This is a genomic window from Sphingobium sp. (assembly GCF_049304695.1).
GTDB lineage: Bacteria > Pseudomonadota > Alphaproteobacteria > Sphingomonadales > Sphingomonadaceae > Sphingobium.
Window position 1 is genome coordinate 1 of the sequence record NZ_JBAQOK010000027.1, and the last position, 106,657, is coordinate 106,657.

119 protein-coding genes, 1 tRNA gene, 1 other RNA gene and 1 pseudogene are annotated in these 106,657 nt (G+C 63.2%); 47 read left to right on the top strand and 75 right to left on the bottom strand.

Annotated features, from left to right (window positions below; genetic code table 11):
* On the top strand, positions 1–517 hold a 517-nt coding region (locus WA070_RS03670; protein WP_422632802.1), incomplete at its 5' end, for a tyrosine-type recombinase/integrase.
* Positions 518–527: 10 nt separating this feature from the next.
* Here the strand turns inward: WA070_RS03670 and WA070_RS03675 are convergent.
* From WA070_RS03675 to WA070_RS03695, 5 genes are all read right to left on the bottom strand, one after another.
* Positions 528–604, bottom strand: a tRNA-Arg gene (locus WA070_RS03675).
* 101 nt (positions 605–705) lie between these two features.
* Positions 706–1,185: a DUF1178 family protein gene (locus WA070_RS03680; RefSeq protein ID WP_422632803.1), complete on the bottom strand. Its 480-nt coding sequence runs from the start codon at positions 1,183–1,185 to the stop codon at positions 706–708.
* On the bottom strand, positions 1,182–2,012 hold the full coding sequence (locus WA070_RS03685) for a carbon-nitrogen hydrolase family protein (RefSeq protein WP_422632804.1): 831 nt from the start codon (positions 2,010–2,012) through the stop codon (positions 1,182–1,184). Before WA070_RS03685 ends, WA070_RS03680 begins: the two co-directional genes overlap by 4 nt.
* A gap of 5 nt (positions 2,013–2,017) precedes the next feature.
* The gene (grxC, locus tag WA070_RS03690) at positions 2,018–2,275 is read right to left on the bottom strand and encodes a glutaredoxin 3 (protein ID WP_422632805.1); all 258 of its coding nucleotides are present in this window, start codon (positions 2,273–2,275) and stop codon (positions 2,018–2,020) included.
* 42 nt (positions 2,276–2,317) lie between these two features.
* Positions 2,318–3,076 carry a double zinc ribbon domain-containing protein gene (locus tag WA070_RS03695; RefSeq protein WP_422632806.1) on the bottom strand — a complete coding sequence of 253 codons (759 nt, stop codon included), beginning with the start codon at positions 3,074–3,076 and terminating at the stop codon, positions 2,318–2,320.
* 44 nt (positions 3,077–3,120) lie between these two features.
* Between WA070_RS03695 and WA070_RS03700 the strand changes: the two genes are divergently transcribed.
* The 5 genes from WA070_RS03700 (at position 3,121) to WA070_RS03720 (ending at position 6,214) form a co-directional block, all read left to right on the top strand.
* Complete coding sequence (locus WA070_RS03700; protein ID WP_422632807.1) at positions 3,121–3,999, top strand: class I SAM-dependent methyltransferase; 879 nt, start codon at positions 3,121–3,123, stop codon at positions 3,997–3,999.
* Positions 4,000–4,135: 136 nt separating this feature from the next.
* A complete protein-coding gene (locus tag WA070_RS03705; protein ID WP_422632808.1) occupies positions 4,136–4,579 on the top strand; it encodes an HPr kinase/phosphorylase in 444 nt (147 codons plus the stop codon).
* Complete coding sequence (gene rapZ, locus WA070_RS03710; RefSeq protein WP_422632809.1) at positions 4,576–5,544, top strand: RNase adapter RapZ; 969 nt, start codon at positions 4,576–4,578, stop codon at positions 5,542–5,544. The genes WA070_RS03705 and rapZ overlap by 4 nt, the downstream gene beginning before the upstream one ends.
* Positions 5,541–5,945 carry a PTS sugar transporter subunit IIA gene (locus WA070_RS03715; protein ID WP_422632810.1) on the top strand — a complete coding sequence of 135 codons (405 nt, stop codon included), beginning with the start codon at positions 5,541–5,543 and terminating at the stop codon, positions 5,943–5,945. The genes rapZ and WA070_RS03715 overlap by 4 nt, the downstream gene beginning before the upstream one ends.
* The gene (locus tag WA070_RS03720) at positions 5,942–6,214 is read left to right on the top strand and encodes an HPr family phosphocarrier protein (RefSeq protein ID WP_422632811.1); all 273 of its coding nucleotides are present in this window, start codon (positions 5,942–5,944) and stop codon (positions 6,212–6,214) included. The genes WA070_RS03715 and WA070_RS03720 overlap by 4 nt, the downstream gene beginning before the upstream one ends.
* Positions 6,215–6,235: 21 nt before the next feature.
* On the opposite strand, the gene WA070_RS03725 is transcribed toward WA070_RS03720, so the two are convergent.
* Entirely contained in the window at positions 6,236–7,312 is a 1,077-nt protein-coding gene (locus WA070_RS03725) for an AI-2E family transporter (RefSeq protein WP_422632812.1), read from the bottom strand.
* A 144-nt stretch (positions 7,313–7,456) separates the two neighbouring features.
* On the opposite strand from WA070_RS03725, the gene WA070_RS03730 reads away from it, so the two are divergent.
* On the top strand, positions 7,457–8,269 hold the full coding sequence (locus WA070_RS03730; RefSeq protein ID WP_422632813.1) for a TrmH family RNA methyltransferase: 813 nt from the start codon (positions 7,457–7,459) through the stop codon (positions 8,267–8,269).
* A 131-nt stretch (positions 8,270–8,400) separates the two neighbouring features.
* The gene (locus WA070_RS03735; protein WP_422632814.1) at positions 8,401–9,678 is read left to right on the top strand and encodes an MFS transporter; all 1,278 of its coding nucleotides are present in this window, start codon (positions 8,401–8,403) and stop codon (positions 9,676–9,678) included.
* Here WA070_RS03735 and WA070_RS03740 read toward each other — a convergent pair.
* The 8 genes from WA070_RS03740 to ffh form a co-directional block, all read right to left on the bottom strand.
* Positions 9,649–9,993 carry a hypothetical protein gene (locus tag WA070_RS03740; protein ID WP_422632815.1) on the bottom strand — a complete coding sequence of 115 codons (345 nt, stop codon included), beginning with the start codon at positions 9,991–9,993 and terminating at the stop codon, positions 9,649–9,651. The genes WA070_RS03735 and WA070_RS03740 overlap by 30 nt on opposite strands.
* A 6-nt stretch (positions 9,994–9,999) precedes the next feature.
* Entirely contained in the window at positions 10,000–10,455 is a 456-nt protein-coding gene (locus WA070_RS03745; RefSeq protein WP_422632816.1) for a hypothetical protein, read from the bottom strand.
* 284 nt (positions 10,456–10,739) lie between these two features.
* The gene (gene rplS, locus WA070_RS03750; RefSeq protein ID WP_422632817.1) at positions 10,740–11,108 is read right to left on the bottom strand and encodes a 50S ribosomal protein L19; all 369 of its coding nucleotides are present in this window, start codon (positions 11,106–11,108) and stop codon (positions 10,740–10,742) included.
* Between the two features lie 6 nt (positions 11,109–11,114).
* On the bottom strand, positions 11,115–11,852 hold the full coding sequence (gene trmD / locus WA070_RS03755; protein ID WP_422632908.1) for a tRNA (guanosine(37)-N1)-methyltransferase TrmD: 738 nt from the start codon (positions 11,850–11,852) through the stop codon (positions 11,115–11,117).
* A complete protein-coding gene (locus WA070_RS03760; RefSeq protein WP_422632818.1) occupies positions 11,849–12,121 on the bottom strand; it encodes a hypothetical protein in 273 nt (90 codons plus the stop codon). Before WA070_RS03760 ends, trmD begins: the two co-directional genes overlap by 4 nt.
* Positions 12,122–12,268: 147 nt before the next feature.
* Positions 12,269–12,763: a ribosome maturation factor RimM gene (gene rimM / locus WA070_RS03765; protein ID WP_422632819.1), complete on the bottom strand. Its 495-nt coding sequence runs from the start codon at positions 12,761–12,763 to the stop codon at positions 12,269–12,271.
* A 5-nt stretch (positions 12,764–12,768) separates the two neighbouring features.
* The gene (gene rpsP / locus WA070_RS03770) at positions 12,769–13,275 is read right to left on the bottom strand and encodes a 30S ribosomal protein S16 (protein ID WP_422632820.1); all 507 of its coding nucleotides are present in this window, start codon (positions 13,273–13,275) and stop codon (positions 12,769–12,771) included.
* Positions 13,276–13,316: 41 nt separating this feature from the next.
* The gene (ffh, locus tag WA070_RS03775) at positions 13,317–14,798 is read right to left on the bottom strand and encodes a signal recognition particle protein (protein WP_422632821.1); all 1,482 of its coding nucleotides are present in this window, start codon (positions 14,796–14,798) and stop codon (positions 13,317–13,319) included.
* Positions 14,799–15,076: 278 nt separating this feature from the next.
* On the opposite strand from ffh, the gene WA070_RS03780 reads away from it, so the two are divergent.
* From WA070_RS03780 to WA070_RS03805, 6 genes are all read left to right on the top strand, one after another.
* Positions 15,077–16,483, top strand: a complete 1,407-nt coding sequence (locus WA070_RS03780; RefSeq protein ID WP_422632822.1) for an amino acid permease — start codon at positions 15,077–15,079, stop codon at positions 16,481–16,483.
* A gap of 56 nt (positions 16,484–16,539) precedes the next feature.
* Positions 16,540–17,340, top strand: coding sequence for a diaminopimelate epimerase (dapF, locus tag WA070_RS03785; RefSeq protein ID WP_422632909.1), 801 nt, complete (start codon positions 16,540–16,542; stop codon positions 17,338–17,340).
* On the top strand, positions 17,341–18,654 hold the full coding sequence (gene mtaB / locus WA070_RS03790; RefSeq protein WP_422632823.1) for a tRNA (N(6)-L-threonylcarbamoyladenosine(37)-C(2))-methylthiotransferase MtaB: 1,314 nt from the start codon (positions 17,341–17,343) through the stop codon (positions 18,652–18,654).
* A complete protein-coding gene (gene ftsY, locus WA070_RS03795) occupies positions 18,651–19,589 on the top strand; it encodes a signal recognition particle-docking protein FtsY (RefSeq protein WP_422632824.1) in 939 nt (312 codons plus the stop codon). The genes mtaB and ftsY overlap by 4 nt, the downstream gene beginning before the upstream one ends.
* 103 nt (positions 19,590–19,692) lie before the next feature.
* Positions 19,693–20,352: a septation protein IspZ gene (ispZ, locus tag WA070_RS03800; RefSeq protein WP_422632825.1), complete on the top strand. Its 660-nt coding sequence runs from the start codon at positions 19,693–19,695 to the stop codon at positions 20,350–20,352.
* 169 nt (positions 20,353–20,521) lie between these two features.
* Positions 20,522–21,136, top strand: coding sequence for a superoxide dismutase (locus WA070_RS03805; RefSeq protein WP_422632826.1), 615 nt, complete (start codon positions 20,522–20,524; stop codon positions 21,134–21,136).
* A 48-nt stretch (positions 21,137–21,184) separates the two neighbouring features.
* Here the strand turns inward: WA070_RS03805 and WA070_RS03810 are convergent, their stop codons facing one another.
* The 13 genes from WA070_RS03810 to mscL form a co-directional block, all read right to left on the bottom strand.
* Positions 21,185–22,720: a methyl-accepting chemotaxis protein gene (locus WA070_RS03810; protein WP_422632827.1), complete on the bottom strand. Its 1,536-nt coding sequence runs from the start codon at positions 22,718–22,720 to the stop codon at positions 21,185–21,187.
* Positions 22,717–22,941: a hypothetical protein gene (locus WA070_RS03815; protein ID WP_422632828.1), complete on the bottom strand. Its 225-nt coding sequence runs from the start codon at positions 22,939–22,941 to the stop codon at positions 22,717–22,719. Before WA070_RS03815 ends, WA070_RS03810 begins: the two co-directional genes overlap by 4 nt.
* Before the next feature lie 158 nt (positions 22,942–23,099).
* Positions 23,100–23,450, bottom strand: a complete 351-nt coding sequence (locus WA070_RS03820; protein ID WP_422632910.1) for a (2Fe-2S) ferredoxin domain-containing protein — start codon at positions 23,448–23,450, stop codon at positions 23,100–23,102.
* Positions 23,423–23,971, bottom strand: coding sequence for a J domain-containing protein (locus tag WA070_RS03825; RefSeq protein ID WP_422632911.1), 549 nt, complete (start codon positions 23,969–23,971; stop codon positions 23,423–23,425). Before WA070_RS03825 ends, WA070_RS03820 begins: the two co-directional genes overlap by 28 nt.
* Positions 23,972–24,034: 63 nt before the next feature.
* An RNA gene (rnpB, locus tag WA070_RS03830) (RNase P RNA component class A) lies at positions 24,035–24,455 on the bottom strand.
* A gap of 49 nt (positions 24,456–24,504) precedes the next feature.
* Complete coding sequence (locus tag WA070_RS03835) at positions 24,505–25,203, bottom strand: N-acetylmuramoyl-L-alanine amidase (RefSeq protein ID WP_422632912.1); 699 nt, start codon at positions 25,201–25,203, stop codon at positions 24,505–24,507.
* Positions 25,204–25,340: 137 nt separating this feature from the next.
* Positions 25,341–26,216 (bottom strand): CheR family methyltransferase, encoded by an 876-nt coding sequence (locus tag WA070_RS03840; RefSeq protein ID WP_422632829.1) that lies wholly within the window; start codon positions 26,214–26,216, stop codon positions 25,341–25,343.
* Positions 26,216–27,298: a chemotaxis protein CheB gene (locus tag WA070_RS03845; protein WP_422632913.1), complete on the bottom strand. Its 1,083-nt coding sequence runs from the start codon at positions 27,296–27,298 to the stop codon at positions 26,216–26,218. The genes WA070_RS03840 and WA070_RS03845 overlap by 1 nt, the downstream gene beginning before the upstream one ends.
* 74 nt (positions 27,299–27,372) lie before the next feature.
* Positions 27,373–27,738 carry a response regulator gene (locus tag WA070_RS03850; RefSeq protein WP_422632830.1) on the bottom strand — a complete coding sequence of 122 codons (366 nt, stop codon included), beginning with the start codon at positions 27,736–27,738 and terminating at the stop codon, positions 27,373–27,375.
* Positions 27,739–27,820: 82 nt separating this feature from the next.
* Positions 27,821–28,258, bottom strand: coding sequence for a chemotaxis protein CheW (locus tag WA070_RS03855; RefSeq protein ID WP_422632831.1), 438 nt, complete (start codon positions 28,256–28,258; stop codon positions 27,821–27,823).
* A gap of 5 nt (positions 28,259–28,263) precedes the next feature.
* The gene (locus WA070_RS03860) at positions 28,264–30,642 is read right to left on the bottom strand and encodes a chemotaxis protein CheA (RefSeq protein ID WP_422632914.1); all 2,379 of its coding nucleotides are present in this window, start codon (positions 30,640–30,642) and stop codon (positions 28,264–28,266) included.
* A gap of 147 nt (positions 30,643–30,789) precedes the next feature.
* Positions 30,790–31,059, bottom strand: a complete 270-nt coding sequence (locus WA070_RS03865) for a hypothetical protein (RefSeq protein WP_422632832.1) — start codon at positions 31,057–31,059, stop codon at positions 30,790–30,792.
* A gap of 145 nt (positions 31,060–31,204) precedes the next feature.
* On the bottom strand, positions 31,205–31,642 hold the full coding sequence (gene mscL / locus WA070_RS03870; protein WP_422632833.1) for a large conductance mechanosensitive channel protein MscL: 438 nt from the start codon (positions 31,640–31,642) through the stop codon (positions 31,205–31,207).
* Between the two features lie 101 nt (positions 31,643–31,743).
* On the opposite strand from mscL, the gene WA070_RS03875 reads away from it, so the two are divergent.
* The 4 genes from WA070_RS03875 to WA070_RS03890 are packed head-to-tail and all read left to right on the top strand — an operon-like array spanning position 31,744 to position 34,358.
* Positions 31,744–32,346, top strand: coding sequence for a LemA family protein (locus WA070_RS03875; RefSeq protein ID WP_422632834.1), 603 nt, complete (start codon positions 31,744–31,746; stop codon positions 32,344–32,346).
* Positions 32,347–32,350: 4 nt separating this feature from the next.
* Positions 32,351–33,142 carry a TPM domain-containing protein gene (locus WA070_RS03880; protein WP_422632835.1) on the top strand — a complete coding sequence of 264 codons (792 nt, stop codon included), beginning with the start codon at positions 32,351–32,353 and terminating at the stop codon, positions 33,140–33,142.
* Positions 33,142–33,819, top strand: a complete 678-nt coding sequence (locus WA070_RS03885; protein ID WP_422632836.1) for a TPM domain-containing protein — start codon at positions 33,142–33,144, stop codon at positions 33,817–33,819. The genes WA070_RS03880 and WA070_RS03885 overlap by 1 nt, the downstream gene beginning before the upstream one ends.
* A complete protein-coding gene (locus tag WA070_RS03890; protein WP_422632837.1) occupies positions 33,816–34,358 on the top strand; it encodes an NUDIX hydrolase in 543 nt (180 codons plus the stop codon). The genes WA070_RS03885 and WA070_RS03890 overlap by 4 nt, the downstream gene beginning before the upstream one ends.
* A gap of 84 nt (positions 34,359–34,442) precedes the next feature.
* On the opposite strand, the gene WA070_RS03895 is transcribed toward WA070_RS03890, so the two are convergent.
* Positions 34,443–34,895 carry a DUF6456 domain-containing protein gene (locus tag WA070_RS03895; protein WP_422632838.1) on the bottom strand — a complete coding sequence of 151 codons (453 nt, stop codon included), beginning with the start codon at positions 34,893–34,895 and terminating at the stop codon, positions 34,443–34,445.
* A 98-nt stretch (positions 34,896–34,993) separates the two neighbouring features.
* On the opposite strand from WA070_RS03895, the gene WA070_RS03900 reads away from it, so the two are divergent.
* Together WA070_RS03900 and WA070_RS03905 are read left to right on the top strand one after the other, a co-directional pair.
* Positions 34,994–35,557, top strand: coding sequence for a helix-turn-helix domain-containing protein (locus tag WA070_RS03900; protein ID WP_422632839.1), 564 nt, complete (start codon positions 34,994–34,996; stop codon positions 35,555–35,557).
* Positions 35,558–35,616: 59 nt separating this feature from the next.
* Positions 35,617–36,789, top strand: a complete 1,173-nt coding sequence (locus WA070_RS03905) for a glycosyltransferase (RefSeq protein WP_422632840.1) — start codon at positions 35,617–35,619, stop codon at positions 36,787–36,789.
* Here WA070_RS03905 and WA070_RS03910 read toward each other — a convergent pair.
* Positions 36,751–38,418, bottom strand: coding sequence for a molybdopterin-dependent oxidoreductase (locus WA070_RS03910; protein WP_422632841.1), 1,668 nt, complete (start codon positions 38,416–38,418; stop codon positions 36,751–36,753). The two genes, WA070_RS03905 and WA070_RS03910, sit on opposite strands and share 39 nt — an antisense overlap.
* 111 nt (positions 38,419–38,529) lie before the next feature.
* Between WA070_RS03910 and modA the strand changes: the two genes are divergently transcribed.
* Complete coding sequence (modA, locus tag WA070_RS03915; RefSeq protein WP_422632842.1) at positions 38,530–39,300, top strand: molybdate ABC transporter substrate-binding protein; 771 nt, start codon at positions 38,530–38,532, stop codon at positions 39,298–39,300.
* Positions 39,301–39,333: 33 nt separating this feature from the next.
* Here the strand turns inward: modA and WA070_RS03920 are convergent, their stop codons facing one another.
* The gene (locus WA070_RS03920; RefSeq protein ID WP_422632843.1) at positions 39,334–40,080 is read right to left on the bottom strand and encodes an HAD-IIB family hydrolase; all 747 of its coding nucleotides are present in this window, start codon (positions 40,078–40,080) and stop codon (positions 39,334–39,336) included.
* Between the two features lie 184 nt (positions 40,081–40,264).
* Between WA070_RS03920 and modB the strand changes: the two genes are divergently transcribed.
* Both modB and WA070_RS03930 read left to right on the top strand, forming a co-directional pair.
* Positions 40,265–40,972: a molybdate ABC transporter permease subunit gene (gene modB, locus WA070_RS03925; RefSeq protein WP_422632844.1), complete on the top strand. Its 708-nt coding sequence runs from the start codon at positions 40,265–40,267 to the stop codon at positions 40,970–40,972.
* Positions 40,962–41,573, top strand: coding sequence for an ATP-binding cassette domain-containing protein (locus tag WA070_RS03930; RefSeq protein ID WP_422632845.1), 612 nt, complete (start codon positions 40,962–40,964; stop codon positions 41,571–41,573). Before modB ends, WA070_RS03930 begins: the two co-directional genes overlap by 11 nt.
* A gap of 2 nt (positions 41,574–41,575) precedes the next feature.
* On the opposite strand, the gene WA070_RS03935 is transcribed toward WA070_RS03930, so the two are convergent.
* The 9 genes from WA070_RS03935 to thiS form a co-directional block, all read right to left on the bottom strand.
* Positions 41,576–42,424 carry a phosphotransferase family protein gene (locus tag WA070_RS03935; RefSeq protein ID WP_422632846.1) on the bottom strand — a complete coding sequence of 283 codons (849 nt, stop codon included), beginning with the start codon at positions 42,422–42,424 and terminating at the stop codon, positions 41,576–41,578.
* The gene (locus WA070_RS03940) at positions 42,411–43,622 is read right to left on the bottom strand and encodes a capsule biosynthesis protein (RefSeq protein ID WP_422632847.1); all 1,212 of its coding nucleotides are present in this window, start codon (positions 43,620–43,622) and stop codon (positions 42,411–42,413) included. Before WA070_RS03940 ends, WA070_RS03935 begins: the two co-directional genes overlap by 14 nt.
* On the bottom strand, positions 43,615–45,258 hold the full coding sequence (locus WA070_RS03945) for a beta-3-deoxy-D-manno-oct-2-ulosonic acid transferase (protein WP_422632848.1): 1,644 nt from the start codon (positions 45,256–45,258) through the stop codon (positions 43,615–43,617). The genes WA070_RS03940 and WA070_RS03945 overlap by 8 nt, the downstream gene beginning before the upstream one ends.
* A 120-nt stretch (positions 45,259–45,378) precedes the next feature.
* Positions 45,379–46,674, bottom strand: a complete 1,296-nt coding sequence (locus WA070_RS03950) for a glycosyltransferase family 4 protein (RefSeq protein ID WP_422632849.1) — start codon at positions 46,672–46,674, stop codon at positions 45,379–45,381.
* A gap of 57 nt (positions 46,675–46,731) precedes the next feature.
* Positions 46,732–47,172 (bottom strand): HIT family protein, encoded by a 441-nt coding sequence (locus tag WA070_RS03955; RefSeq protein ID WP_422632850.1) that lies wholly within the window; start codon positions 47,170–47,172, stop codon positions 46,732–46,734.
* Between the two features lie 8 nt (positions 47,173–47,180).
* Positions 47,181–47,816, bottom strand: coding sequence for a CoA transferase subunit B (locus tag WA070_RS03960; protein ID WP_422632851.1), 636 nt, complete (start codon positions 47,814–47,816; stop codon positions 47,181–47,183).
* A complete protein-coding gene (locus WA070_RS03965) occupies positions 47,816–48,712 on the bottom strand; it encodes a 5'-nucleotidase, lipoprotein e(P4) family (RefSeq protein WP_422632852.1) in 897 nt (298 codons plus the stop codon). The genes WA070_RS03960 and WA070_RS03965 overlap by 1 nt, the downstream gene beginning before the upstream one ends.
* On the bottom strand, positions 48,712–49,422 hold the full coding sequence (locus tag WA070_RS03970; protein WP_422632853.1) for a CoA transferase subunit A: 711 nt from the start codon (positions 49,420–49,422) through the stop codon (positions 48,712–48,714). Before WA070_RS03970 ends, WA070_RS03965 begins: the two co-directional genes overlap by 1 nt.
* Before the next feature lie 79 nt (positions 49,423–49,501).
* Entirely contained in the window at positions 49,502–50,530 is a 1,029-nt protein-coding gene (gene thiS, locus WA070_RS03975; RefSeq protein ID WP_422632854.1) for a sulfur carrier protein ThiS, read from the bottom strand.
* A 130-nt stretch (positions 50,531–50,660) separates the two neighbouring features.
* On the opposite strand from thiS, the gene aroQ reads away from it, so the two are divergent.
* From aroQ to WA070_RS04000, 5 genes are all read left to right on the top strand, one after another.
* Entirely contained in the window at positions 50,661–51,101 is a 441-nt protein-coding gene (gene aroQ, locus WA070_RS03980) for a type II 3-dehydroquinate dehydratase (protein ID WP_422632915.1), read from the top strand.
* 116 nt (positions 51,102–51,217) lie between these two features.
* Complete coding sequence (accB, locus tag WA070_RS03985) at positions 51,218–51,694, top strand: acetyl-CoA carboxylase biotin carboxyl carrier protein (RefSeq protein WP_422632855.1); 477 nt, start codon at positions 51,218–51,220, stop codon at positions 51,692–51,694.
* 14 nt (positions 51,695–51,708) lie between these two features.
* Complete coding sequence (gene accC, locus WA070_RS03990; protein ID WP_422632856.1) at positions 51,709–53,061, top strand: acetyl-CoA carboxylase biotin carboxylase subunit; 1,353 nt, start codon at positions 51,709–51,711, stop codon at positions 53,059–53,061.
* The gene (locus WA070_RS03995; protein WP_422632857.1) at positions 53,058–53,402 is read left to right on the top strand and encodes an arsenate reductase family protein; all 345 of its coding nucleotides are present in this window, start codon (positions 53,058–53,060) and stop codon (positions 53,400–53,402) included. The genes accC and WA070_RS03995 overlap by 4 nt, the downstream gene beginning before the upstream one ends.
* Positions 53,403–53,494: 92 nt before the next feature.
* Complete coding sequence (locus tag WA070_RS04000) at positions 53,495–54,244, top strand: ParA family protein (RefSeq protein WP_422632858.1); 750 nt, start codon at positions 53,495–53,497, stop codon at positions 54,242–54,244.
* Positions 54,245–54,346: 102 nt separating this feature from the next.
* Here the strand turns inward: WA070_RS04000 and WA070_RS04005 are convergent, their stop codons facing one another.
* A complete protein-coding gene (locus WA070_RS04005) occupies positions 54,347–56,122 on the bottom strand; it encodes a fatty acyl-AMP ligase (protein ID WP_422632859.1) in 1,776 nt (591 codons plus the stop codon).
* A 149-nt stretch (positions 56,123–56,271) separates the two neighbouring features.
* Between WA070_RS04005 and WA070_RS04010 the strand changes: the two genes are divergently transcribed.
* On the top strand, positions 56,272–56,799 hold the full coding sequence (locus WA070_RS04010) for a regulatory protein RecX (RefSeq protein WP_422632860.1): 528 nt from the start codon (positions 56,272–56,274) through the stop codon (positions 56,797–56,799).
* A 168-nt stretch (positions 56,800–56,967) separates the two neighbouring features.
* Here the strand turns inward: WA070_RS04010 and WA070_RS04015 are convergent, their stop codons facing one another.
* Positions 56,968–57,270: a LysR family transcriptional regulator gene (locus WA070_RS04015; RefSeq protein ID WP_422632861.1), complete on the bottom strand. Its 303-nt coding sequence runs from the start codon at positions 57,268–57,270 to the stop codon at positions 56,968–56,970.
* A 185-nt stretch (positions 57,271–57,455) separates the two neighbouring features.
* Between WA070_RS04015 and WA070_RS04020 the strand changes: the two genes are divergently transcribed.
* From WA070_RS04020 to WA070_RS04030, 3 genes and pseudogenes are all read left to right on the top strand, one after another.
* Complete coding sequence (locus tag WA070_RS04020) at positions 57,456–57,983, top strand: DUF192 domain-containing protein (RefSeq protein WP_422632862.1); 528 nt, start codon at positions 57,456–57,458, stop codon at positions 57,981–57,983.
* A gap of 51 nt (positions 57,984–58,034) precedes the next feature.
* Entirely contained in the window at positions 58,035–58,433 is a 399-nt protein-coding gene (locus WA070_RS04025) for an NADH:ubiquinone oxidoreductase subunit NDUFA12 (RefSeq protein ID WP_422632863.1), read from the top strand.
* Between the two features lie 227 nt (positions 58,434–58,660).
* A pseudogene (locus WA070_RS04030) lies at positions 58,661–58,831 on the top strand (DUF2155 domain-containing protein); the annotation flags it as partial.
* A gap of 35 nt (positions 58,832–58,866) precedes the next feature.
* Here the strand turns inward: WA070_RS04030 and aat are convergent.
* Positions 58,867–59,631: a leucyl/phenylalanyl-tRNA--protein transferase gene (aat, locus tag WA070_RS04035; protein ID WP_422632864.1), complete on the bottom strand. Its 765-nt coding sequence runs from the start codon at positions 59,629–59,631 to the stop codon at positions 58,867–58,869.
* 109 nt (positions 59,632–59,740) lie between these two features.
* On the opposite strand from aat, the gene WA070_RS04040 reads away from it, so the two are divergent.
* Both WA070_RS04040 and WA070_RS04045 read left to right on the top strand, forming a co-directional pair.
* The gene (locus tag WA070_RS04040; protein WP_422632865.1) at positions 59,741–60,970 is read left to right on the top strand and encodes a dipeptidase; all 1,230 of its coding nucleotides are present in this window, start codon (positions 59,741–59,743) and stop codon (positions 60,968–60,970) included.
* Positions 60,971–61,107: 137 nt separating this feature from the next.
* Positions 61,108–61,920 (top strand): class I mannose-6-phosphate isomerase, encoded by an 813-nt coding sequence (locus tag WA070_RS04045; RefSeq protein ID WP_422632866.1) that lies wholly within the window; start codon positions 61,108–61,110, stop codon positions 61,918–61,920.
* Between the two features lie 34 nt (positions 61,921–61,954).
* Here WA070_RS04045 and WA070_RS04050 read toward each other — a convergent pair whose 3' ends face one another.
* The 3 genes from WA070_RS04050 to cysD form a co-directional block, all read right to left on the bottom strand.
* Positions 61,955–62,731: a 3'(2'),5'-bisphosphate nucleotidase CysQ gene (locus WA070_RS04050; protein WP_422632867.1), complete on the bottom strand. Its 777-nt coding sequence runs from the start codon at positions 62,729–62,731 to the stop codon at positions 61,955–61,957.
* A gap of 11 nt (positions 62,732–62,742) precedes the next feature.
* Positions 62,743–64,710, bottom strand: coding sequence for a sulfate adenylyltransferase subunit CysN (gene cysN / locus WA070_RS04055; protein ID WP_422632868.1), 1,968 nt, complete (start codon positions 64,708–64,710; stop codon positions 62,743–62,745).
* Between the two features lie 105 nt (positions 64,711–64,815).
* On the bottom strand, positions 64,816–65,727 hold the full coding sequence (gene cysD / locus WA070_RS04060) for a sulfate adenylyltransferase subunit CysD (protein WP_422632869.1): 912 nt from the start codon (positions 65,725–65,727) through the stop codon (positions 64,816–64,818).
* A gap of 30 nt (positions 65,728–65,757) precedes the next feature.
* Between cysD and WA070_RS04065 the strand changes: the two genes are divergently transcribed.
* A complete protein-coding gene (locus tag WA070_RS04065; RefSeq protein WP_422632870.1) occupies positions 65,758–65,880 on the top strand; it encodes a hypothetical protein in 123 nt (40 codons plus the stop codon).
* 132 nt (positions 65,881–66,012) lie between these two features.
* Here WA070_RS04065 and WA070_RS04070 read toward each other — a convergent pair whose 3' ends face one another.
* Positions 66,013–67,059 carry a S66 peptidase family protein gene (locus tag WA070_RS04070; protein WP_422632871.1) on the bottom strand — a complete coding sequence of 349 codons (1,047 nt, stop codon included), beginning with the start codon at positions 67,057–67,059 and terminating at the stop codon, positions 66,013–66,015.
* 1 nt (position 67,060) lies between these two features.
* Positions 67,061–67,504, bottom strand: a complete 444-nt coding sequence (locus WA070_RS04075; protein WP_422632872.1) for a cupin domain-containing protein — start codon at positions 67,502–67,504, stop codon at positions 67,061–67,063.
* 56 nt (positions 67,505–67,560) lie between these two features.
* On the opposite strand from WA070_RS04075, the gene dapE reads away from it, so the two are divergent.
* A complete protein-coding gene (gene dapE / locus WA070_RS04080; RefSeq protein WP_422632873.1) occupies positions 67,561–68,700 on the top strand; it encodes a succinyl-diaminopimelate desuccinylase in 1,140 nt (379 codons plus the stop codon).
* Positions 68,701–69,150: 450 nt separating this feature from the next.
* Here the strand turns inward: dapE and WA070_RS04085 are convergent, their stop codons facing one another.
* A complete protein-coding gene (locus WA070_RS04085) occupies positions 69,151–70,746 on the bottom strand; it encodes an isocitrate lyase (RefSeq protein ID WP_422632874.1) in 1,596 nt (531 codons plus the stop codon).
* Positions 70,747–70,889: 143 nt separating this feature from the next.
* Between WA070_RS04085 and WA070_RS04090 the strand changes: the two genes are divergently transcribed.
* Positions 70,890–72,293, top strand: coding sequence for a helix-turn-helix domain-containing protein (locus tag WA070_RS04090; protein WP_422632875.1), 1,404 nt, complete (start codon positions 70,890–70,892; stop codon positions 72,291–72,293).
* Positions 72,294–72,298: 5 nt separating this feature from the next.
* Here WA070_RS04090 and WA070_RS04095 read toward each other — a convergent pair whose 3' ends face one another.
* The 8 genes from WA070_RS04095 to WA070_RS04130 form a co-directional block, all read right to left on the bottom strand.
* On the bottom strand, positions 72,299–72,502 hold the full coding sequence (locus tag WA070_RS04095; protein WP_422632876.1) for a hypothetical protein: 204 nt from the start codon (positions 72,500–72,502) through the stop codon (positions 72,299–72,301).
* 37 nt (positions 72,503–72,539) lie between these two features.
* Entirely contained in the window at positions 72,540–73,478 is a 939-nt protein-coding gene (locus WA070_RS04100; RefSeq protein ID WP_422632877.1) for a right-handed parallel beta-helix repeat-containing protein, read from the bottom strand.
* Positions 73,479–73,702: 224 nt separating this feature from the next.
* Positions 73,703–74,137: a DUF488 family protein gene (locus WA070_RS04105; protein ID WP_422632878.1), complete on the bottom strand. Its 435-nt coding sequence runs from the start codon at positions 74,135–74,137 to the stop codon at positions 73,703–73,705.
* Between the two features lie 66 nt (positions 74,138–74,203).
* Positions 74,204–74,383 carry a hypothetical protein gene (locus tag WA070_RS04110; protein ID WP_422632879.1) on the bottom strand — a complete coding sequence of 60 codons (180 nt, stop codon included), beginning with the start codon at positions 74,381–74,383 and terminating at the stop codon, positions 74,204–74,206.
* Positions 74,384–74,455: 72 nt separating this feature from the next.
* Positions 74,456–77,068: a methionine synthase gene (gene metH / locus WA070_RS04115; protein ID WP_422632880.1), complete on the bottom strand. Its 2,613-nt coding sequence runs from the start codon at positions 77,066–77,068 to the stop codon at positions 74,456–74,458.
* Between the two features lie 138 nt (positions 77,069–77,206).
* Entirely contained in the window at positions 77,207–78,253 is a 1,047-nt protein-coding gene (locus tag WA070_RS04120; protein WP_422632881.1) for a homocysteine S-methyltransferase family protein, read from the bottom strand.
* A gap of 97 nt (positions 78,254–78,350) precedes the next feature.
* Positions 78,351–79,256 (bottom strand): methylenetetrahydrofolate reductase, encoded by a 906-nt coding sequence (gene metF, locus WA070_RS04125; RefSeq protein ID WP_422632882.1) that lies wholly within the window; start codon positions 79,254–79,256, stop codon positions 78,351–78,353.
* Positions 79,253–80,224 carry an ArsR/SmtB family transcription factor gene (locus WA070_RS04130; RefSeq protein ID WP_422632883.1) on the bottom strand — a complete coding sequence of 324 codons (972 nt, stop codon included), beginning with the start codon at positions 80,222–80,224 and terminating at the stop codon, positions 79,253–79,255. Before WA070_RS04130 ends, metF begins: the two co-directional genes overlap by 4 nt.
* 217 nt (positions 80,225–80,441) lie before the next feature.
* Between WA070_RS04130 and WA070_RS04135 the strand changes: the two genes are divergently transcribed.
* Both WA070_RS04135 and WA070_RS04140 read left to right on the top strand, forming a co-directional pair.
* A complete protein-coding gene (locus WA070_RS04135) occupies positions 80,442–80,669 on the top strand; it encodes a circumsporozoite protein (protein WP_422632884.1) in 228 nt (75 codons plus the stop codon).
* A 79-nt stretch (positions 80,670–80,748) separates the two neighbouring features.
* The gene (locus WA070_RS04140; RefSeq protein ID WP_422632885.1) at positions 80,749–81,009 is read left to right on the top strand and encodes a hypothetical protein; all 261 of its coding nucleotides are present in this window, start codon (positions 80,749–80,751) and stop codon (positions 81,007–81,009) included.
* Between the two features lie 55 nt (positions 81,010–81,064).
* Here the strand turns inward: WA070_RS04140 and WA070_RS04145 are convergent, their stop codons facing one another.
* The gene (locus WA070_RS04145; protein ID WP_422632886.1) at positions 81,065–81,493 is read right to left on the bottom strand and encodes a glycine zipper 2TM domain-containing protein; all 429 of its coding nucleotides are present in this window, start codon (positions 81,491–81,493) and stop codon (positions 81,065–81,067) included.
* Positions 81,494–81,682: 189 nt separating this feature from the next.
* On the opposite strand from WA070_RS04145, the gene WA070_RS04150 reads away from it, so the two are divergent.
* Positions 81,683–82,681: an esterase-like activity of phytase family protein gene (locus WA070_RS04150; RefSeq protein ID WP_422632887.1), complete on the top strand. Its 999-nt coding sequence runs from the start codon at positions 81,683–81,685 to the stop codon at positions 82,679–82,681.
* 88 nt (positions 82,682–82,769) lie between these two features.
* Here the strand turns inward: WA070_RS04150 and rpmB are convergent, their stop codons facing one another.
* The gene (gene rpmB / locus WA070_RS04155) at positions 82,770–83,063 is read right to left on the bottom strand and encodes a 50S ribosomal protein L28 (RefSeq protein ID WP_169571525.1); all 294 of its coding nucleotides are present in this window, start codon (positions 83,061–83,063) and stop codon (positions 82,770–82,772) included.
* Between the two features lie 153 nt (positions 83,064–83,216).
* Between rpmB and WA070_RS04160 the strand changes: the two genes are divergently transcribed.
* The gene (locus tag WA070_RS04160) at positions 83,217–83,438 is read left to right on the top strand and encodes a hypothetical protein (protein WP_422632888.1); all 222 of its coding nucleotides are present in this window, start codon (positions 83,217–83,219) and stop codon (positions 83,436–83,438) included.
* 51 nt (positions 83,439–83,489) lie between these two features.
* Positions 83,490–83,948 (top strand): nucleoside deaminase, encoded by a 459-nt coding sequence (locus WA070_RS04165; protein ID WP_422632889.1) that lies wholly within the window; start codon positions 83,490–83,492, stop codon positions 83,946–83,948.
* A 3-nt stretch (positions 83,949–83,951) separates the two neighbouring features.
* Here the strand turns inward: WA070_RS04165 and WA070_RS04170 are convergent, their stop codons facing one another.
* Positions 83,952–85,826, bottom strand: coding sequence for a hypothetical protein (locus tag WA070_RS04170; RefSeq protein WP_422632890.1), 1,875 nt, complete (start codon positions 85,824–85,826; stop codon positions 83,952–83,954).
* A gap of 42 nt (positions 85,827–85,868) precedes the next feature.
* On the opposite strand from WA070_RS04170, the gene WA070_RS04175 reads away from it, so the two are divergent.
* Positions 85,869–86,285 carry a GtrA family protein gene (locus WA070_RS04175; protein ID WP_422632891.1) on the top strand — a complete coding sequence of 139 codons (417 nt, stop codon included), beginning with the start codon at positions 85,869–85,871 and terminating at the stop codon, positions 86,283–86,285.
* Positions 86,286–86,325: 40 nt separating this feature from the next.
* On the opposite strand, the gene WA070_RS04180 is transcribed toward WA070_RS04175, so the two are convergent.
* From WA070_RS04180 to WA070_RS04190, 3 genes are all read right to left on the bottom strand, one after another.
* Positions 86,326–87,129 (bottom strand): LytR/AlgR family response regulator transcription factor, encoded by an 804-nt coding sequence (locus WA070_RS04180; protein ID WP_422632892.1) that lies wholly within the window; start codon positions 87,127–87,129, stop codon positions 86,326–86,328.
* Positions 87,126–88,232, bottom strand: a complete 1,107-nt coding sequence (locus WA070_RS04185) for a sensor histidine kinase (RefSeq protein ID WP_422632893.1) — start codon at positions 88,230–88,232, stop codon at positions 87,126–87,128. The genes WA070_RS04180 and WA070_RS04185 overlap by 4 nt, the downstream gene beginning before the upstream one ends.
* 70 nt (positions 88,233–88,302) lie before the next feature.
* Positions 88,303–88,785: a winged helix-turn-helix transcriptional regulator gene (locus WA070_RS04190; RefSeq protein WP_422632916.1), complete on the bottom strand. Its 483-nt coding sequence runs from the start codon at positions 88,783–88,785 to the stop codon at positions 88,303–88,305.
* A gap of 114 nt (positions 88,786–88,899) precedes the next feature.
* On the opposite strand from WA070_RS04190, the gene WA070_RS04195 reads away from it, so the two are divergent.
* Positions 88,900–91,005 (top strand): RelA/SpoT family protein, encoded by a 2,106-nt coding sequence (locus WA070_RS04195; protein WP_422632917.1) that lies wholly within the window; start codon positions 88,900–88,902, stop codon positions 91,003–91,005.
* A 138-nt stretch (positions 91,006–91,143) separates the two neighbouring features.
* On the opposite strand, the gene WA070_RS04200 is transcribed toward WA070_RS04195, so the two are convergent.
* Entirely contained in the window at positions 91,144–92,460 is a 1,317-nt protein-coding gene (locus WA070_RS04200; protein ID WP_422632894.1) for a hemolysin family protein, read from the bottom strand.
* Between the two features lie 162 nt (positions 92,461–92,622).
* Between WA070_RS04200 and WA070_RS04205 the strand changes: the two genes are divergently transcribed.
* On the top strand, positions 92,623–93,303 hold the full coding sequence (locus WA070_RS04205; protein ID WP_422632895.1) for an OmpA family protein: 681 nt from the start codon (positions 92,623–92,625) through the stop codon (positions 93,301–93,303).
* 132 nt (positions 93,304–93,435) lie between these two features.
* On the opposite strand, the gene WA070_RS04210 is transcribed toward WA070_RS04205, so the two are convergent.
* The 12 genes from WA070_RS04210 to WA070_RS04265 all read right to left on the bottom strand — a co-directional run bounded on the left by WA070_RS04210 (position 93,436) and on the right by WA070_RS04265 (position 104,050).
* Complete coding sequence (locus tag WA070_RS04210; protein WP_422632896.1) at positions 93,436–94,053, bottom strand: MarC family protein; 618 nt, start codon at positions 94,051–94,053, stop codon at positions 93,436–93,438.
* Entirely contained in the window at positions 94,050–94,727 is a 678-nt protein-coding gene (locus tag WA070_RS04215) for a YybH family protein (RefSeq protein WP_422632897.1), read from the bottom strand. The genes WA070_RS04210 and WA070_RS04215 overlap by 4 nt, the downstream gene beginning before the upstream one ends.
* Positions 94,724–95,617: a bifunctional methylenetetrahydrofolate dehydrogenase/methenyltetrahydrofolate cyclohydrolase FolD gene (gene folD, locus WA070_RS04220; protein ID WP_422632918.1), complete on the bottom strand. Its 894-nt coding sequence runs from the start codon at positions 95,615–95,617 to the stop codon at positions 94,724–94,726. The genes WA070_RS04215 and folD overlap by 4 nt, the downstream gene beginning before the upstream one ends.
* Positions 95,614–95,937, bottom strand: a complete 324-nt coding sequence (locus tag WA070_RS04225) for a DUF167 domain-containing protein (RefSeq protein ID WP_422632898.1) — start codon at positions 95,935–95,937, stop codon at positions 95,614–95,616. Before WA070_RS04225 ends, folD begins: the two co-directional genes overlap by 4 nt.
* Positions 95,934–96,224 (bottom strand): YggT family protein, encoded by a 291-nt coding sequence (locus WA070_RS04230; protein WP_422632899.1) that lies wholly within the window; start codon positions 96,222–96,224, stop codon positions 95,934–95,936. The genes WA070_RS04225 and WA070_RS04230 overlap by 4 nt, the downstream gene beginning before the upstream one ends.
* Before the next feature lie 123 nt (positions 96,225–96,347).
* Complete coding sequence (locus tag WA070_RS04235) at positions 96,348–96,689, bottom strand: hypothetical protein (RefSeq protein WP_422632900.1); 342 nt, start codon at positions 96,687–96,689, stop codon at positions 96,348–96,350.
* 1 nt (position 96,690) lies between these two features.
* Positions 96,691–97,608 carry an acetylglutamate kinase gene (gene argB, locus WA070_RS04240; protein WP_422632901.1) on the bottom strand — a complete coding sequence of 306 codons (918 nt, stop codon included), beginning with the start codon at positions 97,606–97,608 and terminating at the stop codon, positions 96,691–96,693.
* A gap of 118 nt (positions 97,609–97,726) precedes the next feature.
* On the bottom strand, positions 97,727–98,413 hold the full coding sequence (locus WA070_RS04245; RefSeq protein WP_422632902.1) for a queuosine precursor transporter: 687 nt from the start codon (positions 98,411–98,413) through the stop codon (positions 97,727–97,729).
* 54 nt (positions 98,414–98,467) lie between these two features.
* Positions 98,468–99,991 (bottom strand): Ppx/GppA family phosphatase, encoded by a 1,524-nt coding sequence (locus WA070_RS04250; protein WP_422632903.1) that lies wholly within the window; start codon positions 99,989–99,991, stop codon positions 98,468–98,470.
* 2 nt (positions 99,992–99,993) lie between these two features.
* Positions 99,994–102,132 (bottom strand): RNA degradosome polyphosphate kinase, encoded by a 2,139-nt coding sequence (locus tag WA070_RS04255; RefSeq protein ID WP_422632904.1) that lies wholly within the window; start codon positions 102,130–102,132, stop codon positions 99,994–99,996.
* A gap of 8 nt (positions 102,133–102,140) precedes the next feature.
* Positions 102,141–102,776: a chromosomal replication initiator DnaA gene (locus WA070_RS04260; RefSeq protein ID WP_422632905.1), complete on the bottom strand. Its 636-nt coding sequence runs from the start codon at positions 102,774–102,776 to the stop codon at positions 102,141–102,143.
* Positions 102,773–104,050, bottom strand: a complete 1,278-nt coding sequence (locus WA070_RS04265; RefSeq protein ID WP_422632919.1) for a heavy-metal-associated domain-containing protein — start codon at positions 104,048–104,050, stop codon at positions 102,773–102,775. The genes WA070_RS04260 and WA070_RS04265 overlap by 4 nt, the downstream gene beginning before the upstream one ends.
* 230 nt (positions 104,051–104,280) lie before the next feature.
* On the opposite strand from WA070_RS04265, the gene purM reads away from it, so the two are divergent.
* Both purM and purN read left to right on the top strand, forming a co-directional pair.
* Positions 104,281–105,375 (top strand): phosphoribosylformylglycinamidine cyclo-ligase, encoded by a 1,095-nt coding sequence (purM, locus tag WA070_RS04270; RefSeq protein WP_422632906.1) that lies wholly within the window; start codon positions 104,281–104,283, stop codon positions 105,373–105,375.
* Between the two features lie 113 nt (positions 105,376–105,488).
* Positions 105,489–106,439, top strand: coding sequence for a phosphoribosylglycinamide formyltransferase (purN, locus tag WA070_RS04275; RefSeq protein ID WP_422632907.1), 951 nt, complete (start codon positions 105,489–105,491; stop codon positions 106,437–106,439).
* Positions 106,440–106,657: the final 218 nt, after the last annotated feature.

Here is a 106,657-nt window from a genome sequence, read left to right on the forward strand (position 1 = left end):
CAAAACCAACATCCCGATCTCGCCGCCTGAAAATCCAGCCGGCTGCTTAAACCATCGAAATGAGGGGTCCCTTTTAGACGCCGATCACCCCGCTAACGGGGTCCTTTTTGCACGCCGATCCACAGTCACGGTCAGCCTTCCTATCCTGCCACCTCTTGCCATCTCGATCTTGGCTACTCCCTCCCATGCAATGATCTTCATTCTAAACGGGTTTGGAAGGCCGTTTAGCGAGAAGGGATTCGGGAACAGGTTCCGCGTCTGGTGCGATAAGGCTGGGTTGCCAAACTGCACCGCGCACGGGCTTCGTAAGGCGGCGGCGCGGCGCTTTGCAGAGGCAGGATGTAGCAACCAACAAATCAAATCTTGGACCGGTCACACGACGGATAGCGAGGTTGCCCGCTATACCGCAGCCGCCGATCAAAAGACGCTTTCCGACGAGGCGGGCGACATGTTGATGGCTAACCTCCGCAAGAGGTTAGCCAATCGGGACGACAACCTCTTGGAAAAGGAGGCTTAATTGGCAATTGTGGTGCACCCGACGGGATTCGAACCCATGGCCCTTAGATTAGGAATCTAATGCTCTATCCTGCTGAGCTACGGGTGCACCGGGCGAAAGCGCAGGGCTTTCAGCCTTTGGGCGATAGCCATGGCCATGGCCTCCGTCAACCGGATCACGCCACCGTCATGCCCCGCCGATCAGCGCCCTTAGTTCTTCGCTTGGGGCGGGATCACGGGGAAGGGCAGCGGCGCGACCTCCACCCCTTCGGCGATCAATTCCTTCACCTCCTGCGGCGCGACTTCGCCATGGATGCTGGTGCGGTCCTGTTCGCCATAATGCATCGCACGCGCCTGTTCGGCAAATCCGCGCCCGACCCAGGTCGATCCTTCCAGCGCCTTTTTCTGCGCCTGCGCCATCGCATCGACCAGCGCGCGCATCCTGGCCTCATCGCCTGAACCCATGGCCACCGGCTTGGCCTCTTCGCTCTGCGCTGCCACAGGTGCCACCGCGCGATTACCCTTGGCACTCACGGCGGGTGCCATCACCGCCTTCCCGACCCGCCCGTCGCCGCACAGCGGACAGGCAATAAGCCCGCGCGCCTGCTGGTCGGCATAGTCCGCGCTGGACCCGAACCACGCCTCGAACACATGGCCCTGCCCCTCGCATTTCAGGTCGAATATAATCATGCCAGCGTCACCTGTGCCGGAATATCCCGCCGGTTCGTGATGGCAGGCACGCGGCCGCGCACATCGGCGACCTGCCCCATATCCAGATCGGCAAAGGCCAGTCCCCCAACGTCACCCATGTCCAGCAGCACCGCCCCCCACGGATCGACCACCAGACTATGCCCATAAGTGGTTCGCCCGTCCTCATGCAACCCCACCTGCGCCGTCGCGATCATGAAGCATCCCGCCTCGATCGCGCGCGCGCGCAACAGCACATGCCAATGCGCCTGCCCCGTCGGCACGGTAAAGGCGGCAGGCGCGAGCAAAATCGTCGCCCCCGCATTGGTCAGCGCGCGATACAGGTCTGGGAACCGCATGTCGTAACAGATGGAAAAGCCCATCCGCCCCCATGGCGTATCCGCCGCGACGACCTGCTCCCCCGGCCCATAGACCGACGATTCCCGCCAGCTTTCGTCCGAAGCCAGATCGACATCGAACAGATGGATTTTGTCGTACCGCGCCCGGATCGCACCGCGATCGTCGATCAGAAAGCTGCGATTGGCCCAGCGGCCATCGGCCCGCTCATCCTTCAGCGGCAACGACCCGATATGCACCCACAGCCCCGCTTTTGCCGCCGCATCCCGTACCGCCGCCAGCACAGGATCGTCGGCCTCCGACCGCAACGTCGCCGCCGCGCGCGTCCGGTCCCGGTCCAGGCATCCGGCCATTTCCGGCGTGAACAGCATGTCCGCGCCGCCCGCCTTCGCCCGCCCGATCGCATCCACGATCGCAGCGGCATTGACGGCAGGATCGACCCCACTCGTCATCTGAAACAAGGCAGCGCGCATGTTGGTCAAAGACCCAGCAACCCGTCGAGCTTGCCCTGTCGGTTCAGCGCAGCCATGTCGTCGCTGCCACCGATATGCGCCCCGTCGATGAAGATTTGCGGGACGGTCATGCCGCCATTGCTGCGCCCCAGCATCTCGTCACGCCTGGGTCCGCCCATCGTGATGTCATATTCCTCGAACGCGACGCCCTTGTCGTTGAGCAACGCCTTGGCCCGCGCGCAATAGCCGCAGAATGCCTTGGTATAGATTTCGACTTTAGCCATGAAAACTCCTTGCCCCTGAAATTGGGGGAACGCGCGGCTTTGTCAATCGGTGCCATGGCTCGTTTCGCGCCCCGGCATGGCCCGCGCCCAGCAGAGCAGCCGAATATCCGTCACCCCGCCCCGGCGCAGTATGCGCGCGCAGGCGGCCGCCGTGGCCCCACTGGTATGCACATCATCGACCAGCACCACCCGCCGCCCTTTCAGCCCATGCCCCTGCGCTAATGCAAATGCCCCCTGCACCGCCTTGGCCCGCGCCTTGCCATTCATGCCGCGCAAAGGCTGCGTCCGCCGCACCCGCTGCAATCCATGCCTGTCCACTGCCAGCCCCGTCAGCCGCCCCAGATGATCGGCGATCAGCGCCGACTGGTTAAACCCCCGCCCCCACAGGCGCCAGCGATGCAGCGGCACTGGCACGATCACGGGCGGATCGCCATCCACATCCCCGACATGGCGCACCATCTGCCGCGCGATCAGCCGCGCCAGCCCGATACGCCGCCCATATTTCAGGCGCAGCGCGACCGTGCGTGCCACATCGCCATAGGCCAGCACGGCGCGCGCGCTGTCAAACGGCGGCGGATCGGCCAGACACGCGCCGCACTCCGCGCCCGCGCCCATGTCATGTTCAAACGGCACGCCGCATCGCGCGCAACAGGGTTCGCCCAGAAACTCCATCCCGCTCCAGCAGGTCAGGCAAAACCCATGATCCTCCCCCACGATCGCCCCGCAACCGGGGCAGCGCGGCGGTAGCGCATAATCCAGTATCGGGCGGAATGTGGCCTTGAGAAGCAGCGGCAGCGACATGATCTGCCTTGTCGCCGCTTGCCCGCCGATGCACAAGGCCCGCCATGACCGCCGCCAACGACACGCCCCGTCCCGATATTTTCGACCGGCGCCTACGCGCCCGCCAGCGTGACCGGATGGTGCCGCGCTTTGCCGATCACGACTTTCTCTATCGCATGATGCTGGACGAACTGATCGACCGGCTGGGCGACGTGCAACGTGACTTGCCCGAAGCGCTCGTCATCGGCTGCCCGGACGGCAGCGCCCGCACGAGCCTGCGGGCGATGGGCAAGCGCGTCGCCTGCATCGACCCCGGCTTCCTGACGGCAAAGGGAGCGGGCGGGGTTCAGGCGGACGAGGACGCCCTGCCCTTTGCCGACAATAGTTTCGACCTCATCCTCGCCTGCGGCACGCTCGACAGCGTCAACGACCTGCCCGGCGCGCTGATCCTGATGCGACGTATCCTGCGCCCCGACGGCTTGATGCTCGCCGCCTTTTCCGGCGCGGGCAGCTTGCCCCGCCTGAAATCCGCCCTGCTTGGCGCGGAAGGCGACCGTCCCGGCCAGCATGTCCACCCACAGATCGACGTGCGCGCGGCGGGCGACCTGCTCAGCCGCACCGGCTTCGCCATGCCCGTGGCCGATGGCGAAACCCTCTCCATTCGCTATGGCGACATCGCGCGCCTGATGCATGACCTGCGCTTCATGGGCGCGGGCAACGCGCTGGCCAATCGCCCCCCGCCCCTGACCCGCGCCGTGCTGGCCGACGCAGCGGAGCATTTCGCCAAAGCCGCCGACCCGGACGGCCGCACCGCCGAACAAATGGCCATCGTCTATCTGTCCGGCTGGAAACCCGACCCCAGCCAGACCGCCCCCGCCCGCAGAGGCAGCGCGACCGTCTCACTGGCAGAGGCACTGAAGGGTAAGGATCAGGCGGGTCAGTGACTGTCAAAAGCCCGTTCGCCCTGAGCCTGTCGAAGGGCCATCCTTCTTCACACCCAACCCGCACAGAATGGCACACCGCCCCCCAATAAAAACCGGTTCCCGTTTGCCCCCACCGCCCCTACAAGCATGCGGGGACATGGCACGCGCACTTTCATCCGAAACGCTTCACGCGACCAGCGTGGCCATTGATGGCCGCGCCATATTGCTGTGCGGGCCAAGCGGGACCGGCAAGTCGGACCTCGCACTGCGTCTGATCGACCGGGGCGCAACGCTGGTCAGCGACGACTATACGCTGGTCCAGCGTCTGGACGGCCAACTGGTCGCCGCCGCCCCCGCCACGATCGCGGGCATGATCGAAGTGCGCGGCATCGGCCTCGTCCCCATGCCCCATGCACCGCAGACCCCCGTCGCCTTGCTGGTCGATCTGTTCGATGTCGTCGATCGCATGCCGCTCACGCCCATGCTGCGCCGGGTGGCGGGCATGGATGTGCCAGTGATGAAAATCGCCCCATTCGAATCGTCCGCGCCGATCAAGGTCGAGCTGGCGCTGCGCACCTTCGGCCTGCCCCTCGCCCCATGACGCCCGGCGCCTATCCCAAGACGATCCTGCTGCTGTCGGGCCTGTCTGGCGCAGGCAAGACGACGGCGCTCAAAACGCTGGAGGATATGGGCTGGGAAGCAGTGGACAATCTGCCCCTCGTCCTGCTCGACCGGCTGCTCGACACGCCGCTGGCCGCTGGCCATGCAGGCGAAGATGAACGCCCCCTCGCGCTGGGCATCGACGCGCGCACGCGCGGTTTCGACGCCCATGCCATCGTTCAGCGGATCAAGGCGCTGCGCGAAAAATATGGTCAGGCCATCGAAACCCTGTTCCTCGATTGCTCCGGCACGGAACTGGAACGTCGCTTCGCCGAAACGCGTCGCCGTCACCCGCTGGCGCTGGATCGACCCGCCGCCGACGGCATCGCGCGCGAAAGGGAACTGACCGAACCGCTGCGCCGATGGGCAACACAGGTCATCGACACGACCAGCTTCAACAGCAACGGCCTGCAACAGGAAATCCGCAGCCGCTTTGCAGGCGAGCGATCGTCGGACCCGGTGCTGACCATCATGTCCTTCGGCTTTTCGCGCGGCGTGCCCCGCAACGCCGACCTGATGTTCGACATGCGTTTCCTGCGCAATCCGCATTGGGACGAAGCATTGCGGCCCAGAACGGGTCTGGATGCCGACGTCGCCGCCTATATCATGGCCGATCCCGCCTATGAGGATGCGGTGGGCAAGATCGAGGATCTGCTCATCACCCTGCTGCCGCGCTATGCGGACGCGGGCAAAGCCTATGTTACGGTTGCCTTCGGCTGCACCGGAGGACGCCATCGTTCCGTGCATGTCGCGACCCGTGTCGCCAAATACTTGCAAGACGCGGGCTTTTCGCCCACGGTCTCGCACCGCAATATGGAATCGGCGCCCCAGGATAGTCTGGAGAAGCATCGACCGGGAGGCCCGAAAGCAAGCAGCATGAAGCAGGTGGGCGCCAAAAGCACATGATCGGACTCGTACTCGTCACCCATGGGTCGCTGGCGACCGAATTCGTCGTGGCCATGGAACATGTCGTTGGCCCCCAGCAGCAGATCGCAACGATCTGCATCGGGCCGGAGGATGACATGGAATTGCGCCGCGCGGACATCGCGACGGCGGTCGCGCACGTCAACGATGGCACGGGCGTCATCCTGCTGACCGACCTGTTCGGCGGCACGCCGTCCAACCTTGCCATATCGCTGCTGAAAGCTGGCGAGATCGAAGTGATCGCAGGCATCAACCTGCCCATGCTCATCCGTCTGGAAAGCGCGCGCAAGGTCATGGACGTCCGCGCCGCCGTCGCCGCCGCGCGCGAAGCGGGTCAGAAATACATCAGCGTAGCGTCGGAACTGTTGGGCAGCACCACATGAACGAAATCAGCCGGGACGTCAGGATCAGCAACAAGCGGGGACTGCACGCCCGCGCCAGCGCCAAATTCGTGACACTGGCCAGCGGCCTGCCTGCCGAGATTCTGGTGTCCAAGGATGGCAACCATGTCACCGGCACGTCGATCATGGGGCTGATGATGCTGGGCGCGGCGATGGGCGACAGCATCACGATCAAGGCCAGTGGCCCGGAAGCCGCCGACGCGCTGCTCAAGCTCGTCACTCTTGTCGAGGACAAGTTCGGGGAGGAATAAACCCTCCCCGCGCTCAGCCCCTCAATCGGCGATCTGCCCTTCACGGCGCATCTGGGTGAAGATGTTCCATGTCGATATGAACAGCGCGGCGATGACCGGCCCGATCACGATCCCGTTGAACCCGAACAGCTCGATCCCGCCCAGCGTGGAAATCAGCACGACATAGTCGGGGATGCGCGTATCGCGGCCCACCAGTATCGGGCGCAGCACATTATCGACCGATCCGATGATGATCGCGCCAGCCGCCACGACCACCGCCGCCTGCCAGATCGCGCCCGTCGCAAACAGATAGAGCGCCACTGGTCCCCACACGATCGCCGCGCCGATGGCGGGCAATAGTGAGAAAGCGCCCATCAGCACGCCCCACAATAGCGCGCCCTGTATGCCAACGGCCCAGAAGATGATCCCGCCCAGCACGCCCTGTACGATGGCAACGACCAGACTGCCCTTCACCGTCGCGCGGATCACGATGACGAAACGGCTCAACAGCGCCTCGCGCTGATGCGGGCGCAACGGCGCAGCCTCGGAAAAGCGCTTCGACAGGCGATCCCCGTCGCGCAGCAGGAAGAACGCCAGATACAGCATGACGCCCAGCGCAATGATGAAGCTGAACGCGCCCTGCCCGATCAGCAGCGCCTGCCCCGCCCATGTGCGAAAACTGCTCGTCAGCCCGCGCGTCACGGTAATGCGCGCAGCGTCGAAATTACTGAGGCCAAAGCGCCGCAACATGCCATGCGCCCATTCGGGCAACGCCGCCTGCATTTGCGAAAACATGCGAGCGAAATCAATCTGGCCGGACTGAATCTGCGCATAGATATGCGCCGCTTCCTGAATCAGCGCGAACGCCAGGAATATCGCCGGGATGATGACGATCGCGATGATCAGCAGCAATGTAATCAGCGCAGCACTGGTGCGCCGCTCTGGCATTTTTGCCGCGATCCGCTGCTGGATCGGCCAGAACAGGATGGCGACGATCACGCCCCACAGCACGGCCGCAAAAAATGGCTCCAGCACGGCGGCAAAGGCAATGGTGACAAGGATGACCAGGCACAGGAAGAACCCGTCTTCCAATTTATAGGATCGTGTCGGCGTGCTCATCAAGTCCCCCTAGGCAAAGTCGGGGTCAAAATCCATGGCGATCGTTGCGGTTCCATTACGGATGTCGCTTTGCCAAAGCCCCCTGTCCTTTTGTGCGGCAGATCGCTAGAGCAGCCGTTCATTCTGGTAGGGAACGACAGCATAGTGGCACGCGAGATCACCGGATTTTCCAACCCGCTGGTGAAGCGCGTCCGATCCTTGCGCGAAAAGAAACATCGCAAGGCCGAAGGGCTGTTCCTCGCCGAAGGACTCCGCATCCTGACCGAAGCACGCGAGGAAGGCGTCTTGCCGCAAATGCTGTTCCACGCCGGGTCCAGCCACCCGCTCGCGCTGGACCTGATCGCCGCGATGGAGGCGGCAGGCGGGGAAGAAGCAGGCTACGACATCATCGAAACCACGCCCGACATCCTGTCCAAGATCAGCGGCAAGGATAATGCGCAGGCGGTCGTGGGCGTCTATCGCGACCGGCTGACCCCGCTGACAAAGCTGGACCGCGCCAGCGCCGACATCTGGATCGTCGCCCAATCGCTGCGCGACCCCGGCAACCTGGGCACCATATTACGCACCGGCGACGCGGTCGGCGCGGGCGGCATCATCCTCATCGACGATTGCGTCGATCCCTTCTCGGTCGAATCCGTGCGCGCCAGCATGGGCGCGCTCTTCACCCAGTCGATCACACAGGCCCGCTGGCCCGAATTCATGGCCTGGCTGCGCGCCGGTCCGGGCGAACTGATCGGCACCAGCCTCAAAGCCACGCACGACTATCAGGCACCGACGTATCAAAGCCCCGCCTTCCTGCTCGTCGGCAACGAAGCGCAGGGCTTGCCGGAAGACTACGAGGCGGAATGCGACCTGCTGGTCAAGATGCCGATGCTGGGCAAGGCCGACAGCCTGAACGCAGCGGTGGCGACAGCGGTGATGGCCTATGAATTGCTAAACCAGAAACGGAAGAACTAAAAAGACCGTCATTCCCGCGCAGGCGGGAACCCATCTCCCGCCTGCGCCGCATAGGATAAAGCCGGAGATGGATTCCCGCCTGCGCGGGAATGACGAGATTAAATTAAGCGATTTGGGGCGGAGAACAGGACATGACCAACACAAACGGCATAGGCGAAATGTGGCGGCACAAGCGTGTCCTGTCGGCCAGCCTGATCGGCACGGCGGTCGAATTTTACGACTTCTACATCTACGCCACTGCCGCCAGCCTGATCTTCCCAACGCTCTTCTTCCCCTCCTCCTCCCCCTCCGCGCAACTGCTCGCCTCCTATGGCAGCCTCGCGCTTGCCTTCCTCGCCCGGCCACTGGGCGCGGCGATCTTCGGCCATTATGGCGACCGTGTAGGGCGTAAGGCGACGCTGGTTACGTCGCTGATGCTGATGGGCGGCTGCACGCTCGCCATCGGCTTCCTGCCCACCCATGCGCAGATCGGCTGGTGGGCGCCGCTCATCCTGTGCATCCTGCGCTTCGGGCAGGGGCTTGGCCTTGGCGGCGAATGGGGCGGCGCGGCCCTGCTGGCGGTGGAGAACGCCCCGCCGGGCTGGCGCGCGCGCTTTGGCATGTTCCCGCAACTGGGCGCCCCGGTCGGCTTCATCGCCGCCAACGGCCTGTTCCTGATCCTCGGCACGATGCTGTCGGACGCCGATTTCTACGCATGGGGCTGGCGCCTGCCATTTCTGGGCAGTTCGGTCCTCGTCTTCCTTGGCCTCTGGGTCCGCCTGAAACTCACCGAAACGCCGGAGTTCGCCGCCGCGCAGGCCGAAGCACCGCCGCCCGCCATGCCGCTCGCCGACCTGCTGCGCAATCATCTGGGCGCGGCCATCGCCGGCACTTTCGCCGTCGTCGCCTGCTTCGCCATCTATTATATCGCGACCGCCTTCGCGCTGGGATACGGCACCACCACGCTCCAAATCCCGCGTGGCCAGTTTCTGTCGATTCAGCTGGGCGCGATTATGTTCATGGCAATCAGCATCGTGATCGCCGGATGGTGGGCCGACAAATCCAGCCCCACTCGCGTGCTGGCATGGGGTTGCATCGGCACCGTGTTCATGGGCCTGATCTTCGGCCCGATGATCGGCACCGGCGCGCTGCTGCCGGTCTTCGCGATACTCAGCCTCGCGCTGTTCCTGATGGGCTTCGTCTATGGCCCGCTCGGCGCTTACCTGCCCGCTCTCTTCCCGATCCAGCTACGCTACACCGGCGCATCCTTCGCCTTTAACCTGGGCGGTATCCTCGGCGGCGCGCTCGCACCCATCGTAGCAACCTGGCTGATCGCGGCGCAGGGCGTCGGCCTCGTTGGCCTCTATATGTCGGCGGCAGCGGCGATCAGTCTGGGCGGCCTATGGTTCACCAGCCGCGCGCCAGCCTGATCGCCGCAGGACGCGCCGCATGATGATTGCCGTCGGAATCCCCACCAGGACACCGATGCACAGCGCGTAGAACAGAAAAAAGACCATCGCAAAGATGACCATGCCGACCGAGCCACCCGGTTCCTGCGGCGATGCCTGCGCTAGCGTCACGACGACGGCCACGACAAAAGCGAGCACGGCCAGCATCGGAAACGCACTGGCCGACACCAGCACATGCCGCCGCCCGCTCATCCCCGGCCACCGCCGCGCGCCATAGCGGCACACGCCAACAGTCAGAAGTACCGCCAGCAGCGCCGATCCGATCAGATATTCCATATTACATCACCCGCAAGGCCTAGTAGGCAGTGTCTTTTGCGCGCCTGCCAGTGACAGCACGACCTGACGCCCATCGGCATAGCGCACCGTCACGATGTCCCGCCCACGCAGATCGCCCCATAGCTGGCGAAAGGCTGCAGACGCCCCCGCATCGGCGATCTGCACGCTACCCTGCGCATCCGTCATAAAAGCCGTCTCGCGCGACCCGGCGCGCGACGATGCCGTCAGCCGCAATCGGCTATTGGCAGGCGGCGCCTGCCCCCTGATCTGCGGCATGATCGACACACCCTTGCCCCTGCACGACAGGTTCAGCGCCCCGCCGGTCGTCGCATCCCACTCACCGGTCAGATATTCGGCAATCCCGTTCTGGAATGTATAATGCCACAGGCTCCCACCCGCCGCTATCGCCGCAACCGGCATAGCCGCCATCCCGGCGACCGCCATCCATAACCCGATGCGCATAGCATCCATCTCCTGTCCTACAGGAAAGGAAAGCCCCACCGGGCGGCCGGTTCCCGAACCTTCCCTACATGGCTTTTTGGGCGCGATGGATGCTGAACCAAGTTAAAAGGGGAAGCGCTCCACATTCTTAGATCCTCCCCTTGCAAGGGGAGGTGGCGGCGCGCAGCGCCGACGGAGGGGTGTCCCCCTCTCCCAAACACACCCCCCATCGACACCCAAACAAAAAAGCGGCGGCCCCTCTCGGAACCGCCGCCTCTATTGCGTCAGCCAATGATCGGTGAAGATCAGCCTTCGGTGCGGACGTCGCGGCGCTCGGCGATGCGAGCGCGCTTGCCGGTCCGGCCACGCAGATAATAGAGCTTGGCGCGACGCACGATGCCGCGACGGACAACGGTGATCGAATCCAGGTTGGGCGAATAGAGCGGGAATACGCGCTCCACGCCTTCGCCGAACGAAATCTTGCGCACGGTGAAGTTGGAACCCATGCCCTTGTTCGAACGCGCGATGCACACGCCTTCGTAGTTCTGGACACGGCTACGCTCGCCTTCGACCACCTTCACGCCGACGCGCAGGGTGTCGCCGGGGCGGAAATCGGGGATGTCCTTGCCGAGGGCGGCGATGTTTTCCGCCTCGATCTGCTGGATGATGTTCATATGACGTCAGTCCTTAGTTCTACGTTGCGCACCAGAGGGCGACTGGACCCGAACGTCGATGTGACGTTCCCAAAGGTCCGGCCGCCTTAGCCGTGTATCATCCTCCGCCTGTTGTTTCCGCCAGGCGGCGATCTTAGCATGATCCCCCGATCGCAACACCTGCGGGATCGTGCGCCCCTCCCATTCGACCGGGCGGGTATAGTGTGGATATTCGAGCAGCCCCGTTTCAAAGGACTCCTCCACCCCACTGGAAGCCGCGCCCATTACACCGGGAAGCAGCCGGACGCAAGCATCGAGCAGCAGCAGCGCCGCCATCTCGCCACCGGACAAGATTATGTCGCCCATGCTGACCTGTTCGATCGGTCTGGCGTCGAAAATCCGCTCGTCAAACCCCTCGAACCGCCCGCACAGGATCGTCACCCCCGGCCCCTCCGCCAACTGCCGCACCCGCGCCTGCGTAATCGGCGCGCCACGCGGCGTCATCGCCAGCACGGGCAGGTCGGGCCGCTGCGCCATCGCATGGTCGATGGACCGGGACAGGATGTCCGCGCGCAACACCATCCCCGCCCCGCCCCCAGCCGGGGTATCGTCCACCGTGCGATGCTTGTCAGTGGCAAAGTCGCGGATATGGATCGGGTCGCACGACCATGTTCCCTCCGCCAGCGCACGGCCCGCCAGCGACACGCCCAATGGCCCCGGAAACATTTCCGGGTAGAGCGTCAATATCTGCGCGGCAAAGCTCATGCCCGACGCATCCGCATCCACGCCACGCCCATCCCGGCACACAGACACAGCGTCCCGCACAGCAGCAGCACGAGGCCAAGCCCTAGCAGGATGTCAGCAAAGGGCCGGTCAGGATGCAGCAGCGCTGGCAGCAGGAACAGCATCGGCAACGGACAGACCAGCAACGCCCCCGCCGCTGTCTTCACGCCGCGCGACCACGCCATGCCAAACAGACGCCAGCCCGCACCCAGCATGATCAGCAAATAGACGGCAATGAGGATGTTGGACATGATCCGCGCTTAAGCCAAGCCACCCGCGCCGTCCAGACAGGTGTCCCACCAACCCATGTTGGACAGCGCTGTCAGCCTATCAAAAGGCGCAATATATGTGGTGCTCGCTCAGGGAATTGACGACCGGACGATCCGCCGCCCGCCCCGTCATTCCACGAACAAAGCGTCAATCAGCGCGCCGTCATCCGACAAGGTCACAGCATGCATCGGCACCATGAACCGCTTGCCCTTCGCGCCATCGACCGGGGGCCGCTGGATTTCGATAACGTCGCCAGCACCGAAATTCTCGATCGCGATGATCGCGCCCAATGCCTCGCCCTCGCTGGACAGGCACGGCAGGCCGATCACGTCGGCATGATAATATTCGCCCTCGCCCAAAGGCGGCAGGGCGGATCGCGGGACGGTCAATGCCGTGCCCCGCAGCGCTTCGGCTCCACTGCGATCGCTGACCTCGGCAAAGCGCGCGACAGCGCCATTGGAGCCGGGGCGCAGCGACTTCAACGTCAACCTGCGCCCCGCCGCATCGAAACTGCCATAGCTTTTGAGGCTCTCGACCCCTTCGCCAAACAGCTTCAGACGGACTTCGCCCGCCACTCCATGGGCGCCGACGATCGCGGCGAGAGTGACGGGCTTGTCGGTCAAGGGGTTCAGCCCTCGGTCTTTTCAGCAGCGGCTTCTTCGGCAGGAGCCTCTTCAGCAACTGGCGCGTCTTCAGCAGGCGCTTCGACGGCAGGTGCTTCGTCAGCAGGCGCTTCAACCGGTGCCTTGGCAGCTTCTTCAGCAGCGGCGCGTGCGGCGTCGGCGGTTTCCTGCGCTTCGGCGGCCTTGGTCGCACGATCTTCGGCGCGATCCTTGGCCTTCTGGCCCGGCACGGCCTTGTTCGGGTTGTTGCGCGCAGGGCGCTCCTTCACGCCAGCGGCGTCCAGGAAGCGCGCAACGCGATCGGTCGGCTGCGCACCAGCGGCGACCCAGTGCTTCGCACGTTCGGTGTCCAGCACAACGCGCTTTTCGTCGCCCTTGGGCAGCACGGGGTTGTAGCTGCCGATGCGCTCGATGAACTTGCCATCACGCGGCGCGCGGCTGTCGGCCACGACGATGCGATAATAAGGGCGCTTCTTGGAGCCGCCGCGCGACAGACGAATGGACGTTGCCATGGAACTTACCTTTCTACTTTGATCTGAAACTTGAAAACGAATTATTTCTTCATGAAATTCTGAAAGCCCGGCGGCAATTTGGGCATGTTACCGCCCAATCCACCAAGCCCGCCCAGTCCCGACAGGTCGGGACCACCCGCGCCGCCATCGGGACCACCCGCTCCGCCAAGACCGCCCATGCCGCCCCCGCCGAACATCTTAGCCAGCCCTTTCAGGCCGCCCATCTTGCGGATCTTCTTCATCGCGCTTTCCATTTCCTGATGCATTTTCAGGAGACGGTTGACGTCCTGCACGGTGCGGCCTGCGCCCTTGGCGATGCGGATCTTGCGCTTGGCGCTGATGATCGCGGGCCTCTCCCGCTCCTTGGGCGTCATCGACCCGATCATCGCGTCCAGATGGATCAGCGTCTTGTCGTTCGCGCCGCTGTTGGCCATCGCCGCCTGCGCCTTTTTCAGGCCCGGCAGCATGCCCGCCAGCGCGCCAAGCCCGCCCATGCGGCGCATCTGGCCCAGCTGCGCGCGCAGGTCGTTCATGTCGAACTGACCCTTGGCCATCTTCTTGGCCAGCTTGTCAGCTTCATCCGCGTCGATAGATTCGGCGGCCCGTTCGACCAGCGAGACGACATCGCCCATGCCCAATATACGCTGCGCGACCCGCTCAGGGTGGAACAGTTCCAGCGCGTCCAGCTTTTCGCCGGTGCCCGCGAACTTGATCGGCCGCCCCGTCACCGCTCGCATCGACAGCGCCGCACCACCGCGCGCGTCGCCGTCCATGCGAGTCAGCACCACCCCGGTCAACGGCACCTGCGCCGTGAAATTCTGCGCAACGTTTACCGCATCCTGACCGGTCAGCGAATCGACCACCAGCAGGATTTCGGCAGGATTGCTGACGTCGGCGACAGCCTTCATCTCGTCCATCAACGCCTGATCGACATGCAATCGACCAGCCGTGTCGAGCATGACGACGTCAAAGCCCTGCAACTTGGCCGACTGGAGCGCACGGCGGGCGATCTCGACCGGCTGCTGCCCCGCGACGATCGGCAAAGTCGCAACGTCAATCTGCGTGCCAAGCACGGCAAGCTGTTCCTGCGCGGCCGGACGCTGGACGTCGAGCGACGCCATCAGAACTTTCTTGCGCTCACGCTCTTTCAAACGCTTGGCGATCTTGGCCGTCGTCGTGGTCTTGCCCGACCCTTGCAGGCCCACCATCATGATGACGGCGGGCGGCGTGACGTCGATCATCAGGTCGGACGCTTGCGAACCCAGCGTTTCGGTCAGCGTGTCCGACACGATCTTGACGACCATCTGACCCGGCGTGACGGACCGCAACACGTCGCTGCCGACCGCACGTTCGGTCGCCTGATCGACGAAACTGCGCACGACGGGCAAGGCGACGTCGGCTTCCAGCAGCGCGATTCGCACCTCGCGCATCGCGGCGCGGACATCGTCCTCCGTCAGCGCACCGCGCCCACGTAGTTTGTCGAATACCCCGCTCAAACGATCGCTTAGCGAATCGAACATCATCACCTCATATCGGGCCAAAGCCCGCAAAACCGTGCATCAACCCATCAAACGACAAAATCGCCGGTGGGCGAAACCTCGCCAACCAGCGTCCATACAGAGCGCCTCTTGCACCCAATGGATATGTCAGGGTTCGGACGGAAAACCGCCCTACTGCACCGCGCCCGTAGCGCAAGGCGCTTCCGATTGCAACAAGGCGCATGCAGTCGCGCGCTCCACTTGCACCGGAGCCGACTTTGCGCCAGCTAATTGTACAGCGATAAAAGGGGAACGCCAAGATCATGAGCTGGACACGCCGCAAGTCGATGGAGGCGATGACACCCGCCAACGAAGGGCACAGGCTGGCGCGCACCCTGTCATGGCCACATCTGCTGGCGCTGGGCGTCGGCGCGATCGTGGGCACTGGCATCCTGACCCTGATCGGCGTGGGCGCCGACCGGGCCGGGCCATCCGTCCTCCTGTCCTTCGCCATAGCGGGCGCGATCTGCGCATGCGCTGCCCTTTGCTATGCCGAACTGTCCACGATGATGCCTGCGGCAGGCAGCGCATACAGCTATAGCTATGTCGCGCTGGGCGAAGGCATTGCCTGGATCGTCGGGTGGAGCCTCATCCTGGAATATAGTCTGGTCGTATCGACCGTGGCGGTCGGCTGGTCAGGCTATGCCGCGCCGCTGCTGACGTCCGTGGGCTTTCCGCAAGCCTTGACGCAGGGACCGGAACTGGGCGGCGTTATCAATCTTCCCGCCATCTTCATCATCGCGGTGGTCGCGGGCCTGTTGATGCTAGGCACCCGTGAAAGCGCGCGCCTTAACAGCGTGCTCGTCCTTATCAAGATTGCGACGCTCAGCCTGTTCGTGTGGGTCGCCCTCCCCGCCTTCGACGCGCAAAACCTGCACCCGTTCATGCCCTTTGGCTTTACCAAGCATATGGGACCGGATGGGGTCGAGCGCGGCGTGATGGCCGCCGCCGCAATCATCTTCTTCGCTTTCTATGGCTTTGACGCCATATCAACCGCAGCGGAGGAAGCGAAGAACCCGGATCGCGATCTGGCCATCGGCATCGTCGGGTCGCTCATCATCTGCACGCTGATCTACGTCCTCGTCGCTGCCGCAGCGATCGGGGCCATGCCCTTCACCCGCTTTGCCGACAGCCCCGAACCATTGGCTCTCATCCTGCGCGAAATGGGTCAGGGCGGGGTTGCGCGGATCGTCGGCATCGCTGCCGTCATCGCCCTGCCCACCGTTCTGCTGGGCTTCCTCTATGGCCAGAGCCGCATCTTTCTGGTGATGGCGCGCGACGGCTTCCTGCCGCAATCGCTGGCGAAGATTTCCAAGCGCGGCACACCAGTGCGCATCACCATAGTGACAGCCATACTTGTGGCGATCATCGCGGGCGCCCTGCCGATCGATGAAATCGCCGCGCTGGCCAACGCAGGCACGCTGATCGCCTTTGCCGCCGTGGGTGCCTGCCTCCTAGTCCTGCGCCGCCGTAGCCCGAACATCCGACGCCCATTCCGCGCGCCTGCCGCATGGTTCGTCGGGCTGGGTGCGATCGGGGGTTGCGCCTATCTGTTCGCCAGCCTGCCAATGAAAACGATCATGGCGTGCCTGGCGTGGAATGCGGTCGGGCTGGCGGTGTATTTTCTCTATGGACAACGCAGGGCGGTGATTGCCTACGACAAAGCGTGAAAGAGCAGACGCGCAGACTCGCCTTTTCTCTATCTGAGCACTACATGCCCGCCATCATGGGACGCTTCTCCAAAATGCACGGGCTGGGCAACGATTTCGTCGTTATCGACGCGCGTGACCACGCGGTCGATATGACGCCAAGCCGCGCGCGCGCCATTGCGGATCGGCATGCCGGGATCGGCTGCGACCAGCTTATCGTCATCGGTCATGCCGACGATGCCGATGTGTCGATGCAGATCTTCAACGCCGATGGCAGCGAGGTGGAGGCCTGCGGCAACGCTACGCGCTGCGTACCCTTGTTCGTCGGGCGCGACGTGCTGATTCGGACCAAGGCGGGACTGCTCGACGCCCGCGCCGTCGATGGCGGGGCCAGCGTAGATATGGGCGCGCCGCGTTTCGAATGGGACGCGATTCCGCTCGCTTACCCGATGGACACGCTGACCATGGGCGCAAGCTGGGAAGACCTGCCCGCCCCCGCCGCTGTCAATGTCGGCAATCCGCATGTCATCTTCTTCGTGGACGATCTGAACGGTGTGAACTTCGACCACCTCGGCCCGCTGATCGAGCATGATCCGTTATTTCCGGCCCGCGTGAACGTCAACTTCGCGCAGGTCTTGAGCGAGCACCATGTCCGCCTCGTCGTATGGGAACGCGGCGCTGGCCTCACCCGCGCCTGCGGCACCGGCGCATGTGCCACGGCCGTCGCGGCGATCCGGCGCAGGCTGGCAAGCGGCCCGGTGACCGTCAGCCTGCCGGGCGGCGATCTGGTCATCGACTGGACGCCGGGCGGCACCATCCAGATGACCGGCCCTGCCACCCATGTCTTTGATGGCGAGGCGGACTGGACGCGTTTTTAGATGCCGCCGGAAATCATCACACTGGGTTGCCGCCTCAACATTGCCGAAAGCGAAGCCATCCGTGAAATGGCGGCGGGGCAGGACGACCTGATCGTCGTCAACAGCTGCGCCGTGACGGCTCAGGCCGTCAGCCAGACGCGGCAGGCGATCCGGCGCGCGCGGCGGGCAAATCCCCAGGCACGGATCATGGTGACGGGATGCGGGGCCCAGACCGAGCCGCAGTCCTTCGCTGCCATGGCTGAGGTGGATGGCGTAATCGGCAATCGGGAGAAGATGGAGGCGGCCAGCTATCTGCCAGCTTCACGGCACTCTGCATCGCTCAAAGGCAGTGAGACCCCAGCCTACGCTGGGGTGACGGATGGGTTATATGGGGCGGAGAAGGTCAAGGTCTCCGACATCATGGCCGTGCGGGAAACTACGCCGCATATGGCCAGCGCCTTTGCCGATCACACCCGCGCCTTTCTGGAGGTGCAGAATGGCTGCGACCATCGCTGCACCTTCTGCATCATTCCCTATGGTCGGGGGAACAGCCGCTCGGTTGCCGCCGGGGCCGTGGTCGACAAGGCCAAGTCGCTGGTCGATGCGGGCTATAGAGAGATCGTCCTGACCGGGGTCGACGTCACCAGCTATGGTCCCGACCTGCCGGGTAGCCCATCGCTGGGGCTGCTGGTCGAACGTATATTGAAGGGCGTGCCTGACCTGCCCCGCCTGCGCCTGTCTTCGATCGACAGCGTGGAGATAGACGAGCGTCTGTTCGACCTGATCGCACACGAACCCCGGATGATGCCGCATCTGCACCTGTCGCTGCAGGCGGGCGACGACATGATCCTCAAGCGCATGAAGCGGCGCCACAGCCGGGCCGACGCGATTGGCATCGTGGAACGGCTGAAAAACGCGCGCCCCGCAATCAGCATCGGCGCGGACATCATCGCGGGCTTTCCGACCGAGGATGAAGCGATGTTCGCGAACAGCCTGAAACTGATCGAGGAATGTCACATCGTTCATGGGCATATTTTCCCCTATTCGCCGCGCGCCGGCACGCCCGCCGCGCGCATGCCGCAGGTCGATCATGCCACGATCAAGGCCCGCGCGGCCCACCTGCGTGCTGCCTGCGAAGGGCAGCGGAAGGCCTGGCTCGCCAGCCTGATCGGCACCACCCAGTCAGTGCTGGTCGAGCGCAGCGGCATGAGCGGTCATGCGGAAAATTTCGCGCCAGTGCGGTTCGATACGCCGCAGCGTCCGACTTCCATAGTAAGCACCACAATCACAGGGCTTGAGAAGAACGGGCTGATCGCGCAAGAGGCTGGGCAATGACAGATACCGGCAACAGCTGGCGCGACCGCCTTTTCGGCGGGTTGAAGCGCACTTCCGACAGGCTAGGCGAAAACCTCACCGGCCTATTCACCAAGACCGCGCTCGATGACCAGACGCTCGACGAGATCGAGGAAGCGCTGATCATGTCCGACCTTGGTCCGGCGATGGCGGGTCGGGTGCGCGAGCGGTTGTCCGAAGGGCGCTATAACCGCGAACTGACCGAGGAATATCTGCGCGAGATCATCGCGGAGGAGATCGAAAAGGTGCTGGCTCCGGTCGCCCGCCCGCTGGAGATCGAAGCCTTTCCGCGCCCGCAGGTCATCCTCGTCATCGGCGTCAACGGGTCGGGCAAAACGACCACGATCGCCAAGCTGGCCAATAATTTCCTGGAGCAGGATTATGGCGTGATGCTGGCGGCGGGCGATACGTTTCGCGCGGCGGCCATCGGCCAGCTCAAGATTTGGGCCGAGCGACTGGGCATTCCCATCGTAGCGGGCAAGGAAGGCGGCGACGCGGCGGGCATCGTGTACGACGCGGTGAAGCAGGCAACGGCGACGGGCATCGACGTGCTGATCGTGGACACGGCAGGTCGGTTGCAAAACAAGACTGAGTTGATGGACGAACTGGCCAAGGTCCGCCGCGTGCTGGGCCGATTGAACCCGGCCGCCCCGCACGACGTTGTGCTGGTTCTGGATGCCACCACGGGACAGAATGCGTTGAACCAGATCGAAGTTTTCAAGGAAACCGCACAGGTTACCGGGCTGGTCATGACCAAGCTGGACGGCACGGCGCGCGGCGGCGTGCTGGTCGCGGCTGCGGAAAAGTTTCGTCTGCCCATCCATGCTATCGGCGTGGGGGAAAAGATCGAGGATCTGCGCCCCTTCGATGCTGGCGACATGGCGCGGGCGATCGCCGGAACCGCTTATGCGCGCTGATATATTTCATCCGTCATGCCAGCGGATGCTGGCATCTCTCTTTCTTCCGACTACCGCCCAGAAAAGTGGCATTCCAGCCTGCGCCGGGATGACGGAGTAGAATATGATCGACACCAAACCCGCACCGCAGCCCAAGCATGGCGGCACGCTCAGCCTGGCGCTGGATTTCGGGCCGCTGCTGATATTCTTCCTGAGCTACAAGGGCGCGGGCTGGCTATGGGGTGCGAATAATCCGATCACGGCCATGACGTTCGGCACCGCCGCCTTCATGATCGCGATCATCGTCGCTGTCATCATTTCCAAGGTGAAGCTGGGCCGTGTGTCGCCGATGCTGTGGCTGTCGGCGCTGCTGATCCTGTTCTTCGGCGGCCTGACCATCTATTTTCACGACCAGAGCTTCATCCAGATCAAGCCGACCATCATCTACGCCTTTTTCGCGTTGATGCTGCTGGGCGGGCTGGCGCGTGGCAAGCCGTTGCTCAAATATCTGCTTCAGGCCGCCTATGACGGGCTGACCCATGAAGGGTGGATGAAATTGTCGCGCAACTGGGCGATCTTCTTCATCGCCATGGCGATCGCCAACGAAGCGATGCGCCGGTCGATGAGTTTCGACACATGGCTGGCGGTCAAGGTGTGGGGCGTGACGGTGATATCCGTCCTCTTCGCGGGCGCCAACGTGCCGATGCTGCTGCGCCACGGCCTGAGTCTGGGCGACGAACCGGCCAGCGACGACATTGGTGAGACCAGCCCGCCGCAGGGGTAAGCCCCTATTTCTGCGATCGTTTCGCAATAGGCACATATCTATTTCCATGTGCGTTGAGCGGGCATATGGCACGGCTGCGGCGGCGACCACGCCCCGCCCGAACCATTGAACCAACCGGCCGCGCCAGCCGTTGTGCGACCGTTCCCTAACGAGACCGAGGAGTTCCGTCATGGCCTTTGTTCTGCCCGACCTGCCCTATGCCAAGGATGCCTTTGGCGAGATTTTGTCCGCCGAAACCTTCGACTATCATCATGGCAAGCATCATAATGCCTATGTCGTGAAGGCCAACGAACTGGTCGCCGCCGACGCGAGCCTGCAGGGCAAGTCGCTCGTCGAGTTGATCAAGACGGCCAAGGGCGGTCTGTTCAATCAGGTCGGCCAGATCTGGAACCACACATTTTACTGGCACTCGCTGTCGCCGACCAAGACCGCACCAACGGGCGAACTGCTTGACAAGATCAACGAAGCATTCGGATCGGTCGATGCGCTGATCGAAAAGATAAAGGCGGAGGCCGTAGGCCATTTCGCCAGCGGCTGGGCTGCGCTGGTCCTGAAGGACGGCAAGCTGGAAGTCACCAGCTATCATGACGCCGACACGCCCGTTGCACATGAAGGCCATGCGCCACTGCTGATCCTCGATGTATGGGAACATGCCTATTATATCGACTATCGCAATCTGCGTCCGGCCTATGCCGAAAAGATCCTGAAGGAAGCGATCAATTGGGACTTCGCTGCCCAGAATCTCGACGGTCAGGGTGCAAGCCGCGCCGACCAGAAGGGCTGATCCGATTGATGAACCCCCGCGCTTATGATGGCGTGGGGGTTCATGTCGTCAGGCAGCTTCCAACTGCGCGACGAAAAGATCGGTGGCGCGCTGTAAGTTTTGCGCCGTACGCGACAGGCCAGTGGCCGCACAGGATACGCGCCCCGACAGAGTTTCCGTGTTGCGCGCGACGTCGGCTACCCCCTCGATCTGCTGCGTCATCAATGTCGCATCGCGCGCGGTGTCGCGGGCCGACTGGTTGATCGCCGCCGCTGCATCGCGCTGGTCAGCGACGGCGCGCTGGATTGCATCGGCGGCACCCGCCAGTTGTTCGACAGCGCCAGCCACTTCGGACAGCGCATCGCGCGCCACCCCCGCCCCCTGTTGCGCCGACCAGGCCAGCGTTTGAATCTCTCCGGTCGCGCTGGTCGTCTGACTGGCCAGTTGCTTGACCTCCGCCGCCACCACGGCAAAGCCACGCCCGACCTCTCCCGCCCGTGCTGCCTCGATCGTGGCATTGAGCGCGAGCAGGTTGGTCCGTGCAGCGATGTCGGTGATCGAATCGGCAAAGCTGGTGATCGATCCAGTTCGCCCTTCCAGTTCCTGCACCGCTGAATAACCGGCACTCGACACGCGCTGCGCTTCTCCGCCCAATGTCGCCTGCTGATGCGCGGAGGTGGCGATCGCTGTAATCGACTGGGACAGGCGCTCGATGCGGCTGGACAGCAACGCCGCGCTGGCGGAGGATTGCTCGGCGGCGGCGGCGGTTTCGCCCGTGCCCAGGCTGGCGCGGCGGGCGAGATCGTTCAACAACTGCGCGGACTCCTCCAGTTCGTGCGTCGCCGCGCCGACCGCACCCACTATGGCAGATACCGACTGGCGAAAGTCGCGCACCAAGGCGAGAGTCTGGGTCCGACGATCAGCGGCCATGCGCATCTTGTCCGCTTCCTGCGCACGGCGAAGCGCTGCTTCGCGTGCGTCGGCTTCCCGACTGGCTGCCATCGCCGATTCGGCGGCCTCACGACCTATCTGGGCCTGCTGCGCCAGTTGTTCGGACCCCGCCAATGTTCCGTCGAGTGCGACCAGCATCGTGCGCAACCGCACGGTGACATAGGATAATATGCTCGCTTGCAGAATGACGGCGACGGCGTGGACGCAGACGCGCTGGATATCCTCGCCACCAGTGAAGACCCAGACCGGCGACAGGAAATTCAACGCAAGATGGTGAACCGCGATCAAACCCGTACACAGCAGAATCGGTCGCCAGTCATACAGCAGTGCCAGTCCGGCCAACGCGACGAAGAAATACATATGGCCGTCCATCTGCCAACTATGACCCGACAGCAGAAACAGGCCGATGGCCGGCTGAACCGCCGCCAGCGTACCCATGATCAGCCGGGCCGTCCTGTCGCTGCGATGGCGCACCACCATGATCGTGGGCAGAATGTTGGCCAGTACGGACAGAAGCATAGCCCGCCCGCCATGTTCCAGTCCCAGTGTCAGCGCCATCGCCCCCAGGGCGAAAGTCCACAGGATGCTGGCGGCGACCAGTATCCGCATCCCCTGGAGACGCAGGCGGTCGAGGCTGTTGACGGCGCTCATCATGCCGGCGTTCCACATCCGCGCGCATCGCTGGCCAGCGTTATGACGCCATTTTTTAGCAATGGTCCTGCCAGACGATCACTTTCCCCCTGCACCACCAGCGATCCGGCCCATGGACCGGCCGCAACCAGCCGACCACCATGGGCGACCGCCGTCGGCACCAGCGACAGGCGCGCGGTAGCCGTCAACGGGACCAACAGCATGAGGCCGCGCGCGGGCGGCATGGCGTAGAGAGTCAGAAGGCCGCAAAACCCAATGGCCAGTTGACCAACCAGGGGTGAATAACGCCATAAGGATGCTGAAGAGATCATTACATCCAATTAGGCGGCATTGGTAAGGATTGCTTTAACGATCCTAAGCAAAGCAACGCTATTTCATATGGTTACGGCTTCGTATCGACCAGTTTCAGGCCGTGCGCCAACTCGTCCAGATCAGCGCCGGGCCGTACCAGCAACCATTCGCGACTGTCCGCGCCGCTGACGACCGTTACGGCACCCTTGGGACAGATGCCCAAGCAATTCACTTCGATGATCCCTGCGCTAGCCTTGCGCCCTTTCTTGATCGACAGGTGCCGACGCAGCGCTTTGCTCAACCGTTCTTTACCGTCCGGGCCGAATCCGCCGTCCAGTTTTTTATCGCATTTGCGGCACACCAATATCGCGTTGCGCCAGTTGGAACGGACATGATCCTTCACGCGCCCATCTCTTAATCCACCGCGCCCCGAGGCTTCCAGGTCCGCCGTTCTTCGGCGCTGCGCAGCACTTCATAGGCTGCCTGGATCGTCTGGAACCGGACGGCGGCCTGTGCATCGCCGGGTTTGACGTCAGGATGATATTCCTTCGCCAGACGCCGCCAGCTTGCCTTTACCGCCACGAAATCAGCGTCATCTTCCAGTTCGAGCGCGGCGAGCGCGTGCATTTCGTCGCGCGAGCGGGTGCCGTCGCCAGGGCCGCCCCAGCTATGATAGGCGCTGCCCTGATAGCCACCGGCATCCCGGCGTTCATTATGTTCGCGGGTTGCACGCTCTTCGTCGTCCAGCCCCTGAAAATAATCCCAGTTGCGATTATATTCGCCCGCATGTTCGGCGCAGAAATACCAGCGCTCCGGGCTGTTGGGGGATTTGGGCGCCGGGCAGTTGCCTGCCTGATTACAGCCATAGCGGTCGCACATGCGCACCTGCTGCGCTTCGCGGGAAGCGCCATAGCTGCGCCAGCGGGGAAAGCCCCAATCATTGGATCGGCTGTTGCGTGACATATTGACTGCGTAGGGATTGCGGGGTGGAAACACCACCCCGCGCCGCCGCAAAAGTGGGATGAAAATGCCAGAGGGCCTGTAAGCCGGGTTTTGTCCACCCCCAGCTTGCGCCGGAGGATAGGCGACCATTCCTCTAGGGACCGGATTACTCCGGCCCTCAAGCAACCAACCCGGGCGATCTCGGCCGAAACAGGCCTAGCAGTCCAATCCTTGCAGACTGGCTGCGCGCCGCCCCTATTCGGTCTTGCTCCCGGTGGGGTTTACCGTGCCGCCTTGCGTTGCCGCAGACGCGGTGCGCTCTTACCGCACCCTTTCAATTTCGCCCGCCCGAAGGCTTAGTCGTGAGACTGAGGCGACCTGCTTTCTGTTGCACTGTCCCTTGGATCACTCCAGCCGGTCGTTAACCGGCACCGTTATTTCGTGGAGCCCGGACTTTCCTCGCCGTGGAAGTTACCCGCCACGCCGCGGCCGCCCGGCCCTCTGGCACTGGCGCGTCTATACAATTCAGTGCGCCAAGTCATCCACCTTATTCATCATTCATCGCCGCGCGGCTTAGGCAGTAACAGCGCCAGCAGGATGGCGCGACACTCGCCGCAGATTTCGCCATCGATCAGTTCCGGGCGAAAGCGCCGCTGGAATGCCACCACCGCCGCCTTGGGATCGGCAATGTCATAGCCGAAGCGTTCGAGCGCCAGCATGAAGCCGCCGTCGGTCCAGTGCGGGTCCATCAGATTCTTGGTCGGGCGTGGCAGGGCCAGACGCAAGCGGGCGAGTTGATGCCAAGGGAAGAGTTCGCCCGGATCCTGCTTACGCGCGGGGGCGATGTCGCTGTGCCCGACAATATTGCCGCGCGTGATAGCATGACGCTGGATAATGTCGTGGATCAGCGGGATCAGCGATCCCATTTGCGTCTGAGGAAAGGGACGATAGCCCCATTCATGCCCCGGATTGACGATCTCTATGCCGATGCTGGCGCTGTTGATGTCGGTCACGCCACGCCAGAAGGATCGCCCGGCATGCCAGGCACGGTCGCCCTCATCCACCATATGTATGACCTGACCATCTTCGGTCACGACATAATGGGCCGATACCTTTGATTCGGGGCTGGCCAGCCAGTTGATCGCGCTCGCGGCGTCCGGCATGCCGGTATAATGCAGCACGAGCATGGAAATGGGCAGGCTGCGCGTGTCGAAATTGGGCGACGGCGTATCGATCATCGGCATGCCCGTCATCGGAAAGAACCCGTCACCATCGCGTTGCACATCCCGTCGCCAACCGCCCAGCATGACTGCAAACGACGTGGCCGCGACAATGACGCACCGCAGCCGCGCAATCAAGCGTGGTCGATGGCGGAGTTACATGCGTAAGGTCAACCGGCGCGCGATAGTCGGCCGATAGCGCCATGCGGCAAGGCGGCCTGCCGGATGTAGCCGCCGCGAAATTCGGGATGGGCGGTGAAATCATCGCCCTGCCCGATCACGGTTTCGCCCGCGCCCAGCAGCAGCACCGAATGGTCATGCGCGTGGCGCGCCAGCAGCGCCAACACCGTCTTGCGCCGCTGCGGCGTGAAATAAAGCAGGACGTTGCGACACAACAGCAGATCATATGCGCCCGAAGGAGCATGGGCGTCGAACAGATTGTCCTGCCGGAACTGGACCATGCGGCGCAGTTCGGGACTGGCGCGCCAGTTATCGCCCATCGGCTCGAACCATTTGATGAGATCGCCGACCGCCAGCCCGCGCTGCGCATCCATTTGCGAAAAGATGCCCGATCGTGCCTGCTTGATCGCGGTGCCCGATATATCGGTCGCCAATATCTCGATGCGCCATCCGTGCCACCGGTCCGCATCATTGCGCAAACGGATGGCGAGCGAATAGGCTTCCTGCCCCGTCGAACAGCCCGCGCTCCAGATGCGGAGCAACCGGTCCTGCCGCTTGGCCTGGATAGCGGGCAGGATTTGCCGATGGATCATGTCGAAAATCTGGAGATCGCGGAAAAAGCTGCTTTCGTTATTGAGCAGCGCATCGACCACATCACGCTCCAGGTCCGGCGCACCCTTGCCCAGCAGGCGAGCGGCCAGATCGTCTATGTCGGAAAGGCCATGGATTTTCAGCAAAGGGCGCAGCGCCGTTTCCATGCGCCATGCGCGCGCTTCCGACAATATCTGCCCGGTGCGCGCTTCCAGCAGGCCGGACAGGATGCGCGCTGCGCCTTCGGAACTGGATGTCGCAGGGGGATAAGACATCAAGCACTAACCTTCCCGCGTCTTGCGACGAAATTCATAATGGCGTCCGGCTCCAGCACCGCGCAGGTCAGCCCCGCGCCTGCGACCGACCCCGGCATGCCCCACACCACGCTGCTCGCTTCATCCTGCGCAACGATCCAGCCGCCCGCCTGCACGATATCGCGCGCGCCAGCCGTCCCGTCGCGGCCCATGCCGGTCAGCACCACGCCTGCTGCTCCCGCGCCATAGATGTCCGCCATGCTGGCAAACATCGGATCGACACCGGGCAGATTCCCGGCCGGTGTCCGTTCCGGGTTCAGCGCAATGATGACCCGACCATGCAAGCCACGGCGCAACTGGATATTGGCGTCACCTGGCGCGACATAGACGGTGTCCGGGGCCAGAAAGTCGCCAGTTTCGGCCACCTTGACGCGCAGACTGGTCATGCGGGTCAGTTGTTGGGCGAAATAGACAGTAAAGCTCGCGGGCAGATGCTGCGTCAGCAGCACCGGAACACCAAGGGGGGCCACAAGGCCCGCGAATAATTGTCCGAGCGCATGGATGCCGCCAGTCGACGCCCCGATTCCAAGGCAGGCAAGCGGCTGAGCCGCAGGCTGCACCTCTCGCGGGATCAGCGGCTGGAACGACGTCGAGCGCAAGGGCCGATCCGCAAAAAGCCGGTTCAGCCGATCGATCAGCGTGAGCGAAAATTGTTCGCCGAAACTGCCGCTGCCCGGTTTCGACACGATCTCGCTGGCGCCCAACGCGAGCGCCTCGACAGCGACCGCGCTGCCTTCCTCGCAATTACCTGACAGGATCGCCACCTTGGCCCGCGCATTGGTGCGAAGGATAGCCGGCAATGCTGCAAGGCCGCTTTGCCCAGGCAGTTCAATGTCCAGCAGCACAAGATCCACAGCCTCTTCGGCCAGATAGCCCAATGCCAGTTCCGCGCTGTTCGTCTTGTGAACGACGCGATAACCCGGATCGGCATTCAGGATGCGTTCGATGACCGTACGAACGACGACGGAGTCATCGACGACCAGTGTCCGAACGGGCCTCGGTTCAGTGTCGGGACTGGTCATGATCGGCACGGTGGCGGTCATCATGCAGAACTTTCTGGAACGAAAGATGGAAAGGCGGTGCGCAGGCTCCTGAAGCTGGTAACGAAATCAGCCGCCTAGATGATGCCGACGATCGCCAGTTTGCTTTCCAAGGTTTCGCGATCGAACGGCTTCATCACATATTCGTCAGCGCCTGCCTCTACTGCGGCCTTGATATGGCTGATGCCGTTTTCGGTCGTGCAGAAAATGATCTTAGGCCGGACTGCCATCTTGGCGCTGGACAAGGCCTGAAGAAATTCCATGCCGCTCATGACGGGCATATTCCAGTCAAGCAGCACCACATCTGGCGCCGACGCTTCGCACTGGGTCAGCGCATCACGCCCGTCCACCGCTTCGTTGACCGTCAGGTCGAGCGATTCGAGGATGTGGCGAGCCACCTTACGAATGACCTTCGAATCATCGACAACCAGGCAATTCTTCATGACGCGTCCTTTTATATTTTTCCCGATTGGACAGGCTTAACCGGCAAAACCAAGTATTTGGTAAACGAGGCGATGATCCGTTCTATGCCGCCTGAGCCAGGCTGCCGCCTTCGATGAAAGTGGCAAGCGAGACCAGCAGCCAGGGATGACCGTCCTGCTCGACGATGGAATGGGCGTAGGGCTTCCATGCCGCGTCCAGTTGCCCCCTTAGTGGCAACTCGCCTTCGGGCACACGGCAGATGTCCGACACGCTGTCGACCATCAGCCCATAGCTGTGTCCAGCAATATCGGCGATGATGGCCAATCCGCGCTGTTCCGGCGGCGTGGCGACACCCCGGATCAGCGCCGCGACGTCGATGATCGTCAGCACCCTGCTGCGCAGGGCGGACAGCCCGGCGACATGCGCGCCCATGCCCGGCACCGGCGATACGTCAGTCAGCTTGACCACCGCTTCGACCTCTCCGGTCTCGACCGCGATGCGCGTTCCCGCCAGGGTTGCGAACAGATAGAGTCGGTCCATGATCTTTACCCCCGTCCGCCAGAGATCGCCGCCATCAGGGCGTCCTGATCGTAGCGATAGATGCTGGTATCCTGCGGCCCTGACGAGCGCGCCGACGGCCGCAGCCTGACGACCCGACACCCTGCCATCTCGGCCATGATCCCGGCCTCCTGCGCAGTGTCCGCAGCGGTACACAGCACGACATCGAGCGCGTCGATCGCGCCGTCGTCGGGCAGGCCAAGCACGACGTCATGCCCCGCCTGACGCAATAGCGGCGCCAATATCTCGCGAGTCCAGCCATCTTCGCCATCGGCCAGCAGGCATCGACCGCGTGATCGTTCGACGATGCCCTCGTCGGGCAATGCGGCAAACAACGCAAAAGGGTTCACAACTTCCAGATGCTCGCCTTCGATCACGGCGACGCCGCTCAACATCCCGTGCATGGCGACCATATCGGGGACAAGCGGCATTTCGATAATGTCCAGCACCGCAGCGACGGGATAGCAGACTTCCCGCATGTCGTCGCGCAGGCGCAGGGCGCAGACATGATCGGTCGCAAAATCCGACAGGCCGTTGACGACCGGCACCAACCGGCCATCCAGCCGCACGAAGGCGCGATTGCCCGAACGGCCAAAAAGGCTTGAATCTATATCCTCGACCCGTTCGATCAGGGACAGTTTGAGCAAGCGCCGCTCGCCCGACATTTCCTCGAACCGCAGGGCGGCCACCATTTCGACCCCAACCTGCGCGTCGGCTTCTTCCTCCAACCGTCGCGCCGCGCGGTCGTCCAGCACGTTGGACAGGCCCGCGGCATTGGCCAGACCCGCCGCATCGAGCAGCAGCATCGGCGTGCCATTATCGGGCAAGGTCATGCCGGCATAGACGCCCGTCGCCATGACCAGCGGGGACGCCGGGCGGATCACCAGTTCCTCATGATTGTCGACCGCTGCGACACCCATGGCATAGGGCACGCCCGAGCCGGAACGCACGACCATGATGGCGCGCGGCCCATGCTGGTCGCTCAACGCCATGCCAAGCACCTGTTCCAGGTCGATCATCGAATGACGGACGCCTCGAATCGTCGCGATCTTCGCGCCGCCCACTTCGCTGATCTGTAGCGTATCGTTGTTGTCGTGCAGGATTTCCACGACCGCTGCACGCGGGATCGCAAAATGAAGCCCGCCCGCACGCACGACGAGGCCAGGAATGATGGTCAGCGTCAATGGCACGCGCAACGTGATGCACAGCCCCTGCCCCGGCTGGTTGTCCAGCGCGATGACGCCGCCTATTCGTTCCACATTGGCGCGCACGACGTCCATGCCCACACCACGCCCGGAAATGGCGGTGACTTGCGCCGCTGTCGACAGGCCGGGGGAAAAGATGAGGTCGAGCCGTTCGCTTTCGGACAGGCGCGCCGCGGCTTCGGGCGTCAGCCGTCCGTCGGCGACCGCCTTTTCCACCAGCCGCACGCTGTCGATGCCCGCGCCATCGTCGCTGACGGCGATGACGATCTGATTGCCCGACTGGCGCGCCTCAACCCGCAACTTGCCCATTTCGGGCTTGCCCGCCGTGCGGCGGCGTTCGGGCGTCTCGATCCCATGATCGATGCTGTTGCGCACGATATGGGTGAGCGGATCGACGACCATCTCCACCATCTCGCGGTCCATTTCGACGTCGCCGCCCTCCAGCCGCAGATCGATACTCTTGCCAAGGTCGCGGCCAAGGTCGCGCACCATGCGTGGGATCGCAGCGAACAGGCGATCGACCCGCTGCATCCGCGTCTTGGAAATGACATCGCGCATATCCGCGACGCAGGTGGACAGGCGTTCGAAGACATTGTCCAGTTCGGGGTCGGCCGATCGTTCGCGCAGCTTGCGGGACAATTCGTTGCGGACCAGCACCATGTCCGACACGCCGTTCATCAACTGGTCGATCAGGCTGAGCGGCAGGCGGATCGTGCGTGGGCCAGATTTCGCGCCAGTCGAACGCACAGCGACGGGCGCAACGGCGACCGACGTCGGGACGATGGCGCTCACCGGCTCGGCATTCAGAGCGGCAATCAGGAAATCGTCATTTTCGTTGGGCAGGGCAGCGCCGACGGCAACCGCTTCGGCCAGTTCGCCTATGCGATCCATCAGGCCCAGAACAGCGCTGACGGTCACAGGGTCGGCGATGCGATGCCCCGCGCGAATGTCCGACAGGACGTCTTCAGCCGCGTGGCTCAACCGTTCGAACCGTGGCAAGTTCAGGAAACCGCAGCTTCCCTTGACCGTATGAAAGAAGCGGAAAATCGCGTCCAGCCGGTCGGCATCGGACGGATCGGCTTCCCATGCCACGACCTCACCGGCCAACGCTTCGAGCGTCTCCTGGGTCTCGGATATGAATTCCTGAAGTAAATCGTCCATTTCCACGGCCTTATGGATGCGCGATGTCACCATGGGCGGGCGTGGTTAAAACCGGGTTAAAGACACGACGAGACGATTGCCCCGAAATATAAAAAGGGCGCCGCGATAGTATCGCAGCGCCCCGATCAGCCTTTCGGCAAAAGCAGCTTACTGCTGCTTTTCAACCGCGTCTTCAGCCTTGTCACCAGCTTCGCGGGTGGCCTCAGCCTTGTTTTCCAGCACGTCGGCAGCGTTTTCGGCCGCATTCTCAGCGCTGCCGCTCAGATTGTCGGCCATGGCTTCCATGTTGTCAGCCTGGTTATCAAGAGCGTCCGCCTTGTTTTCGTAAGCATTCTCAACCTGATTTTCCTTGGCGGAATCGCACGCGGCGAGCGCGACAAGGCTGGCGAGGCCAAGGATTTTGACGAAAGTTTTCACGGCGTTTTCTCCTGTTGCGCCCCCATGGGCAGACATCATTTGGCACCGGATTCCAACAGCGCAACACTGTTTGAAACCCTGACGCCGATCAACCGGCCGCGCGCAGGATGGTTCCCGTCTCACGCTCGTTTCGTCGCAAAAACGATTATTTTTTAAGAGAATCGCGGATTTCGCGCAGCAGCAATACGTCTTCGGGCGTGGGTGCCGGGGCAGCTGCCTCTGGCTCTGGCTTGGTCGTCAGCCTGTTCATGGCCTTGACCAACAGAAAGATGATGAAGGCCAAAATGACGAAATTGACGAGCACCGTCAGGAACTGGCCCCAGCCGAACATGGCGACGCCAGCGGCCTTCAGATCCGTATAGCTTTGCGGGTTGCCCTTGAAGCCTGCTGGCAGGTCGCCCAGTCGCACGAAATAGCCCGAAAAGTCCGCGCCACCGAAGATATAGCCAACCACTGGCATGATGAGGTCATCGGTCAGCGACTTGGTGATCGTGGCGAACGCGCCACCGATGATGACGCCGACGGCCAGGTCCATCACGTTGCCGCGATTGATGAAGGTTTTAAATTCGGAAATCAGCCCCATGGTTTTGGCCCTCTCTGCCATCAGCGATATAATCTGAATGGCCCGTTGCGCCGTTCAGGGCAACGTCCTATTTCAACAGCGTAACCATCTGAGGATGCTCCATGACGCTCTCGCGCCGCTTTTCCAAATTTCTGCTCCCCATCATGGGCGCTCTTGCCCTGTCCGCGTGCGGCATCAACAGCGTGCCGACCGCCGAAGAAGCCGCAAAGGCGAAATGGGCGGACGTTCAGGCGCAATATCAGCGCCGTTCCAACTTGGTCGGCAATCTGGTCGCTACCGTGAAAGCGGCAGGCAAGCAGGAACAGGATACGTTGGTCAGGGTAACGGAAGCGCGGGCCAAGGCGACATCCGTGCAGGTCAGCGCCGCCGATCTGTCCGATCCCGCCAAGGTTGCGCAGTTCCAGCAGGCGCAGGCGCAACTGAGCCAGGGGCTGGGCCGCCTGCTCGCTTCGGTCGAGGCTTATCCTGACCTGAAGAGCAACGAAAATTATCTGAGCTTGCAATCGCAGTTGGAAGGCACGGAGAACCGGATCGCCGTGGCCATTCGCGATTACAATGCGGCGGTGCAGGATTATAACACCCGCATCCGCACCTTCCCCGACGCGATCGGCGCCAAGATCATTCATGGGTCCAAGCCCATGACGCCGTTTCAGGCCACGACGCCGGGGGCGGAAGAAGCACCGAAGGTCGATTTCGGCAACTGATCGCGTGATTGCTCGCCTGATCCTGATCCTCACGCTGCTGGTGTCCGCACCGGCGGCGTGGGCGCAGACATTTCCGACGTTCGATGACAAAGGTGTGGTCGATGCTGCCAATCTGCTCGACCCCGCGCAGGAACAGGCGCTTAGCCAGAAGCTGGTCGCGGCCAAGCAGGCCAGCGGCAAATCGCTGGTGGTTGCGACCATCCCCGATCTGCAGGGCTATGACATAGCCGATTATGGATATCGACTGGGTCGTGCCTGGGGCATTGGCGACAAGGAAAGCAATGGCGCGATTTTGATGATCGCGCCTGCCGAACGCAAGATTCGGATCGAGGTCGGCTATGGTCTGGAAGGGACGCTGACCGACGCGCTGTCTTCGCAGGTCATTCGCAACGCCATTACGCCGCGTTTCAAGGCAGGCGACATGCCCGGCGGCATCGACGCGGGTGTGGACCAGATCACGACACTGCTGGCACTGCCCCCCGATCAGGCGAAGGCCCGCGTGGCGGCAGCGGCCGCCGATGCGCGCAGCCGCAATGACAGTGGCGGCGGCATCATGGGCTTCTGGATCATCCTGTTTGTCATCTTCTTCGTCGCCCTGCCGCTGTTGTCACGGGCGCGTGGCGGGAAGCGTTACGGACGTAGTGGTGGTGGCGCGCCGATCATCATCTGGGGACCGGGCATGGGTGGCGGTGGCTGGGGATCGGGCGGTGGTTCGGGCTGGGGCGGCGGCGATAGCGGCGGCGGATTTTCGGGCGGCGGCAGCTTCGGCGGCGGCGGCGCTTCGGGGGATTGGTGATGCACGTTTTGCTGACTGACGCCGATCGCGACCTAGTATCCAAAGCGGTGACCGAGGCCGAAGCGCAGACTTCGGGCGAGATCGTGACCATCGTCGCGCGCCGGTCCGACAGCTATCATGATGTCGGGTTAAGCTGGGCGGCAGCCGCAGCGTTCATTGCCCTCGCCCTTGCTGCTGCTTTCCCGCAGCATGTGCGCGCACTGCTGTCGATGATGCTGCGCGACTGGGATCATGAACTGGCCGACTGGAAATTGCTGACCGGGCTACTGGGTCTGGCGATCCTCAAATTCCTGATCGTCCGCTACATGCTGACGATCATGCCGCTGCGCATGGTGATGACGCCACGCGCGACGAAGGCACGCCGGGTTCGGCGGCGCGCCATACTGCTGTTCCGCACCGCCGCCGAAGCGCGGACGCGCGGACGCACCGGCGTGCTGATCTATCTTTCGCTCGACGAACATCGGGCCGAAATTGTGGCGGACCGGGCCATTAACGACAAGGTCGCTCCCGAAGCATGGGGTGCGGCGATGGCCGCGCTGATCGACGCCATCCGCGCTGGCCGTCCGGGCGAAGGCATGGCCGATGCAGTGACGCAGGTCGGCGCAGTGCTGGCCCCGCATTTCCCCCGCGACGATGACGACATCAACGAACTGCCCGACAGGCTGATCCTGTTATGAGCGATCCAGACCGCACCGCTCCGGAAGAGATCATGTGGGAGGGGCGTTTCATTACCGCCAAACGGCGCGGGAAATGGGAATTTGTCGGCCGCGCGCGCGGCATTCACGCCGCCGTCATTTTGGCGATCGACGAAGGTGCCGATGGTCGGCACGTCATTCTGGTCGATCAATATCGTGTCCCGCTTGGCCGACGCTGCATCGAACTGCCCGCCGGACTGGTCGGCGATCAGGAGGCGGGCGAGGATTCGGCCATCGCTGCGGGTCGTGAACTGGAGGAGGAGACCGGCTATCGGCCCGGTAGCCTCGAATCGCTGGGTGAGTTCTTCAGTTCGCCGGGCATGGTATCGGAGAGCTTCACCCTGTTCCGCGCGCATGACCTTGTTCGAACGGGCGATGGCGGCGGCGTGGATGGCGAGGATATTGCCGTTCATCGCGTGCCATTAGCCTCCATCGCCGACCAGATCGCCGCTTGGCGTGCAGACGGTTATGCGATCGACGTCAAGCTGCTGTTGTTGCTGGGTGCGGGCATGATGGAATGATTGTTTCCTGGCGAAAGCTGGAGGCAGGTTAAAATCGTGGGACTGGACCCCGGCCTTCGCCGGGGAACTACAATCGCAACGTCTTTACCTGACCCGATACCAATTCGCGACACGATCCAGCGCCAGTGTCAGTACCAGCTTGCCCGCACGGCTCGGCCAACCCAACGCTCGCTCCGCTGCAACCAACCCCTCGCCCGCGCATACGACCCGCCATAAAATGTCGGACAGGCCCGGCCCCGCCGCGCGAATCGCGCCGTCGAACCGTTCACGCGCGGACATTTGCACCATTGTCGGATCAGGTGCGCGTCCCCCTCGCCCCGGCTGACGCGGCGCGCCGTCCCATCGCATCGTCACCTGCACGCCCAGCCCGGCCTTTTCCCAGTCGGCCCGGAGCCGATCGCCCGCCACATACAGACGTTCGGGCAGATGTCCGCGCGCATGCAGCCATGCGAGCGGCGATTCGCCAATATGGACCATGACCCGCTGCGCCTGCCCCTGCGGGTCTTCGATCATCTGTTCGATATGATTGACCGCCATGCTTTGCCTCCTTCGCGCGACATCCAGGCGACAGGCCTTGTCATAGTGATCCATTTGTAGGAAAGAGAAAAACCAAATAGGTTATCGAACGAGGCCCAATGATCACTCGCATCCGCGAAGTCCGCAAGGCAAGAGGCCTGACGCTGGAACAGGTTGGCGCCTTGTGCGATCCACCAACGACCGCGCAGACGATCGGTCGTCTGGAAACAGGCACACGCACCGTCTCGGTCAATTGGCTCAATCGTATCGCGCAGGCACTGGCCGTCACCAGCGCCGATCTGGTCGCCATGCCGGGGCAGGCCGATGTGCCGGTCGCAGCCTTGCTCGGTCCCGATGGCGTGCGCGCGCCCACACGCCCGCTCGTCTTTCCCGGCCCGATCGCCACCGACGGCATGGTAGGCGTCCATGTCAGCGCCAGTATCGGCGATTACCGCAGCGGCGATTCTATCTGGTGCCGCCGCATCGGTCCGTCGGACTTCGGGAGCGCGCTCAATCGCGACATTCTGCTGCCCCGTCCGGCGGGACGCTTTCTGTTCGGCCGCCTGATCGGGCGAGAGGGCGACCGGCTGCAACTTCTGCCGCTGGGCGCGGGCGCGCGTCAGTTGGTGCTGACCGATCCGCCCTGGGCTGCCGTCGCCGAACAGCTGGTTCGACGGCTATAGCCACAAGGCGTCCGACGTCTTAACCATATAGCAAAGGCCGTGCTGTCAAAAGAGAGACCATGACACTTAATGTCCTTATGCTATCTACGCTCTTTCCCGACATCAGCCGGCCTAATTTCGGTGTGTTCGTGGAACGGCAGGCGCGCGAACTGGCCAGCCGGGAGGAAGCGGACGTTACCGTGGTCGCCCCGATCGGTATCCCGCGATGGCCCCTGTCGCTCGCCGCGCGCTACGCCCCGTTGCTGGCACTGCCGCGCAAGGAACGCTGGCGCGAACTGACCGTCTATCGCCCGACTTTCCCCATCATTCCCAAGATCGGCGGGCGCACCAATGTCTGGGCTATGACCCACGCCATCCTGCCGCTGGTCCGCCGCCTGCATGCGCAGCGCCCCTTCGACGTGATCGACGCCAGCTTCTTCTTCCCCGATGGCCCTGTGGCACAGCGCCTGTCGCGCGCGCTGGGCATCCCCTATTCGGTCAAGGCGCGCGGCGCGGACATTCATTATTGGGGAACGCAGCGCGGCACCCGCAAGATGGTGCAGCAGGCGGGCGATAAGGCGACGGGTCTGCTGGCGGTGTCGGACGCCATGCGTCGGTCCATGGCAAAGATGGGGATGGATGCCGACAAGATCCGCGTCCATTATACCGGGGTCGATCTTGATACGTTCGAGATTGTTGATCGGGCGGAGGCCAAGCAGACGCTGGATTTCAGCGGGCCGGTCGTCCTGTGCGTCGGCGCGCTGATTCCACGCAAGGGGCAGGATCTGCTGGTGCGGGCGCTGACCATGTTGCCGGACGTCACATTGCTGTTTGCAGGTCAGGGGCAATATCGCCGCGCCCTTGAAAATCTGGCGCAGGAGCTGGGCGTCGAACGGCGTATCGGTTTTCTGGGGTCGGTGCCGCATCACAAACTGCCGCGTATCTTTGCCGCCGCCGACGTGATGGCCCTGCCCTCTGCGTCGGAGGGGCTGGCCAACGCCTGGGTCGAGGCGCTTGCGTGCGGCACACCCATCGTCATCAGCGACGTGGGCGGCGCACGCGAACTGATCGACCGACCCGAAGCCGGGCGTATCGTGGAGCGTGATCCCCAGGCCATCGCCGACGCGATCCGTGCGATATTGGATGATCCGCCGGATCGGGACGCTGTGCGGGCCGCTGCGCTGCGCTTTACCTGGCGCGCCAATGGCGACGCGTTATTGGCGCATCTTCAGGGTATTGCTGCCTCGGGCTGAAGGCGGGATCGACAGCAGCCGCGCCCGTCCGTCCTCGGTTGGAAAGTAGCCGCCATCGAACGGCACTTCACCCCAGCGCCATGGCGTCAGTTCATCATAGGCCGGGTTCGAAATCGGCGCATGGCGGCGCAGGTTGAGCAGCCGCGCGCCATCATTGCCATAAGCGGTCAGCCGCACATGCTCGCGATAAATGTCGGCGGCGCGTTCATAGTGAAAGGCGTCACCCCAGCCCATCGCCTGCGCCACCTTCGTCACCATCCACCAGTCCGGGCGCGCTTCGCCGGGTAGGGAGAAGAGGCGGCGCTGGCGGCTGATGAGCCGGTCCATGCCGGTCAGCGTTCCGTCCTTTTCCACCCAGACGGCGGAGGGCAGCAGGAAGGTCCAGCCATCCCCCGCCTCCGCCACGGAGTCGGTTGCGCGGATTATCAGTGGCACGGCCTTGCTGGCGGCGCGGAGCCATGGCGCTGATACGGGGTCACTGCCGATGCTCCACAGCGCCTTGACCGAGCCGTCATGCATCGCCTGTAACAGTGCATCGCCATCCAGCCCCGGCCCGTCAGCCAACAGGCGCGCGCCCCAGAAACGAGCGGTGCTGGCGCGGGCGACAGTTCCAAATTCCTGATGGACCACCAGAGCTTTTGGCGTGCAGCCAACTTCGCGCGCGCCCATGCCATTGGCGGTTGCCGTCATGGCGAACGGCGCGGCACCCGGCCGCCCGATTCGGCCCGTCGCCAGATGGAAGTTCTGCACGGTGGCGGCGAGAGTCATATCCTCACCGAACAATGTCACTGTTCGCGACGATGCCGCCACCGCTTCGTAAAAGGCGCGGGTGGTGATGGGTGAGAGGCCAGAGGCCCGACCGACCGACCATATGTCGCGACCTGATCGCAACGTGTCCCAGAAGCCATCCGGCACCATGACCCGCCGGGCCAGATCGTCCGGGTCGATCACGCCGCTGTCATGGCAATGCAGCAGCAGCCCGGCCATCAACGCCGCCGCCCCGCCCGGCGCCACGGTCAGGCGCATGTCAGCCTCGATCTCCAGCCCCTGCCCCGTTTCGGCAATCAGGATGACCTGCGCGCCATGATCTTCGCGCGCCGCCACAACGCGATCCATCAGGATCGGGTAGGCCTGCGCGATGTCCGCCCCGGTCAGCAGGATCATGTCGGCGCGGTCGATATCCTCATAGGTGGCGGGCATGACATCCTCGCCGAACGCCGCCGCCTGCAGGGCGTCGATCCCGCCGCGCGATGGCGCATGGATATGGGCGGAACCCAGAAAGCCCTTGAACAGCTTATTGGCGACATAATAATCTTCCGTCAGCAACGCGCCGCCGACATGCAGCGCTACGCTGCCCGGTCCATGGCGGGCCAGCACTGTCGACAGTCGTCGTGCGATCTGGGCAATGGTGCGGTCCCACCCCTGCCGTTTACCCTCCACCAAAGGATGTAGCAGTCGACCGTCGAGCGAGGCCATAGCCCCCAGCCTGTTGGCGCGCGGGCAGAGCAATCCACTATTGGCGGGGTGCAACGGATCGCCTTCGATCCTGACGTGGCGGTCATCCCCGACGAACGCCCGCACGCCGCAACCGACCCCGCATTGGCCGCACTGGCTTTTGACGCTCATCACTTCAGCGGGAAATCCCGTTCCGATCAATCATCTGCGCGTCCTAGCGGATTGCCGACCTCGACAAAAGCGTTCGCCCTTGCGTGGCAGGGTTGCGGGCGGCAGACAGATGCCATGATCCTGATCCTGCGCATTTTGGCCCTTGCCTTGCTTGCCCTCGCCTCCGCTGGGCAAGCCGCCCCGAATGATCGGGGACCATTGGTATTGGCCGCCGCCAGTATGCAGGAGGCCATGACCGCCGCTGCCGATGCCTGGTCGGCCAAGGGCCATGCGCGCCCCGTGCTGTCCTTCGCCGGATCATCCGCGCTGGCTCGTCAGATCCGGGCGGGTGCGCCCGCCGACCTGTTCCTGTCGGCGGATGAGGAATGGATGACCGACGTCGAACGTGGCGGCTTTGTCGTGCGGGGAACGCGCGCCAATGTTGCGGGCAACAGGCTCATCCTGATCACGCAGTCCAGCAAGCCGGTGCGCCTGCGCATTGGGCGGGGAATGGCGATCGGGCGGGCGCTGGGCCATGGGCGGATCGCCATGGCCAATCCCGACGCAGTGCCAGCGGGCAAATATGGCAAGGCGGCGCTGATTGCGCTGGGCGTATGGCCACAGGTGCGGAACCGCATTGCGCGCGGGGAGAATGTCCGCACGGCGCTCGCTCTGGTGGAACGGGGTGAAACGCCGCTCGGCATCGTTTATGCCACCGATGCCAGAGCGGCCAGGAACGTAACGGTGGTGGGCGCTTTCCCGTCGGGTAGCCACCCACCGATTCGCTACCCCATTGCCCGACTGACCGCCAGCCGCAACAGGGATGCGGAAGGTTTTCGCCGATTCCTGCTGTCAGCGGCTGGCAAGGCCATATTGGTTCGCTACGGATTTACGACGTTGCGCTGACGAACCCAATCCGTACCGATAGCTGAACGGATATCATTTCTGGCAGGCGACGATCGCGTCGATCACCGACAATGTTTCCTGCGGATCGCGCACCCGCACAGTGTCCAGTCCCAGTTGCTTGGCCGGATAATCATTGCCGCCCGGAAAGATGGCGTCGCCGATGAACATCATCGCATCGAGCGCAATCCCGCTCGCGTCGCGTAGTTTTTTGAGGCCATAAGCCTTGTCCACGCCTTCGCGCGTGATGTCGATCGACGTCGCGCCGCCCATGTTGATCGACAGGCCCGGCAAACGGGTGCGCAGGTCGGCCTGGATGATCTTGCGCTTGGCAAAATCGGGATCCCACACGTCCTTGGCGTGGATCGGTGCCTGCTGACCCAGTGCAGAGAAGGTGATCTGGCTGCCGCGATCCTCGATCCGTTCGCCCCAGGTTTCTTCCGGGACGAAGCCAGTGGCCTCCAGCGATGCGTCGAACGCGGCGAGGATCGCGGCTTTCTGCGCATCCTCGAACAGTTCGGCATAAACGGGCGACCAGTCGCCATCCTTGTGCGTATAAAGTTTTGTCCCCGTCGTCGGCATCAGCCACAGGCGGGACAGATCCGCACTGGCAGGCAGGCGAGTGGCCACCTGCTTTTGAAATTGCGGCCAATCGCCCCCGGAAATGACGGCGACATGGGCGACGGTGAGCAGGCGCGCCAACGCCTCCCCCATCGGTTCGCCCAATGGCTGCTTGCTCTCAGCCAGCGTTCCGTCGAGGTCGAAAGCGACTAATGATTTCATGAAGAAACTCCGATGCGATAGATATTGGCTTTGTAACGAATGAGGCGATGTTTCTAGCCATTTTCGTTATGCGTTGATGACATTCGCTCCTTACCGCCCTTCCACCATTCGGACTGCCCCTTGTCATGACCCGCTTCGTCCAGTTTTTCTTCGTTTTGCGCGCCATCGCGGCCATGAGCGCGACATGACGATATTGGGCCTCTCGGCGGAAACATGGGCGGTGATCGGGCTGTCGCTCAAGGTCAGCCTGGTCGCAGTTGCGGTCATGATGCCGCTGTCTTTCCTGTCCGCATGGGTGCTGGTGCGGCGGCGCTTTCCGCTTAAGTTCCTGTTTGATGCGCTCATCCATTTGCCGCTGGTCGTCCCGCCTGTCGTGACCGGCTGGCTATTGCTGATCCTGTTCGGGACCAATGGACCGATCGGGCACCTGCTCGACCAGTATTTTGGCGTGACCATCTTGTTCCGATGGACGGGCGCGGCGCTGGCGGCGGCGATCATGGCGTTGCCGTTGATGGTGCGCGCGATGCGCCTGTCGATCGAGGCGATCGACAGGCGGCTGGAGGATGCGGCGATGACGCTGGGCGCTGGGCGATGGCGCATTTTCTGGACCATTTCCCTGCCGCTCTGCGCGCCGGGCATGGTTGCCGCAGCAGTATTGGGTTTTGCGCGATCCATCGGGGAATTTGGCGCAACCATCACATTCGTATCCGACATACCGGGCGAAACGCGGACATTGCCGATCGCTATCTATTCGGCAATGCAGATGCCCGATGGCGAGCAGCGGGCCACGACGCTGGCGATCATTTCCATCCTGATTTCGCTGGCCGCGCTGCTGGTGTCCGAAATGCTCGTCCGGCGCGCGCAAAATCGTGGGACCATGCATGTCATTTGATCTGGATATTGGCTGGTCCAATGGGCGGTCTGAGATTGCGCTATGTTGCAGGACTGGTCCCGGCCTGATCGCGCTGATCGGGCCATCCGGTGCAGGCAAGACGTCCATTCTGAACATGATTGCCGGTATCATCCGTCCCGATCGCGGTCATATCAGGGTCGATGGCGAAACGCTGTTCGATAGCGCGGCCGGGATGGATCGCCCTGTCGCGCTGCGTCGTTCGGGCTATATTTTTCAGGATCGGCGCCTGTTTCCGCATATGCGGGTGCGCGGGAATTTGACCTATGCGCACCGGCCTTCAGAGGTCGTGGATTTCGACGGTGTAGTAACGATGCTGGGCCTTAAGCCCCTGCTGGACCGTTGGCCGTCTACCCTGTCGGGTGGCGAAGCGCAGCGAGTTGCGATTGGGCGCGCGCTGCTGTCCGCCCCCCGCTTCCTGTTGATGGACGAACCGCTGGCGTCGATCGACGCGGCGCGCAAGGAGGAGATCATGCAGGCGATCGAGACCATCCTATCGGCCGTCAACCTGCCGATTCTCTATGTCACGCATGATGAGCGGGAAGCGGCGCGACTGGCGTCGGAAGTGCTGACGATCGGTTAGCGTCAGTGGGATAAGGGCGGCAGGCCGACCCTCTGCATCGCGCGATCGAGATAGCGGCGGAAGGCAGGCGTGCGCCCTGCCGATCGCGCGCGTAGCCACGCCATGCCGACCACGGGCCGCCACTCATCCAGATCGGCAGCCGTGACGTGCGATGTCGCGAGATAGGCCCGGCGCAGGCGCGCCGCCGCCCAGTCGCGGAACAGGTTGGTGATCCAGTCGGACGGGCCGATCCCGAAGCGCAGCAGCATTTCGCTGCGCACGACATCGGCAGCGCGATGCCCCGCCGCCGCCTTCGACCAGTCGATCACGACCGGTCCCTGCGGCGCCATCATGATGTTGCCGAGGTGGAAATCGCCGTGGAGCAGGGCGTCACCATCGGGCAGGCCGCTCAGATAATCCACCATCTTTCGCTGCGCCTCCGGCGACGCTGGACCATAGAGGATGTCGGTTTCCAGCACCTGCTTCACAGGGCGCGCATGCGGCGCGGATACGGCATGGACGGCGGCATGGAGCGACGCCATCACGTCGATCAGCTTCCCCGCCTCCATGGGTCGGCGTCGCACCCGGTCGATGAACACGTCACCGTTGACATAAGGATAGACGATCGCGCGCCGCCCGCCGATGATGCCCTGCCACTGGGCGGGGGCGACTGGCAGGCCAGCACCATCGGCAAAGATCGACATGGCGGATTCCCGTGCGATCATCTCGTCCGACACGGCAGGCCGGAACAGCTTGGCGACGCGGCTGTCATCCAGCGCGAAGAGTTCGGCGCTGACCCCCTGCGCCACGAAGCGCAGGCTTGCAATGTCCGTGTCGCTCAGATCCATCGGCGCAGGATCATGCGCGATCATGAACCAGTCGATCGACAGAATTGGCGACCAGCATCCGCAGCCCTTCTTCGCTGAGCAGGCCGCCATGGATCAGGCAGCGGTCGATCAGGACGCGGCGGAACGCGGCATAGAGCGCCAGGTCCGGTGCGCGCGGGGCGGACCAGAATCCGTCCAGATCGTCATGATGCACAATGCCGGGCACCTTATAAACGGACGTGCCCAGCACCAGCACGGGCTTGCCGCTGTTCAGCGCAAGCGTGCCGACCGTGCTGTTGACGGTGATGACGCCCAGCGACTTTTCTACCACCTCGTCGATATTCCAGTCGGCGAGATAGTGGACCCTGTCCGCCACGCCATATTGGCGGGCCAAGCGGCGCGTGAGCCGCTCCCACGACACCAGTCCGGGGTCGAGCGGGTGGCGTTTGACGACCAGAGCGACATGAGCGGGCGCATGTTCGGCATAGCTTTTGATGACGAACCGCAACGCCGCGCGCATATTGCCAAAGGGCGAATGGATGCGGATCTGATAATCGGAATTAAGCTGAAGCGGCAGCGTGAAATAGGGCGTGTCCCTGACCTGTGCCCATGTGGCTGCGGATTTTTTCTTGTCCTTCTGCCGCCGCATCAGCTTACGGCACCAGGCGACGGATTCCATGACGAAGCTGTGCGGGCGATGCGTGCGATAGAAGGGGAAGAGTGGCCGCATCATCGCCGATGCCAGGCCGTTTCGCATCGTATTGCGCGCGCGCGCCCGAAAGGCAGAGGGCACCGGCGGCTGCACGTCAGGATAGGCAGGCAAGTCGCGCGCCTGATCCAGATACCATTGCGGGTCGAGCGGAAGGGTCGAATTGCCGTTCACGCCATCATCCTGCAACGTCAGGAAATCGGGGCGGATATAGCCTTCTTCCACGACATGCACGCGAACGTCGCGCAGGCGGGCCATGCCATGGGCGGTCGCATGATAGGGGCGGCAATCGCCATAGAGGATGAGGTCGGTGACGCCATGCGCGACGACAAAATCATCGAAGAATAACGGCCAGTTGCGGAAGGTGCCGTGATAGTCGGTCGCCTTTTCCGGCCAGTCGACCTTGTCTCCGCCATTGATGTTGATGCGCAAGGCGACATGCCCCCGATCCCGCAACGCCTGCGCGAGCATGGCGAAATAGGGACCATGCGGACCTTGCAGGAACAGGAACTTCTTTTGACGCGCATCAACCATGCAGAAACTCGGTAGACAATGTTATCAATCTTCTCAACTTGCCTTGCAGCATTCTCCACCGGACGAGCATCGTGACAGGGGGAGTCGCGCCACTCGCCATCCTGTCCACCATGATTTCGGGACCGCAGGGCAGGCCCGTCGCCGGATCGAGATAGCGCGAGTAGAGAATGAGGACGGCCGCGACAAGCTGATCCAGCGTCAGACGCCGTTCGCGGCGGCCGGTCGGGGCGGCGAGGTCGCGCGTCAGCCCCCATCCGGCATAAAATGGCATGCCGTGGACCGTCACCGGCCGACCCCGCATCAACGCTTCGAAACCGGTCAGCGATGACAGGACGTGCGTTTCATCCACTCCCTGCACCAGATCCATCAGCGGCGATCCGGTATCGATGCAATCGGCTTGGGCGAGCACTGCCGCGTTGCTCAAATGCCCCTTGCGATGACCGGCCTGCACATCGGGATGGGGGCGATAGATGATCCAGGCGTCGGGTTCGGCACGGCGGACACGGGTCAGGAAATCAAGATTGCTTTTGATCCCCGCGCCGCCGAGCTGCACGGACATGTCGTCTTCCACCTGCCCCACTGCCAGGACGGTGCGCCGTCCGTCGGGCAAGGCGATCATGCGGCCGGCGTCCAGATTATATTTCGTCACGCCGGACGCGCAAATCCGTTCGCGCAGGCGCTGCGCGCGCGCGACCAGTGCGGGGGGGAAGTCATGGGTGGCGAGCAGATGCTCCAGATCGCTGGGACCATGAGCATCGTAATAGATGCCGCGCCGGTCGATCACGATGGAGCCGGGTGGGTTGAGCGCTGCGCCCAGCCCACGAGAGCGTAGGAACCCATCCTCGATCCGGGCAAGTGACACGCCCTGCTGCGCGGCGTCCGCACCGGCGGTTGGCGGCACGCGGGAGGGCCAGACGGCGAGGCTTGCCTTGTCCCTGGCCGCTTTGGCGATCCCCTGACGGACGGGCAGAAAAGGCGGTGATCCCACGCCGTCCCACAGAAAGCGGCTGATCGCATCCCGCTTCCAGAAGGCCATGCCGCTGGCCGCTGCGATATGCCGGTTGCCGTCCAGATGACGTCGCCATTGCGCCAATTGCGCGACCGCTTCTTCCACCGTCGCCGCCCCATCGGCAAAACAATCGCGATAACGCGCGGTGGCGATCGCCTGACGTGCGGCGGCGCGCAGTTCGGCGGGGGCGATAGGCTGGTGGTCAGGACCGAAGACGGGCACGCCCGACAATCCGGCAATAATCGCCAGTTCATCGTCAAGCGCCGCATGGACGCACTGCGCATCCTGCATCAACGCCCATAGATCGCATGGATCAGGCAGCAATCGACCGACCATAGCGTCGCCCCGCGCAGACGGATTATCTGCACCCACCACTCCGATCTCATGACCAGCGAAGCGTTCCGCGATGTTCGCAGGAAGCGAAATACCCTGCCGCACGACCAGTTTGATACCGCTTATCGCATGGCCCCAGAAAACGCCGCCTACCCGATCCCGCGCAACGGCATCCAGCACCGCGTCGGACACGAATCCGGCCTGGGCCGGATCATCCAGCGACATGCTGATCGCGGCAACGCCGGGCGCGACTTTGGGGAAAGGAGGAGAGCGCAAAAACAACAGTCGGGTCATGATACAGGAATATCCATCGCTTTTACGGATATCCCGTTACAATATCTCATCACTGCTCGTGTCGTCATTGTCAGGGCCATAGTTCCAGCCATGCAGTCATCGTAATTGCAGGGTGTATTTTTAAGGAACAGCCGCAATAACGTCTTCAAGCAAGTCGACAACGATGTCAAAATAATCTGGCCAGGTCGGTGCGCGCCACGTCGCGATACGATGCAACTGTGCCACACGCTCTATCGAGTCCGGGCGACTATAGGATTCGATCATGCGCATCCAGCCCAATCCGTCGAGAGGATCGAGATAGTCCGGCGCATCGCCGCCGACTTCGCGATGCGCGCTGATGTCGCTGCATATCACCGGCACGCCCATGGCCAGCGCTTCCACCACCGGCATGCCGAACCCTTCAACGAATGATGGCATCACCATCGCGCGCGCATTGGCCACCAACGCATGCATCCGGCTGTCGGACACCTCGCCAGCTTCGATCACATGGCCGCGCAATATGTCGGCGCGTTCCAGCACATCGACCACATTTTCATTTTCCCAGCCGCGCCGACCGATCAGGACCAGCACCGGCGCCGCATCGCCCATCTGCTCCACGAACCGCCGCCAGATGTTCAGCAGCAGCAGGTGATTCTTGCGCGGCTCTATGGTCGAAATATAAACGAAATAGGGGCGGTCGGGCGTCGGCTCATCTTTGGTCCCGAAAATGTCGGGAGCGTCTGCACCGAAATGGGCGACCCTGACTGTCCGCCCGTCCAGCCCATTGCGCAGATGTGGGACCAGCGCATCGATGGTCGCCCGACTATTGCCAATGATACCGGCAGCGAAACTGTCGATCGTACGGACCCGCTTGCGATGTTCGTCCGCGCCCTGCGGCCGGGCATATTCGGGGTGACTGAGAGGAATGACGTCATGCACCAGTGCGATCAGCCTGGCCCCTTCGGCACGCAGGATCGCGCCGACCTGATCATGATCGTCCAGATGATGGGGCGACACCTGAAGATAAACGCGCGGTCCGGCCAGACGCGGGACGGGCCGCGGGCGCGTGGCGAACATATGCCTGATCGCGGCGGCACGGCTTTGGCCTGCGTCGGTGGTTTTCACGTTGCGCCATTTGGCCGCGGTAAAGGCCAGGAACTGGCGCACGGCGGAGTTGTCGATCCGCCCATAATAGCCGCCCGCCGGGTGGACCGCAGCGAAGGCCAGCCGATCGGGCATCCGTTCGAGCAGTTCGCGCGCATAGATATATTCGACGCGATCGATGCCTGTGGGCGTGGGATGAAAGCTGCGCGATAACAGGCGGGAGATGTCGAGAATGACCTCAGCCTGATCGCCGGCATAGGCTCGCCCGTGACTGGCTCGCTTCGACCGCAAAGCCAGCCGCGCGCCCGGTGCCTTGAATGGCTTCAACACCATGTTAGCGCTTCGGGCAGACGGGCGCGGGTTTCGAAGGGAGTGAAGCGGAACGGGACATCATAATTGCGCGCGTATCTCTTGGGCCAACGCGCGCAAGGCGTCCGCGTCCGCGAACCCACCCTGCCCATGGACGGAAAAGCCGGGCGCATCCCCTTCCCATCTAGGCACGATATGGACGTGCAGATGAAATACAGTCTGCCCGGCGGGCGCACCGTTGAACTGCGCGACATGGATGCCATCAGGGTCGAACGCCTTGCGGATTGCCGTCGCCACCTTTTGCACGCTCGCCATCACCTGGCACAGCGCCTCCGGCTCGATCTCCAATATGTTGCGCGCCTTGGACCATTTGGAAATGACAAGCGCATGCCCCTTCGACTGAGGCTGGATGTCGAGAAAGGCATAAGTGTGCGCATCCTCGTAAATCGGGGTCGAAGGGATTTTGCCCGCGAGGATGAGGGCAAAGACATTGCCCTCATCATATATGCCTTCGAGACTCATGAAATCATTCAGCTTTCGTAGCGTGCGGTCGTCCTGGCGGCGATATCCTCCGCCGTGATGCCGGGCGCCAGTTCCACCAGTCGAAACGGGCTGTCATGGTCAGGACGCTGGAACACGCACAAATCCGTCACGATCATGTCCACGACATTTCGGCCGGTCAGCGGCAGTGTGCAGGCGGGAATGAATTTGGGATCGCCATTTTTGGACGTATGTTCCATCACGACGATGATCTTTTTGACCCCCGCGACCAGATCCATGGCACCGCCCATGCCCTTGATCATCTTGCCGGGGATCATCCAGTTGGCGATGTCGCCATTTTCCGCAACCTCCATTGCGCCCAGCACGGTCAGATCGATATGCCCGCCCCGGATCATCGCGAAACTGTCGGCGCTGGAAAAATAGGCGGTCTGCGGCAGTTCGCTGATCGTCTGCTTGCCTGCATTGATAAGGTCGGCATCCTCTTCGCCCTCATAGGGGAAAGGGCCGATGCCCAGCATGCCGTTTTCGGACTGGAGCGTTACCTCCACACCGTCGGGGATATGGTTGGCCACCAGCGTGGGGATACCGATCCCCAGATTGACGTAAAAACCATCCTGCAGTTCGCGGGCCGCGCGGGCAGCCATTTCATCACGGGTCCAGGCCATTATCGCTTCTCCCCTTCGGCGGGCGTGGCCCACCTTTTGTCCATTGGAAATATATCGTCAAAGCCGCCTTTTAGGCCGCTGCCATAAACAGGATTGGGCAGGACGAACCAGCCCCTGCCCCACAGGCTCGTGATCGGCGCGGCCATGGTCAGCGCCCGGCGCGCCGCAACCGGCTGATCGCGATTGAACAGGTCGGAAAAATCGCCCAGTTGATCCCCACCCATCGCGATCACGCAATAACGCGCGGAAATCGTCGCGCGGCGGCCGTCCTTGCCGGAACCGCCTGCATCGTCGCCCTTCAGGAACAGGGTCTGACCATGCACGGCGTCGCCCAGACCCGCTGCGCGGATCGCCCTTGCCGTGCCCTCGGCATTGGCCGCAGCGCGGTTGGTATTGAATATGACCGTCACGCCCATCGCGCGCAGGCTCGTCAAAGCATCGCGCGCGCCCGGCACCGCATCGACCGCGCCATAGCCGGTCTTTTCCCACTTATCCCACGCCGCCAGCTCATATCCCTTGCCCGACCGCGCTTCATGATATTCGTAGCCGATATTGAGCAGCACCGTTTCATCGACATCGAACACGGCGGCAAAAGGCTTGTCGGCGCACGGCACGAAGGCGGGCCGATCCAGCGCGGCATCGGGCGATAGCACAACCGACTGGGCCGGACGCGCCTTGACCATCGCGGCTGCGTGGGACGTCAGGGCGGCAAAAGCCTGCACCGAGAGCGCAGCCGCTTCGCCCGACGCATAGAGATATTGCATCCCGGCAGGTGGCGATGGCGGCAACGTGGGGCCAGCGCCATGGCTGGAAGCCGATGGCGGCGAAACCGTCGTACAGGCCGCCAGCCCCGCTGCCAGCAAGAGCGTCGCTCCCCTTGTCAGGGAAGAGGACATCAGGCCGTTTCCCGCTGCCGAACCGTGCGGAACTCGATCTTCTTGTCATATGGCGCGCCGACGATCATGCGCTTGACGTAGATGCCGGGCAAATGGATCGCGTCCGGGTCCAGACTACCGGTGGGCACCACTTCTTCGACTTCGGCGATGCAGATCCTGGCCGCTGTCGCCATTGGCGCGTTGAAATTACGCGCCGTCTTGCGGAAGATCAGGTTGCCGCTTTCGTCGGCCTTCCAGCCCTTGACGATCGCGACGTCAGCGAAGATGCCCCGTTCCAGGATGTAATCCTGTCCATCGAAGCTCTTGACCTCCTTGCCATCGGCCACCTGTGTGCCAACGCCGGTCTTGGTATAGAAGCCAGGGATGCCCGCCCCGCCAGCGCGGCAGCGCTCCGCCAGCGTACCCTGGGGGCAAAATTCGACTTCCAATTCGCCGGCCAGATATTGCCGCTCAAATTCCTTATTCTCCCCGACGTAGGAGGAGATCATCTTCTTCACCTGGCGCGACCGCAGCAGCTTGCCCAGCCCTTCGCCATCGATACCGGCATTATTGGACGCGATGGTCAGATCCTTGACCCCGGACTCGCGGATCGCATCGATCAAGCGTTCGGGCACGCCGCACAGGCCAAAACCGCCCGCGCACAGGTGCATACCGTCGAAAAGAAGCCCGTCGAGCGCGCTTGCGGCATCGGGATACAGCTTTTTTACCATCGCATGTCCTTCTCCAAGTCCGGGCCGCCATAAGCGCAGGTGAACGTTCGGTCAATTTGACCTCAGCGCAAAATGCCGGTCAAATCAATCCGGCGAGAGGGCTGGACGGATCGGCATACATACGCTTGCCCATGCGTCCGGCCCGATAAGCCATTCGGCCCGCTTCGACGCCAGCCCTCATCGCGGCGGCCATCAGCACCGGATCTTTCGCTTCGGCGATCGCAGTGTTCATCAGGACGCCGGTGCAGCCCAGCTCCATTGCCTGCGCCGCTTCCGAAGCCGTACCAACGCCCGCATCGACCAGCACCGGCAGCTTCGTCCCTTCCACGATCAGGCGGATCGTTACCCGGTTCTGGATGCCAAGTCCCGACCCGATCGGCGCACCCAGCGGCATGATCGCGACCGCGCCCACATCTTCCAGCCGCTTGGCCGCGATCGGATCGTCCACGCAATAGACCATGGGCTTGAAGCCCTCCTTGGCCAGAACCTCCGTCGCGCGCAACGTTTCGACCATGTCTGGATACAGCGTGCGCGCTTCGCCCAGCACTTCCAGCTTGACCAGTTCCCAGCCGCCCGCTTCCCGCGCCAGTCGCAGGGTGCGGATCGCATCCTCACCGGTGAAGCAGCCCGCAGTATTGGGCAGATAGGTGATTTTCTTCGGGTCGATATAGTCGGTCAGCATCGGCGCATTGGGATCGGACACGTTGACGCGGCGCACCGCGACGGTGACGATTTCCGCGCCCGACGCGGCAACGGCGGCTGCATTTTGTTCGAAACTCTTATATTTGCCCGTGCCGACGATCAGGCGCGACCGAAACGTCCTGTCCGCGACGGTCCAGCTATCGTCGGTTATATGCGACACGTCACCGCCGCCCCCCGCGACCGGATGGTCGCCACCACCAACAAAATGCACGATTTCCAGTTCATCGCCATCCTCGACCAGCACATCTTTCAGCGTGGATCGCGGCACGACTTCCAGATTGCGCTCGACCGCGACCTTTTCCGGCACGAAGCCCAGTTCGCTCGCCAGCGCCGCCAGGGTCATGCCCTCCCGGATGCGGCGATGTTCGCCATTGATGTGGATCGAAACATTGCCGTCAGTGCTCACGATGCTAACCATCCTGAAAATGGAGAAGGTGTCTCGACTTGGCGCGACACGAAGGGCTAAAGGTCGATGCGCATATAGGGGCGCTACCGGCCTGCTCGCAACATGCAACATGACCGAATGGGGGACCATCGTGGCGGAAACGCGTAAAATCTATGTGCTCAACGGACCCAATCTCAACATGCTGGGGACGCGCGAGCCGGACATATACGGCTACGACACGCTGGACGACATTGCCGAGCGCATGGAGGACGCGGCAGCCCGCGCCCATGTAGAGATTGTTTTTCACCAGTCCAATCATGAAGGCCAGATGATCGACTGGCTGCACGATGCGCATCAGGACGGCGCACATGCCGTCATCCTGAATGCAGGTGGGCTGACCCACACGTCCATCGCGCTGCATGACGCGATCAAGTCGATCACCGTTCCAGTGATCGAGGTGCATCTGTCCAACCCGCACAAGCGCGAAGATTTCCGCCACATCAGCTACATCGGCATGGCGGCGAAGGGGACGATCGCAGGCTTTGGGCCGCTGTCCTATATGCTGGCGCTGGAAGCCGCACTGGAACTGTAATTGATGCGTCTTCGTGGCAGCACCGCTTCCGCCCGACGCTACAAAGTTGCGCTTTGGCGCAAATCGGCATAGGCGCTGGCCGCCAGAGACAAGTTCAAGCCAAACAAGGGTCAACCATGAACGACAAGCAGGAAAAGGGCGCAATGCAGGTGGATGTCGCGCTGGTACGCGAATTGGCCGCACTGCTGGACGACACCCACCTGACCGAGATCGAGGTAGAAGATGGCGACCGCAAGATCCGCGTCGCCCGCAAGGCAGGCGGCGGTGCGCCGATCTACGCCCCCCAGCCCGCCCCAGTCGCCGCAGCCGCACCGGTTGCAGCAGCGCCCGCCGTCGCTGCTGAACCCGCAGTGCCGGCCGGCACGCTGGTCCGTTCGCCGATCGTGGGCACCGCCTATCTGTCGGCCGAACCAGGCTCTGCGCCCTTCGCCCGTATCGGCGCGCAGGTCAGCGCTGGCGAGACGCTGTTGATCGTGGAAGCCATGAAGGTCATGAACGCGATTTCCGCGCCGACGTCCGGCACGGTCAAGGCGATCCTGGTCGATAACGGCCAGCCGATCGAATATGATCAGCCCCTGATCGTCATCGAATAAGGCCGGGCACGATTATGGCCATTGAAAAGCTGCTGATCGCCAACCGGGGCGAGATCGCGCTGCGAATCCACCGCGCATGCCATGAAATGGGCATCAAGACGGTTGCGGTTCATTCCACCGCCGACGCTGACGCCATGCATGTGCGGCTGGCCGACGAAGCGATCTGCATCGGGCCGCCTGCTGCGCGGGACAGCTATCTCAACGTCGCGGCGATCATATCGGCTGCCGAAATTTCCGGCGCGGATGCGATCCATCCGGGCTATGGCTTCCTGTCGGAAAACGCCAAGTTCGCCGAAATCGTGGAAGCACACGGTATCGCGTTCGTCGGCCCCAAGCCTGAACATATCCGCACGATGGGCGACAAGATCGAAGCCAAGCGTACCGCTGGCGCGCTTGGCCTGCCGCTCGTTCCCGGCTCCGATGGCGCGATCAGCGATCTGGCCGAAGCCAAGGCGATCGCGGAAAAGGCTGGCTACCCCGTCATCATCAAGGCCGCATCGGGCGGCGGCGGTCGCGGCATGAAGGTCTGCACCTCGCCCGACGATCTGGAAACGCTGATGCAGCAGGCCGGATCGGAAGCGAAAGCAGCGTTCGGCGACGCGACCGTCTATCTGGAAAAATATCTCGGCAATCCGCGCCATATCGAGATTCAGGTGTTCGGCGATGGCAAGGGCAACGCTATCCATCTGGGCGAACGCGACTGCTCGCTCCAGCGGCGTCATCAAAAGGTGCTGGAAGAAGCCCCCTCCCCCATTTTGGGGCAGGCCGACCGCGACCGGATCGGTGGCATTTGCGCCAAGGCGATGGCCGACATGGGCTATCGCGGCGCAGGGACGATCGAATTCCTGTGGGAAGACGGCGAATTCTACTTCATCGAGATGAACACCCGGCTCCAGGTCGAACATCCAGTGACCGAGATGATCACCGGCGTCGATCTGGTCCGCGAACAGATCCGCATCGCCGAAGGCCGGCCGCTGTCGGTCGAGCAAAAGGATCTGCGTTTTACCGGCCATGCGATCGAATGTCGTATCAATGCCGAAGATCCCCGCACCTTTGCGCCCTCGCCCGGCACGGTCACACGCTATCATGTCCCCGGCGGCATGCACGTACGCGTCGATAGCGGCCTGTATCAGGGCTACAAAGTCCCGCCCTATTATGACAGCATGATCGGCAAGCTGATCGTTTATGGCCGCACTCGCGAAGGCGCGATCATGCGGTTGAAGCGCGCGTTGCAGGAATATGTGATCGAGGGGATGAAAACCACGATCCCACTGCACCAGGCATTGCTGGAGGAACCCGATTTCCTGAACGGCGATTATACGATCAAGTGGCTGGAGGATTGGCTGGCCAAGGATGGTAACGCATGAAGGCGACCATCTGGCATAATCCCAAATGCGGCACGTCACGCAAGACGCTAGCAATTTTGCAGGAAACGCCGGGCGTCGAAGTCGAGGTGATCGACTATCTTTCGACGCCTTATACACATGCCAAGCTGTCGCAGTTGATCGCTGATGCAGGGATGACGCCGGGTCAGGCACTGCGCCTGATGGGGACGGATGCGCAGGAGCGTGGCTTGCCCGACATGGACGACGCGGCAATACTGGACGCAATGGTCGCGCACCCGGCCTATGTGAACCGGCCCTTCGTCGAGACGGACAAGGGCGTGCGCTTCTGCCGTCCTCAGGACAAGGTTCACGACATCCTGTGATATTCCGAGCATGACCGGACAGGTCACGCGGTTGTAACATTGCCATGATTGAGGACTTGCTTTGATGGCGGGAAGCCTTAGCCTCCCGCCCCATGGCAAAGGAACCGGTATTGGCGACCATCGCCGTCTACAGCCTTAAAGGTGGCGTTGGCAAAACAACCTTTGCGATCAACCTCGCCTGGGCATCGGCCAGCATATCCAAGCGCCGTACGCTGTTGTGGGATCTTGATCCGCAGGCGGCGTCCAGTTGGCTGTTGTCCACCGACATGGAAAGCCGGGACGCGGCGCAGGCGATTTTCAGCAAGGATGTCGACGTCCGCAAGCTGATCCAGCCATCGACCGTGCCGGGGCTGGACCTGATCGCGGCCGATACGTCGCTGCGCAGTCTGGACCATCTGTTTCGGGAGATGGACAAGAAGAAGCGCCTGTCGAAGCTGATCGAGAGCCTGGGCAAGGATTATGACCGCATCATCCTCGACTGCCCACCCGGCCTGACCGAAACCAGCGAACAGGTGCTGCGCGCTGCCGACATCATCGTCATTCCGGTCATCCCTTCTCCCCTGTCGCAGCGGGCTATGGGCGAAGTTGCCCGCTATCTGGTCCAGCGTGGGGGCAGCCATGCGCCGATCATGCCGGTCTATTCGATGGTGGACCGCCGCCGCAGCCTGCATCGCAAGGCGCTGGACGAACAACCCGGCTGGGCTGCTATCCCGATGGCCAGTGCGATCGAGCAGATGACGGTGCGCCGCAAGCCATTGGGTGCATTTGCGCCGACTTCGCCCCCGGCGAAGGAATTTGCGGCGCTATGGACGCAGGTGGAGCGGCAGCTTCAGGGGGGTTAGGGTCAAGCCCGTCCCGTTTGCCATACGCATCCTTCGATACGCCGCTTCGACTTCGCGCAGCAGCTACTCAGGACGAACGGATCAGGCGAGAACCGTGCGCCATCACGCTGCGATGTCGTAGGGCCTGATTTCGCCGGTCAGATAGAGGTTGCGCGCTTTCGACCGGCTCAATTTGCCTGAGCTGGTGCGTGGCAGGGTGCGGGGTGGCACCAGTTCGACGACGCAGTTCATGCCGGTGATGGCGCGGACGCGTTCGCGGATCTGGTCGCGCAGGCGGGAGCGTTCTTCATTGTCGGACGTACGGCAATGGACCAGCACGGCAGGCGCTTCCTCACCACCCGGCGTCGTGATGGCGAAAGCGGCGATGTCACCCTGCTTGAAGCCGGGCAGTTGTTCGACCGCCCATTCGATATCCTGCGGCCAGTGATTCTTGCCGTTGATGATGATCATGTCCTTGGCGCGGCCCACGATGTAGAGATAGCCGTCGGACAGATAGCCCATGTCGCCAGTGTCGAGCCAGACGCGGTTCAATGAATCGGGCGCCATGCAGGCGTCGGTCGCGGCCTGATCGCGGAAATAGCCGACCATCAGCGACGGCCCGGTAGTCCAGACCTTGCCGATCTGCCGTTCGTTCAGCACGCCGCCATCTTCGTCGCGGATTTCCACGACCATATCCTTGGCAGGCTTGCCGCAATTGACGATCGAGCGGAAACGCTGCGGCCGCCCTTCAGTCGCGGCGGCGCCCGACAGGTCGGTTTCCTCGACCAGTTCGACAATGATGCCTTCGCCCGGCGGCATGATCGTGACGGCCAGCGTCGCCTCGGCCAGACCGTAGCTGGGCAGGAAAGCGAAGGGCGAGAAGCCCGCGTCGGCAAAGGCGTCCACGAAACTTTGCATCACATCGGGGCGGATCATGTCCGCACCATTGCCCGCCAGCCGCCAGCGGGACAGGTCGAAGCGGTCCTGCGCCTTGGTCTGGCTGGACATGCGGCGCGCACAGATGTCGTAACCGAAGGTCGGCGAATAGCTGATCGAAGTGCCGGTATTGCGGCTGATGAGGTCGAGCCATGCCAGCGGACGACGGGCAAAATCCTCCGTCTTCATGTAATCGGTCGACACCTGATTGGCGACGGGCGACAGGAAGCAGCCGACCAGACCCATGTCATGATACCATGGCAGCCAGCTGATGCAGCGATCGCTGTCCTGCACCTGCATCCCGTGGCTGTGCGCCGACAGGTTGCTGAGCAGCGCATGATGCGTGACCGCGACGCCATGGGGGAAGCGGGTCGATCCGCTGCTATATTGCAGATAGGCGATTTCCTGCGGCTGCGCCTGTGGCAGGGCAATGGCGGGTGCTTCGCGGGCGATGAAATCTTCGAACGCGATGCTTTCGACCGATTTCTGGCGGCCGGACTCGCCAGCCATCTCCGCCAGTTCTCTGGGGAAGAGGAACAGCATCGGGTCGCAGCTGCTCAATTGGACATTGAGCTGTTCAATATAGCTTTCCTTGCCACCGAAACTGGTCGGCAGCGGCAGCGGGACAGGCCATGCGCCCGCATAGACGATGCCAAAGAACAGCATGGCGAAGTCGGCGCCCGTTTCGGCGACCAGAGCGACGCGATCGGCGGGTTTGACACCATGAGCGACAAGCCGGTGGGCGCAGGCGATGGCGTCGTCGCGCAATTCGCTGAACGGATAGGGCCGCGCCAGATTGCCACGCGCATCGTGGAAATTCAACCCACGCTTGCCCTGCGCCGCATAGTCCAGCGCTTCGCCCAGCGTCCCGAAGTCCGAGAGACGGCGCGGCAGATCATCATTGGTCGGCGTCGGTGCCATCATCTCTTGCGAACCCGTCATATTGGTTTCACCCAATGTCATGAAAATCATTAAAGCGCGGCCGCTACCATCTTTGGCTGCGACTTGCACCGGATAGTTGTGATCCAGCCTGTCCTTGTAGCGTACAAGGCACGGTGAAATTCCGGCCCGACTGTGGCATAAACATGGCGCATGTCGCATGATGCACCAAGATGACCGGCAAACGCGTCCCCCCACCGCTCGATGAAACCGCGCTGCGCGACATGGCGCTGCGCTATGTGGGACGTTTTGCGACCAGCCGGGGCAAGCTGCTCGACTATCTGAAGCGCAAGATCAAGGAACGCGGATGGGGCGGCGAACAGCCTGCCGACCCGGATGGGCTGGCCGACCGTTTCGTGGATCTGGGCTATATCGACGACGCGGGCTATGCGGTGATGAAGAGCGGGGCGCTGGCCCGGCGCGGCTATGGCGCACGGCGGATCGAGCAGGATCTGCGCGCGGCCGGGATCGGCGAGGAAGACCGGGTGCAGGCGGACGCACAGATCGTGTCGCAAGCGTGGGCGGCGGCGGACCGCTTTGCCCGGCGCAAGCGGGTCGGCCCCTATGCCACCGGGCCGATGGACCCCAAGCAGCGGGAGAAAGCGATCGCCGCATTCTTGCGCGCGGGCCATGCCTATGCCGTGGCGCGGCGCTGGGTCGATGCGCCGCCGGGGGAGGCGTTGGTGGAGGACGACGCGTAAGTCGGGTCACGAGTGGGTCAGTGGGGTGAAGTTCATAGCGTTGCTGATGTGATTTTGCGGGCTGAATGCGTGGGTTTGCGCCGGTTACGCGCCGGGGAAGCGACAATGACGCGTCGATTGGGTCACGGGGGCGTGTGTGTCGGGTCATGGCGGCGCGCGCCCCACGCATCAGCGGCGCGCCTGCCGGGTCATGGCAAGGGCGGGGTCCGCGTTGAAGGGATCGGCGAGGCTTTGCGCATGGAGGGTCAGGGCATTGACCCATGTCCGGTCGAACGGCGTACCGGCCAGACGACGGCGCAGGCGATGCGCGCTGGCAGGCGACATGGCGACGGCACGGGCCGCCTGCGTAACATTGCCGGTGGCGAGCAGGATGGTGAGGAAACGACGTTGTTTGTCGGGGGTCCATCGCGGTTGGGCGGTCGGCGGGGGCGCGACGGGCGCTGGCGGATTGGGGTGTGGGTGCTGGTCCATCAACCAGGGTAAATCAGATGAAATCCTATTTTGGAAGGGGTTTTGGGGGTGTGGTGGGGTGGTGACTTTTGTATCCCTCTCCCGCCTTTGCGGGAGAGGGTTGGGTGACCGCACGCCAGCCTTTACAACCGCGCTTTAAGGGTTAACCCCTCCCCATTCCGCGCGAATCGCATTAAGGGATGGGCATGATCCGTTTGTCCGCCCTTCTGACTCTTGGCCTGCTAGCCGCCTGCTCCAGTTCCGAACCAGCCGCGCAGAACAGCGCGCAAGCACAAACCGTCGCTACCACGCTGCCGGTCGTCATCACCACCACCAAAGGCGCGCATCGTTTCGATGTGGAGGTCGCGCAGACTCCCGACCAGCAGGCGCAGGGGTTGATGTTTCGCAAGTCGCTGGCCGACGACGGGGGGATGCTGTTCCCCATGGACCCGCCGCGCACGGCGAGTTTCTGGATGAAAAATACGCTCATTCCGCTGGATATGATCTTCATCCGCACCGACGGGACGATCGCGTTTATCGGCGCGAACACCGTCCCTTATTCGCGCGAGCCAGTGTCAGCGGGTATCCCGGTGGCCGCCGTGCTGGAACTGCGTGGCGGACGTGCGGGGGAACTGGGCATTGGTGAAGGCGACCGTGTGGCATGGGGCGGGTGCGCCGTGCCGGGCGAGAAGCGAGTGACGGACGTGAATTTCTGTCCCGCGAGCGCCCGATAATCCCACATCCACCTTGCCAATGGCCTGTCACAGGGGCTAAGCGCTTGCCCCATGGGAATCCTCGGCAAGATCTTCACCTGGTGGGATGGCGCAACCATCGGCACCTCGTTCTTCACCGCTCGCAAGGGCAGCAAGGTGGGCGAGGATCATCAGGGCAATATCTATTATGAAGGCGGCGTCGGCCTGAACGGCGGCCTGCGCCGCTGGGTGATCTATAACGGCGCCAACGACGCCAGCCGCGTGCCGGCCGAATGGCATGGCTGGCTGCATCATTCGATCGAGGGCGTGCCGGAAAGTTTCTTGCCGCCGCCGCGCATCTGGGAACTGGAATCCACGCCCAACGCCACTGGCACCGCGCTGGCCTATCGCCCTTCGGGTGCGATGGAAAAGGGCGGCCAGCGGCAGCGGGCTACCGGCGATTATGAGGCGTGGAGCCCCGACGCATCATGATTCGCGCGCGCGCGGGCCTGTGGCCGGCAACGCCGCTGCTGGCGCTCGCGCTGGCGGGATGTAGCGACAGGGATATGCCCGCCGCGAATCAGACCGGGCCGGTGAAGGTGGAGGGCGCGCCGATCCGTTCTGGCACCGACGCTGCTCTGCCCGGCACGCCGATGGCGGAGCGTGTCGCCGTCATTGGCCTGCTCAACAAGCGCAACGGGCTGACCCGCGACCTGACGATGAAGCCGGGCGAAGCGTTGCGCGTGGGCGATGCGATCGTGCGGCTGCAGGCGTGCGAAACCAGCGCACCGTGGGAAAATGTGCAGGATACCGGTGCGTTCGTGCAACTGGACGTGCGCAGCAGCGCGGATGGCAAATGGCGGCGCAACTTTTCCGGCTGGCTGTTCCGCGAACGGCCCGACCGCAATGTCGTGCAGCACCCGATCTATGATGTGTGGGTCAGAAGCTGCGCGATGGTCTGGCCCGAAAGTGGGCCTGACTCCGTGACGCTGGGCGGCAAGGGCGACGCGGCCAGTGGGGCGAAGGCGCGTTCAGCCGCAACGCCCGAACCGGCCGACAATGCCGCAACCGAAGCGCCACCGCCTGCGCCCAGTCCCACGCCAGCGACCGCCGCGCCCAGCAACATCAGATAATCGCGCTGGTCCATTTCGATCGCGCCCATGCTGCGCAGATGATCGGTCATGAACTGGCAGTCGAGCAGGGTGAAACCGCCAAAACGCAGCCGCGCGACGAGCCAGGCCAGTGCGACTTTCGACGCGTCGGTGCGTCGCGACACCATGCTCTCACCGAAAAAGGCGCGCCCGATCGCTACGCCATAGAGGCCGCCGACCAGTTCTTCATCTTCCCACACCTCGACCGAATGGGCAAAACCATGGGCGTGCAGCGTGCCATAGGCCTGTTCGATCGGATGATTGATCCAGGTCGATGGGCGATCCGGCGCGGATTGGGCGCACAGGGCCAGTATCTGCGCAAAGGCGCGGTTGGCGGTCACGCGGAAACGGTCGCGGCGCAGCGTCCTGGCGAGCGAGCCGGACAGGTGGAAAGCATCGAGCGGCAGCGTCGCCCGGCGCTTGGGCTCTACCCAGTAGATGTCGTCATCATCCCGGTCGTCGGCCATGGGAAAGACGCCGATCGAATAGGCCTGAAGCAATGTGAGCGGGTCAATGACGGGGGATCGGGACTGGGACATGGCGATGGGCAAAAGCATGGATGAAGTGGCGGGACGATGCAATGTCCACGCGGCTTCGTTTCGTTGCCATGCGCATTGACTTGGGGAGGCGCGGCCATAGGCTGGGGCGATGACAATGCTTCGTTTCGCGGCGCTACCGCTGCTTCTCGCTCCGCTCGCTGTTCAGGCCGCGCCCGCCGATCCCTATGCCGCGCGTATCGCCCGTGTTCTGAAGGCCACGCCGCTGATCGACGGGCATAATGACTGGCCCGAAGCGCTGGCGGAAAAGGCGAAGGATGCGCGCTGGACGATGGACCTGACGCATCTGGACCCGGCGACCTATCATAGCGACATAACGCGCCTGCACGCTGGCGGCGTGGGCGGCCAGTTCTGGTCGGTATGGGTGTCGGCGGACCTGCCACCGGTACAGCAAGTGAAGGATACGCTGGACCAGATCGGCATGGTGCATGCGCTTGCCGAACGCTATCCGCGCGATTTCACGATGGTGCGCACCGCCGAAGACCTGCGCGCCGCGCATCGGGCCGGGCGGATCGGGTCGCTGATCGGGGTCGAGGGCGGCGGGCAGATCGACGGCAGTCTGGCGGTACTGCGCGCCTATCGCGGGCTGGGCGCGGCCTATCTTACGCTGACGCACAGCCGTACGACCGACTGGGCGGACAGCGCGACCGACGACCCCAGGCATGACGGCCTGACGCCATTCGGGGAGGATGTGGTGCGCGAACTCAACCGGCTGGGGATGCTGGTGGATCTGAGCCACGTCAGCGAAGCAACGATGCTGGATGCGTTGCGCGTGACGAAGGCGCCAGTCATCTTTTCCCACTCCAACGCGCGGGCGCTGTGCGATACGCCGCGTAATGTATCCGACGCCGTGCTGAAACAGGTGGCGGCCAATGGCGGCGTGGTGATGGTGAATTTCGCCGCGCAATATGTGTCGGAAGCGCGCCGCGTCTGGGGCGCGGATCGCAGCGCGGAGATCGCCCGCAACAATGCGCCGCCCTTTGGCGGGCTGCATGTCGGCGATCCGGTGGGCGCTGCCAAGGCGCTGGCGACGTGGGAAGCGGCGCACCCGGAACCTGTATCGACGATCGGACAAGTGGCGGATCATATCGACCATATCGTCAAGCAAGCGGGCGTGGATCATGTCGGCATCGGCAGCGATTTCGATGGCGTGGGGGATTTGCCGCAGGGGTTGGGCGGGGTCGAAACCTATCCCGCGCTGCTCGCTGAACTGATGCGGCGGGGATGGAGCGACCGCGACATCGCCAAGCTGGTGGGCGGCAATATATTGCGGGTGATGGCGGCGGCGGAGCGGGTTGCGGGCGATGCAACGGGCGGGTAACGAGCGGACAGGCAAGTGCTGACCAAGCGTGTTTTTTCAACGGCCATGCGGTTGCGGTGCGCCTTTGATGGATGATGCGCGTTGAATGGCGAAAGCAACGACGAGATGAAGAAGATGATGATGCGAGTGGGCAATCGATGAGCGTGGACCTGCCGATACGCCGGGTCGCCAAGCCATGGGGCTGCGATGTTCTGCCGCCACCCTTCGCGCGGGACGGTGATGAACGGATCGGCGAAATCTGGTTCGAGCCACCGCCGCAATTGCCGCAATTGCTGGTCAAATATATCTTCACCAGCGAAAATCTGTCGGTGCAGGTTCATCCGTCCGATGCGCAGACGCAGGCCGACGGGCTGGGGCGGCAGGGCAAGGAGGAATGCTGGCTGATCGTCGATGCGCAGCCGGGTGCAAAGCTGGGCATCGGTTTCGATGCGCCGATCGACGCGGACGCGATGCGCGCGGCGGCGCTGGATGGCAGTATCGAACATCTGATGTCGTGGCATGCGGTGAAGCCGGGCGATTTTTTCTATATCCCGGCCAATACCGTCCATGCGATCGGCGCGGGCATCAGCCTGATCGAAGTGCAACAGAATAGCGACATCACCTATCGCCTCTACGACTATGGCCGTCCGCGCGAACTGCATCTGGACAAGGGGATCGCGGTCGCGTCCGGCGTGCCTTATCCCGACCGGTATCGGGCGTCCGTGCCTGGCCATGGGGAGGTGACGCTGGTGTCCGGGCCGCTGTTCCGGCTCGACAGGATCGAGGGGACGCCGAGCGCTGGGATGGCGGCGCATTATGGCGAAGGGCCGTTTCTGGTGGTCCCGCAGGATGGCGAGGTCATGGTGCGCGGCGAAGCGGTTGCGCCGGGGAGTTGTGCGCTGGTCGCAGCGATGGCGGAGTTGATGGTGCCTGCGGGGGCTAAGGCTTTGCTGGCGCAGGCTGGTATTTAATCTTGTGTTCCCCGGCGAAGGCCGGGGAACAGCATCAATTGGTTTCTGCCTTAGCTTCCGCCTGCACCTGCGCGATCAGGTCGAGCAACAGCGCCGCGTCGGCTTTGCGGCAGATGAGCAGGTCGGGCAGATAGACCTCCGCCTGATTATAGACGAGCGGACTGCCATCGATGCGGCTGGCATGGAGGCCGTGCGCGAGTGCGACGGCGACCGGGGCCATCGAATCCCATTCATATTGCCCGCCGGAATGAAGATAGATGTCGGCCTGACCCAGGACGATGGCCATCGCCTTTGCGCCCGCAGAACCCATCGGCACCAGTTCAGCGCCCAGCCGGGCGGCGATTGCGATGGCTTCGGGTGCGGGGCGGGTGCGGGACACGACCATGCGGGGGCGATCCGCGCCGGGCGGCACGGCGATCGGCTGATCCGTGCGCAGGACCATGCCTCCGCCCTGCCCGTCCAGATCCATGCCCGGCAACGCCACCGCGCCGATGACCGGCACACCGTCGATGGCGAGGCCCACATGCACGGCCCAGTCCTGCCGTTCCTCGCTATATTCACGCGTGCCATCGACCGGATCGACGATCCATACGCGCGATTTCTGCAATCGGGTGCCGTCGCACTGCATTTCTTCGGATAGCAGCCCATCGTCGGGCCGCTGTTCGCGCAGCGCCGCGACGAGGAACTGGTTGGCGGTCTGGTCCCCCGCCTTGCCCAATGCTTTGGGACTGAACATGCCCGACACGCGCACTTCCAGCAGGATGCGCCCGGCGGCCTGCGCCAGATGAGCGGCGAGTTGCGCGTCGGTCATGGCCTTGTCCATCACAGGTCGTGCGACCAGATGCCCAGCACCCGCTCGACAATCTGTTCGGCAGCGTCTTCGGGCGAGGTGCGCGTCGTGTCGATGCGGATTTCGGGCCGTTCGGGCGCTTCATAGGGGCTGTCGATGCCAGTGAAGTTGGCGAGCGTGCCAGCCCGCGCTTTCTTGTACAGCCCCTTCACATCACGCGCCTCCGCATCTGCCAAAGGCGTATCCACGAAGATTTCGATGAACTCGCCCGCTGGCATCATGCTGCGCGCCATGTCGCGTTCGGCGCGGAAGGGCGAGATGAAGGCAGTCAGGACGATCAGGCCCGCGTCGGTCATTAGCTTGGCGACTTCGCCCACGCGGCGGATATTTTCCACCCGGTCGGCGTCGGTAAAGCCCAGATCCTTGTTGAGGCCATGGCGCACATTGTCGCCGTCCAGCAGGAAGCTGTGGCGGCCCATGGCGTGCAGTTTCTTTTCCACCAGATTGGCGATGGTCGATTTGCCCGACCCCGACAGGCCAGTGAACCATAGCAGGCGGGGCTGCTGCCCCTTTTGCCGGGCATGGGCTTCGCGGCTGATTTCCGTCGCCTGCCAATGGACATTCTGGGCGCGGCGCAGCGCGAAATGGATCATGCCCGCGCCGACCGTCGCGTTGGTCATCTTGTCGATCAGGATGAAGCCACCCAATGTCCGATTGTCGGCATAGGGTTCGAACACGACGCCGCGATCGGTGGACAGGTTGGCGACGCCGATAGCGTTCAGTTCCAGCGTCTTGGCTGCCAACTGCTCCATCGTGTTGACGTTGACCTGATATTTGGGCTGCTGCACGGTCGCGCTGACGGTCTGCGTCGCGGTCTTGAGCCAATAGGCGCGGCCCGGCAGCATCGCTTCGTCATCCATCCACACGATCGTCGCTTCGAACTGGTCGGCGGCTTGTGGCGGATTGTCGGCCAGCGCGATGACGTCGCCGCGCGAACAGTCGATTTCGTCGGCAAAGGTCAGTGTGACGGACTGGCCAGCGACGGCTTCGGAAAGGTCGCCGTCCCCACCGATCCCGCTTGCCGGGTCGGCCTTTCCGGGCATCGTGACGATGCGGCTGACGGTGCTGGTCTTGCCCGAAGGCAACACGCGAATGGCGTCGCCCGGCTTGACCGACCCGGTTGCGATCAGGCCGGAAAAGCCCCGGAAATCGAGATTGGGGCGGTTGACCCACTGCACCGGCATACGAAACGGCTTTTCCGCGTCGGCGGCGCTGTTGACCTCCACCGTTTCGAGATGTTCGATGAGCGCGGGGCCGGTGTACCAGGGCGTATTGGCGCTGGGCGTGGTGATGTTATCGCCCTTGAACCCGCTGATCGGCATGGGGGTGAAGGCGGTGATGCCGATGCTGGTGGCGAAATCGGTGTAGTCGGCAACGATCCGGTCGAAGACGGCCTGATCGTATCCAACCAGATCCATCTTGTTGACGGCCAGCACGATGTTGCGGATGCCGATCAGGTGGGCGAGGTAGCTGTGGCGGCGCGTTTGCGTCAATATGCCCTTGCGCGCGTCGATCAGGATGACGGCGAGGTCAGCGGTGGACGCGCCGGTCACCATGTTGCGGGTATATTGTTCGTGGCCGGGCGTGTCGGCGACGATGAACTTGCGCTTTTCCGTGGCGAAGAAGCGATAGGCGACGTCGATAGTGATGCCCTGCTCCCGCTCGGCAGCCAGACCATCGACCAGCAGGGCGAAGTCGATCTCCTGTCCCTGCGTGCCGACGCGCTTGCTGTCGGCTTCCAGTGCGGCAAGCTGATCCTCGAAGATCATCTTGCTGTCGTAGAGCAGCCGCCCGATCAGCGTCGATTTGCCGTCGTCCACCGACCCGCAGGTGATGAAACGCAGCATCGTCTTATGCTGATGCGTTTCAAGATAGGCGTCGATGTCCTGCGCGATGAGCGCGTCGGTCTGGTAGATGGGGTCTGTGGAAACGTCAGTCATGTCGGTTTCTTTCACCGTTCGCCCTGAGCCTGTCGAAGGGCTTTACTTCTTGAAGAAAAGGACTGGGCTTCGACAAGCTCAGCCCGAACGGAAGGGGAAACTTCGTTAGAAGTAACCTTCCTGCTTCTTCTTCTCCATGCCTGCGCCGCCTGCATCCTTGTCGATCGCACGGCCCTGCCGCTCGGACGTGGTGGTCAGCAGCATTTCCTGAATCACTTCGGAAAGCGTCGCCGCCTCGCTCTCCACCGCGCCGGTCAGCGGGTAGCAGCCAAGCGTGCGGAAGCGGATGGAGCGGTCTACTGGCGTTTCGCCGGGCTGGAGCGGGAAGCGGTCGTCGTCCACCATCAGCAACATGCCGTCGCGCTCCACCGTCGGGCGTTTCGCGGCAAAATAGAGCGGGACGATCGGCACATCGTTCAGCTGAATATATTGCCAGATGTCGAGTTCGGTCCAGTTGCTGATCGGGAAGATGCGGATGCTCTCCCCCTTGTTCTTTTTGGCGTTGTAGAGGTTCCACAGTTCCGGGCGCTGGTTCTTGGGATCCCAGCCGTGGGAGGCAGTGCGGAAGGAGAAGATGCGTTCCTTCGCCCGGCTCTTTTCCTCGTCGCGCCGCGCGCCGCCGAAGGCCGCGTCGAAACCGTAGAGATTGAGCGCCTGCTTCAGCCCTTCGGTCTTCCACATATCGGTGTGGAGCGCGCCATGATCGAACGGATTGATGCCGCGATCCTTGGCTTCCTGATTTTGATAGACCAGCAGTTCCATGCCGCTTTCCCGCGCCATCCGGTCGCGCAGGTCGTACATGGCGCGGAATTTCCAGGTCGTATCGACATGCAGCAGCGGGAATGGCGGCGGCGAGGGATAGAAGGCCTTGCGCGCCAGATGCAGCATCACCGCGCTGTCCTTGCCGACGCTGTAGAGCATGACCGGCTTGTCCGCTTCGGCCACCACTTCGCGCAGGATGTGGATGCTTTCTGCTTCCAGTCGCTCCAGATGGGTCAGGGTCTTTGCGTCCGCCATTCGATCCTCGGGTAACAGGGTGTGCGCGCCATGGCACAGGCGCACGGATGTGTGGACCCCCTGCCCGATCGGCAAGGATGGCGGCAGGGCGATCAGGCGAGGGAGCCGGGCGGCTTCACCCAGTTGGAAAGGGCTGACCCATGGCTCAAATAGCCTATCTATGCTATTGATTACACTTATTTTTTATACCGACTTCACGACTGGCGGGAGCGAACCGCCCCCCCAGCCGTATGAAGAGCCGGTTTAGACCCGGCAAGAAATGATCGGCCCACTTGCCGCGTGGGATCAGGCAACCGCCGGTTCGAGCAGGCGGATGGTCCCGGCTTCCGCGTCGATTTCCGCGCGCGCGCCGACGGCCAAGCTGACCTGACTGGCGACATGGCCGAAGGGCGCACCCTGAAAGGCGGGGACGCGCAGCGGGGCCAGATGCTGTTGCAGCACCTGCGACAGGGTAAAGCCGCCAAAGGATGCGCCCGCCGGGCCGCAATCGGTGCATTGGCCAAACACCACGCCCGCCAGCCGCCCCAGCACGCCCGCCAGCGCCAACTGCGTCAGCATCCGGTCGATGCGATAGGGTGGTTCGCCAGTATCCTCGATAAACAGGATCGCGCCGGTAAAGTCGGGCAGATAAGGCGTCCCCATCAACGCGCACAGCACGGTCAGATTGCCGCCCAGCAATCGCCCGCTCGCCTTGCCGGGATGGAATGTGCGCGTGCGGCCATTACGCTGGACCAGCCGATCCTCCGTCCCGACAGGCGCGGCAAAGGTCGGGGTCTCCGCGTCGAAGGCGACGGCGCGGAAAGCATCCCAGGAGAAACGCCCCCAACCACTCGCCGCGTTGGGACCGTGGATGGTGGTGAAGCCAGCGCGCGCGGCAAAGGCCAGATGCAGCGCGGTGATGTCGGAAAAGCCGACCAGCAGCTTGGGATTGGCGCGAATCGCCCTGAAATCCAGAAAGGGCAGGATGCGCGCGCAGCCCCATCCGCCGCGCACTGCGAAAACCGCCCGCACATCCTTGTCCGCATACATGGCGTTCACGTCCGCCGCGCGGTCCCTGTCCGTCCCCGCCAGATAGCCGTCGCGCTGGCCCAGATGCGGCGCAGCCTTTGGCACCAGCCCCATGGCGCGGATCGTGTCCATCACCAGATCGAGGTCGAACGCGTCATCGACGAAGCCCGCCGGTTCGATCAGGCCCACCGTATCGCCCGCGCGCAGGCGCGGCGGCCTGACCAGAGCGGTCGATGGCATAACGGGCGTGCGGGCGGCCAGCGGCCATGCTGCAAGGCCAGCGCCAAACCCCGCAATCAGTGTGCGGCGATGCAATGGGTTCATATCAAAAAAGGCTCCCGTCCTTGCGCCGATAGACCCCGCCCGACAGGTGCAGGTCGATATCGGGATAATGGCAATCGCTCGACGCCGGACGGCCGATGGCCAGAAACACGCAATCCGCGTCGCTTTCGTTGCACAGTTGATGCCCGTTCGGCACGCCCTTGGGAAAGGCGGCCATGTCGCCCGGTCCCATCGGCGTGCGCGCGCCATCCTCGACCAGCACCGCCTGCCCCGCCAGCATCACGACGAACTCATCCTCATCTTCATGCCAGTGCCGCTGCGACGAGGCAGCGCCGGGTTTCAGCACGACATGACTGACACCGAAATCGGTCAGGTCGCTCGCGGGGCCAAGGCGTCGATACCAGCGCTGCGCCACCGCATGCCCATAGGGCAGCGGATAGCCGGTGGTGTTGACTGGCGCGATCTGGTCCACTTCTATCCGGGGCATCGCCTGTCCTTTCGCCGACTCTGGCCAATCGGCATCGCTTTCGCTAACGCCATGCCATGAGCATGACCAGAGCCAAAGACGATGTCGTAACGCTGGCGCAGCGTCTGATGGCCTGTCCATCCGTCACGCCTGCGACCGGCGCAGTGTTCGACGTGATGGAAGCGATGCTGACGCCGCTGGGCTTTACGGTCGAGCGCTTTGTGGCGGGCGACGCGCCAGACGGGCCGGTGGAAAATCTGCTGGCGTGGCGCACGACCGGGCCGGGCGCGCATTTCGCCTTTGCCGGGCATCTGGATGTGGTGCCGCCCGGTCCCGGCTGGACCAGCGACGCTTTCGCGCCGGAGATACGCGGCGACCTCCTCTACGGGCGCGGCGCGGTGGATATGAAGGGGTCGATCGCCGCCTTCGTCGCGGCGCTGGGCGACTTGCCCGATGACGCGACCGGCACGATCAGCCTCATCATCACCGGCGACGAGGAAGGCCCGGCGGTGCATGGCACGCTGGCGCTGATGGAGCGGATGGCGGCGCGCGAATTGCGCCCGGACCTGTGTCTGGTGGGGGAACCCACATCATCGGCGCGACTGGGCGATGTCGTGAAGATCGGGCGGCGCGGGTCGGTGAATATGTGGATCAGGGTGGCGGGCACACAGGGCCATGTCGCCTACCCCCATCTGGCCGACAATCCGATTTCGCCGCTGGTGCGCATCCTGTCGGCGATCGAGGCGGATGTGCTGGACGAAGGCACCGACTGGTTCCAGCCGAGCAACATCGAAATTACCGATCTGGACGTCGGCAACCCGGCTCATAATGTCATACCCGGTGCAGCCACCGCGCGCATTTCCATCCGCTTCAACGACCGGCACAGCGGCGCTTCGCTGATCGAACGGATCAGCGCGATCGCCGCGCGCGATGGCGGCACCGTGGAAGCCAGGATCAGCGGCGAACCCTTCCTGACCCCGCCCGGCGCGTTCAGCACGCTGATCAGCGGCGCCATCCGCGACGTGACGGGGGTAGAAACGGAGCTGTCGACCACAGGCGGCACATCGGACGCCCGCTTCCTCTCGCGCCTATGCCCGGTAGTGGAGTTTGGCCTGAACAACGCGACCATGCACAAGCTGGACGAAGCCGTGGCAGTGCAGGATCTGCGCGATCTGGCGCGGATCTATGCACTGGTGGTGGAGCGGGCGTTGGGTTGAGCGGGGTGGCTGATCGGACGGCGTTTATCGGAGCAGATGAGCCAAAAGCAGCACATTATTATCCCTCCCTTGCAGGAGGTCGTTGCGAAATACGGATTCCATTAAGAATTATCGTCATTCCCGCGCAGGCGGGGATCCATCTCCGGACCTGAAATCAAGACGATAAGGTGAGAGATGGATCCCCGCCTGCGCGGGGATGACGTGAAAATTTGTGAATAACGTATTTCGCAACGGTCCCCTTGCAGGGCAGGGCTTCCAAACTGGCTTTGAACGCCCAACGCGCTCCAAAAAAACGACCCGACAGTTCACTGCCGGGCCGTCGAGTTTCTTCCACCCACGCATGCGGGAGAGTGTCGATGCCCCCGCATGATGGCTCTGATACAGCTTCACCCTGCCCGTCATTCGCGCGCAGGCGGGTATGACGGGCAGGGTCTGGCCGCAAACTCTCCCTTATGCCGCGAACTGATTCATCGTGTTATGCGCCCCGCCCGCCTTCAAAGCGGCCTCGCCAGCGAAATAGTCCTTATGATCGTCGCCGATGTCGCTGCCGGACATATTCTGGTGCCGGACGCAGGCGATGCCCTGGCGGATTTCCTTGCGCTGGACACCCTCGACATAGCCCAGCATCCCCGCCTCGCCGAAATAGTCCTTCGCCAGATTGTCGGTGCTGAGCGCAGCGGTGTGATAGGTCGGCAGGGTGATGAGGTGATGGAAAATACCCGCCCGCGCCGCCGCGTCTTTCTGGAAGGTGCGGATGCGTTCGTCAGCTTCCCGGCCCAGGTCAGTGTCGTCATAATCGACGCTCATCAACCGTGCCCGGTCATAAGCGGCGACATCCCTGCCCGCCTCGACCCACGCGTCGAACACCTGCTGGCGGAAGTTGAGCGTCCAGTTGAAGCTGGGCGAATTATTATAGACCAGCTTGGCGTTCGGCACGACTTGCCGGATGCGATCGACCATCGAGGCGATCTGTTCGATATGCGGCTTTTCCGTCTCGATCCACAGCAGGTCTGCGCCATTTTGCAGACTTGTGATGCAATCGAGGACGCAGCGGTCCGCGCCGGTGCCTTCGCGGAACTGGAACAGGTTGCTGGGCAGACGCTTGGGACGCAACAGCTTGCCGTCGCGGTTCAGGATGACGTCGCCGTTGCGTGCGGTCGCCGGATCAATCTCTTCGCAATCGAGGAAGCTGTTATACTGGTCGCCGATGTCGCCCGGTTCCTTGCTGACCGCGATCTGCTTGGTCAGTCCCGCACCCAGCGAGTCGGTGCGCGTGACGATGATGCCATCCGTAACGCCCAGTTCCAGAAAGGCGTAGCGGCAGGCGCGGACCTTCGCGAGGAAGTCCTCATGCGGGACCGTGACCTTACCATCCTGATGCCCGCACTGTTTTTCGTCACTGACCTGATTTTCGATCTGGAGCGCGCAGGCGCCCGCTTCGATCATTTTCCTGGCGAGCAGATAGGTCGCCTCGGCATTGCCAAAGCCTGCGTCGATATCGGCGATGATCGGCACGACATGGGTTTCATAATGGTCGATCGCGTGGATCAGGCGCTGCGCTTCGACCGCGTTGCCGTCCCCGCGCGCCTTGTCCAGATCGCGGAACAACATGCCCAGTTCGCGCGCATCCGCCTGCTTGAGGAAGGTGTAAAGCTCCTCGATCAGCGCGGGAACGCTGGTCTTCTCGTGCATAGACTGGTCGGGCAAAGGCCCAAAATCGCTGCGTAGCGCCGCGACCATCCAGCCGGACAGATAAAGATATTTGCCCTTGGTCGTGCCGAAATGCTTCTTGATCGCGATCATTTTCTGCTGACCGATGAAGCCGTGCCAGCAGCCCAGCGACTGGGTGTAATTGGCCGGGTCCAGATCATAGGCCGCCATGTCCCGCCGCATGATGCCAGCGGTATATCTGGCGATGTCGATGCCGGTGTGGAAGCGGTTCTGCAACTGCATGCGCGCCACCGATTCGGCGTCGATACCATCCCATGTGCCGGGATGATCGCCGATCAACGTCTGCGCTTTTGCGATATTGTCCTGATAGGTCATGGGCCGGTCCTCGGTTTGTCGGGTGAGCTGTTGCTTCACCGCATAGACCCGCCCTGCCCGGCGCAGCAGCCATCGCTTAGTTCAGTTGTCGATCTTTACAAAAATCTGCTGTAAAGTTGTCAAGCCTGCACAGGAGAGTCGAGATGGCCAAGGATCGCCCGGTTTACATGGGTCCGCGTTTGCGACGGTTACGCCGCGACCTGGGCCTGACGCAGGCTGACATGGCCGCCGACCTCGACATTTCCGCTTCCTATGTTGCCCTGCTGGAACGCAACCAGCGGCCCCTGACCGCCGACATGCTGCTGCGCCTCGCGCGCACCTATAAACTCGACATGGCAGAGGTGGCGGGGGATGGCGGCGCGGAGCAGACTGCGCGGCTGCATGCGGTGCTCAAAGATCCGATGTTCGCCGACATCGACTTGCCGCAACTGGCGACGGGCGATGTTGCGGTCAATTATCCGGGCATCACCGAAGCATTGCTGCGGCTCTATACCAGCTATCGACAGGAACATCTGGCGCTCGCAGACCGGGATGCGGGGACGCAGCCGGTCGAGGATATGGTCGATCCGGTCGCGCAATCGCGCCGCTTTCTGGCCGCTCGGCGCAACAGCTTCCCGATGCTGGACGATGCGGGCGAGCGGCTGGCGGCGGAGGCGGAGGGGCTTGGCGGGCTGTCGGCATGGCTTCGGGCAAAGCATAATCTGCGCGTGCGCCGCTTGCCATCGGACGTCATGGCCGGGTCGATGCGGCGGCTGGACCGGCACCGCGACGCCGTGCTGCTGGACGATGCGCTGGACGGGGCCAGCGCCCAGTTTCAGCTCGCGCTTCAGATCGCCTATCTGGATATGCGCAAAAGTTTCGACGCGATCCTTAAGGATGGGGCGTTCAGCGACGACAGCGGCCACCGCCTCGCGCGCCGCGCTCTGGCCAGCTACGGCGCGGCGGCGATCCTGATGCCCTATGGCGCCTTCGCCAAAGCGGTGGAGGCGCGCCATTATGATGTGGAGGCGCTGGCCCGCCAGTTCGGCACCAGCTTCGAACAGACCGCTCACCGCCTGACCACGCTGCAAAAGCCGGGGCAGGAACGGGTGCCTTTCTTCTTCCTGCGCGTGGATCAGGCCGGCAATGTGTCGAAAAGGCTGGATGGCGCGGGCTTTCCCTTTGCCCGGCATGGCGGTTCCTGCCCGCTCTGGTCGGTGCATCGCGTGTTCGAAACACCGCGCACGGTGGTGACGCAGTGGCTGGAACTGCCCGATGGCCAGCGCTATTTCTCGATCGCGCGCACGGTGACGGCGGGCGGCGGCACATGGGGCGCGGCGAAGGTCGAGCGCGCCATCGCTTTATGTTGCGCGGCGGACCATGCGCATCGTCTGATCTATACGCAGGACGCGCCCGTAGCGCCGCCCACACCCACGCCGATCGGCGTCACATGCCGCCTGTGCCACCGCCCCCGCTGCATGGCCCGTTCAGCCCCGCCGATCGGGCGGGAGATGCTGCCCGACGATTATCGGCGGACACGCGCGCCGTTCGGGTTTGCGGACGGATGATCCGCTCAGGATTCCAGCAGATCCAGATAGGCGACCACGTCATTGTCAGTCGCTAGATACAGCCCGTCCTGCACGTCCTGCGGCTCCAGTTCGGCCAGCCGCATCGCTTCGCTGAACGGGCCATAGAACAACGTCGTCGCCGCGCCCCCGCCATCGGAATCGCTTAAGTGATAGAGCCGCACGGTGGCGCTGTTATAGGTGGTTCGCATGGGCGCGATTATCGCCGCTGCGCCGTCCGCTGGCAAGTCAGCGCCGATCCTTGACCTTCATCGAGGGGGCAAGCTGATTCTGACCGATGCGCACGGCGTCGTCGGTGAAGTTGGCAACGAAGGTCGATCCCCGTTCCAGCCCCGGCACGAAGCCCGCCCTGTTCCCCTCGATCACCAGCCCGGCGCTGTCATGCTCGCGGCCTTCGGGCGCGACGGTGATGAAGGCGGACCAGTTGTCCTTGTCCTTCCCCTGCACCATGGCATTGCCGCGAATGACCCCGCTCGCGCCGTTGGACAGGTCGATCATATAGTTGGTCAGTTTGCCCGCGCTGTCGTCGAAACTATTGTCGACGATTGTCACGCGCGCCGTGCGGGTCTTGAGATAATGGCCGCCCTCGCCCTGATCGAAGCGGCTGTTCGTCACGGTCAGGTTCGCCAGTCGCCCGACATAGATGCCATGCGCGCAATCCAGATCGCGGTCGCACCGGCCCAGCTTGCGGAACGTCGATTTGTCGATCGTCACCTGCCCGCCATCATAATCGCCGGTCAATATGCCTTCCTCGCTGTTGCGGAACAGGCTGTTGCGCACGGTCAGATTGCCGTTTTCCAACCGGATGCCCGCGCCATTGCCGTCCGGCACGCGGATGTTCTGAACGATGATGCCGTCGATCGTGCTGGATCGACCGCGCAGGACAAGCGCTGCCTTGCCCTCGCACGGCACGCCGTCGAAGATCACTGTTCCTGCCGTCCTGGCACGCAGGGTGATATCGCCCGCATCCTGCACAGCACATTCATGATAGGTGCCGGGCGCCGCGACGATCGTTCCACGCGCATCGCCGATCGCGCCGATCGCATCGCCCAGCGACCGGAACCCCTGACCCGTTTCGGACACCGTGAACGGCGCGCTGCCCCCTTGCGCAAAGGCGGAGGCGGTGATGGCGACGGTGACCAGCAAGGTCGTGGATAAAAAGCGCATGGCGTCTCGATAGGCCCGCCCGCCGCCTGCACCAAGGCGCGAACGGGGTTAACGCGCGACTGGCCCGTTATGGGACGGATCACAAGGGCGCTGCCGGACTGGAAACTCTGCCGGGATTCGCGCCTCCCTCCGTTCGTTTCGAGCGTCGTCGAGAAACCCAGACGCAGCGCTATCCACTTCTCGACTTCGCTCGAAGCGAATGGAGTTGGGGGGATTGCCATTGTTCAATCCGGGAAGAGATCAACCCGCTCCGCGTCCGGCATCACTGCGTCGATCAGCAGCGACCGGTGGCATCCCGACGGGTCGCGCTCGAAACACAGCAGCGCGGTGGGCGTATCGGCCGCCATGTCTTTCAGTTGCTCCGCCTGCACAATCGCTTCGGGCAGGTCGAGTTGCCCGGCGTAGATGGCGGCCAGCCGGGCGTGGTTGCCCTTGCGCGCGGCCTCCCGCCCCTCAGGCGGGGTGCCCAGCGCTTTCAGGCCGACATAGTCGATGCCCGCCTCGCGCAATCCGGCCGCCAGAATATTCTTGGAAAAGCCCGGACGGCGTGACAGCGGGACGGCGCGGACGTCGGCGAGCAATCGCACGCCCGCCGCCTGCAAAGCCGCGATCAAAGCCGCCTGCGTCGCGCCTTCATAGCCGATGGTGAAAATCTTCATGCGGGAGGAGATAGGAAGCAGGGCGGCAAAGTGCCAACCCGCCCCATCACGACAGACTGTGGTCGCTTACTTCGTCGCGCACTTCACGAATTTGCCCTTCGCGTCCTTGCACGGGCCTTTCTTGACCGGCGCGGTTTTGGCGGGCGGGCATTTGATGAACTTCCCCTTGGCGTCCTTGCACGGCGCGGCCATGGCCGGGGTTGCGGCGAGAGCGGCGATGGCGAACAGGGCAGTCACGATGCGCATGAGAGACTCTCCTTGGATGGTCGGGCCATCATGCCACGGGAAAGCTGTGCCGCCAATGAACGCTTCGCGCGATCAGTCCAGATTGGGCCGCAAATAGCGTTCCGCCGTGTCCAGATCGATGCCGCGACGCTGCGCATATTCTTCCAACTGGTCGCGCCCGACGCGGGCAACGCCGAAATACTCCGCCTGGGCATGGCCGAAATAAAATCCGCTGACCGCCGCAGTCGGCAACATGGCAAAACTTTCGGTAAGCGTGATGCCGGTCGCATGATGCGCGTCGAGCATGTCGAACAGGATCGTTTTCAGGCTATGTTCGGGGCAGGCAGGATAGCCCGGAGCGGGGCGGATGCCGCGATATTGTTCCTTGATCAGCGCCTCGTTGGTCAACTGCTCGCCCTCCGCATAGCCCCAGAGCGCCGTGCGGACATAATGGTGCAGCCGCTCGGCAAAGGCTTCGGCCAGACGATCGGCCAGCGCCTTGAGCAGGATGTCCGAATAATCGTCGATCGCGTTTTTGAAGCGGGCGAGATGCGGTTCTATGCCATGCATGCCGACCGCAAAGCCGCCCATCCAGTCGCCGTCATGACTGATGAAGTCGGCCAGACACATGTTCGCCCGCCCTTCCCGCTTCTGGATCTGCTGGCGCAGCATAGGCAGGGTGTAGTGTTTCTCATCCTCGACATGGACGATGATGTCGTCGCCTTCGCGGCGGCAAGGCCACAGGCCGGCCACGCCGCGCGCGGTCAGCCACTTGTCCTTGACGATCCTGTCGAGCATCGCCTGCGCATCGGCGAACAGGCTGGACGCGCTTTCGCCCACGATTTCATCGGTCAGGATCGCGGGATAATTGCCCGCCAGTTCCCATGCACGGAAAAAGGGCGTCCAGTCGATATAGGGGACCAGATCCTTCAAGTCCCAATCAGGGAAGCGATGCACGCCGGGCAGGCGTGGGCGCGGCGCTTTCAGGCTCTCGTCAATCTCGAAGCTGTTGGCGCGCGCATCCTCGATGCTGACCAGTGCGCTTTGCCCCTTATTGGCGCGGGCGACGCGGACATGCTCATAATCATCCTTGGTCTTGCGGACGAAATCATCCTTCTGCGTTTCGGATACCAGCGCCGTCGCCACGCCCACGGCGCGGCTGGCGTCCAGAACGTGGATGACGGGTCCGGCATAGGCGGGGTCGATGCGCAGCGCAGTGTGGACTCGCGATGTCGTCGCGCCGCCGATCATCAGGGGCATGGTCATGCCCGCGCGCTGCATTTCGGTGGCGACCGTCACCATTTCGTCCAGTGACGGCGTGATGAGGCCGGACAGGCCGATAATGTCGGCATCATTGTCGACTGCAGCCTTGATGATGTCATGCCAGGGGACCATGACGCCCATATCAACCACGTCATAACCGTTGCATTGCAGCACGACGCCGACGATATTCTTGCCGATGTCATGGACGTCACCCTTGACCGTGGCCATGATGACCTTGCCCTTGCCCTTCGTGCCCGGTTCCTTGGCCGCTTCGATATAGGGCAGCAGATGCGCGACCGCTTTCTTCATCACGCGGGCGGATTTCACCACTTGCGGCAGGAACATCTTGCCCGCGCCGAACAGGTCGCCCACGACATTCATGCCGTCCATCAATGGCCCTTCGATCACATGGATCGGCTTTTCGGCGGACAGGCGGCACTCCTCGGTATCCTCCACCACATACATGTCGATGCCCTTGACCAGCGCATGTTCCAGCCGTCGTGCAACTGGCCAGCCGCGCCATTCCTGCGCCGCCTTTTCGACCGCCGCATCCGTGCCGCGATAGCTTTCGGCCAGCGTGACCAGCCGGTCGCCCGCTTCCAGATCGCGGTTGAGCAGCACATCCTCGCACGCCTGCCGCAACGCAGGGTCGATCGCGTCATAGACGTCGAGTTGGCCTGCATTGACGATCGCCATGTCCAGGCCAGCGGGAATGGCGTGGTAGAGGAAGACGCTGTGCATCGCCCGGCGGACGGGCTCGTTACCCCGGAAGGAGAAGGAGAAGTTCGACAGCCCGCCTGAAATATGGACATGTGGGCAGCGCTGCTTGATCTCCTTGCACGCCTCGATAAAATCGACGCCGTAGTTGTTGTGCTCTTCGATCCCCGTCGCCACGGCAAAGATATTGGGATCGAAGATGATGTCCTCAGGCGGAAAACCGATGGTCATCAGCAGCTTATAGGCGCGTTCGCAAATCTCGACCTTGCGGGCCTGCGTATCGGCCTGCCCCGTCTCGTCGAACGCCATGATGACGGCGGCCGCGCCATAGGCCATGCATTTACGGGCATGGCCCAGAAAGGCTTCCTCGCCTTCCTTCATGCTGATCGAATTGACGATCGGCTTGCCGGACACGCATTTCAGACCAGCTTCGATCACTTCCCATTTGGAAGAGTCGATCATGACGGGGACGCGGCTGATGTCCGGCTCCGATGTCATGAGTTTGAGGAACGTCGTCATCGCCTCGACCGCGTCCAGCAGCCCCTCGTCCATGTTGACGTCGACGATCTGCGCGCCATTCTCCACCTGCTCACGCGCGATGTCGATCGCGGCGGCATAGTCGCCCGCCATAATCAGCTTCTTGAACTTGGCCGATCCGGTGACGTTGGTGCGTTCGCCGATATTGACGAAATTGGCGCCAGAGAGGTTAGGGGATTTCTGGGTCATGAGCATTTTCCAAAAATCCTCCCCCTTAGGGGGAGGGGGACCATGCCGAAGGCATGGTGGAGGGGTATCACGCTATCGAGGGGGCGACACCCCTCCGTCTGGCTTCGCCAGCCACCTCCCCTGCGAGGGGAGGATAGGCTAGGCCGCGATGTGCATCGGTTCGAGGCCCGCCAGCCGCGTCACGACCGGCAGTTCGGGCACCACGCGCGGCTTATGACCGCTAAGCGCCTTGGCCACCGCGCCGATATGCGCGGGCGTCGTGCCGCAACAGCCGCCGACCATATTGACCAGCCCTTCGTCCACCCACTGACGGATCAGCTTTGCCGTGGTTTCCGGCAATTCATCATATTGCCCCAGTTCGTTGGGCAACCCCGCATTGGGATAGGCCAGGATCAGCGTGTCGGCATTTTTCGACAGTTCGGCCAGATAGGGCCGCAGCAGATCCGCGCCGAACGCGCAATTCACCCCGATGGTCAGCGGCTTCAAATGGCGCAGCGAATACCAGAAGGCGTTGATCGTATGCCCCGACAGGTTGCGCCCGGACATGTCGGTGATGGTGAAGCTGAGCATAAGCGGCACCGACCGCCCCGCCGCAGCCTCCGCTTCCCGCGCGGCCATGCCCGCCGCCTTGGCGTTCAGCGTATCGAAGCAGGTTTCCACCAGCAGGAAATCGACCCCGCCCGCGATCAGCGCATCGCATTGTTCGCGATAATCGGCTTTCAGCGTATCATAATCGACCTCGCGATAGGCGGGGTCGTTGACGTCCGGCGAAATGGACAGCGTCTTGTTCGTCGGGCCAATCGACCCGCACACGAAACGCGGCTGGCCATCCTTCGCCGTTGCCGCATCGCACGCATTGCGCGCCAGTTTCGCGGCGGCCAGATTGATGTCCCGCACCAGATGCTCGCAGCCATAATCGGCCATGGCGATTTTGGTCGAACTGAAGGTGTTCGTCTCGATCATGTCCGCACCCGCTGCCAGATAGGCGGCGTGGATGCCCTCCACGATGTCGGGCCGGGTCAGGCAGAGCAGGTCGTTATTGCCCTTCTGATCCTTCGCCAGATCCAGATCGCCGCGATAATCGGCTTCGGTCAGGCCATGTTTCTGAATCGACGTGCCATAGCCACCGTCGAAGATCAGGATCTTGTCCGCCGCCAGGGCGCGTAAACTTGCTTCGGCCGTCATAGTCTTTCCTCTCGTACCGTTCGGTTCGAGCCTGTCGAGAACCCTCGCGCGACCAGTTCTCGACAGGCTCGAACCGAACGGAGGGGGTGATATATTATCAGGTGTCCGCCGACGCTTTGGCCCGAAGCCCCAGCAGATGACAGATCGCATAGCTTAATTCCGCACGGTTGAGCGTATAGAAATGAAAGTCCCGCACGCCCCCGGCATAGAGTTTGCGGCAGAGTTCCGCAGCGATCGTTGCGGACACCAACTGGCGCGCGGCGGGGTGGACGTCCAGCCCTTCGAACAGGCGGCCCATCCAGCTTGGCACCTGCGTATTGCACATCGCCGCCATCCGCTGCGTCGCGGCGAAATTGCTGACCGGCATGATGCCCGGCACGATATCCGCCGTGATGCCCGCCGCGCCCGTCTTGTCCAGAAAGCGGAAATAGGCGTCTGGCGTGAAGAAAAATTGTGTGATCGCGCGGGTCGCCCCTGCGTCCAGTTTGCGCTTGAGATTGTCGAGGTCGCTCTGCGCGCTCGCCGCTTCGGGATGGACTTCGGGATAGGCGGACACGGAAATTTCGAACGGATGACGCTTCATAAGCCCTTCGACCAGTTCGGCGGCATCCTTATAGCCATCCGGGTGCGGTTCGAACCGCCCACCCGCTTCGGGTGGATCGCCGCGCAGTGCGACGATATGGCGCACCCCTGCGTCCCAATAAGCGTCGGCGACTTCGCCAATCTCGGCCTTGCTGGCGGCAACGCAGGTCAGGTGCGCGGCAGCGGACAGGTCGGTCTCGCGCGCGATCCGGGCGACCGTATTATGCGTGCGTTCGCGCGTCGATCCGCCCGCGCCATAAGTCACGGACACGAATTTGGGCCGCAGCGTACCGAGCGTTTCGACCGCCGACCATAGCTGCGCCTCCATTTTTTCCGTCTTGGGCGGGAAAAATTCGAAACTGACCTGACAGTCGCCTGCCAGATCGGCGTAAAGCGGGGTGGCGGCTTCGATAGGGGTCATGCGGACATCCGTTCTACTTGTCGCAGGATCGGCGCTTGCTTGCGCCGTCCCAGCCATAATTGCACCGTCAGTTCCTGGCCGGGCAGCGTTTCGACCCGCTCCATCAGCAGCCCGGCCCCGGCAAACCAGCTTTCCATCTGATCGTTGGAAAAGCCCAGCCGCGCATGTTGATCGCGCAAACGCAGCTCTTCGCGTTCATGCGGCGCAAAGTCGGCGATCAGCACCCGGCCATTGAGCGCCGCGACGCGCGCGGCTTCGGCGATCACCAGTTCGGGTGCCTGTGCATAATGGAGCACCTGATGCAGCACCACGGTATCCACGCTGCCCGACTCCAGCGGCACGGCAGCGAAATCGCCCAGCAGCAGCGCATATTTGTCGCCCGCCCCTTCCGGCAGCTTGGCGCGGGCCAGCCGCAGCATGTCCGGGCTGCGGTCCAGCGCGGTGACCTGCCGCGCGCCCTGCCCGAACAGTTCGATCATGCGGCCCGTGCCGGTGCCGATGTCAAGCAGATGGCCGATCGGCTCGACGCCCAGCAGCGCCGTCATCGCCGCCTCTACGTCCACTTCCGCCACATGGAGCGACCGGATCGCATCCCATTCTTCGGCATGTTCGGCGAAATAGCTTTCAGCCGCCCGGCCACGATCCGCGCGCACCGCCGTCAGCCGGGCAAGGTCCGCCGTCTGCCACAGCGCTTCGCTGGCCGATGGGGCAAGCCGGTCGAACAGCGACAGGAAAGGCGCGACATCGCCACCCTTGCCCAGCCGCAGGAACACCCAATTGCCCTCCTTGCGCCGCTCCACCAGCCCCGCTTCGGCCAATATGCGGACATGGCGCGACACGCGCGGCTGGCTTTGTCCCACCACTTGTGCAATTTCGCCGACAGCAAGCTCCATCGCGCGCAACAGGTGAATGATGCGCAAACGGGTCGGGTCGCCCAATGCCCGGAAAATATCGAGTGCCGCATGCATGACGGCATCATATAAAGAAATCTTTATATGCGTCAATGCTCGTAACGTTCCATGATCCAGATCATGAAAATACGCGTTTCGGGCGTTTTGCGTGCAGGAATGGGATTGCCTTGGTGGGCGCGACGCATTACGAATCGGCGCGCAGATGCCATGGGGGGTGAGCTTTTCTCCGAGATGTGGTCTGCAATGTTTTATTCTCAGAGAGGGGTTTCCACCCATGACCAAGACCATTGCTTTTTCGCTCGTTCTCGCCGCTTCGCTCGGCCTCGCTGCCTGCTCGGGCGGCACGGAGAACGCTGCCAACAACGCAGCCAACTCGGCTGAAAACGCGTCGAACGCGGCTGACAACGCCATGAACGCTGCGCTGAACGCTGCCGACAACGCTGCAAACGCTGCTTCGAACACCGCTTCGAACGCGACCAACAACGTCGCCAACGCGATGTAATTCAAAACCCCATCCGGGTTTTGAATGCGTAAAAAGGGGTCGCACCGGTAACGGCGCGGCCCCTTTTTCATAGGATGATATGATGACATTCCGCCTGGCCTGCGTCGTTGCCCTGCTGTCCACCCTGACTGCCTGCGGATCGGGGGATGGCGACGGCGTGGGCGGGGTCAGCGCCAGCGAAGCACGTGCGCTCAACGAAGCAGCGGAAAAGCTGGACGCGCGGACCGGCGCTGCGGTGTCCAATGACACGCCAATGAACCCGGCCGCTGCGGCGGCGATCGCTGCGGATCGCGGCCGGATAGCCGCACCACCCACGCCGCCGCCATCCGCGCCTCAATAAAAAGGGCCGCATCCTGACGGAGCGGCCCTTCTTCACAGGCTTGGGACATTAACCCTCAGCAGTTGCGGTCGATGGCGCGACCGGCCAGTGCGCCGACGCCTGCGCCGATGATCGCACCGGTCGTACCGTCACCACGGCGGCCATAACGGCCCGAACCGCGGCCGACTTCATTACCCAGCAAGCCACCGGCGATCGCACCGATGATGGTGCCGCCCGTGCCATTGTCGCGGCAACGATAGCCGTTATTGCGATAGCCGCGATAATTGTTGCGGTAATAGCGATCACCGCCCCGGTAATAGTTGCCACCGCCGCGATAATAATCGCCACGGTTGCCGCGATAGCCCCGGTCGCCGCCACGATAATAATCGCCGCGTTCATAACCGCCATAATAGCCCTGTGCCGAAGCAGGCGCCGTCGTAACAGCCATCGAAGCAGCGCCCATGGCGAGGACGGCACCGATATTCACGAGAAACTTCATCTTCATGGCGATACTCCTTCCAAATCCATCGTGACGAGTCCGGTAAGAAGTGGGATTCGTCTTTGATTGTTCCCTTTATGCAGCATGCGCTTTGAGCCGAGCCTGAATGGGGCTGACAGCCACCGTTAAGCTGAATTGCGCGCGATTCGATCGTCTTCGCTGGACCGCGCGGGATATTTTCCTATGGCAGTCGGGATGATGCGAATCCTGATAATTATCGCGATCGCGATCCTGCTGTTGCCAGAACCGCATCACGCCAAACCCGTCGCACTGAAGGCCGGGGCGCTGCTGGTCGCCGCCCGCCCCCTGCCCCTCAATACATCCGACCCGACCCGGCGACAGATCGGCGATCTGGACTATCTGGGCGGCTGGGAACTGCGCAGCGACAATCCGGGCTTTGGCGGCATATCCGCGCTGTTGGCCTTGTCGAACGGCGACATGGTGGGGCTGAGCGATTCCGGCATATTGATGGGCTTTCATGTCGGCAATGGCCGACCGACCCGCCGCCCCTTCGTCGCGCCGCTGCCGATCCGCCTGGAGGACCGCGATCATCCCTGGTGGGTGTGGGATTCGGAATCGCTGGCGCATGATCCCGCGACCGATCGCTATTGGGTGGGGTTCGAACTGCAACAGATGATCTGTCGCTACGCGCCCGGCTTCGCCCGCGTGGAGGCATGCCGTACATGGCCCGAAATCGTCGCATGGCCCAAGACCGGATCGATCGAATCGCTCGCGCGCCTGCCCGATGGCCGTTTCCTGGCGATCGGCGAAATGGCGATGACCCCGGACGGCGCGCACGATGCGCTGCTATTCGCGGGCGACCCGGCGGACGCGGCGACGCCCGGCCCTGTCCACCTGCGCTACACGCCGCCGCAGGGTTATCGCCCGACCGATGCAGTGGCGCTCGATGCGCGGCATCTTCTGGTACTTAATCGCCGCCTGACGCTTCAGGATCTCTTCACTGCCACGATCGCCATCGTCGATCTGCCCGAAAAGCTGGCCCCGGACACGCATCTGAAGGCCCGCACCCTCGCCCGCCTCGCGCCGCCTCTGCTATCGGACAATTTCGAAGGGCTGGCCGTCACCAAAGAAAGCGACCGAACGATCTTGTGGATCGTGTCGGACGACAATCACGAATTTTTCCAGCGCACCCTGCTGCTGAAATTCGCGTTCCCCGACGAAGCATTACGGTAAATGCGACGGGAACATGTTGCACCCCGATCGCAACGCAAAAAAGCGGCCCGTTTGCGGGGCCGCTCCTATGCCGAACATATCGAAGAAATCAGGCTGCTACGGCAGCCTTCTTCTTGACGATGTCGCGCTTCAGGCGACGCGCCTTGAGCGACAGCTTGTCGTCGCTGGTCTTGACCAGCCAGTTGTCCAGGCCACCATTATGTTCGACCGAGCGCAGACCATGGGTCGATACGCGCAGCTTAACACTGGTTTCCAGCGATTCGGAGATCAGCGACACATTCTGCAAATTGGGCAGAAAGACGCGCTTGGTCTTGTTGTTGGCGTGGGAAACATTGTGACCCACCTGGCGACCCTTGCCGGTCAGCTCGCAAATGCGCGACATAGTCAATCAACCTTGTAATTCGGGTTCGTTCGGAAAGCCGCGCCGATAACGGGATTCGCCGCGCCCGTCAACCGTTGCAGTCGATCGTGGCACTTGCGCAACTATTTCCCCCGACCCTGCGTTCAACCCCCAACCTTATAGAAGGAGGATGCGATGCGTTTCATCGGCGGACTGTTACTGATTGCGCTTATCGTGGTCGGGGCGGGGATAGCAACCGGATTTATCGACCTGCAAAAGACGCAGGAGGGCCGCCTGCCCGCCATCGCGGTGGAAAAGGGCGCCCTGCCCAAATATGAAGCGAACGTTGCCAGGATCGACGTAGGCACGCGCAACGAAGTGGTGGAAGTGCCGACCGTGGCGGTGAAGAAGCCGTAAGGCTGCACAACGCTTTCGTTTCTGACGGTACATCATGTAAGGGCGGAGGCGATGTCTCCGCCCTTTCCCTTGCCCCGTCCCATGCGCCGAGCGCTCGATCTGGCGCGAGCGGCGCGGGATGCGGGCGAAGTGCCGATCGGCGCGGTCGTGACGAAGGACGGCGCGATCATCGGCGAAGGCGAAAATCGCAATCGCCGCGACAATGATCCCACCGCCCATGCCGAAATCGTCGCCATGCGTGCGGCGGCGCTCACCCTTCAGGATTATCGGCTGACCGGCTGCGACCTGTGGGTCACGCTCGAACCCTGCGCCATGTGCGCGGGGGCCATATCCCACGCGCGGATCGCCCGTCTCTATTATGCCGTCGGCGATCCCAAGGGCGGCGCGATCGAACAGGGGCCACGCCTCTTCACCCAGCCGCAATGCCTCCACCGGCCGGACGTCTATGGCGGGCTGGCCGAAACGGAAGCGGCGGCGTTGCTGCGCGACTTCTTCGCCGCCCGCCGCTGATCCCTAAGGCTTCGCGCCATAATCGATGCGATAGAGCTGATAGGGCAGGTCCATGCCACTTTTCAGCGGCACCGGCATAAGCCAGCGGGGTATCTGCCCCCGCATCAGGTCGGCATAAAAGCCTTTGGGGCTGCGCGACTGATAGATCGTGCCTTCGGGGAAATTGGGGCAGACCAGCAGATAGGTCGCATGATGACGCGCCGCGATCGGGCGAAAGCCGCTCTCCGGGCCGTCGAAGGCATGATGAATGTCCAATATCGTCGCACCATTGCGATGATAGGGGCCAGCCAGCGCGCTATGATGCGTCGTGGTCAGCAGGCGCGGCCCCAGATCGACCATCGTAAAGATGGTGGCGGGCGGTAACTGGTTGAGTATTTCAAGCGCCGGCAGCGTGCGACACCGCCCGTTCGCCTTCTTGATAGCATCCGTGCGCGCAATCGCCGATGGCCGCCATGGGCGCGGCCTGGTTCCGCTGATCGTCCCCCACAGCGTCATCGCCTGCTGATAGAGAGGATAGGCAAAGGCAATCGCCGCCAGCACCACTACCCCCGCCCCGGCCGCGATACGCACCCGGCGCGTTCCGCCAAAGATCGCCGCGATCAGGCGATGCGCGGCCCAGGCCGCAGGCGGGATCGCCAGCAACTGCGCCGCCGGACCCGCGCGCAACTGCCAGAACAGCAGGGCCGTGGCGAAAATCATCATCAGCCCGACCGTGGCCCAGGCCCATAGCCGGTCCACGTCGCGCCGCGCATCCCACAATGCCCAGATCAGGCCCAGCAGGCCCGCCAGCGGCAGCGCGAGCAGCGGCACCACCATGGACTGCGCCTGCGCCGTAATCGGCTTGGCCTCCCTGATATTCGCCAGCCACAACCGTTCGAGTTCGGGCGAAATCTGATAGGGGCTGAGGCATTGCGGCCAGTTCAGCCAGAAGAAGGCCGCCACCGCCCCGCCCACGACGATCCCCGCGCCAAGCCGCATCGCCCAGCCGCGCAAGGGCAGTAGCGCCAGCAGCACCATGCCCGCCGACGCCGCGCCAAATACCGCTACCCATATGGGCGAAATGGCGTCGCACACCTGCGCGCGATTGGCGTAGCTGGCAAACAGCAGGAAACAGAGCGAGGTCGCCGCGCCAAGGCTGAGCGCATAAGGCAGCATCCGCCGCCCCGCCCCTTCGCGAAATACCCAGCGCAGCGCGATCAACGCCCCGCCCGCACCCAGATAGACGATCATCTCCATGCCGATCGTCACCGACAGCGCACTGCTGACTCCAGCGACGATCCCGCCGCGCAGCCAGTTGCGATCGACCAGCCCGGCCAGCATCGTGACCGCAAACGCCAGTTGCCAGCCATGATGGTCGATGCGCATCGGCGCATACATGCCAAGGCCCATCTGCGCAGCCAGCGGTGCCAGTGCGGCGAGGATCCACCCGTTCGGCCCAGCCAGCCGCCGCCCGATAAAACCCAGGCTCAGCATCAACAGCAACAAGGGCAACAGCGGCGCGATGCCGCAGGCCAGCCGATCAGCCAGCCCCTGATCGACGAAAGCCCGGAAAAACAGCATCAGCCCGGCGATCGGCAGATCCACCAGCCGCGACCAGTGGATATTCGCGCCACCGGGCGGGTCCAGCCGATATTGACGCAGGTCATACCATCCCTGCCCCCCCAGCCAGTCCTTCACCTGCACGAAACGGATATTGTCGTCGGTGTCGCTGAGCACCAGCCAGTGAATCGCCGCCCATCGCGTCGCGACGAAGACGATCGCGATGACGATCCACATCAGGAAGGTCAGCCATTTCCAGTGCCGCCCGGTCCACACGGACAACAGGGGCAGGATGTGGTTCACCCGATCGCGCAGGGCATAGCCGCTTTTCAAGATCATGATCCGCCCCTAAACGAGCCGCAGCAAAGCGCAACGGGGACCATGGCCATCATCGACAGACTTTCAGCCGAACAACGCGCGCTCGTTTGGCAGATAGTGCGCTATGGCGTGACCGGCCTGTTCGTCACGGCGTGTCAGGCGGCGATCTATTGGACGCTCGCGGCGCTCGCCGGACTGCACCCGCAAATCGCCAACCTCATCGGCTATGGCGCGGCCGTGGTGATCGGCTACGCCGCCCACAGCGCCTTCACCTTTCGCGGTCATGGCGCGGAAGGAGGATCGGTCAAACGCGGCGCCAAGTTCGTCGCGGTGTCGCTGGTCAGCTATGCGCTCAACGCCCTGTGGGTCTATCTGTGCGTCACCCACATGCGGTGGCCCGAATGGTCGCCCATACCGGCCATGATTTTTGTGACCCCGGCGGTGGTGTTCGGCCTAAACCGGCAATGGGTGTTCCGGTAATATGCCGTGTGTTCCCGCCTGCGCGGGAACACACGCTTAATCAATGCACGAACCGCGCGACTACATCACGATAAGACCGGCTGACCTTCACCTGCGCGCCCGATTCCAGCACCAGGAAACATTCGCCATTAGTATGCGGCTTGACCTGCCGCACCTGGCTTAAGTTCACGATGGTGGACCGATGGACGCGCTGGAAATTGCGCGGGTCCAGCCGCTTTTCCAGATCCTTCATCGTTTCGCGCAGGATCAGCGAATTGTCGGCGGTGTAGATGCACATATAATCGCCAGCCGCGTCGATCCGTTCGATCGAATCGACGTCCACGCGGAAAATCTGGCCGCGATCCTTGATGTTGATGAGCTTTTCGAAACGGTTGGACGCGGGGCCATCCTCTTCCGCCGCGTTGAAGTCGCTCATCGCCTGAGGCGCGACTTCAGCCAGCACGCCGCGCAGCTTTTCGGCCTCCTGCACCTGCCGCTTTTCGCTCAGCCGCTGCCGCACCCGGTCGAGCGCATCGGCCAGACGACCTTCCTCGACGGGTTTCAGCAGATAATCGACCGCCTGCGCCTCGAACGCGCGAATCGCATGGTCGCTATAGGCGGTGACGAAGATGAACAGCGGTGGTTCGACCTCCATCATCCCCTGAACCACCGAAAAGCCGTCGAAGCCGGGCATCTGGATGTCAAGGAACACGAGGTCGGGTTTATGCGTCTTGATGGCGCGGATCGCTTCTCGACCATTGTTGCAGGTCTCGATGATGTCGACATCCTCATGCGTTTCCAGACGCAGGGCAAGGCCTTGGATAGCCAGGCTTTCGTCGTCGACGAGGATTGTTCTGATGGTCATGCAGCCACTTTCGATGAATCTTCCATAGTCAGCGGAATTTCGATGATGACCGAAAATCCGCCCGGTGTAGAACGCGTTTCGAAGCTCTGTCGTTCCCCGAACGCCTGAATCAGGCGGTCCCGGATGTTCGGCAGGCCCACGCCCGTTCCTTCGATCATGGGGATGTGCAGCTTCATTCCACCTTCGTTCAATCCCGGTCCACTGTCCGATACGACGATCCGAACCTTTTCACCGGCAGGCTGCGCGCTGACGGTGATATCGGCCCCCTCCTCCTTGGGCGTGACGGCATATTTGATCGCATTTTCGACCAAAGGTTGCAGCAGGAGCGACGGCAGACGTGCGTGTGCGACCGCCGGATCAATGTCGAACATCGGGCGCAGCCGATCCTCGAACCGCATCTTTTCAATTTCCAGATAGAGTTTGAGCGTCTCTATCTCCTGTTCGATCGTTACCTGCGCCGTCGGCTCGTTAATCAGCGTGTAGCGCAGGAAGGACGACAGCCGCGACAGCATCGCATTGGCCCTGTCGGTCTGCTTGAGCAGCACCAGCGTGGAAATGCTGTTAAGCGTGTTGAACAGGAAATGCGGATTGAGCTGATAGCGTAGCATCGCCAGCTGCGCGCTCGACGCCTGCGTTTCCAGATGCAGGAGCTGGTCCGCCTGCTCCTCCACCGTCAGGTAGAAGTTGATCGCATAATAAAGCGCCGACCATGCCCCCAGCAGCGTCACCGACAGGTAGAATGCGCCCAGAAACAGTTGCAGCCCCGCCGTCTCGCTGCCCCGGTTCTGCGTCGAAAACACCCATGCGTCGATAAACGCGACCAGCCCCGCCGCCGCCACGACCGTGATGATCGATACGCCCCATGTAACGATAGGCCGTTGCCGCAGCAGGAAGCGAAACATCACCGCGATCAGCAGCGTGACCGAATAGCCCGACACGGTGGAAATCGTCACCGGCACCAGACTGGAAAAGGGCTGGCCATTGGCGATGGTGGACGACCCGCGCAACAGGAACGCGCCTGCCCAGCCCAGCGACTGAAGGTTCCAGAAAGCGCGGTTCTTATCCGCGAAAAACGGTTGCGGCTGGAATCGAGGGGCAGACATGGGGATCAGCCTAGGGGATTTCATCGCACCCGTGAACCCAAAGCATGACCGGCAAAGGCGCGCAGACGGATCAGGCCGCGACCGCCGGTTCTTCCGACATTGGCGTCACTTCGTCGGGGCATAGCCACACCAGATCGGTCAGTTCCAGCGCGCGCCCGTCATGCGCCTGTATGACGATACGGCGGATCGGCTGGCCATCGCGGCGGTCGGCCAGCACCTGACACGCCTGCTCGCCACAGCCCCACCGTTCGCCCCACTGGCGCAGCGCGATCATCACCGGGGCCAGTTCCTGCCCCTTTTCGGTCAGCCGATATTCGACCTTGCGCTTGTCGCACTGCATCGGCTGACGCAGCATGATCCCGTTTTCCACCAGCCGCGACAGGCGGTTGGCCAGGATATTGCGCGCAATACCCAGCGTGGACTGAAATTCCTCGAAATGGCGGATACCCGACAATGCACCGCGCAGGATCAGAAACGACCATTTCTCACCCATCGCCTCCAGCGCGCTGGGGAGGGCGCATTGTTCCAGATCCTGGGCCAGATTATGTTTCATCGTCATATCGAAATAGCCCAAAGCGGCCCGACTTGCAAAAAGCGCCGCATAATATTCGCGAAGATGGGCATTTTTTTGTTGCGCAGCAAGGGGCAACCAACACAATCGGATGTGATGCTACGCCAGTATGAACTTGTCGAACGGGTAAAACGCTACGATCCGCACGCGGACGAAGCGATGATCAACCGCGCCTATGTGTTTTCGGTCCAGAAACACGGGAGCCAGAAACGCGCCAGCGGCGACCCTTATTTCAGCCATCCGATCGAGGTGGCGGGCATATTGACCGATTTTGGCCTCGACGATCAGACGATCGTCACCGCCCTGCTGCACGACACGATCGAAGACACGCTGGTCACCTATGAGGAGATAGAGGCCGCGTTCGGCAAGGATGTCGCGCGCATGGTCGATGGCGTGACCAAGCTGTCGAAGATCGAGGCGATGAGCGAGAATGAGCGCGCGGCGGAAAATCTGCGCAAATTCCTGCTCGCCATGTCCGACGACATCCGCGTGCTGCTGGTGAAGCTGGCCGACCGGCTGCACAATATGCGCACGCTGCATTTCATCAAGAACCCCGACAAGCGCCGCCGCATCGCGCGTGAAACGATGGATATCTACGCGCCGCTCGCCGAGCGCATCGGCATGTATGATTTCATGCGCGAAATGCAGTTGCTGGCCTTCCGCGAAATCGAACCCGAAGCCTATACCAGCATCACGCGCCGACTGGAGCAGTTGAAGGAAGGCGGCCATGACAAGGTCGACCGGATCGGCGCGGAATTGCAACTGCTGCTGGGCGGATCGGACATTTCCGTCACCGTGTCGGGGCGCGAAAAACACCCCTTCTCCATCTGGAAGAAGATGCAGGAACGGCATATCAGCTTTGAACAGCTGACCGACGTCATGGCGTTTCGCGTCATCACCGCCACACCCGCCGACTGCTATCGCGCGCTGGGCGTCATCCACCAGACGTTCAAGATGGTGCCGGGCCGGTTCAAGGATTATATCTCCACGCCCAAACGCAACGGCTATCGTTCGCTGCACACCACGGTCATCCATCAGGACAATGCCCGGATCGAAGTGCAGATTCGCAGCCGCGACATGCACAACGACGCCGAACTCGGACTGGCGGCGCACTGGGCCTATAAGCAGAAGGGCGACGCCACCGACCACAACGCCGCATGGCTGCGCGATCTGGTCGAGATTCTGGAACAGAGCCAGGACGCCGACGAACTGCTCGAACATACCCGCATGGCGATGTATCAGGACCGGATCTTCGCCTTCTCGCCCAAGGGCGAACTGCATCAGCTACCCAAGGGATCGACCCCGGTCGATTTCGCCTATGCGGTGCATACATCGCTCGGCAATCAGACCGTCGGGGCCAAGGTCAATGGCCGCGTCGTGCCGCTGCGCACCTCCCTTGAAAATGGCGATCAGGTCGAAATCCTCAAGTCCGCAGGGCAGGAACCGCAACCGGGCTGGCTGACCTTCGCCGTCACCGGCAAGGCGCGCGCGTCCATCCGCCGCTACATCCGCCAGAAACAGCGCGGCGAGGAAGTCGCGCTGGGCGAGAAATTGTACGAAGAAATCGTCGGGCGCTTCTCCCCCGATCTGGCCAAGGAACTGGGCGACAAGGCGCTGACTGCTGCGCTTAAGCGCCTGAAGCTGGAAGATCGCGCGTCACTGATGGTCGCCATCGCCACCCACCGCCTGCTCGATTCCGAAGTCATGGAGGCGCTGGTTCCCGGCTCGACCAGCGGAGAAGGCATGGAGGAAGCGCATCCGCGCCAGCACGCGCCCGTTTCGATCCGCGGCCTGACGCCCGGCATCGCCTACAGCCTATCGGATTGCTGCCATCCCGTGCCGGGCGACCGGATCGTGGGCGTGCGCCGCACCGGCGAACCGATCGAGGTCCATACCATCGACTGCCGCTCGCTCGAAGTGGAGCAGGGCGACGACTGGATCGACCTCGCCTGGGACAGCAAGTCGAAGGGCGGCGCGGCGCGCCTGTCCGTCATCGTCAAGAACCAGCCCGGCGCGCTCGCCGCCGTCGCCAACGTGTTCGGCGCGACCAAGGCGAACATCCTCAACCTGCAACTGGTCAACCGCGAAGGCCCGTTCCACACGGACGTCATCGATCTGGAAGTGGCCGATGCCCAGCATTTGATGCGCATCCTGTCGGCGCTGCGGGCGATCGACGTGGTGGTGCAGGCGGACCGGGTTTAGCGCCCAGTCCAATAGCCTCCCCCACCGTTCGTTTCGAGCGAAGTCGATAAGCCGATAGCGCGGCGATTAAGTTTCTCGACATTGCTCGAAACGAACGGAACAGATAGTAGAAGGCACAGGCAAACCCGCGCGCCCGTCTTACCGTTCCGCAACCAGCAGTTTGTCGATCTTGCGCCCGTCCATATCGACGATCTCAAAGCGCCAGCCCTGATCCTCGACATAGTCGCCCACTTCCGGCAACCGCTTGAACAGCCACAGCGCATGGCCAGCCACGGTCGCATAGTCGCGGTCTTCCGACAGGTCGATACCGATGCGATCGGCCAACTGGTCCATCGGCATCTGCCCCGACACCAGCAAACTGCCATCCTCGCGCTCGACCATATCCGGTTCGTCATAGGCATCGCGATCCGACGCGAAATGGCCCGCTATGGCGGACAATAGGTCGGCGGGCGTCACGATCCCCTCGAAATGGCCATATTCGTCATGGACCATCACCATCGGCACGTCCGACCGACGCAGCACTTCCAGCGCGTCCATCGCATCGACCTGATCCGGCACGATTTCCGCCCGGCGCATCAGCGCACCGACGTTGAGCGGCTCACCCCGGAACAGCGCGGCCATGATGTCGCGCGCCTGGACGATGCCGATGATATCCTCCACCGACCCGCGCCCCACCGGCAGCCGCGTGTGCGGCGTTTCCAGCAATCGCGCGCGGATCGTATCTTCGTCGGCAGCGATGTCGATCCAGTCGACGTCCATCCGTTGCGTCATCACCTCACGCACCGGCCGGTCAGCCAGCCGCACCACGCCCGATATGATCGCCCGCTCGCTTTCCTCGATCACGCCGGACTTGCTCGCCTCGGCAACGATCAGGTGCAATTCCTCCGCCGTGACATGGCTTTCCGATTCGCGGTCCATGCGCAGCAGCTTGAAGATCAGCGCGCTCGACCCGTCCAGCACCCACACGACCGGGGCGGTAATCTTCGACAGCCACAGCATCGGCTTGGCCACGATCACCGCGATCGGTTCGGGCGCGCGCAATGCAAACTGCTTGGGGACCAGCTCACCCACGATCAACGACGCATAGGTGGTCAGCCCGATCACCAGCGCAAAGCCCAGCGTATCCGCCGCGCTTTTCGACAGGCCAAACAGCTGCAACCGCTCACCGGTCGGCCCGCCCAGACTCGCGCCCGAATAAGCGCCCGCGATGATGCCGATCAGCGTGATACCGATCTGCACCGTGGACAGGAATTTGCCCGGATCGCTGGCCAGCGCCAGCGCCGTCGTCGCCCCCTTGCGCCCCGCTTTCTCCAACCCCTGCAACCGGGGCTTACGCGCCGATACGATGGCCAGTTCGGACATTGCAAAGACGCCGTTGAGGGCAACCAGCGCCAGAATGATGACGAGGTCTGCCCATGGATAGGGCGTGAGATGTGGGGGGGGGATAGTGGCCATGGTGGTCGGGGACATGCTATAACCGCAAATCTTTCCGTTTCACAACCTTCCCATCATCCCCCGTTCAGTTCGGCTGTGGAACAAAGCCTGTCGCTCGACCATTTTCCGCGCATTCGTTCGCGCGAAAAGCCATATTGAAGACAAAGACAAGGGAACAGGATCATGAGGATTTCTCACCGCATCATCGGCGCGGCAGGCTTGGCCGCCATGCTGGCCACCACCGCCTGCACGACCGACCCGGAAACCGGCCAGCGTTCGATATCGAAGGCGGCGATCGGCGGCATCGGCGGCGCGCTGGGCGGCTATCTGCTGGGCGATCTGGTCGGCGGGCGTAACGACCGTACCGAAAAAATTCTGGGCGCGGGCATCGGCGCAGTCGCGGGTGCGGGCATCGGCGCCTATATGGACGCACAGGAACGCAAGCTGCGCGAGGAAACCGCAGGCACCGGCGTGGATGTGATTCGCGACGGCGACAATCTGCTGCTGCGTATGCCGTCGGGCATCACCTTCGGCTATGATCGCGCCGACGTGCAGCCACAATTTCAGCCGACACTGAACGATGTCGCGTCGGTTCTGGCCCAATATCCCAAAACCTATATCGACGTTTATGGCCACACCGACAGCGACGGGGCCGATGCCTATAACCAGACCCTGTCCGAACGGCGCGCGCAGTCGGTCGCCAATTATTTGGTCAGCCGTGGCGTCCAGTCCGCCCGCATCGGCACGCGCGGCTTTGGCGAAACCCAACCGATCGCCTCAAACGCGACCGAAGAAGGCAAGGCCGCCAACCGCCGCGTCGAAATCAAGATCGCGCCAGTAACCGAAGCCGACGTACGCGGCTGACGTCATCCTCCCCTGCAAGGGGAGGTGGATGGCCGCAGGCCAGACGGAGGGTGTCTCCCTATCGAGAAGGTGACACCCCTCCGTCAGCGCTACGCGCTGCCACCTCCCCTTCACAGGGGAGGATCGTAACTTTCAAAAACTCGCCTTCAACCCGTCGATCACGAACTGCGCCGCCAGCGCCGCCAGCAGCACGCCCAGCAGGCGCGTGATAACCGCCTCGATCTTGCGCCCCAGCAGTGCCATCAGCGGCCCGGCGGCGAGCAGCGAACCCAGCATCAGCGCCAGCGTCAGCACGACCGCGCCCAGCACGACCATCCGTTCGGGCAAGCCATTGGCTCGCGACATCAGTAACATCACCGTCGCGATCGATCCCGGCCCCGCGATCATCGGCATCGCCATGGGGAATACCGACACATCTTCGACCTCAGGCGTCTCGGCGATCTTCTGCGCCCGGTCCTCGCGCCGTTCGGTGCGCTTTTCGAACACCATGTCCATCGCGATCAGGAACAGCATGATGCCGCCCGCAATGCGGAAACTGTCGAGCGAAATGCCCAGCACGCCGAGCAACTGCTTACCCCACAGGGCGAACACCAGCAGGATGGCCGCTGCAATGCCGACCGCGCGGATCGCCATCGACCGCCGCTGCACCGCATTCGCGCCATTGGTCAGGCTGGCATAGATCGGCGCGCAGCCGGGCGGGTCGATTACGACGAACAGGGTGACGAAGGCGGACAGAAACAGTTCGATCATGATCCCGTTTTCCCCTTGCCCGCTGCCACCACATCCCTGATCACGACGTCATAGCCTGTGCCGTTCCACAGGCTGACCGTCACCGTGCGCCCGCCATCGGTTGCACTATCCACGCCCCACAGCAGGCTTTCGTCCGGTGGCGGGGGTGGCGCATTCTTGTCCGGCTTGCCCATTGGCATGGTTGGTGGGCGGTCCTGCCCCGCCCCCCGCTTGCAGGTCGCGACCTTGCCGGTCAGAAATTCAGGTGCGGCGCGTGGGCTGGCCAGCGTGTCGCCATGGTCCAATATCCATTTCCACGCCCCCTTCTTGTCGCGCCGCCAGATCGTCGTGAAATAACCCGCCGATCCGTCAGTCCGCTTCCAGTTGCCCGTGCTGGCGGCCAGATCGCCCCCGCACGAAACATAGGCAATGGATGGCGACCAACTGACCGGCGCAGACGGATCGGCCCGGCCTTTCAGCCAGTCCTTCGCCAGCACCCGACCAGGCATGAACATCACGGCATCGTCCGCCGCCGTGGCGCGGAAAGCGGTCCATTGCCCCTTGTCCTGCGCAAGTCTGTTGAACGCGATCTCGGCGGCTATGACCGAACTGGGGTCAGGCTGAAACCGCAGCGGCGGCTTCGCGGCGACCAACGCCGCTGCCCCCATCACCAAAAGGGCAAGGCGCGCCTTCACAACCCCTCCGGCGGCGCCAGCCCCGCGCGGGCATGAGCAGCGACCAGCGTATTGCGCAGCAGCACGGCGATGGTCATCGGCCCGACACCCCCCGGCACGGGCGTGATCGCGCGGACATGGGCCAGCGCTTCGGCGGTGGCGACGTCGCCCACGATCCGGCTCTTGCCATCTTCGGTATCGGTAACGCGGTTGATGCCCACGTCGATCACCGTCGCGCCCGGCTTGATCCATTCGCCCTTGACCATTTCCGCCCGACCCACCGCCGCCACGACGATATCGGCGCGATGAACGATACTGGCGATATCATGAGTGCGGCTGTGCGCGATCGTCACGGTGCAGCTTTCGGCCAGCAGCAACTGCGCCATCGGCTTGCCCACGATATTGGACCGGCCGATCACGACCGCCTCCAGCCCGCTCAGGTCGCCTAGTTCGTCCTTCAGCAACATGATGCAGCCCATCGGCGTGCAGGGGACCAGCGCCTGCTGCCCCGTCGCCAGCCTGCCCGCATTGATGACGTGAAATCCATCCACATCCTTCGCCGGGTCGATCGCGGCGATGACGGCGGCTTCGTCGATATGGGCGGGCAGCGGCAGTTGCACCAATATGCCGTCGACCCGATCGTCCTGATTCAGCTCCTCGATCAGATCGAGCAGGTCATCCGAACCGATGCTGTCGGGCCGCTTGAACTCGTAACTTTCCATGCCCGCAGCCACGGTCATCTTGCCCTTGGACCGGACATAGACGCTGCTGGCCGGGTCTTCGCCCACCAGCACGACGGCCAGCCCCGGCTTGCGATGCGTTTGCGCGGCAAAGGCGACGACCGCTTCGCCCACCCGTTCGCGCAGGCCCGCCGCGAAAGCCTTGCCGTCGATGATCTTGCCGATGGTCATGTCGCTTCTACCCATGTTGCGATGATGGGGGCCAGCCGCGCAATTGCCGACGCGCCACCCTTGATCCGCAGCCGCTTTAGCCGGTTGGTATCGCCCGTTTCCAGCGAAATCGCGCTTTTGGGCCAATCGAGCGATGCGGCCAGCAATGCAATGACCGCGCGATTGGCCCGCCCCTTTTCCGGCACGGCCCGCACCCGCGCGCACAGCCAGCACGCGCCCCGCGCATCGGTCCACACGCCGCCGACCTCTTCCCGCGCGTTGCCCGGCGTCAGCCGGACGGGCAGGATCAGGTCATCGCCCGCCTGGACCCATGGCGTCACACCAACCCGAACAGGGGCGGCAATATGGCCTGGCGGATGATCAGGATCGCCAGCAGCACGACCATCGGCGTCAGGTCGAGCGCGCCCAGATCCGGCATGATCTTGCGGATGGGGTTGTAGATCGGCGCGGTCATGCGATCGAGCGCGTTCATCACCATGCGGACGAAATCATTGCCCATGTTGACGACGTTGAACGCGATCAGCCAGCTCATGATCGCCTGGATGATGATGATCCACCACAGCACGTCGAGCAGGATGGTGATGATCTGATACAGCGCGTAGCCCATATGGTCTCCGATAATGCCTTGGCGGTCGCTTTAGCCGAGGGAGCGACCCGGCGACAAGCGCACTGCGCCGGTTATTCTACCAACGACGGGATATGTCGGCGGCGGTCGTCGCGCCGCGCAGCATCAACGCTGCTTCTTGGTCATGGTCGCAGTGAAATCGGGCGCCTTGTTCGCCACCCAGTCCACGAATTTGCGCACCGCCGGATCGGCCAGCAACCCATCCACATCCATCCCGTGCCGCTGCAATTCGGAATTGGTGAAATTTTTGATCAACATCTGCTGGCATATCGGGTGCATCGGCACGACATCGCGCCCGCCCCGGCTCTTTGGCACGGGATGGTGCCAGATGATCGTTTCTCCGGTGGGCCTGCCACACAGCCAGCATGCCGGGACGACAGCCGGAGCGTCGTCATCCTCCTGCTGCGCGTCATCATAGCCGCCATGTTTGGAATGTTTGCGCGCCATCCTATTTACGGATCAGCGTGCCGGCGCCGCGCTTGGTGAATATTTCCAGCAGCATGGCATGAGGCACCCGCCCGTCCAGTATGACGGCAGCATCTACTCCGCCCTTGACCGCGCGCACGCATGTCTCCAGCTTGGGAATCATGCCGCCGCTGATGGTGCCGTCCGCCTGCAATATCTCGATCGCTGCGGGATCGAGGTCGGTCAGCAGATTCTTCTGCTTGTCCAGCACGCCCGCCACATCGGTCAACAGGAAGAAGCGCGACGCGCCCAGTTCCGCCGCGATCGCCCCCGCCATCGTGTCGGCGTTGACGTTGTAGGTGTGGCCGTCCATGCCGATCCCGACTGGCGCGACCACTGGGATGATACCGTCATTGGTCAGCGTATCGAGGATGCGCCGGTCGACCTTCACCGGATCGCCCACGAAGCCCAGATCGACATTGCGCTCGATCCCCGAATTGGGGTCCGCTTCACGCTTGCCCAGCACCTTTTCGCACAGAACGAGGCCGCCATCCTTGCCCGAAATGCCCACGGCCCGGCCACCGGCCCCCGCGATCCAGCCGACGATTTCCTTGTTGATGGAACCCGCCAGCACCATTTCGGCGATCTTGGCCGTTTCCGCGTCCGTCACCCGCAGACCGCCGACAAATTGCGATTCGACGCCCAGCTTCTTGAGCATCGCGCCGATCTGCGGCCCACCGCCATGCACGACCACGACATTGATGCCGACCGCCTTCATCAGCACGACATCCTCCGCGAAATCGCGCGCCGCTTCGGGATCGCCCATCGCATGGCCGCCATATTTCACGACAAAGGTCTGGCCCGCATAGCGCTGCATATAGGGCAGCGCCTCGACAAGGGTTTCGGCCTTCGCGAGAAGCGCGGGATCGGGGGCGTTATGGCTGGTCATGCGCGGGCGCATAAAGCCAATGTCAGGCTACGGCAAGAAAGAGCTGCGTGTTCCCGCGCAGGCGGGAACCCAGATCAGACGCTTGGACTGGATTCCCGCCTTTGCGGGAACACATCATAATAACGCCGCCTCAGTTGCGGTCCAGCCGCCGCCCCAACGCCACCAGCAAGTAGATCACCGGCGGCACCAGCAGGGCCGACAGCACGACCTTCGCCAGCATCTGCCCCAGCAGCAGTTCGCCGATCGGAAACACTCCGTAAAATGCGATCGACACGAACAGCAAAGTATCGACCACCTGCGACAACATGCTGGCCACCGCCGCGCGCAGCCACAGCATGCGGCCGCCCTCCCGCCCCTTCAGGGCAGCGAAGAGCGTGACGTTGAGCGTCTGGGAAATGCCATAGGCGATGATGCCGCCAAACCAGATGCGCGGCGTGCCGCCCATCATCATGGCAAAGGCGTCGGCGCGCGCGGGGTCCATGTCCCCGGCGGCGGGCGCGGCCAGTACGATGATGGATAGCAGGATCGACGCGATCAGCGGCAGGAAGCCGATCTGTACCAGCCGATTTGCGACCGTGCGGCCATGCAGCTCCGCGACCGCGCTGGAAATCGTGACCAGCAACAGGAAAGCGAAGATGCCCGCCTCCACCGCCAGCGGCCCCAGCCCGACTATCGGGCCAAGCGCCGACACTGGTCCCAACGTGACCTGCTTGTTGCCCAGCACGCCGGCAATGCAGACCATGCCGCCGTAAAAGATCGAAAAGAAGAAGAGCGACCGGCTGATCGGCATGGTGGCGTGGGTCGTGGACGTGGTCATCGCCGGGGCTTAACGGGATTTGCGCGTCAGGGAAAGATGCTCGCTCATCCGGCCCTACGCCGCTTCCGCCACCAGCCGATATTTGACGCCCATCGCCTGCGCCAGGTTGCGCAATCGCCGCTCGACCACCTCGCCCGCCAGCGCGGCATGGCCCGCATCGATATGCAGCCGGATGATGTCGCCGTCGCGAGAAAGTCGCGAATGGGTCAGCGGTCGTTCGACCCCGCCCGACAGGCGCTGCGCCAGCCGGATCGCCAGCCCCCATAGTGCCGCACGGTGCAACATGGCGGCGCTCGCCAGTTGCTCCAGCCCCGGCACGGTCGCGATGCCTCCACCGAAATGACTGTGCAGCGCCTGTGCCAGCATCGCCCGTTCCGGCGCGGTGATCCCCACCCAATTGCTGTGCAGCGCAATCTCGACACCCCGTTCGGCGCGGAAGTCGGGGTTCGCGCGCCAACTGACATCGGCCAGCAGGCAGGCGACGTGGCGGATTCGGCGCATGTCCGGCGCATCCTTTTCGAACACAGGCGCGATCCAGCGCTCGATCCGCGTGCCATGCTCGCGAAAACGCGACTGCGCCTCCCCCTCCGCCTCCGCCGCGACCAGCAGCGGATCGTGCGTGCGAATGTCGGCGGGCAGTCCTTCGTACAGCAGCCCTTCGCGCAGACCATAGGCCGATACGACCAGATTGGCCGACTGCAACTGGCGCACGACCACGGACAGCAACGCCGCCCCATCGGTCAGCGTGTTGACGCGTGACCCGCTCAACCCCGGAATTTCCTTGATCCGGACGCGATCCATATGGGACAGGGTACGGATCAACTGTTCAGCACGGCTGGCGGGCATTTCATATTGATGCACCACCGGCAGCGGAAAATTGGTCAGATGCATGTCGAACCGGGCCAGCGCCCGCCACGATCCGCCGACCAGATAGAAAGGCAGGCCCGGCTCCAGTGCCCAGCCCGCACGGCTCAACATCTTGGCCACCTGCCGCTCCAGCACACGCGGCCCGCGATTGCGAATCTCCGGCAGGCGCAACACGCCCAGCGGCAGCGATATGGTGTCATGCACCACCCCGCCCCTGATCCGCGCCAGTTCCAGGCTGCCCCCGCCCAGGTCGCCGACAATGCCATCCGCATGGGGTATGCCCGAAAGGACGCCCATCGCCGCGCCGATCGCTTCCTGCTTGCCGGTCAGCAATTCGACGGTCACGCCCATCTGCGCGGCGCGGGCAATGAAGTCCGGCCCGTTGGTCGCATCGCGCACGGCGGCGGTCGCGACGCAGCGTATCTGCGTCGCCTTCATGTCGCGGCACAGTTGGGCGAAGCGTTCGACCGCGCGCAGCCCGCGTTCCATAGCTTCGTCCTCGATCCGGCCGGTCGCGGCCAGCGAAGCGCCCAGCCCTGCCATCACCTTTTCATTGAACAGGATGAAGGGGATGCGGCGCGGTCCATCATAGACGACCAGTCGGACGCTGTTGGACCCGATGTCGATAATCGCGATCCGCGCATCGGCCGGGCCGGGCGAAATCGCCATCGACTGAGCGGCGGCGCGCACCCGGCTGAGCATCGAGTTCATGCTTATATCCGGCCGCGCAGGCGGAGCGTTGGCACCGCCTCATTGTCGATCGCTGCACCACGCCCGGACAGCGACGGATTGGTCATGAAATAGCGATGCAGGTTGAACGGCTTTTCGCCCGGCTCCAGCCGTTCATAATGGCCCTCGCTGTCCAATGCCCAGCTTTGTTCGGTGTCGATCAGGTTGGCGACCATGACCTGATCCAATATCTGTTCGCGCACCGTCGGGGTCTCGATCGGCGCCAGAAACTCGACGCGCCGGTCGAAATTGCGCTGCATCCAGTCAGCCGAACTGATGAACACCTTTGCCCCGTCGTTGGGCAATGCCTCGCCATTGCCGAACACGGTGATGCGGCTATGTTCCAGAAAGCGCCCGACGACGGACTTTACCCGCACATTTTCCGACATGCCCGGTACGCCGGGGCGCAGGCAGCATATGCCGCGCACGATCAGGTCGATCTGAACGCCCGCATTGCTGGCGGCATAGAGTTTTTCGATGATCGCCGGATCGACCAGACTGTTCATCTTGGCCCAGATGGTGCCGGGGCGACCGGCGCGGGCATGGTCGATTTCCGCGTCGATCAACTCGCACAGCCGGTTGCGCAGGTCACGCGGCGACATGACCAGCTTTTCCAGCCGTTCGGGTTCGACATAGCCGGTGATATAATTGAACAGCGCGGCCGCGTCCCGGCTGTATGCCGGGTCGGCGGTAAAGAAGCTGAGGTCGGTATAAATCCGTGCCGTGACCGGATGATAATTGCCGGTGCCGAAATGGCAGTAGCTGCGGAACTGGTCGCCCTCGCGCCGGATGACCATCGAAATCTTGGCGTGGGTTTTCCAGTCGATGAAGCCGTAGACGACCTGCACGCCCGCCCGTTCCAGCGCATCGGCCCACAGGATATTCTGTTCCTCATCGAACCGTGCCTTCAACTCCACGACGGCCGTGACCGACTTGCCCGCCTCCGCCGCGTCGATCAGCGCGCGGATGATCGCGGACTGTTTGCCCGCGCGATACAGCGTCTGCTTGATCGCCACGACATCCGGGTCGATCGCCGCTTGCTTGAGGAAGGATACGACGACGTCGAACGCCTCATAGGGATGATGGACCACGATGTCCTTGGCCCGGATCGCGGCGAAACAATCGCCGCCATATTCGCGGATACGTTCGGGGAAACGCGGCACATAGGGTTCGAATTTCAGGTCGGGCCGGTTTTCATCGACCACGCCGGACAAGTCGCCGATGCCGATGAACCCTTCCACTTCGGCGACGATCGCTTCATGCCCCTGCAACATGTCCTGCAACATCTCCTCGACCGGTGCGGGGATGCGCTCCTCTATCTCCATGCGGATGACGCGGCCCCGGCGGCGACGCTTGATGGCGCTGCGGAAATGGCGGACCAGATCTTCGGCCTCTTCCTCGATTTCGATATCACTGTCGCGGATGATGCGAAACACGCCGCTTTCGCGCACCTTATATCCGGGAAACAGATCGCCCGAAAAGCGCCGCACGACCGCCTCCAGCGCCATGTAACGTGCCGGTTCGCCGGGGATGCGCACGAACCGGGCAAGCGAAGACGGGATCATCACCAGTTCGCGGATCGGCTGCTTGTCCGACAGGCGTTGCAGGTCGAACACGATCGACAACCCCTGATTGGGGATGAAGGGAAAGGGATGGGCCGGGTCAAGCGCTTGGGGCGTCAGGATCGGAAAGACCTGCGTGCGGAAATGTTCGCGCAGCCACAGGTCGCTGGTCGCGTCCAGTTCGCTGCCGGGGCCGACGACGGCAATGCCGACCTCGCCCAGTTCCTCGTTCAATATGCCCCAGACCCTTTGCTGCGCGCGCATCAGCTTGCCGGTTTCCTCGGCAATCGCGTTCAGCTGCTGCCCGGCAGTCAGGCCATCGACCGATGCCATATCGACATTCTGAAGCTGCTGCCCTTTCAGCCCCGCGACCCGGACGGAGAAAAACTCGTCCAGATTGGCGCCGGAAATCGACAGGAAGCGCAACCGTTCCAGCAAAGGATGGGCGCGGTTCATCGCCTCTTCCAACACTCGCTGGTTGAACGCCAGCCACGACAGTTCCCGGTTGAAATAGCGGCTGATCGGCTGGGTCAGGCTGGCGGCGGGGTCGGCTTCGGCCACGTTCGGGATCACTCGCGCTGGTGGGATGAGGGTTCGGCAGCAACTATAGGCAATATTGCGGCGGCTTGCAGGGCTTCTTTGGCCATTGCGAGCGAAATCTTACGGCCCGATGACAGCGACGCCCGGTCCAGCACGCGCGCCGCCGCCGCAATGCTGGCATAGCTGCGCTCGATCCGTCGCAGCAGCCAGTCGGGCAGGTCGGCGGCATAGCGCACCCCCGCCCCGTCCAGATAGCGCTGGATCAATGCGCGGGCCAGCGCCTCGTCGGGCTGGAGGATCGCGACATGCGGCACGGCGGCCAGCCGGGATCGCAGGTCGGGCAAAGCCACCGCCCAACCCGCTGGCGGCGCATCGCCGATCATCAGCAAAGGCCGCGCCTCCGTCTGCGCGGTGTTCCACGCGTGAAACAGCCAATGCTCATCCTGCCCCTGGGCATCGTCGATCACGCTGCCCCCGCTCATCCGCGCGAACTGGCGAGCCAGCGTCGATCGCCCTGACGCGGGCGGGCCGGTCAGCACGCTGACTGACAGCGGCCACGCCCGCCACCGTTCCAGATGCGCGACGGCCAGTGCATTGGCGTCGCTGACCAGAAAATCGTCGCCGGTCGCGCCTTGCCATTCGAAGGGCAGGCTGAACTGGCTCATGGCTGGGGCGACGCGCCCTGCCGCCGGGTGATCCGCAACGTCGTGCCGGACGCAGCGACGGTAAAGCCGCGCGCCTGCAATCCCGCCCGCAACATATCGACCGTGCCGTCGAAATTGACCTGCATCACCGACGTGCCGCCCAGCGCCAGGCTGCTCGTATTGGCCGACCGCACGCCCGGAATCGCACGCACCGCCGATTCGCCCGCATTGATCGACCCGACGTCGGGCGTGTCGAACTGGATCGAAAAGCTGGTTCCACTGGTGACGACGCTCGGCAGTTCCAGCGCCTCAACTGGCGCATCCGTCGCATTTTCGATCGCCAGCGCGGCGGCATCGACCGGCTCCTCGATAATCAGCGACGGGTCGGGACGCAGCCGGCCATCATTGAGCGCGCGGATATATAATTCATCAATCCGCCGCGCGCCTTCGTCCAGCATCTTGGCCAGGCCGCTCTCGTTCGCAGTCCGCAGCGAAAAGCTGCCGATCAAACTGTCGTCCGGGCCATAGCGCGCGGTAAAAGTCCCGGTGATGGGACCGCCGGGATATTGCCGGTCGAGCCGCGCGATCGGGACCACGACGTCCGCCGCGCCATATTGGTCGAGCAGCACCCGCCACCACAGCCGCCCGCGCCGTCCGGTCTGCCCCGCGTTCAGCAGGATCGGGTCAGCGATCGACCCGGCCACGCGCACATAGTCGATCGCGCTGTCCCCAGTGCGATACCGCGCCCAGCTTTTCTGCCATTCGTTCGTGCGTTCATAGGATACCGCCGATCCGCCATCCCACAGCACCGGGATGACCAGCAACGGCGGCGATCGCATCGCATTGCCCGACACGCCCAGCAACTGGCCCGTGCGCGCGCGGTCGAACAAGATACCCAGCGTCGCGACATAGCGCGTCGGCCCGGCCTGCTCATAATCAATCTCGATACCCGACACCATCGCTTCGATCTGCGAATCGGACAAGGCAGGCGCACCGCCACCCCCATGGGTGCGCGTCCACAGCATCCGCCACGCCTGCCGCTGCGCCAGCCGCCATCCGGCATAGCGGGCGCTGTCGGCGTCCCTGGCCACCACATCGACCTTGACCCCGCGCACCTCGAAATCGCCGCCGCTGGCGATCGGCGGCACGCCGCGCTCCCCCTCCATCTGCGCAAACAGGGCGGCCGCTGCCAGCCCGATCGCAATGGCGATCAGTATCTGGACGGGCCGCGACAGCGCGCGGAGCGCTGCTTTGGGCTGGAAAGACAAGCGGGAAAGGGACTGGCTCAGGTTCACGCGCGCCCTTTTGGCGAGATTTGCCCGCTCTGCCAAGCGCCAACCTTCAAGGCCTCTACCACCCCCGTTCAGGCTGAGCGAAGTCGAAGCCCTCCACTGAGCGCAGCGAAGTGGCCTCCCTCCGGTCGGCAGAACCCTTCGACTTCGCTCAGGGCGAACGGAGGAGGACTATTGCACCCCCGCAACAGGAAGGTTCCGTTTTCTCCACCTTTGCTTTAGGGCGCGGCAACATGAATGATACCGAATCCTACAGCTACGCCAAGGCTGGCGTCGACATCGCAGCGGGCAACGCCCTCGTCCGCGCCATCGGACCTTTGGCCAAGGCGACGCGACGCCCCGGTGCCGACGCTGAGCTCGGCGGCTTTGGCGGCTTCTTCGACCTGAAAGCTGCTGGCTATGACGACCCGTTGCTGGTCGCGGCCAATGACGGCGTGGGGACGAAACTGAAACTGGCTATCGACCATGACCGGCATGATGGCGTGGGCATCGACCTGGTCGCCATGTGCGCCAACGACCTGATCGTGCAGGGTGCCGAACCTCTATTCTTCCTGGACTATTACGCCACCGGCAAGCTGGAAAACGGCGTCGCGCAACGTGTCATCGCCGGGATAGCCGACGGGTGCCGCATGGCAGGATGCGCCCTGATCGGCGGCGAAACCGCCGAAATGCCGGGCATGTATGCGCCGGGCGACTATGACCTTGCAGGTTTCTGCGTCGGTGCGGTCGAACGCACGAAGGTGCTGACCGGTAACCGCATGAAGGTCGGCGACACGCTGCTCGGCCTTGCATCCTCCGGCGTCCACTCCAACGGTTTCTCGCTCGTCCGCCGCCTCGCCGAAGACAAGGGCTGGAAGCTCGATCGCCCCGCCATCTTCGACAATGAAGTGCTGCTGATCGACGCGCTGATGGCCCCCACCCGCATCTATGTGAAGGCGCTGCTGCCGTTGGTCCGTGCGGGCATGATCAATGCGCTGGCCCATATCACCGGCGGTGGCCTGCTGGAAAATATCCCCCGCGTGCTGCCCGACGGCTGTCATGCGGTGGTGGACGCGGATGCATGGGAGCAGCCGCGCCTGATGGCCTTCCTTCAGGCGCAGGGTCATATTGAGCCGGCTGAAATGGCGCGCACCTTCAACTGCGGCGTCGGCATGGTGCTGGCCGTGGACGAAGCCCATGTCGCGGGCGTCATCTCCGCGCTGGAAACTGCGGGCGAAACCGTCCACCGCATCGGCACGATCGAAGCGGGCGACAAGGGCTGCACCGTCAGGGGCAGCGTCGAAACATGGAGCGCGCAGGCCGCCTGGTCCGCGACCCATCTGGGTTAAAACGACCTAGTCCCCCTCCCGCTTGCGGGAGGGGTTAGGGGAGGGCATGTCGGGGCCAGCGGTGTTTCAACACATCCTCCCCCGCCCCCTCCCGCAAGCGGGAGGGGAGAATCATGACCAAAGCCAAGGTAGCAGTCCTGATCTCGGGCCGGGGATCGAACATGGCGGCTCTGCTCTACGCAGCCAAAGCCCCCGACTGCCCCTATGAGATCGTGCTGGTCGCCGCCAACGATCCGCTAGCCCCCGGCCTGACGCTCGCCGCCGCCGAGGGCATCGCGATCTTCGGCCACAGCCACAAAGGCCATAAGCGCGCCGAGTTCGACCAGATCATCCATGCGCAGCTTCAAAAGGCAGGCGCACACTATGTCGCACTCGCTGGCTATATGCGCCTCCTTTCCCCCGAATTTGTCGGTGCATGGGAAAACCGGATGCTCAACATCCACCCCAGTCTGCTCCCTAAGTATAAGGGGCTGGACACGCACCAGCGCGCGATCGACGCGGGCGATACCCATGCGGGCTGTTCGGTCCATATCGTCACGGCCGAACTGGACGATGGCCCGGTGCTGGGCCAGACCCCGGTCGTCATCCTGCCCGGTGACACGCCCGACACGCTGGCCAGCCGCATCCTGATCGCCGAGCATCAGCTTTACGCACGCACGCTCGCCGATTTCGTCACCCGCGAACGCCAGCCCGACTGGCTGCTCAACCGCGTGCGCGAAGCCGCCCTCGCCTTGCCGCAGGCGGACGAGACCCTGTCGCACGGCATGCCCTGCTTCGGCATCGTGAAGGGCAAGAAATTCGCCTATGTCTCGCGCGATCATCATGGCGACGGTATCATCGGCCTGCTGGTCAAGACGACCGCGCCCGAAGAACAGGCGATGCTGATCGACCGCGACCCCGCCCGCTATTATCGCCCCTCCTATTTCGGCAACGATTGGGTCGGCATCCGGCTCGACATTGACGACACCGACTGGGACCAGATCACCGACCGGCTAAGGGCAAGCTGGCGACAGGTTGCCCCAAAGAAGCTGCTCGGCCTGATGGACGTGGCGGAAGAATTCTAAGATCCTCCCTGCGCCGCAGGCGTGGGGAGCGGCAAATGGCGCAACTTGCTTTATATAGCCCCTCCGTCTGACCTGCGGCCATCCACCGCCCCATCGCTACGCGACAGGGGGATCTACCCAACGTCATCCCGGACTTGATCCGCTCCTGAATAGGCAAACCCCGTGTTCCCGCGCAGGCGGGAACCCAGTCCCGCCGTCCGATCTGGGTTCCCGCCTGC

Bases quoted from the DNA above. Each gene is read 5' to 3' on its own strand.
- WA070_RS03680 (WP_422632803.1), bottom strand. From the start codon at position 1,185: ATGATTATATTCGACCTGAAATGCGAGGGGCAGGGCCATGTGTTCGAG.
- WA070_RS03685 (WP_422632804.1), bottom strand. From the start codon at position 2,012: ATGCGCGCTGCCTTGTTTCAGATGACGAGTGGGGTCGATCCTGCCGTC.
- grxC (WP_422632805.1), bottom strand. From the start codon at position 2,275: ATGGCTAAAGTCGAAATCTATACCAAGGCATTCTGCGGCTATTGCGCG.
- WA070_RS03695 (WP_422632806.1), bottom strand. From the start codon at position 3,076: ATGTCGCTGCCGCTGCTTCTCAAGGCCACATTCCGCCCGATACTGGAT.
- WA070_RS03700 (WP_422632807.1), top strand. From the start codon at position 3,121: ATGACCGCCGCCAACGACACGCCCCGTCCCGATATTTTCGACCGGCGC.
- WA070_RS03705 (WP_422632808.1), top strand. From the start codon at position 4,136: ATGGCACGCGCACTTTCATCCGAAACGCTTCACGCGACCAGCGTGGCC.
- rapZ (WP_422632809.1), top strand. From the start codon at position 4,576: ATGACGCCCGGCGCCTATCCCAAGACGATCCTGCTGCTGTCGGGCCTG.
- WA070_RS03715 (WP_422632810.1), top strand. From the start codon at position 5,541: ATGATCGGACTCGTACTCGTCACCCATGGGTCGCTGGCGACCGAATTC.
- WA070_RS03720 (WP_422632811.1), top strand. From the start codon at position 5,942: ATGAACGAAATCAGCCGGGACGTCAGGATCAGCAACAAGCGGGGACTG.
- WA070_RS03725 (WP_422632812.1), bottom strand. From the start codon at position 7,312: ATGAGCACGCCGACACGATCCTATAAATTGGAAGACGGGTTCTTCCTG.
- WA070_RS03735 (WP_422632814.1), top strand. From the start codon at position 8,401: ATGACCAACACAAACGGCATAGGCGAAATGTGGCGGCACAAGCGTGTC.
- WA070_RS03740 (WP_422632815.1), bottom strand. From the start codon at position 9,993: ATGGAATATCTGATCGGATCGGCGCTGCTGGCGGTACTTCTGACTGTT.
- WA070_RS03745 (WP_422632816.1), bottom strand. From the start codon at position 10,455: ATGCGCATCGGGTTATGGATGGCGGTCGCCGGGATGGCGGCTATGCCG.
- rplS (WP_422632817.1), bottom strand. From the start codon at position 11,108: ATGAACATCATCCAGCAGATCGAGGCGGAAAACATCGCCGCCCTCGGC.
- trmD (WP_422632908.1), bottom strand. From the start codon at position 11,852: ATGAGCTTTGCCGCGCAGATATTGACGCTCTACCCGGAAATGTTTCCG.
- WA070_RS03760 (WP_422632818.1), bottom strand. From the start codon at position 12,121: ATGTCCAACATCCTCATTGCCGTCTATTTGCTGATCATGCTGGGTGCG.
- rpsP (WP_422632820.1), bottom strand. From the start codon at position 13,275: ATGGCAACGTCCATTCGTCTGTCGCGCGGCGGCTCCAAGAAGCGCCCT.
- ffh (WP_422632821.1), bottom strand. From the start codon at position 14,798: ATGATGTTCGATTCGCTAAGCGATCGTTTGAGCGGGGTATTCGACAAA.
- WA070_RS03780 (WP_422632822.1), top strand. From the start codon at position 15,077: ATGAGCTGGACACGCCGCAAGTCGATGGAGGCGATGACACCCGCCAAC.
- dapF (WP_422632909.1), top strand. From the start codon at position 16,540: ATGGGACGCTTCTCCAAAATGCACGGGCTGGGCAACGATTTCGTCGTT.
- mtaB (WP_422632823.1), top strand. From the start codon at position 17,341: ATGCCGCCGGAAATCATCACACTGGGTTGCCGCCTCAACATTGCCGAA.
- ftsY (WP_422632824.1), top strand. From the start codon at position 18,651: ATGACAGATACCGGCAACAGCTGGCGCGACCGCCTTTTCGGCGGGTTG.
- ispZ (WP_422632825.1), top strand. From the start codon at position 19,693: ATGATCGACACCAAACCCGCACCGCAGCCCAAGCATGGCGGCACGCTC.
- WA070_RS03805 (WP_422632826.1), top strand. From the start codon at position 20,522: ATGGCCTTTGTTCTGCCCGACCTGCCCTATGCCAAGGATGCCTTTGGC.
- WA070_RS03810 (WP_422632827.1), bottom strand. From the start codon at position 22,720: ATGATGAGCGCCGTCAACAGCCTCGACCGCCTGCGTCTCCAGGGGATG.
- WA070_RS03815 (WP_422632828.1), bottom strand. From the start codon at position 22,941: ATGCCGCCCGCGCGCGGCCTCATGCTGTTGGTCCCGTTGACGGCTACC.
- WA070_RS03825 (WP_422632911.1), bottom strand. From the start codon at position 23,971: ATGTCACGCAACAGCCGATCCAATGATTGGGGCTTTCCCCGCTGGCGC.
- WA070_RS03835 (WP_422632912.1), bottom strand. From the start codon at position 25,203: ATGACGGGCATGCCGATGATCGATACGCCGTCGCCCAATTTCGACACG.
- WA070_RS03840 (WP_422632829.1), bottom strand. From the start codon at position 26,216: ATGTCTTATCCCCCTGCGACATCCAGTTCCGAAGGCGCAGCGCGCATC.
- WA070_RS03845 (WP_422632913.1), bottom strand. From the start codon at position 27,298: ATGACCGCCACCGTGCCGATCATGACCAGTCCCGACACTGAACCGAGG.
- WA070_RS03850 (WP_422632830.1), bottom strand. From the start codon at position 27,738: ATGAAGAATTGCCTGGTTGTCGATGATTCGAAGGTCATTCGTAAGGTG.
- WA070_RS03855 (WP_422632831.1), bottom strand. From the start codon at position 28,258: ATGGACCGACTCTATCTGTTCGCAACCCTGGCGGGAACGCGCATCGCG.
- WA070_RS03860 (WP_422632914.1), bottom strand. From the start codon at position 30,642: ATGGACGATTTACTTCAGGAATTCATATCCGAGACCCAGGAGACGCTC.
- mscL (WP_422632833.1), bottom strand. From the start codon at position 31,642: ATGGGGCTGATTTCCGAATTTAAAACCTTCATCAATCGCGGCAACGTG.
- WA070_RS03875 (WP_422632834.1), top strand. From the start codon at position 31,744: ATGACGCTCTCGCGCCGCTTTTCCAAATTTCTGCTCCCCATCATGGGC.
- WA070_RS03885 (WP_422632836.1), top strand. From the start codon at position 33,142: ATGCACGTTTTGCTGACTGACGCCGATCGCGACCTAGTATCCAAAGCG.
- WA070_RS03890 (WP_422632837.1), top strand. From the start codon at position 33,816: ATGAGCGATCCAGACCGCACCGCTCCGGAAGAGATCATGTGGGAGGGG.
- WA070_RS03895 (WP_422632838.1), bottom strand. From the start codon at position 34,895: ATGGCGGTCAATCATATCGAACAGATGATCGAAGACCCGCAGGGGCAG.
- WA070_RS03900 (WP_422632839.1), top strand. From the start codon at position 34,994: ATGATCACTCGCATCCGCGAAGTCCGCAAGGCAAGAGGCCTGACGCTG.
- WA070_RS03905 (WP_422632840.1), top strand. From the start codon at position 35,617: ATGACACTTAATGTCCTTATGCTATCTACGCTCTTTCCCGACATCAGC.
- modA (WP_422632842.1), top strand. From the start codon at position 38,530: ATGATCCTGATCCTGCGCATTTTGGCCCTTGCCTTGCTTGCCCTCGCC.
- WA070_RS03920 (WP_422632843.1), bottom strand. From the start codon at position 40,080: ATGAAATCATTAGTCGCTTTCGACCTCGACGGAACGCTGGCTGAGAGC.
- modB (WP_422632844.1), top strand. From the start codon at position 40,265: ATGACGATATTGGGCCTCTCGGCGGAAACATGGGCGGTGATCGGGCTG.
- WA070_RS03930 (WP_422632845.1), top strand. From the start codon at position 40,962: ATGTCATTTGATCTGGATATTGGCTGGTCCAATGGGCGGTCTGAGATT.
- WA070_RS03935 (WP_422632846.1), bottom strand. From the start codon at position 42,424: ATGATCGCGCATGATCCTGCGCCGATGGATCTGAGCGACACGGACATT.
- WA070_RS03940 (WP_422632847.1), bottom strand. From the start codon at position 43,622: ATGGTTGATGCGCGTCAAAAGAAGTTCCTGTTCCTGCAAGGTCCGCAT.
- WA070_RS03945 (WP_422632848.1), bottom strand. From the start codon at position 45,258: ATGACCCGACTGTTGTTTTTGCGCTCTCCTCCTTTCCCCAAAGTCGCG.
- WA070_RS03950 (WP_422632849.1), bottom strand. From the start codon at position 46,674: ATGGTGTTGAAGCCATTCAAGGCACCGGGCGCGCGGCTGGCTTTGCGG.
- WA070_RS03955 (WP_422632850.1), bottom strand. From the start codon at position 47,172: ATGAGTCTCGAAGGCATATATGATGAGGGCAATGTCTTTGCCCTCATC.
- WA070_RS03960 (WP_422632851.1), bottom strand. From the start codon at position 47,816: ATGGCCTGGACCCGTGATGAAATGGCTGCCCGCGCGGCCCGCGAACTG.
- WA070_RS03965 (WP_422632852.1), bottom strand. From the start codon at position 48,712: ATGTCCTCTTCCCTGACAAGGGGAGCGACGCTCTTGCTGGCAGCGGGG.
- WA070_RS03970 (WP_422632853.1), bottom strand. From the start codon at position 49,422: ATGGTAAAAAAGCTGTATCCCGATGCCGCAAGCGCGCTCGACGGGCTT.
- accB (WP_422632855.1), top strand. From the start codon at position 51,218: ATGAACGACAAGCAGGAAAAGGGCGCAATGCAGGTGGATGTCGCGCTG.
- accC (WP_422632856.1), top strand. From the start codon at position 51,709: ATGGCCATTGAAAAGCTGCTGATCGCCAACCGGGGCGAGATCGCGCTG.
- WA070_RS03995 (WP_422632857.1), top strand. From the start codon at position 53,058: ATGAAGGCGACCATCTGGCATAATCCCAAATGCGGCACGTCACGCAAG.
- WA070_RS04000 (WP_422632858.1), top strand. From the start codon at position 53,495: ATGGCAAAGGAACCGGTATTGGCGACCATCGCCGTCTACAGCCTTAAA.
- WA070_RS04005 (WP_422632859.1), bottom strand. From the start codon at position 56,122: ATGACATTGGGTGAAACCAATATGACGGGTTCGCAAGAGATGATGGCA.
- WA070_RS04010 (WP_422632860.1), top strand. From the start codon at position 56,272: ATGACCGGCAAACGCGTCCCCCCACCGCTCGATGAAACCGCGCTGCGC.
- WA070_RS04015 (WP_422632861.1), bottom strand. From the start codon at position 57,270: ATGGACCAGCACCCACACCCCAATCCGCCAGCGCCCGTCGCGCCCCCG.
- WA070_RS04020 (WP_422632862.1), top strand. From the start codon at position 57,456: ATGATCCGTTTGTCCGCCCTTCTGACTCTTGGCCTGCTAGCCGCCTGC.
- WA070_RS04025 (WP_422632863.1), top strand. From the start codon at position 58,035: ATGGGAATCCTCGGCAAGATCTTCACCTGGTGGGATGGCGCAACCATC.
- aat (WP_422632864.1), bottom strand. From the start codon at position 59,631: ATGTCCCAGTCCCGATCCCCCGTCATTGACCCGCTCACATTGCTTCAG.
- WA070_RS04040 (WP_422632865.1), top strand. From the start codon at position 59,741: ATGACAATGCTTCGTTTCGCGGCGCTACCGCTGCTTCTCGCTCCGCTC.
- WA070_RS04045 (WP_422632866.1), top strand. From the start codon at position 61,108: ATGAGCGTGGACCTGCCGATACGCCGGGTCGCCAAGCCATGGGGCTGC.
- WA070_RS04050 (WP_422632867.1), bottom strand. From the start codon at position 62,731: ATGACCGACGCGCAACTCGCCGCTCATCTGGCGCAGGCCGCCGGGCGC.
- cysN (WP_422632868.1), bottom strand. From the start codon at position 64,710: ATGACTGACGTTTCCACAGACCCCATCTACCAGACCGACGCGCTCATC.
- cysD (WP_422632869.1), bottom strand. From the start codon at position 65,727: ATGGCGGACGCAAAGACCCTGACCCATCTGGAGCGACTGGAAGCAGAA.
- WA070_RS04065 (WP_422632870.1), top strand. From the start codon at position 65,758: ATGGCACAGGCGCACGGATGTGTGGACCCCCTGCCCGATCGGCAAGGA.
- WA070_RS04070 (WP_422632871.1), bottom strand. From the start codon at position 67,059: ATGAACCCATTGCATCGCCGCACACTGATTGCGGGGTTTGGCGCTGGC.
- WA070_RS04075 (WP_422632872.1), bottom strand. From the start codon at position 67,504: ATGCCCCGGATAGAAGTGGACCAGATCGCGCCAGTCAACACCACCGGC.
- dapE (WP_422632873.1), top strand. From the start codon at position 67,561: ATGAGCATGACCAGAGCCAAAGACGATGTCGTAACGCTGGCGCAGCGT.
- WA070_RS04085 (WP_422632874.1), bottom strand. From the start codon at position 70,746: ATGACCTATCAGGACAATATCGCAAAAGCGCAGACGTTGATCGGCGAT.
- WA070_RS04090 (WP_422632875.1), top strand. From the start codon at position 70,890: ATGGCCAAGGATCGCCCGGTTTACATGGGTCCGCGTTTGCGACGGTTA.
- WA070_RS04095 (WP_422632876.1), bottom strand. From the start codon at position 72,502: ATGCGAACCACCTATAACAGCGCCACCGTGCGGCTCTATCACTTAAGC.
- WA070_RS04100 (WP_422632877.1), bottom strand. From the start codon at position 73,478: ATGCGCTTTTTATCCACGACCTTGCTGGTCACCGTCGCCATCACCGCC.
- WA070_RS04105 (WP_422632878.1), bottom strand. From the start codon at position 74,137: ATGAAGATTTTCACCATCGGCTATGAAGGCGCGACGCAGGCGGCTTTG.
- WA070_RS04110 (WP_422632879.1), bottom strand. From the start codon at position 74,383: ATGCGCATCGTGACTGCCCTGTTCGCCATCGCCGCTCTCGCCGCAACC.
- metH (WP_422632880.1), bottom strand. From the start codon at position 77,068: ATGACCCAGAAATCCCCTAACCTCTCTGGCGCCAATTTCGTCAATATC.
- WA070_RS04120 (WP_422632881.1), bottom strand. From the start codon at position 78,253: ATGACGGCCGAAGCAAGTTTACGCGCCCTGGCGGCGGACAAGATCCTG.
- metF (WP_422632882.1), bottom strand. From the start codon at position 79,256: ATGACCCCTATCGAAGCCGCCACCCCGCTTTACGCCGATCTGGCAGGC.
- WA070_RS04130 (WP_422632883.1), bottom strand. From the start codon at position 80,224: ATGCATGCGGCACTCGATATTTTCCGGGCATTGGGCGACCCGACCCGT.
- WA070_RS04135 (WP_422632884.1), top strand. From the start codon at position 80,442: ATGACCAAGACCATTGCTTTTTCGCTCGTTCTCGCCGCTTCGCTCGGC.
- WA070_RS04140 (WP_422632885.1), top strand. From the start codon at position 80,749: ATGATGACATTCCGCCTGGCCTGCGTCGTTGCCCTGCTGTCCACCCTG.
- WA070_RS04145 (WP_422632886.1), bottom strand. From the start codon at position 81,493: ATGAAGATGAAGTTTCTCGTGAATATCGGTGCCGTCCTCGCCATGGGC.
- WA070_RS04150 (WP_422632887.1), top strand. From the start codon at position 81,683: ATGATGCGAATCCTGATAATTATCGCGATCGCGATCCTGCTGTTGCCA.
- rpmB (WP_169571525.1), bottom strand. From the start codon at position 83,063: ATGTCGCGCATTTGCGAGCTGACCGGCAAGGGTCGCCAGGTGGGTCAC.
- WA070_RS04160 (WP_422632888.1), top strand. From the start codon at position 83,217: ATGCGTTTCATCGGCGGACTGTTACTGATTGCGCTTATCGTGGTCGGG.
- WA070_RS04165 (WP_422632889.1), top strand. From the start codon at position 83,490: ATGTCTCCGCCCTTTCCCTTGCCCCGTCCCATGCGCCGAGCGCTCGAT.
- WA070_RS04170 (WP_422632890.1), bottom strand. From the start codon at position 85,826: ATGATCTTGAAAAGCGGCTATGCCCTGCGCGATCGGGTGAACCACATC.
- WA070_RS04175 (WP_422632891.1), top strand. From the start codon at position 85,869: ATGGCCATCATCGACAGACTTTCAGCCGAACAACGCGCGCTCGTTTGG.
- WA070_RS04180 (WP_422632892.1), bottom strand. From the start codon at position 87,129: ATGACCATCAGAACAATCCTCGTCGACGACGAAAGCCTGGCTATCCAA.
- WA070_RS04185 (WP_422632893.1), bottom strand. From the start codon at position 88,232: ATGTCTGCCCCTCGATTCCAGCCGCAACCGTTTTTCGCGGATAAGAAC.
- WA070_RS04190 (WP_422632916.1), bottom strand. From the start codon at position 88,785: ATGAAACATAATCTGGCCCAGGATCTGGAACAATGCGCCCTCCCCAGC.
- WA070_RS04195 (WP_422632917.1), top strand. From the start codon at position 88,900: ATGCTACGCCAGTATGAACTTGTCGAACGGGTAAAACGCTACGATCCG.
- WA070_RS04200 (WP_422632894.1), bottom strand. From the start codon at position 92,460: ATGGCCACTATCCCCCCCCCACATCTCACGCCCTATCCATGGGCAGAC.
- WA070_RS04205 (WP_422632895.1), top strand. From the start codon at position 92,623: ATGAGGATTTCTCACCGCATCATCGGCGCGGCAGGCTTGGCCGCCATG.
- WA070_RS04210 (WP_422632896.1), bottom strand. From the start codon at position 94,053: ATGATCGAACTGTTTCTGTCCGCCTTCGTCACCCTGTTCGTCGTAATC.
- folD (WP_422632918.1), bottom strand. From the start codon at position 95,617: ATGACCATCGGCAAGATCATCGACGGCAAGGCTTTCGCGGCGGGCCTG.
- WA070_RS04230 (WP_422632899.1), bottom strand. From the start codon at position 96,224: ATGGGCTACGCGCTGTATCAGATCATCACCATCCTGCTCGACGTGCTG.
- WA070_RS04235 (WP_422632900.1), bottom strand. From the start codon at position 96,689: ATGGCGCGCAAACATTCCAAACATGGCGGCTATGATGACGCGCAGCAG.
- argB (WP_422632901.1), bottom strand. From the start codon at position 97,608: ATGCGCCCGCGCATGACCAGCCATAACGCCCCCGATCCCGCGCTTCTC.
- WA070_RS04245 (WP_422632902.1), bottom strand. From the start codon at position 98,413: ATGACCACGTCCACGACCCACGCCACCATGCCGATCAGCCGGTCGCTC.
- WA070_RS04250 (WP_422632903.1), bottom strand. From the start codon at position 99,991: ATGAACTCGATGCTCAGCCGGGTGCGCGCCGCCGCTCAGTCGATGGCG.
- WA070_RS04260 (WP_422632905.1), bottom strand. From the start codon at position 102,776: ATGAGCCAGTTCAGCCTGCCCTTCGAATGGCAAGGCGCGACCGGCGAC.
- purM (WP_422632906.1), top strand. From the start codon at position 104,281: ATGAATGATACCGAATCCTACAGCTACGCCAAGGCTGGCGTCGACATC.
- purN (WP_422632907.1), top strand. From the start codon at position 105,489: ATGACCAAAGCCAAGGTAGCAGTCCTGATCTCGGGCCGGGGATCGAAC.